90 protein-coding genes and 1 pseudogene (2 of these 91 only partly in view) are annotated in these 115,343 nt (G+C 56.7%); 46 read left to right on the top strand and 45 right to left on the bottom strand.

Going from position 1 to position 115,343, the window contains the following annotated elements:
• The 5 genes and pseudogenes from B4M48_RS04425 to B4M48_RS04405 form a co-directional block, all read left to right on the top strand.
• Positions 1 to 1,856: pseudogene (locus B4M48_RS04425) on the top strand (NtaA/DmoA family FMN-dependent monooxygenase) (it extends 408 nt beyond the left edge of the window).
• A 9-nt stretch (positions 1,857 to 1,865) separates the two neighbouring features.
• Positions 1,866 to 2,375 (top strand): GNAT family N-acetyltransferase, encoded by a 510-nt coding sequence (locus B4M48_RS04420; protein WP_040113453.1) that lies wholly within the window; start codon positions 1,866 to 1,868, stop codon positions 2,373 to 2,375.
• Between the two features lie 10 nt (positions 2,376 to 2,385).
• Complete coding sequence (locus tag B4M48_RS04415) at positions 2,386 to 3,312, top strand: amino acid ABC transporter permease (RefSeq protein WP_040113454.1); 927 nt, start codon at positions 2,386 to 2,388, stop codon at positions 3,310 to 3,312.
• Complete coding sequence (locus B4M48_RS04410; RefSeq protein WP_040113455.1) at positions 3,296 to 4,090, top strand: amino acid ABC transporter ATP-binding protein; 795 nt, start codon at positions 3,296 to 3,298, stop codon at positions 4,088 to 4,090. The genes B4M48_RS04415 and B4M48_RS04410 overlap by 17 nt, the downstream gene beginning before the upstream one ends.
• Positions 4,090 to 4,992, top strand: coding sequence for an ABC transporter substrate-binding protein (locus B4M48_RS04405; RefSeq protein WP_288656071.1), 903 nt, complete (start codon positions 4,090 to 4,092; stop codon positions 4,990 to 4,992). The genes B4M48_RS04410 and B4M48_RS04405 overlap by 1 nt, the downstream gene beginning before the upstream one ends.
• Here the strand turns inward: B4M48_RS04405 and B4M48_RS04400 are convergent.
• Entirely contained in the window at positions 4,986 to 6,380 is a 1,395-nt protein-coding gene (locus B4M48_RS04400) for an EAL domain-containing protein (protein ID WP_288656069.1), read from the bottom strand. The two genes, B4M48_RS04405 and B4M48_RS04400, sit on opposite strands and share 7 nt — an antisense overlap.
• A 337-nt stretch (positions 6,381 to 6,717) precedes the next feature.
• Between B4M48_RS04400 and B4M48_RS04395 the strand changes: the two genes are divergently transcribed.
• From B4M48_RS04395 to B4M48_RS04380, 4 genes are all read left to right on the top strand, one after another.
• Positions 6,718 to 7,278 (top strand): non-canonical purine NTP pyrophosphatase, encoded by a 561-nt coding sequence (locus B4M48_RS04395; RefSeq protein ID WP_040113457.1) that lies wholly within the window; start codon positions 6,718 to 6,720, stop codon positions 7,276 to 7,278.
• The gene (locus B4M48_RS04390; protein WP_034829783.1) at positions 7,275 to 8,069 is read left to right on the top strand and encodes an SIR2 family protein; all 795 of its coding nucleotides are present in this window, start codon (positions 7,275 to 7,277) and stop codon (positions 8,067 to 8,069) included. The genes B4M48_RS04395 and B4M48_RS04390 overlap by 4 nt, the downstream gene beginning before the upstream one ends.
• A gap of 71 nt (positions 8,070 to 8,140) precedes the next feature.
• On the top strand, positions 8,141 to 8,464 hold the full coding sequence (locus B4M48_RS04385; RefSeq protein WP_071668310.1) for a YebG family protein: 324 nt from the start codon (positions 8,141 to 8,143) through the stop codon (positions 8,462 to 8,464).
• A 520-nt stretch (positions 8,465 to 8,984) separates the two neighbouring features.
• Positions 8,985 to 10,925 carry a methyl-accepting chemotaxis protein gene (locus B4M48_RS04380; protein ID WP_288656067.1) on the top strand — a complete coding sequence of 647 codons (1,941 nt, stop codon included), beginning with the start codon at positions 8,985 to 8,987 and terminating at the stop codon, positions 10,923 to 10,925.
• A 32-nt stretch (positions 10,926 to 10,957) separates the two neighbouring features.
• Here the strand turns inward: B4M48_RS04380 and cybB are convergent, their stop codons facing one another.
• Both cybB and B4M48_RS04370 read right to left on the bottom strand, forming a co-directional pair.
• Entirely contained in the window at positions 10,958 to 11,497 is a 540-nt protein-coding gene (gene cybB, locus B4M48_RS04375) for a cytochrome b561 (RefSeq protein ID WP_071668312.1), read from the bottom strand.
• Positions 11,498 to 11,589: 92 nt separating this feature from the next.
• Positions 11,590 to 12,387 (bottom strand): SGNH/GDSL hydrolase family protein, encoded by a 798-nt coding sequence (locus tag B4M48_RS04370; protein ID WP_052246545.1) that lies wholly within the window; start codon positions 12,385 to 12,387, stop codon positions 11,590 to 11,592.
• A 575-nt stretch (positions 12,388 to 12,962) separates the two neighbouring features.
• On the opposite strand from B4M48_RS04370, the gene B4M48_RS04365 reads away from it, so the two are divergent.
• The 3 genes from B4M48_RS04365 to B4M48_RS04355 all read left to right on the top strand — a co-directional run bounded on the left by B4M48_RS04365 (position 12,963) and on the right by B4M48_RS04355 (position 16,939).
• Positions 12,963 to 14,090 (top strand): acyltransferase family protein, encoded by a 1,128-nt coding sequence (locus B4M48_RS04365; protein ID WP_040113461.1) that lies wholly within the window; start codon positions 12,963 to 12,965, stop codon positions 14,088 to 14,090.
• A 220-nt stretch (positions 14,091 to 14,310) separates the two neighbouring features.
• A complete protein-coding gene (locus B4M48_RS04360) occupies positions 14,311 to 16,293 on the top strand; it encodes an autotransporter outer membrane beta-barrel domain-containing protein (RefSeq protein ID WP_288656065.1) in 1,983 nt (660 codons plus the stop codon).
• Between the two features lie 115 nt (positions 16,294 to 16,408).
• On the top strand, positions 16,409 to 16,939 hold the full coding sequence (locus B4M48_RS04355) for a DUF2058 domain-containing protein (RefSeq protein ID WP_040113462.1): 531 nt from the start codon (positions 16,409 to 16,411) through the stop codon (positions 16,937 to 16,939).
• Positions 16,940 to 16,951: 12 nt separating this feature from the next.
• Here B4M48_RS04355 and B4M48_RS04350 read toward each other — a convergent pair whose 3' ends face one another.
• Entirely contained in the window at positions 16,952 to 17,638 is a 687-nt protein-coding gene (locus B4M48_RS04350; RefSeq protein ID WP_071668314.1) for an RluA family pseudouridine synthase, read from the bottom strand.
• A gap of 51 nt (positions 17,639 to 17,689) precedes the next feature.
• Positions 17,690 to 19,018: a glycoside hydrolase family 10 protein gene (locus tag B4M48_RS04345; protein WP_286876629.1), complete on the bottom strand. Its 1,329-nt coding sequence runs from the start codon at positions 19,016 to 19,018 to the stop codon at positions 17,690 to 17,692.
• 115 nt (positions 19,019 to 19,133) lie between these two features.
• Between B4M48_RS04345 and B4M48_RS04340 the strand changes: the two genes are divergently transcribed.
• Positions 19,134 to 19,454, top strand: a complete 321-nt coding sequence (locus tag B4M48_RS04340; protein WP_040113465.1) for a hypothetical protein — start codon at positions 19,134 to 19,136, stop codon at positions 19,452 to 19,454.
• Positions 19,455 to 19,483: 29 nt separating this feature from the next.
• Here the strand turns inward: B4M48_RS04340 and gabP are convergent, their stop codons facing one another.
• Together gabP and gabT are read right to left on the bottom strand one after the other, a co-directional pair.
• Positions 19,484 to 20,878: a GABA permease gene (gene gabP / locus B4M48_RS04335; protein WP_071668316.1), complete on the bottom strand. Its 1,395-nt coding sequence runs from the start codon at positions 20,876 to 20,878 to the stop codon at positions 19,484 to 19,486.
• Between the two features lie 101 nt (positions 20,879 to 20,979).
• Positions 20,980 to 22,236, bottom strand: a complete 1,257-nt coding sequence (gabT, locus tag B4M48_RS04330; protein ID WP_104085669.1) for a 4-aminobutyrate--2-oxoglutarate transaminase — start codon at positions 22,234 to 22,236, stop codon at positions 20,980 to 20,982.
• A 109-nt stretch (positions 22,237 to 22,345) separates the two neighbouring features.
• Here gabT and B4M48_RS04325 point away from each other — a divergent pair, with 109 nt between their 5' ends.
• A complete protein-coding gene (locus B4M48_RS04325; RefSeq protein WP_288656062.1) occupies positions 22,346 to 23,860 on the top strand; it encodes a PLP-dependent aminotransferase family protein in 1,515 nt (504 codons plus the stop codon).
• Between the two features lie 49 nt (positions 23,861 to 23,909).
• Here B4M48_RS04325 and B4M48_RS04320 read toward each other — a convergent pair whose 3' ends face one another.
• The 3 genes from B4M48_RS04320 to B4M48_RS04310 form a co-directional block, all read right to left on the bottom strand.
• Positions 23,910 to 25,376, bottom strand: a complete 1,467-nt coding sequence (locus tag B4M48_RS04320; protein WP_250341454.1) for a pyridoxal phosphate-dependent decarboxylase family protein — start codon at positions 25,374 to 25,376, stop codon at positions 23,910 to 23,912.
• Between the two features lie 12 nt (positions 25,377 to 25,388).
• Positions 25,389 to 26,771 (bottom strand): diaminobutyrate--2-oxoglutarate transaminase, encoded by a 1,383-nt coding sequence (locus B4M48_RS04315; RefSeq protein ID WP_071668318.1) that lies wholly within the window; start codon positions 26,769 to 26,771, stop codon positions 25,389 to 25,391.
• A gap of 213 nt (positions 26,772 to 26,984) precedes the next feature.
• A complete protein-coding gene (locus B4M48_RS04310) occupies positions 26,985 to 27,740 on the bottom strand; it encodes a prepilin peptidase (protein WP_040113470.1) in 756 nt (251 codons plus the stop codon).
• A gap of 461 nt (positions 27,741 to 28,201) precedes the next feature.
• Here B4M48_RS04310 and arnB point away from each other — a divergent pair, with 461 nt between their 5' ends.
• From arnB to B4M48_RS04260, 10 genes are all read left to right on the top strand, one after another.
• The gene (gene arnB, locus B4M48_RS04305; RefSeq protein WP_166714176.1) at positions 28,202 to 29,350 is read left to right on the top strand and encodes a UDP-4-amino-4-deoxy-L-arabinose aminotransferase; all 1,149 of its coding nucleotides are present in this window, start codon (positions 28,202 to 28,204) and stop codon (positions 29,348 to 29,350) included.
• A complete protein-coding gene (arnC, locus tag B4M48_RS04300; RefSeq protein WP_040113472.1) occupies positions 29,340 to 30,326 on the top strand; it encodes an undecaprenyl-phosphate 4-deoxy-4-formamido-L-arabinose transferase in 987 nt (328 codons plus the stop codon). The genes arnB and arnC overlap by 11 nt, the downstream gene beginning before the upstream one ends.
• Positions 30,323 to 32,302 (top strand): bifunctional UDP-4-amino-4-deoxy-L-arabinose formyltransferase/UDP-glucuronic acid oxidase ArnA, encoded by a 1,980-nt coding sequence (gene arnA / locus B4M48_RS04295; protein ID WP_166714177.1) that lies wholly within the window; start codon positions 30,323 to 30,325, stop codon positions 32,300 to 32,302. Before arnC ends, arnA begins: the two co-directional genes overlap by 4 nt.
• Positions 32,299 to 33,189, top strand: coding sequence for a 4-deoxy-4-formamido-L-arabinose-phosphoundecaprenol deformylase (arnD, locus tag B4M48_RS04290; RefSeq protein ID WP_288656056.1), 891 nt, complete (start codon positions 32,299 to 32,301; stop codon positions 33,187 to 33,189). The genes arnA and arnD overlap by 4 nt, the downstream gene beginning before the upstream one ends.
• A 13-nt stretch (positions 33,190 to 33,202) precedes the next feature.
• Positions 33,203 to 34,858: a lipid IV(A) 4-amino-4-deoxy-L-arabinosyltransferase gene (arnT, locus tag B4M48_RS04285; RefSeq protein WP_288656053.1), complete on the top strand. Its 1,656-nt coding sequence runs from the start codon at positions 33,203 to 33,205 to the stop codon at positions 34,856 to 34,858.
• Positions 34,855 to 35,181, top strand: coding sequence for a 4-amino-4-deoxy-L-arabinose-phosphoundecaprenol flippase subunit ArnE (arnE, locus tag B4M48_RS04280; RefSeq protein ID WP_040113474.1), 327 nt, complete (start codon positions 34,855 to 34,857; stop codon positions 35,179 to 35,181). The genes arnT and arnE overlap by 4 nt, the downstream gene beginning before the upstream one ends.
• On the top strand, positions 35,178 to 35,552 hold the full coding sequence (gene arnF, locus B4M48_RS04275) for a 4-amino-4-deoxy-L-arabinose-phosphoundecaprenol flippase subunit ArnF (protein ID WP_040113475.1): 375 nt from the start codon (positions 35,178 to 35,180) through the stop codon (positions 35,550 to 35,552). Before arnE ends, arnF begins: the two co-directional genes overlap by 4 nt.
• 123 nt (positions 35,553 to 35,675) lie before the next feature.
• Complete coding sequence (locus tag B4M48_RS04270; protein WP_071668324.1) at positions 35,676 to 36,497, top strand: TIM barrel protein; 822 nt, start codon at positions 35,676 to 35,678, stop codon at positions 36,495 to 36,497.
• A gap of 25 nt (positions 36,498 to 36,522) precedes the next feature.
• Positions 36,523 to 37,533, top strand: coding sequence for a Gfo/Idh/MocA family oxidoreductase (locus B4M48_RS04265; protein WP_040113476.1), 1,011 nt, complete (start codon positions 36,523 to 36,525; stop codon positions 37,531 to 37,533).
• Between the two features lie 147 nt (positions 37,534 to 37,680).
• Positions 37,681 to 38,919: an aromatic amino acid transporter gene (locus B4M48_RS04260; protein ID WP_288656050.1), complete on the top strand. Its 1,239-nt coding sequence runs from the start codon at positions 37,681 to 37,683 to the stop codon at positions 38,917 to 38,919.
• 40 nt (positions 38,920 to 38,959) lie between these two features.
• Here B4M48_RS04260 and uraH read toward each other — a convergent pair whose 3' ends face one another.
• The 9 genes from uraH to malE all read right to left on the bottom strand — a co-directional run bounded on the left by uraH (position 38,960) and on the right by malE (position 48,176).
• Complete coding sequence (uraH, locus tag B4M48_RS04255; RefSeq protein WP_040113478.1) at positions 38,960 to 39,373, bottom strand: hydroxyisourate hydrolase; 414 nt, start codon at positions 39,371 to 39,373, stop codon at positions 38,960 to 38,962.
• Between the two features lie 127 nt (positions 39,374 to 39,500).
• Positions 39,501 to 40,604 (bottom strand): NADH:flavin oxidoreductase/NADH oxidase, encoded by a 1,104-nt coding sequence (locus B4M48_RS04250; RefSeq protein WP_250341450.1) that lies wholly within the window; start codon positions 40,602 to 40,604, stop codon positions 39,501 to 39,503.
• A gap of 206 nt (positions 40,605 to 40,810) precedes the next feature.
• Positions 40,811 to 41,599, bottom strand: coding sequence for an N-acyl amino acid synthase FeeM domain-containing protein (locus B4M48_RS04245; protein WP_139239662.1), 789 nt, complete (start codon positions 41,597 to 41,599; stop codon positions 40,811 to 40,813).
• 222 nt (positions 41,600 to 41,821) lie between these two features.
• Complete coding sequence (locus B4M48_RS04240; protein ID WP_288656048.1) at positions 41,822 to 42,661, bottom strand: class I SAM-dependent methyltransferase; 840 nt, start codon at positions 42,659 to 42,661, stop codon at positions 41,822 to 41,824.
• Complete coding sequence (locus B4M48_RS04235; RefSeq protein WP_288656036.1) at positions 42,658 to 43,860, bottom strand: YcaO-like family protein; 1,203 nt, start codon at positions 43,858 to 43,860, stop codon at positions 42,658 to 42,660. The genes B4M48_RS04240 and B4M48_RS04235 overlap by 4 nt, the downstream gene beginning before the upstream one ends.
• A 46-nt stretch (positions 43,861 to 43,906) precedes the next feature.
• Positions 43,907 to 44,038 carry a hypothetical protein gene (locus B4M48_RS04230; RefSeq protein ID WP_255402130.1) on the bottom strand — a complete coding sequence of 44 codons (132 nt, stop codon included), beginning with the start codon at positions 44,036 to 44,038 and terminating at the stop codon, positions 43,907 to 43,909.
• A gap of 456 nt (positions 44,039 to 44,494) precedes the next feature.
• Positions 44,495 to 45,385, bottom strand: a complete 891-nt coding sequence (gene malG, locus B4M48_RS04225; protein ID WP_094111587.1) for a maltose ABC transporter permease MalG — start codon at positions 45,383 to 45,385, stop codon at positions 44,495 to 44,497.
• 9 nt (positions 45,386 to 45,394) lie between these two features.
• On the bottom strand, positions 45,395 to 46,927 hold the full coding sequence (malF, locus tag B4M48_RS04220; protein WP_040113484.1) for a maltose ABC transporter permease MalF: 1,533 nt from the start codon (positions 46,925 to 46,927) through the stop codon (positions 45,395 to 45,397).
• 58 nt (positions 46,928 to 46,985) lie between these two features.
• A complete protein-coding gene (malE, locus tag B4M48_RS04215) occupies positions 46,986 to 48,176 on the bottom strand; it encodes a maltose/maltodextrin ABC transporter substrate-binding protein MalE (RefSeq protein WP_166714183.1) in 1,191 nt (396 codons plus the stop codon).
• A gap of 362 nt (positions 48,177 to 48,538) precedes the next feature.
• Between malE and malK the strand changes: the two genes are divergently transcribed.
• The 3 genes from malK (at position 48,539) to malM (ending at position 52,017) form a co-directional block, all read left to right on the top strand.
• Positions 48,539 to 49,663, top strand: coding sequence for a maltose/maltodextrin ABC transporter ATP-binding protein MalK (malK, locus tag B4M48_RS04210; RefSeq protein ID WP_040113486.1), 1,125 nt, complete (start codon positions 48,539 to 48,541; stop codon positions 49,661 to 49,663).
• 26 nt (positions 49,664 to 49,689) lie between these two features.
• Entirely contained in the window at positions 49,690 to 50,991 is a 1,302-nt protein-coding gene (locus B4M48_RS04205; RefSeq protein WP_040113487.1) for a maltoporin, read from the top strand.
• Positions 50,992 to 51,105: 114 nt separating this feature from the next.
• Positions 51,106 to 52,017, top strand: coding sequence for a maltose operon protein MalM (malM, locus tag B4M48_RS04200; RefSeq protein WP_250341448.1), 912 nt, complete (start codon positions 51,106 to 51,108; stop codon positions 52,015 to 52,017).
• An 89-nt stretch (positions 52,018 to 52,106) separates the two neighbouring features.
• On the opposite strand, the gene malQ is transcribed toward malM, so the two are convergent.
• Positions 52,107 to 54,161, bottom strand: a complete 2,055-nt coding sequence (gene malQ, locus B4M48_RS04195) for a 4-alpha-glucanotransferase (protein WP_286876632.1) — start codon at positions 54,159 to 54,161, stop codon at positions 52,107 to 52,109.
• Between the two features lie 8 nt (positions 54,162 to 54,169).
• On the bottom strand, positions 54,170 to 56,572 hold the full coding sequence (malP, locus tag B4M48_RS04190) for a maltodextrin phosphorylase (protein ID WP_040113489.1): 2,403 nt from the start codon (positions 56,570 to 56,572) through the stop codon (positions 54,170 to 54,172).
• A gap of 275 nt (positions 56,573 to 56,847) precedes the next feature.
• Here malP and malT point away from each other — a divergent pair, with 275 nt between their 5' ends.
• From malT to B4M48_RS04175, 3 genes are all read left to right on the top strand, one after another.
• Complete coding sequence (gene malT, locus B4M48_RS04185) at positions 56,848 to 59,550, top strand: HTH-type transcriptional regulator MalT (RefSeq protein ID WP_071668334.1); 2,703 nt, start codon at positions 56,848 to 56,850, stop codon at positions 59,548 to 59,550.
• Positions 59,551 to 59,631: 81 nt separating this feature from the next.
• Positions 59,632 to 60,159 (top strand): phenolic acid decarboxylase, encoded by a 528-nt coding sequence (locus B4M48_RS04180; RefSeq protein WP_040113491.1) that lies wholly within the window; start codon positions 59,632 to 59,634, stop codon positions 60,157 to 60,159.
• Between the two features lie 198 nt (positions 60,160 to 60,357).
• Entirely contained in the window at positions 60,358 to 61,089 is a 732-nt protein-coding gene (locus B4M48_RS04175; protein ID WP_040113492.1) for a YoaK family protein, read from the top strand.
• A 474-nt stretch (positions 61,090 to 61,563) separates the two neighbouring features.
• Here the strand turns inward: B4M48_RS04175 and B4M48_RS04170 are convergent, their stop codons facing one another.
• The 10 genes from B4M48_RS04170 to B4M48_RS04125 all read right to left on the bottom strand — a co-directional run bounded on the left by B4M48_RS04170 (position 61,564) and on the right by B4M48_RS04125 (position 71,302).
• On the bottom strand, positions 61,564 to 61,869 hold the full coding sequence (locus B4M48_RS04170; RefSeq protein ID WP_040113493.1) for a HigA family addiction module antitoxin: 306 nt from the start codon (positions 61,867 to 61,869) through the stop codon (positions 61,564 to 61,566).
• Positions 61,869 to 62,147: a type II toxin-antitoxin system RelE/ParE family toxin gene (locus B4M48_RS04165; RefSeq protein WP_040113494.1), complete on the bottom strand. Its 279-nt coding sequence runs from the start codon at positions 62,145 to 62,147 to the stop codon at positions 61,869 to 61,871. Before B4M48_RS04165 ends, B4M48_RS04170 begins: the two co-directional genes overlap by 1 nt.
• Positions 62,148 to 62,404: 257 nt before the next feature.
• The gene (fdhA, locus tag B4M48_RS04160) at positions 62,405 to 63,598 is read right to left on the bottom strand and encodes a formaldehyde dehydrogenase, glutathione-independent (RefSeq protein WP_071668338.1); all 1,194 of its coding nucleotides are present in this window, start codon (positions 63,596 to 63,598) and stop codon (positions 62,405 to 62,407) included.
• Between the two features lie 371 nt (positions 63,599 to 63,969).
• On the bottom strand, positions 63,970 to 64,782 hold the full coding sequence (locus B4M48_RS04155) for a beta-carotene 15,15'-dioxygenase, Brp/Blh family (protein WP_104085651.1): 813 nt from the start codon (positions 64,780 to 64,782) through the stop codon (positions 63,970 to 63,972).
• The gene (locus B4M48_RS04150; protein ID WP_288656030.1) at positions 64,779 to 65,492 is read right to left on the bottom strand and encodes a bacteriorhodopsin; all 714 of its coding nucleotides are present in this window, start codon (positions 65,490 to 65,492) and stop codon (positions 64,779 to 64,781) included. The genes B4M48_RS04155 and B4M48_RS04150 overlap by 4 nt, the downstream gene beginning before the upstream one ends.
• Positions 65,493 to 65,914: 422 nt before the next feature.
• Positions 65,915 to 66,337 (bottom strand): thiol-disulfide oxidoreductase DCC family protein, encoded by a 423-nt coding sequence (locus tag B4M48_RS04145; protein ID WP_040113881.1) that lies wholly within the window; start codon positions 66,335 to 66,337, stop codon positions 65,915 to 65,917.
• Positions 66,338 to 66,390: 53 nt separating this feature from the next.
• Positions 66,391 to 68,652: a xanthine dehydrogenase family protein molybdopterin-binding subunit gene (locus B4M48_RS04140; RefSeq protein WP_113655334.1), complete on the bottom strand. Its 2,262-nt coding sequence runs from the start codon at positions 68,650 to 68,652 to the stop codon at positions 66,391 to 66,393.
• Between the two features lie 12 nt (positions 68,653 to 68,664).
• Positions 68,665 to 69,657: an FAD binding domain-containing protein gene (locus B4M48_RS04135; protein WP_040113496.1), complete on the bottom strand. Its 993-nt coding sequence runs from the start codon at positions 69,655 to 69,657 to the stop codon at positions 68,665 to 68,667.
• Positions 69,654 to 70,142, bottom strand: coding sequence for a (2Fe-2S)-binding protein (locus B4M48_RS04130; protein WP_071668343.1), 489 nt, complete (start codon positions 70,140 to 70,142; stop codon positions 69,654 to 69,656). The genes B4M48_RS04135 and B4M48_RS04130 overlap by 4 nt, the downstream gene beginning before the upstream one ends.
• Before the next feature lie 185 nt (positions 70,143 to 70,327).
• Positions 70,328 to 71,302, bottom strand: coding sequence for an XdhC family protein (locus B4M48_RS04125; protein ID WP_040113498.1), 975 nt, complete (start codon positions 71,300 to 71,302; stop codon positions 70,328 to 70,330).
• Positions 71,303 to 71,485: 183 nt separating this feature from the next.
• Here B4M48_RS04125 and B4M48_RS04120 point away from each other — a divergent pair, with 183 nt between their 5' ends.
• The 7 genes from B4M48_RS04120 (at position 71,486) to mqo (ending at position 84,769) form a co-directional block, all read left to right on the top strand.
• On the top strand, positions 71,486 to 71,818 hold the full coding sequence (locus B4M48_RS04120; RefSeq protein ID WP_040113499.1) for a gamma-glutamylcyclotransferase family protein: 333 nt from the start codon (positions 71,486 to 71,488) through the stop codon (positions 71,816 to 71,818).
• Between the two features lie 34 nt (positions 71,819 to 71,852).
• Complete coding sequence (locus tag B4M48_RS04115; protein ID WP_040113500.1) at positions 71,853 to 72,638, top strand: MBL fold metallo-hydrolase; 786 nt, start codon at positions 71,853 to 71,855, stop codon at positions 72,636 to 72,638.
• Between the two features lie 107 nt (positions 72,639 to 72,745).
• Positions 72,746 to 73,546: a MetQ/NlpA family ABC transporter substrate-binding protein gene (locus tag B4M48_RS04110; protein WP_288656024.1), complete on the top strand. Its 801-nt coding sequence runs from the start codon at positions 72,746 to 72,748 to the stop codon at positions 73,544 to 73,546.
• A 550-nt stretch (positions 73,547 to 74,096) separates the two neighbouring features.
• Positions 74,097 to 80,156 (top strand): autotransporter outer membrane beta-barrel domain-containing protein, encoded by a 6,060-nt coding sequence (locus tag B4M48_RS04105; RefSeq protein ID WP_288656022.1) that lies wholly within the window; start codon positions 74,097 to 74,099, stop codon positions 80,154 to 80,156.
• Positions 80,157 to 80,423: 267 nt separating this feature from the next.
• On the top strand, positions 80,424 to 82,292 hold the full coding sequence (gene kup, locus B4M48_RS04100) for a low affinity potassium transporter Kup (protein ID WP_250341438.1): 1,869 nt from the start codon (positions 80,424 to 80,426) through the stop codon (positions 82,290 to 82,292).
• Between the two features lie 226 nt (positions 82,293 to 82,518).
• Positions 82,519 to 82,827: a DUF1471 domain-containing protein gene (locus B4M48_RS04095; RefSeq protein WP_040113505.1), complete on the top strand. Its 309-nt coding sequence runs from the start codon at positions 82,519 to 82,521 to the stop codon at positions 82,825 to 82,827.
• Positions 82,828 to 83,122: 295 nt separating this feature from the next.
• A complete protein-coding gene (mqo, locus tag B4M48_RS04090; protein ID WP_040113506.1) occupies positions 83,123 to 84,769 on the top strand; it encodes a malate dehydrogenase (quinone) in 1,647 nt (548 codons plus the stop codon).
• A 45-nt stretch (positions 84,770 to 84,814) separates the two neighbouring features.
• Here the strand turns inward: mqo and B4M48_RS04085 are convergent, their stop codons facing one another.
• Positions 84,815 to 85,741 (bottom strand): LysR family transcriptional regulator, encoded by a 927-nt coding sequence (locus B4M48_RS04085; RefSeq protein WP_040113507.1) that lies wholly within the window; start codon positions 85,739 to 85,741, stop codon positions 84,815 to 84,817.
• Positions 85,742 to 85,859: 118 nt separating this feature from the next.
• Here B4M48_RS04085 and B4M48_RS04080 point away from each other — a divergent pair, with 118 nt between their 5' ends.
• The 3 genes from B4M48_RS04080 (at position 85,860) to B4M48_RS04070 (ending at position 90,561) form a co-directional block, all read left to right on the top strand.
• Positions 85,860 to 86,990, top strand: coding sequence for a M20 family metallopeptidase (locus tag B4M48_RS04080; protein ID WP_040113508.1), 1,131 nt, complete (start codon positions 85,860 to 85,862; stop codon positions 86,988 to 86,990).
• A complete protein-coding gene (locus B4M48_RS04075) occupies positions 86,987 to 88,381 on the top strand; it encodes a YfcC family protein (protein ID WP_040113509.1) in 1,395 nt (464 codons plus the stop codon). Before B4M48_RS04080 ends, B4M48_RS04075 begins: the two co-directional genes overlap by 4 nt.
• 254 nt (positions 88,382 to 88,635) lie before the next feature.
• Positions 88,636 to 90,561, top strand: a complete 1,926-nt coding sequence (locus B4M48_RS04070; RefSeq protein WP_288656019.1) for a methyl-accepting chemotaxis protein — start codon at positions 88,636 to 88,638, stop codon at positions 90,559 to 90,561.
• A gap of 97 nt (positions 90,562 to 90,658) precedes the next feature.
• On the opposite strand, the gene B4M48_RS04065 is transcribed toward B4M48_RS04070, so the two are convergent.
• The 5 genes from B4M48_RS04065 to B4M48_RS04045 all read right to left on the bottom strand — a co-directional run bounded on the left by B4M48_RS04065 (position 90,659) and on the right by B4M48_RS04045 (position 99,522).
• The gene (locus B4M48_RS04065; protein ID WP_288656016.1) at positions 90,659 to 92,776 is read right to left on the bottom strand and encodes a TonB-dependent siderophore receptor; all 2,118 of its coding nucleotides are present in this window, start codon (positions 92,774 to 92,776) and stop codon (positions 90,659 to 90,661) included.
• A gap of 213 nt (positions 92,777 to 92,989) precedes the next feature.
• Positions 92,990 to 94,225, bottom strand: a complete 1,236-nt coding sequence (locus tag B4M48_RS04060; protein ID WP_283341052.1) for an MFS transporter — start codon at positions 94,223 to 94,225, stop codon at positions 92,990 to 92,992.
• 84 nt (positions 94,226 to 94,309) lie between these two features.
• Complete coding sequence (locus B4M48_RS04055; protein ID WP_283341051.1) at positions 94,310 to 96,664, bottom strand: GNAT family N-acetyltransferase; 2,355 nt, start codon at positions 96,662 to 96,664, stop codon at positions 94,310 to 94,312.
• A gap of 1 nt (position 96,665) precedes the next feature.
• Positions 96,666 to 97,958, bottom strand: coding sequence for a lysine N(6)-hydroxylase/L-ornithine N(5)-oxygenase family protein (locus B4M48_RS04050; protein WP_288656013.1), 1,293 nt, complete (start codon positions 97,956 to 97,958; stop codon positions 96,666 to 96,668).
• Positions 97,959 to 97,968: 10 nt separating this feature from the next.
• Positions 97,969 to 99,522, bottom strand: coding sequence for a pyridoxal phosphate-dependent decarboxylase family protein (locus B4M48_RS04045; protein WP_283341049.1), 1,554 nt, complete (start codon positions 99,520 to 99,522; stop codon positions 97,969 to 97,971).
• Between the two features lie 605 nt (positions 99,523 to 100,127).
• Between B4M48_RS04045 and cspE the strand changes: the two genes are divergently transcribed.
• Entirely contained in the window at positions 100,128 to 100,340 is a 213-nt protein-coding gene (gene cspE / locus B4M48_RS04040) for a transcription antiterminator/RNA stability regulator CspE (protein ID WP_040113517.1), read from the top strand.
• 262 nt (positions 100,341 to 100,602) lie between these two features.
• On the opposite strand, the gene yajD is transcribed toward cspE, so the two are convergent.
• Positions 100,603 to 100,950, bottom strand: a complete 348-nt coding sequence (yajD, locus tag B4M48_RS04035; RefSeq protein ID WP_040113518.1) for an HNH nuclease YajD — start codon at positions 100,948 to 100,950, stop codon at positions 100,603 to 100,605.
• Positions 100,951 to 101,207: 257 nt separating this feature from the next.
• Between yajD and B4M48_RS04030 the strand changes: the two genes are divergently transcribed.
• A complete protein-coding gene (locus B4M48_RS04030; RefSeq protein ID WP_052246548.1) occupies positions 101,208 to 101,408 on the top strand; it encodes a hypothetical protein in 201 nt (66 codons plus the stop codon).
• 144 nt (positions 101,409 to 101,552) lie between these two features.
• Here B4M48_RS04030 and B4M48_RS04025 read toward each other — a convergent pair whose 3' ends face one another.
• Positions 101,553 to 102,674, bottom strand: coding sequence for an NAD(P)H-dependent flavin oxidoreductase (locus B4M48_RS04025; protein WP_288656172.1), 1,122 nt, complete (start codon positions 102,672 to 102,674; stop codon positions 101,553 to 101,555).
• Between the two features lie 431 nt (positions 102,675 to 103,105).
• On the opposite strand from B4M48_RS04025, the gene B4M48_RS04020 reads away from it, so the two are divergent.
• Positions 103,106 to 104,392 carry a methyl-accepting chemotaxis protein gene (locus tag B4M48_RS04020; RefSeq protein WP_040113520.1) on the top strand — a complete coding sequence of 429 codons (1,287 nt, stop codon included), beginning with the start codon at positions 103,106 to 103,108 and terminating at the stop codon, positions 104,390 to 104,392.
• 30 nt (positions 104,393 to 104,422) lie between these two features.
• Here the strand turns inward: B4M48_RS04020 and B4M48_RS04015 are convergent, their stop codons facing one another.
• The gene (locus tag B4M48_RS04015; RefSeq protein WP_040113521.1) at positions 104,423 to 105,496 is read right to left on the bottom strand and encodes an acyltransferase family protein; all 1,074 of its coding nucleotides are present in this window, start codon (positions 105,494 to 105,496) and stop codon (positions 104,423 to 104,425) included.
• Between the two features lie 443 nt (positions 105,497 to 105,939).
• On the opposite strand from B4M48_RS04015, the gene B4M48_RS04010 reads away from it, so the two are divergent.
• Positions 105,940 to 108,510, top strand: coding sequence for a bifunctional diguanylate cyclase/phosphodiesterase (locus B4M48_RS04010; RefSeq protein ID WP_286876612.1), 2,571 nt, complete (start codon positions 105,940 to 105,942; stop codon positions 108,508 to 108,510).
• Here B4M48_RS04010 and B4M48_RS04005 read toward each other — a convergent pair.
• From B4M48_RS04005 to B4M48_RS03990, 4 genes are read right to left on the bottom strand one after another with little or no spacing between them, the layout of a single operon-like run.
• Complete coding sequence (locus B4M48_RS04005; RefSeq protein WP_040113522.1) at positions 108,505 to 109,836, bottom strand: MFS transporter; 1,332 nt, start codon at positions 109,834 to 109,836, stop codon at positions 108,505 to 108,507. The genes B4M48_RS04010 and B4M48_RS04005 overlap by 6 nt on opposite strands.
• The gene (locus tag B4M48_RS04000; RefSeq protein WP_288656007.1) at positions 109,829 to 110,464 is read right to left on the bottom strand and encodes a DUF4286 family protein; all 636 of its coding nucleotides are present in this window, start codon (positions 110,462 to 110,464) and stop codon (positions 109,829 to 109,831) included. Before B4M48_RS04000 ends, B4M48_RS04005 begins: the two co-directional genes overlap by 8 nt.
• A complete protein-coding gene (locus B4M48_RS03995; protein ID WP_040113885.1) occupies positions 110,457 to 111,806 on the bottom strand; it encodes an amidase in 1,350 nt (449 codons plus the stop codon). Before B4M48_RS03995 ends, B4M48_RS04000 begins: the two co-directional genes overlap by 8 nt.
• Positions 111,807 to 111,820: 14 nt before the next feature.
• Positions 111,821 to 112,501 (bottom strand): DUF2848 domain-containing protein, encoded by a 681-nt coding sequence (locus B4M48_RS03990; RefSeq protein ID WP_250341429.1) that lies wholly within the window; start codon positions 112,499 to 112,501, stop codon positions 111,821 to 111,823.
• A gap of 113 nt (positions 112,502 to 112,614) precedes the next feature.
• Between B4M48_RS03990 and B4M48_RS03985 the strand changes: the two genes are divergently transcribed.
• The gene (locus tag B4M48_RS03985; protein WP_250341428.1) at positions 112,615 to 113,289 is read left to right on the top strand and encodes a GntR family transcriptional regulator; all 675 of its coding nucleotides are present in this window, start codon (positions 112,615 to 112,617) and stop codon (positions 113,287 to 113,289) included.
• On the opposite strand, the gene B4M48_RS03980 is transcribed toward B4M48_RS03985, so the two are convergent.
• A complete protein-coding gene (locus B4M48_RS03980) occupies positions 113,283 to 114,311 on the bottom strand; it encodes a LacI family DNA-binding transcriptional regulator (RefSeq protein ID WP_040113526.1) in 1,029 nt (342 codons plus the stop codon). The two genes, B4M48_RS03985 and B4M48_RS03980, sit on opposite strands and share 7 nt — an antisense overlap.
• Positions 114,312 to 114,550: 239 nt before the next feature.
• Between B4M48_RS03980 and ascF the strand changes: the two genes are divergently transcribed.
• Positions 114,551 to 115,343, top strand: the 5' portion of a protein-coding gene (gene ascF / locus B4M48_RS03975; RefSeq protein WP_040113527.1) for a PTS cellobiose/arbutin/salicin transporter subunit IIBC. Its footprint extends 650 nt past the window's final position; only the first 793 of its 1,443 coding nucleotides appear in the window; it begins with the start codon at positions 114,551 to 114,553; its stop codon lies off the right edge, out of view.

The following is a 115,343-nucleotide window of genomic DNA, read 5'->3' as shown; positions in this document are numbered from 1 at the left end:
TCGCGTCAGCAGCATCCGGAACACGCGCTGCGTTACCGGATTGCGGATGAGTATTTGCAGGTGGTGAAAGGCCTGTGGGATTCCTGGGAAGAGGGCGCCTTTGTACGCGACAAGCGCAGCGGTCAGTTTTTCGATCCGGCCAAGCTGCATACGCCCGATCACCGCGGCGATTTCTTTCAGGTGCAGGGGCCGCTGAATATTGAGCGTACGCCGCAGGGGCGACCGATCATTTTCCAGGCGGGCGCCTCCGGAGACGGACGGCGGCTGGCCGCGCGCCATGCGGATGCAATTTTTACCCACCATGCGACCCTGGAAGAGGCGCAGGCGTTCTGGCGCGATGTTAAACAGCAGCTGGCCGAAAACGGACGCGCCGCGGATGACCTCCATATCTTTCAGGGCGTCAGCGTGATCGTCGGTGACGATGCCGCAGATGTTGAGCAGCAGTATCAGGCTACCGCGCAGCTGGTCTCAGTGCCGGATGCGCTTAATTATCTGGGGCGGTTCTTTGACCACCATGATTTCTCACGCTACCCGCTGGATGAACCTTTCCCAGAACTGGGTGATATCGGTCAGAACAGCTTCCGCAGCACTACCGATGAAATAAAACGCAACGCCCGCGTGCGCGGTCAGACGCTGCGCCAGGCCGCGCTGGAAGCGGCCACGCCGCGGCCGCTGTTTCACGGCACGCCAGAACAGGTCGCCGATGGCCTGCAGCACTGGTTTGAACAGAAAGCTGCTGACGGTTTCATTATCCAGGGCGGAACGCCCGACACGTTTGAACGCTTTGTCGATCGGGTTATCCCGCTGTTGCAGGCGCGCGGACTAAGCCGGCGCGACTATCCGGGCACCACGCTGCGCGCCAGTCTGGGTCTGCAGACCCCCGAAAATCAGTTCACATCATAATAACGATCAGGATGAATGCTATGCAGAAAAAATCATTGATAGCGCTGCTGTTACTGGGGCTAAGCAGCGCTGCCGGGGCGGAAAACGTCGCCGTTAACGGGCAGCAGGTCAGCGTGGAGGCGAATAAGACGCCCATTAACACTGCAAAAAATGCAGCGGCTATCGCGCAGATCCCGGCCGGACACCGGTTTGCTGTACCTGGCGCGTTTACCGTGGCGGTGGCCGCCCTTAATTCCCCTCCGCTTACGGTGTTCAGCGACGACAACAAAACGCTGCTTGGCAGCGAAGTGGATATGGCGCGTCTGGTGGCGGACAGCCTCGGCCTGAAGCTCAACGTCGTGCCAACCTCCTGGGAAGACTGGCCGCTCGGCGTGGCGTCCGGCAAATATGACGCGGCGATCACCAACGTAACCGTCACAAAAGCGCGTAAAGAGCGTTTTGATTTTGCCACCTACCGCAAAGACTCACTGGGCTTTTATGTGAAAAAGAGCAGCCCAATCGTTTCGCTCAGCAAAGCAGAAGATATTGCCGGCCTGCGCATTATTGTTGGCTCCGGGACCAATCAGGAAGCGATCTTACTGGCGTGGGATCAGGAAAACCGCGCAAAGGGCCTGAAGCCGTTTATCCCGGTTTATACCAAAGATGACGCAGCGCAGACGCTTTCACTGCAGGCCGGACGTGCGGATGCTTACTTTGGCCCCAACGTCATCGGCGCCTGGAAAGCGGCGCTCAACGGGCAGACCAGGCTGGTGGGCAGCGTGGACGGCGGCTGGCCTAAAGCGGCGCACATTGCAGTGACGGTGAAAAAAGATGGCGGGCTGGTGCAGCCAGTCAATACGGCGCTTAACGGCGTGATACAAAACGGCGACTACGACAAGGTGCTGAATCGCTGGGGCGAAGGCATTGAGCGGCTCGACCGCTCGGAAATCAATCCACCGGGCCTGGGCGACTAAGGGGGCAATATGCATTTTTTTCGTGATGTTTCACCCGCAGCGGCAGAGCTGCAGCCGATTATTACCGGCCTGTTTGGTGAATATGCTGCCCGCTATGGCGACTATTTCAGCAGCCAGAATGAGGTGGAGCAGGATGAGTGGTTTCTGCCTGCGCAGGGAGGCCTGTTTATTGTACTGGAGCGGGATGGCGAAATTATCGCCATGGGCGCCTACAAGCGCTATGACGCACAGACGGCGGAACTGAAACGCATCTGGACGCGCTCCGATCTGCGCCGTCAGGGCCTGGCACTACTGATCCTGCAGGAGCTGGAGCGTCGTGCGCTGCGCGCCGGCTATCAGCGTGTCTGGCTGACCACCGGCTTTCGTCAGCCGGAGGCGGTGCGCCTCTATATCGGCCACGGCTATCAGCCGCAGTTTGCCCTGCTGGAAGATATGGAGATCTACGGCCGGCCGCCGCACGACGGCCGCCTGCGCTTTCTGAAGATAATTGATGTCCACGCTGCGGCACAGGCGAGCTGAGGAGCCGAAAATGAGTGAGACGCAAAAACTGACCGTGGTGCCGGCACGCTATCCGGCGCGCAGCCTGGGCGCCGTGGCGGCGCTGTTTATTCTGGCAGCGGTGGTGGATTCCATCGCGTTCAATCCGCGCTGGGAGTGGGGGGTATTTGCGCGCTGGTTTTTTGACCCGGTGATCCTGAATGGCCTGGGTCAGACGCTGCTGCTGACGCTGGCGGGCACCGTACTGAGTCTGATTTTCGGCGGTCTGCTGGCGCTGGCCCGGCTCTCCTCCTCGTGGCTGCTGAGTACGCTGGCGTTTGGCTATATCTGGCTGTTCCGCTCGCTGCCGCTGATTGTAGTACTGATCATTCTCTATAACTTCTCCTATCTCTACGACACCTTATCGCTGGGGATCCCGTTTACGCCCTGGTCGTGGGGTCACTTCCAGACCATTAATGTGCTGGGCCAGTTTCCGGCCGCGGTGATTGGCCTGACGCTGGTGCAGAGCGCCTATAGCGCAGAGATTATCCGCGGCGGGTTCCTCGGCGTGGACCAGGGGCAGTTTGAGGCGGCGTCAGCGCTGGGACTCTCTTCTTCGCGCCGGACCTTCCGCATCATCCTGCCGCAGGCACTGCGCGCGATCATTCCAACCACCTTCAATGAAATCATCAGCCTGGCCAAAGGCACGTCGATGGTTTACGTGCTGGCGATGCCAGAGCTGTTTTACACCATTCAGATGATCTACAACCGCACTCAGCAGGTGATCCCGCTGCTGATGGTGGGCGCCGCCTGGTATCTGATTATCACAACGGTGCTGTCGCTGTTGCAGCACAGCGTTGAACGCTCGCTGGCGCGCAGCGTAACCCGCGAGCCGCAGTCATCGCGCTGGCGGCAGTGGCGTAATCGTTATTCAACCCCTGCTGTTATTGAGGAGCGCTCTCATGTCCGAAGCCATTGATTATCGTCCGTCCTATGCTGCCGGGGCGGTTACCATCACCGGCGTCAGCAAGTCGTTTGGTAAACACAAAGCGCTGGACGCGGTCTCGCTGTCGCTGGCGCCGGGATCCGTAACGGTTATTCTCGGGCCTTCCGGTTCGGGTAAGTCAACGCTGCTGCGCACCATCAATCACCTGGAGCGGGTCGATGAGGGCTTTATTCAGATTGATGATGACTATATCGGTTATCAGCGCCGCGGCGATAAACTCTATGAGCTTAAAGAGCGGGCAATACTGCGTCAGCGGGTCAACGTCGGCTACGTTTTTCAGAACTTCAATCTTTTTCCGCACCTGACCGTGCTGGAAAACCTGATTGAAGCGCCGATCGCACATCGTCAGCTTACGCGACGTGCGGCGATTGAACGCGCCGGTGAGCTGCTGGACACGGTGGGACTGCGGCATAAAGCTGACGCCTGGCCGCGCCATCTTTCGGGTGGTCAGCAGCAGCGTATCGCGATTGCGCGTGCGCTGATGCTCAATCCGCGCGTGATGCTGTTTGATGAGCCGACGTCGGCACTGGATCCGGAGCTGGTGGGTGAGGTTCTGGACGTCATTAAAAAGCTGGCGCGCTCCGGCACCACGCTGGTGATTGTGACGCATGAGATTGGCTTTGCGCGTGAAGTGGCAGACAACGTGGTGTTTATGGTTGACGGCCGCGTGGTTGAGCAGGGCAGCAGCGTGCAGGTGCTGAATCAGCCACGCCACGAGCGCACCCGACGTTTTCTGGCGCGGGTGCTGTAATGAAGCGGTTCGTCCTGACGCTGGTGGCATCCGGCCTGCTGTTTTCAGCCGCGCAGAGCGCGGCGCTGGATGCGGCTAATAATGAAACGGCGATTCATATCGCCGCCGATCCGCAGGCGATAGCCAGAATTCCGGCGAACTATGCGTTTGTTCACCCCGGCTTTCTGACGGTCGCAACCAGCGCCACTAACTCACCGCCCATCGGGTTATGGGCGTCAGATAACAAAACGCTGATTGGCAGCGATCCCGATATGGCGCGACTGCTGGCTGAAAGTCTGGGCCTTACGCTAAAGCTGGTGCCCGCCTCGTGGGAGGAGTGGCCGCTCGGCATCAGCGCCGGACGCTATGATGTTGCCATGTTTAATATCGCCGTGACCGAGGAGCGTAAACGCAAATTTGACTTTGCCACCTATCGGGCTGACAACCACGCCTTTGCCGTACGGAAAGGGAGTCCCATCTCTGCGATTACCGGACGTCAGGATGTCGCGGGCAGGCGCATCATTGTCGGGTCCGGTACTAATCAGGAGAAGATCCTGCTGGGCTGGGATGCGAAAAACCGCCAGGAGGGATTAGCGCCGGTGCAGCCTGTCTATCTTAATGATGACGCTTCTGCCACGCTCGCGCTGTTGTCCGGACGCGCCGATGCCACCTTTGGCCCGCAGGCGGTGGCGGCGTGGAAAGCGGCGTCGCGCGGGCAAACAGCGGTTGTTGGTCACGGCCCGTATCGGGCATGGGTGGCCGTCACAACCAAAAAGGGTAACGGGCTGGCCCCGGCGCTGCAGCAGGCGGTTAATCATGCCATCGCCAGCGGACAGTATCAGCAGGTACTGACGCGCTGGGGAGAGCAGGATGAGGCGGTAGCGCAGTCGCAGATCAATCCGCCGGGCATCGTTTATCAGTAAAGACGGGTCGCACTGCGGCCCCGTTTTTCACCCTGATATTTTTTCACCCAGCCTATCACCTCTGCCGCTGGCAGAGGCCGGGCAAAGTAATAGCCCTGGAAGAACTGGCATCCGCGACTGCGCAGGTAGTGAAACATCTCTTCACTTTCAACGCCTTCAGCCAGCACGTTCAGCCCCATTTCGCGCGTCAGCTCAATGGTTTTATGCACCACAATAGCGGCAGATTCATTTTCAAAAATGTGCATAATCAGCGACTTGTCAATTTTAATATCATCAATCGAAAAATCGCTGAGCGATTTCAGCGAAGAGTAACCGACGCCAAAATCATCGATCGCCCATTTTACGCCGAGCTGGCTGAAGTGCGCGATAACAGAGCTGATATGCTGCTGATCGTAGATAAAGGTGCTTTCGGTGATCTCAAATTTAAGCCGCTGTGGCTGGATCCTGTAACGCGAGAGCAGCAGCAGAGTTTCAGCGGTAAAGTCGCGATGCATTAGCTGCAGAGGACTGATATTGACAGAAAACACCAGGCTGTCGCCGTGCCGGAGACTCTCCCAGGCAGCCATATGCTGCAGCGTGCGCTCCATAACCCATCGGCCAATCTCAATCATCAGGCCACTCTTTTCCGCTACCGGGATAAAAACGTCCGGTGAAATAAATCCTTTAACCGGATGTTTCCAGCGCAGCAGAGCTTCAAATCCGATCAGATGTTTACCGGTATCCACTTGCGGCTGAAAATAGAGTTCGAGCTGATCCTGGCTGACAGCGGCAGAGAGTTCGCGCTTTATCAGGTCAGTTTCAGAGTAATCGCCGCGAAAGGTCAGCGCGGTCAGCAGCAGAGAAAGTACGGGCACGATACAGTTAACAATGTAGAAACTGGCTTCCGCCGGCAGCGCAAAATGAAACGATCCCTGCTGCCAGGTCAGGCCGGTCAGGGTAAAAATGAGGTAACAGGCGAGGCAGATTAGCGGAAATATTTTGCTGAGATAGCGCGGCTGCTGCCGCAGGACGAGTGCCGAGCCGATGGTCAGCGCGATCAGATAATTACACGCAGAAGGTTTAACGGCAGGATGGTCATTGTCCAGCAGCAGCAGAGCTGTAATGATAAACAGCAGCGCATGCGTGACGATCGCCAGATGCCGCTGCAGTTTGCCGTGAAAGGCAACGGCGCAGATATAGAGGCCCAGCGCCACGCCCAGATAGTAGAGCGACGGTATTGCTGGCGAACGGCTATGGGCGTTAAGCAGCGCCATATAAATGCCTGAGGTAGTGCTGGCCACACCCGCAATCAGCAGCGTAAAGCGCAGCTTCTTTTCTGCGCTCTCTCCCTTCAGGCTAAAGGGCAAATTACGTACGCGCGAATAGCCCGCAGTCAAAAACGCGATCATCACTCTGCTCTGTAATTGATTAGTTTTATTGTATTCAGGAGCGCTATCTTAGTGCTAAGCGAGACGGCTGTCACAGCGCTTTTTCTGCACGTTGATCTGCTCCGGAGATTTGACATTAGAGATGATATTTATGCGTGGCGGGGGGTTATCGCGCAACTTTTCACGGAAGCGAACCGCTATCTGCCTGCGCTAAATTGCGCGCGCGGTTGTTCCTTCCGCCGGTCACAGAGTAGAATCACTCCCGGCACAGGCTGATGTGCTAAATATAACAACAGGCGGAAAACAGCCGGATCACCTCACTAATGCAGTTTAACCCTACTTAACATTACTGGTTGCAATGAAAATTCGTTTCTTATCGGCTAACGAGCTCAAACTTTCTGAAGTGCGTACCATCCTTGAACCGGTAGGGGTGGAAGTGGTGCCTATCGCGAGGCGGATTGAGGAGATCCAGACGGAAAATGAGGTTGAACTGGTACGCGATAAGCTCACTAAAGCGTTTTCCATTATCGGGCGGCCGCTGTTTGTCGAGCATACCGGCCTGTTTCTGGACGGGCTTAACGGTCTGCCAGCCGGACTGACGCGTATTTTCTGGAGCCGGCTCAATGCCGATCGCTTTACCAAACTGGTACGCGGCCTTGATACGCCCTGCGTGACGGCAAAAACCGTGCTGGGGTATTGCGATGGTCGCAAGATGTATCAGTTTGAAGGACAGCTGCGCGGTCGCATTGCGCCAGAGCCGGCCGGGCCGCAGGAGTTTCAGTGGGACTGCGTGTTTATCCCGGAAGGGTATACGCAGACCTTTGCTGAAATGGGCGATCTAAAGAATGAGATCTCCAATCGGCGCCTGGCGCTGGATCGCTTTGCCGCCTTTCTCAAAACCGCGCGGGGTTATGTATGAAGCCTGAACTCAAACGCGCCTACGATGCCGGCAAACTGATCCTGTTTGCCGGTGCCGGCATCTCCCGCAATCTTGGCCTGCCGGAGTGGCACGAACTGATTGCCCATCTGGCAAAAGAGCTGGGCTACGATCCGAAAATATTCAACACCTACGGGACACACCTGTCGCTGGCGGAGTATTACAAGCAGCGCAAAGGCTCACTGGGGCCGCTGCGCAGCTGGATGGATCGCGAGTGGCACCGGCCCGATATCGATGTGCGTAGCTCCGAAATCCATACCATGATCACCCAGGGTAATTTTTCGCGCATCTACACCACCAATTACGATCGCTGGCTGGAGATGGCTCACGAGGCGCACAACGTCCCCTATAGCAAAGTGGCTAACGCCGCCGATCTCGTCTCACTCACTGAAGATAAGCGCCACATCATTAAACTTCACGGCGATTTCGATGACGATACCTCGATTGTGCTGGATGAGAGCAGCTATTTTGAACGTCTCTATTTTGATTCCCCACTGGATATCAAACTGACGCACGACGTGATGGGTAACTCGGTGCTGTTTGTTGGCTACAGCATCAGCGATTTCAACATCCGCCTGCTGTTCTACCGGCTGACTAAAATGTGGGGACGAACCGGACTCGCAACGGCCCGGCCTAAATCGTATCTTTTTACCAATCGCAATAATCCGGTGGCTAAAGAGGTACTGGGGCAGTGGGGAATTGAGATGATTGTCTCGGAAGAGGATGACCCACGAAAAGCGCTGGCCACCTTTCTGGAGGAATTGCTTGCCTGAAACGCGGGCAGACTTGCTCATCGCTGCATAACAGAATATACTGTATATAAATACAGTTAATGAGGTGCATCATGGCAGTCGAAACCAAATATGTTGTAGTCAGAAAAGGTGAAGAGAAGATGACGTTTGCCAGTAAAAAAGATGCCGATGCCTGGGATAAGATGCTTGATATGGCAGATGCCTTTACCGACTGGCTGCAGCAGATCAAGCCAGAGCTGGCGGATGCGGAAGCGGAAACCTGGGGCATGCTGCTGGCAGAGCAGAAAGACGCGGTACAGCATATTCTGCGCACCAGCAAACTGCCTGATGCGGCGGCAGACAAAGATGCTAAATCTGAAGTGAAAGAGAGTGATTCTGCCCCTGAAAAAAAGGTGCGCGCGGTTAAAGCGGCCTGATCGTTGTGATGCACCCCGGCGCCGTCTTCCTGACGGCGTTTTGCTGTCGCCTTACTCACCTTTGCTACTTTCTGATTAAGCCTGAAAAAGCCCGGCATGCGGGCCATTTTATCAGTGTGAAAAGAGTGAAAAGGTTCCCGAGTAGTAGCTCACCATCCAGACAACATAAACCAGCCACACCAGTAAAAAACCGGTTAACCCCATTTTACCTGTCATTGTATGCTCCTGTAATCGTAAGGGCGGAAAGCCTGCAGGAGATACGTTGACAGCAGTTGCGCACAAAGTTCTTGCGCCAGATCAACCCGCCAGTGAAATACCTAATTAATCCCCAGGGGCGGCATTTATATGTCAGGGTCGCATTAATGCGACCCCTACGGGCATCGATATTGATTATTTTTTAATCCGGGTGCGGATGCCATCAAGTTCAGCACGGTTGAGCCGATAGAGTGATAAAGGATCGCTGGTGGCCCAGGATGTGGCGCAATTATTGCTCTGATTTGCCAACCCCAGGAGCGCCATCATGGCCACAAAAGCACTTATAACGCGAAAAATGCGTACCCGTACTCAGATGCTGCTGACGGGCGCGGTCACAATTACCCTTGGTTTTGCTATCACCATCGGCGTGCTCAGCTGGCAATCCAGCAGAGAACAGAAGTCGCTGGCGGAAAACTATCTGCAGCAGATTGCGCAGAGTCAGGCATTGCAGATTCAGCAGGAGCTGAGTTACGCGCGCGATGTGGCGCATAATCTGGGACATAGCCTGATTGCGCTGCCGGCGGCAGGGATCAGCGATCGGAAGGTGGCGGACCAGCTTCTTATCTCCACTCTGCGTGACAACCCCGATTACCTCTCCATCTCTGTGATATTTGAACAAAATGCGTTTGATGGCCGCGATGCGGAGTTTGTCAGTCAGCCTGGTGCTGCACCTCAGGGACGCTACGCCTATTTTGTTGATCGCGACAGCAGCGGCAGCTTCAGGCTGCATCCACTGGCCTCCATGCTGACGCCAGGACAGGGAGATTACTATCTGTTGCCACAAAAAAGTCGTAAGGATACGCTGATTGAACCTTACAGCTACGCCTATAACGGGGTGCCTGTGTTACTCACTTCCGTCGCCGCTCCCATTATCAGCCAAGGTAAGCTCTGGGGCGTAGTGACCTCTGATATCTCACTGGCGGCGCTGCAGGCGCGCATCAACAAGATCAGGCCCTGGGAAGGCAGTGGCTATGCGATGCTGCTCTCCAGCGGTGGCAGAGTGGTTTCCTATCCGGACCAGACGCAAACCGCGAAACCCTGGCAGGGAGAAACGCATGGGTTCAGCCGTGCCGTTACTGAACAGCATGACGCCATACTGGGGGAAGCGGCGCTGATAACATGGCAGCCAGTGACTATCGGCAGCAGCGACCAGCACTGGTATCTGGGTGTCGTTGCACCGGTGAGCAAAGTGATGGCGGCGGCGCACCGCCAGCTGATGCACGCGCTGATACTGATGCTCATCAGCATCGTTGCCGTGAGTTTACTGCTGGGATGGGTGTTTAGCCGGAAAGTGCTTAAGCCGATTGGCGGCGAGCCGGCCGAAGCCACGGCTATTGCGCTGGCGGTGGCCGGCGGCAGACTTGATAACGCGATTCCGCTGGTGTCACAGGATCGCAGCAGCCTGTTTTACGCGCTGCATACAATGCAGACGCAGCTGCGCGATATGGCAAGCCAGATTCAGGACGCCAGCGCATCAGTGCGGCAAGGCGCGGGCGAAATCGCCAGCGGCAACCTCGATCTTGCATCGCGAACCGAAGAGCAGGCGGCTGCGCTGGAGCAGACCGCGGCCAGTATGGAGCAGATTACCGCTACGGTGAAACACAACGCGGCAAATGCGCATCAGGCAACCACGCTGACAGAAAATGCCACGCATATTGCCAGCTGCGGCGAAACACTGGTGGGTGAAGTGGTGCAGACGATGGCGCAGATAGATAACAGCGCGAAAAAGATCGGCGACATTACTGCCATTATCAACAGCATCGCATTTCAGACGAATATTCTGGCGCTCAACGCGGCGGTGGAAGCTGCACGTGCCGGCGAGCAGGGGCGTGGCTTTGCCGTCGTGGCCTCTGAGGTTCGTAATCTGGCGCAGCGCAGCGCCAGCGCGGTGAGAGAGATTGCTGCGCTGATCGAGGAGTCCGGGGAGCGCGTCAGCAGCGGCGTCGGGCTGGTTCAGCGTGCCGGTAAAACCATGACTGAAATGACACAGGCGGTAAACTCCGTGCGCAATATTATCGATGAAATTGTTATCGCATCTGATGAACAGGCGCGCGGCATAAGCCAGGTGACCATTGCAGTGAATGAGATGGATAGCGCTACGCAGCAGAATGCGGCGCTGGTTCAGCAGATGTCGGCAGCAGCAAGCTCACTGGAAGATCAGGCGGCGCAGCTCGCTCACACCGCCGCACGTTTCACATTAAGCTGACTGACGCAGCCCGGCCACGTGCCGGGCTGCCGTTAGCGCGGCTTGCGCGAAGGCATCATGCGCAGCAGCGTATTGTCCTTAAACAGATAATGATGCGCCAGCGCCGCCAGCGCGTGCAGGCCGATTAACCAGTAACCCAGCGGTACCAGCGTTTCATGCCACTCAATCAGCGTATCGGCCAGGTCGGGATCGGGCGCGGCGCTGACCGGCATCGAAATACCAAATAGCCACCAGTCGCGGCCAAGCCAGAATCGGGAGAGAATGCCCAGCACCGGCAGGGTAATAAACAGCAGGTAGATCGCCAGATGAGTAAGGTGTGCCAGGCCGGTCTGCCAGTGGGCGGGCTTCGGCACAATAGCCGGCGTGCGATGGCGAAACCGCATCACCAGACGCGACAGCATCAGCAGCAGCACGCAGCTGCCAGCAGAGAAGTGCGTCACCACCATAAAGAGACGCTGCCAGGAGCCGCGCGGCGCCAGGCCGCGAAACTCCATCGTGCAATAAGCGAGAACAATCAAAATAAATGTCAGCCAGTGAAGCAGAATCTGCGCGGGGGCATATTTTGTGCTCATTATTCCATTCCATTCGGTACGAAGCGGTAGCGCTACAATAGCCGAAAGCAGAGTGAAAAAAATGCCCTTTCTGCGTCATTGCTGCCTGAAACTCAGCGCCGGGCGACCTGTTGCGCCTCATTGCCTGACTTACCGGCCGCCGCAAGCTCACTGTTGAAATGTGCGGTCAGAACGGAGTAGGTCTCCTCAGCTTTCATACGATAGAGCTGTTCAGAGGGATGAATACAGTCAGGTGACATCAGCGACTGCCACTCTTTCATTTGCAGAATACGCTGATACTGGCGTGCCAGCGGCAGCGACTCGGCGCGCGCCAGTGCGTCCAGCTTCGTGACATAAGGCGCAACGTTCCACTTTTTTGCCCCGCCACAAATCGGGTGCGGCTCCTGCAATACCACCTGTTTACCCTCTTCGCGGGCAATCGCGATCAGCTCCGTCATCACTTTAGTATACTGATCCGGGCTGACGATATATTTCGCTTCGGTATCTTTGAAATGAAAGTGTCGCGCATCGTTGGTTGCGAAGTTCAGCAGGATTATTTTAGCGGGCGAGCGCTGCATCTCTTCACGCCAGCTTTTATTCTTTTTATAGAAGTATTTCGGGTGCAGTAAATCCATTGCCTGTGCAGAGGCTGCGCCCTTATTTACCACGCGGATGCCCGGGCCATACTTTTCGCCAAGCCACTTATTTATCAGGGCAATCTCATTGTCTTTGATGTTGATGTTATGTTGTTTGCCATTCTCTCTGACTGCCATTGCGCCCAGCGTACTTGAACCACCGTAAGCTTCAATAATAAAGTTATTACTGGTATCAGGCGTCGTTGCCCATGCGGTATTTTGCAGGATAAATCCGGTAACCAATAATGAAGCAAAACGAATCAGTGAATAAGGCATAGCAAATTTCCCGCCTGGTGAGGCTCAATAATATTTAATGGATCGAATAATTAAAACGTAAAATGTAACCATAACAGCTGTGATGCAGGTCATACAATCTTAAAGCATCAGTGAAAAATCAAAATCAGGTTAATTCTTAAACTCTGGTAATAACGCTGTGAAATTATTTGTTTAATCAGCATGATGTGCATAGTGACTATAAAATAGTCTGGACCTGATTTCAGGAGGGGGACAGGGGACTGCTCTGGAGTCTCAGGATGACCACGCTAACCATTTTTATGATTTTCACCTGTCAGGCCAGGATGTAGGAAAAGCGCTCAGGCTAGCGGAGCCGGGCTTCTTTGTCAGTAAGGCCGCCTGCCAGCGCGGCATTAACCCGGTTCAAAGCATTAACTCTCTAACACTTTCAAACAGATAACGCTGCTTTACTGAACAGGTCCGTAAAAAAGTTACAACTTTTACACAATAGCGAAATTCCGAATCGTTAGTCACAGGAATGTATACAGAATTTTCTGGTATTACGCCGTCCATGATTCCCCTATATTCCGCTCACTATCCCCATCAAGGTATGCGATGTGAAAACACAATCCTTTTTGTCCAGCCGAAATATCGGTCTGGATCTGCTGCGTGCCGGGCTAATTCTGGAAGGTGTCTTGTTACATGCCTCAAGAAGTTTGCCCGGCGAGAATCCCTGGTATTATACGGCGCAGCGCGATCCCGCTGAGATATTTACTGCGCTGTTGAGCATGTTTCATACCTTCAGGATGGAAGTCTTTTTCTTTTTATCAGGGATGTTTTCCGCCCTCATTATTCTCCGTAAAGGACAGCAGTTTTTTACCGAGAACCGTCGCAAGCGCGTATTTATTCCGCTTATTTCAGCCTATCTGTTTATTCCGCCACTGATGTATTTTATCTCTGGACAGATAAATGACCGCCCCTACTCGGCGGAAGGCTGGCTGAACAGCTACACCATGATGCATCACCTGTGGTTTCTGGTGTCGCTGAGTATTATGTCACTGGCCATACCCGGCAGCTTTTATCAGTGGAGCGCGCGCCAGCTGGGCAAACTCTCACTGCCTGCGCTTATCGCGCTACTGGTTGTGCTGGGTAACGCCTGTTTTGTGCTGAAATTCCTGGTAAAAGGGCGTGGCGAATTTATCGAGCTGATTCCGATTACGGCGCGCTTCCTGGTCTACTACACGGCAGGCTATGCGCTCTATATCAATCGCGAGAAGATTGCGCATTACGCAAACAGTAAGCTGATGAACAACTGGCTGATTGCCGCGCTGGTGGCTGCCGTCTGGGCGGGCTGCTACTACGTTGCGCATAATCATATCGGCGGCGTGGTGAAGTACGTGCCGGTAATGATGGGCAGCGTGCTGTCCGCCATGCTCTCTTACTGGATGGTGTTCACCTTTGAAAAAATCCAGGTTAAAGAGAATCGCATACTGACCGCTATCGTGGATTCAGCACTGATCATCTATCTGCTGCACTATCCGGTGGTGATTGCGTTCTCCTGGCTTATTGATGACTGGCTGCCTGCCAACTATGCCGTTCTGTATGTGCTGATTGACTGTGCTATCGGTATTGGCCTGAGCGCCGTCTGCTACTGGTTCATCAAGCGTTCACGCATTGCCTCTTTCATGTTTGGCCTGAAGCCAAAAGCGAAGAAGGTGCCGGTGCCGCTCGAAGCCCGCATGTAATCCGTTTTGCCCGTCAGCACGCCTGCTGGCGGGCCCTGCTTTATACCGCCCTGAACCCGATTATTCTGACGGATACCGCAAATCCCCGGTCACAATCTGGTAAATGCCTCTCTGAATGTCTACACCTTTCCTGCAATACCACGCCGCCTGCGGATAAGCCGCACGCGTAGTCCGCCCGTCTCGTCGCCAGCGTGGCGATCGGGTATTTCAGGAGTCTGATATGCCTCATTCCTGTTTTACGCCCCTGGCGCTTGCCGGTGCCATTGCTGCCACTCTTGTTGCCTCAGCGCCTGCTTACGCCTGGGATAGTCTGACTGTATTTGGCGATAGCCTGAGCGATGGCGGTAATGTCGGTCGCTTTACGTATGATGGTGCACAGCATCCCCTCTATGACGAAATTCTGGCAGCAGACTCTGGCCTGTCGCTGCGCCCTTCATCGCAGGGCGGAAATAACTACGCTCAGGGCGGCGCCGTGACCGTTCCGGCGCTTAACCCGGCGTTTAATACGCAGGATCAGCTGGCGCGCTGGCTGCAGCGTAACAACGGCCGCGCGGAGCGCAATGGTCTCTATATTTACTGGGCAGGTGCCAATGACATTGCGGCGGCGGTGCTGGCAAATCCGCTGACTGCGCCGCAGACCGTTGCAGCCAGCGCCAGCGCGGCGGCGGCACAGGTTCGAACGCTGCTGGATGCAGGTGCGGGTACGGTAATCGTGCCGAATGTGCCGCAGCTTGGCACAACCCCGCTGATGATTGAGACGGTGCTGCAGCTGACAGGCCCCCTGGCAGATTCAGCGCTGCAGGCGGCGTTTCAGTCGCTGAACGCGACGCCTGTGCTGAGTCAGGCTGCCCGCGAGCAGGCTATTCAGACCGCATTCAGCCGTGCGGCGGGAGAAGTCTCTGCGATCCCTGCCGTACGCGATGCGCTGGCGCAGCAGCTGTTCGCGCTCTGGCAGGTGCTGAGTGAGCAGGTGACGGCACTCTCTGATGGATTTAACCAGCAGGAGGAAGCGGGGCTGGCTGCGCTTAAAGGCAATATCGTGCGTGCTGATATCGCTGGCCTGCTCAGCGAAGTGATCGCGGACCCCGCGCGGTATGGTTTGAGCAACACCATCGGTATGGCCTGCCCGCCAGGCACATCCGCCGCCCAGTGTACGTCTGCCACGCCAGGCTTCAGCGAGGCGCAGCGCTTTCTGTTTGCTGACCGGCTGCACCCCTCGCCAGCGGTACATGCGATGATTGCCGATTATATCCGCTCGATTCTCGATGCACCGGCGCTGGTCTCATCGCTCACCGCAGCGCCAGCAGGCGCGGCCCGTGATATGCAAAATACGCTGGAGGGGCATCTGCAGCAGCAGCGTCAGCAGGCGCAGAGTACCGGTGAGTTTAGCCTGTTTGGTGGCTACGCCGGGCAGCATGCTGACTATCGCCGCAGCGATCTGCTTACGGGTGATGCCACGCAGGCCAGCCTGACGCTGGGTATGGGATATCAGCTAACCGATAGCTGGCAGGCGGGTCTGGTGCTGTCACGCAGCGACCAGCGCCAGCATCCTGACGATCGTTACTCATACAAGCTGCGCGGCAATCTGGTGGCGCTTTACAGCCAGCTTACGCTGTTCGAGCAGGGCTGGATCAACGCAGACGTGCACTACGGCGATCTCAGCTATGACGCTATTGAGCGCCGTGTTCAAATCGGGCCGGCCACCCGTACAGAACAGGGAAACAGCAGCGGTAAACTGCTGGGCTTTCGCGTGCAGAGCGGCTGGGATTTCCCGCTGACCGCACATCTCTCTACCGGTCCGGTTGTGCGCTATGCGCTCGATTACGCGCGCGCCGGTGGCTACCGTGAAAACGGAGAGAGCAGTACCGCAATGCGTTTTTCCGATCAGACCCGGCATACCCGGACTGGCGCAGCCGGCTGGCGTATCGACACCACGCGGTGGCCCGTCAATCCCTGGGCGGAAATCAGCTACAACCGTCAGTTTGGTGATGCTGAGAGCAGCGTTCGCGGTGGACTAAAATCAACGCGCACGGCTTTTACCCGTACGGTTAGCAATGGCGATGATAGCTGGCTGGAGGCGGCAGCGGGTGCCTCGGTGCCGCTGACTGACGCCGTCAGCGCGTTTACCGGCGTTTCTGCGATCGGCGGCAACAGCGATCGGCGGCAGATAACATGGAATATAGGCATTAATGCCACCTTCTGATCGCTGAGAGCGCCGTCTGCTGCAGATATCCGCTCACGCGGATGCGGCTGGCCGGTACAGCCCGGTGAATAACAGGTATAATCTGCCAGATTAGCCAACAGATTCAGGATCGGAAATGTCTAAACTTACGCTACAGGAGCAGATGCTCAAAGCCGGATTAGTCTCCAGCAAAAAAATGGAAAAGGTGCAGCGTACGGCTAAAAAGTCACGCGTGCAGGCGCGTGAAGCGAAACAGGCCGTTGAAGAGAACAAAAAAGCGCAGCTTGAGCGTGATAAGCAGCTTAATGACCAGCAGCGTCAGGCGGTGCTGGAAAAAGAGTATAAGGCGCAGGTAAAGCAGCTCATTGAGATGAACCGTATTACGACTGGACGGGGTGATATCGATTTTAATTTCACCGACAACAATCTGATTAAAAAAATTACCGTTGATAAAACGACGCAGACGCAGCTTATCAACGGGCGTCTGGCGATTGCCCGGCTGGTTACGGAGAAAAGCGACTACGCCATTATTCCGGCCAGCGTGGCGGATAAAATTGCGCAGCGCGACGCCAGCGCGATTGTGCTGAACAGCGCGCTGAGTCAGGAAGCGCAGGATGAGGACGATCCATATGCTGATTTTAAAGTGCCGGATGATCTGATGTGGTAAGCGCTCTGGCGTTCAGAACGGGGCCGGCAGCTGCAGATGCAGCGGCTGCTGGCTGACCGGATGAACAAACCGGATCGCACTGGCGTGCAGCATCAGACGCGGCGCCTCTTCTGTTCCCGGCAACTGCCGGCCACCATAAAAGTCGCAGCCCAGAATCGGGTAACCCAGCAGCTGGCAGTGCAGACGCAGCTGATGGGTACGTCCGGTTTCGGGCATCAGCATCACCCGCGTCAGCGGCGGCCCTTCAGGCGGGCAAAGGCGTGCAGTTACCTGATAACGCGAGCGCGCCGGTTTACCCTTCACCGGGCACACCGACATCAGCGGAAAGTGCGCGGGATCCTTTGCTATCGGCGCATCTATCACGCCTTCGTCATCGGGCAGATGACCGCACAGTAGTGCGGTATAGGTTTTTCCCACCCGGCGCGTACTGAACTGCGCGGAGAGCGCAGCGTTGATCGCTTTGTTCCGGGCGATGATCATCAGGCCGGATGTGCCAAAGTCGAGCCGGTGCACCAGCGAACAGCCGGGATAGCGCTGCAGCAGCCGGTAATGCACCGAATCGTTATTTTGCGGATTCTTACCGGAGAGGCTCAGCAGACCGGCGGGCTTACCTATCACCAGCAGGTGCTCATCCTGCCAGACTACCGCGATCTGTTCATGGCACGGCGGTGCAATAAACGCGTCAAAATCAGCAGACATAGCACATCCTAATCGGGCTAACGGGCGCTGATGATAGCGGATTGATGCGGGTCAGTCGCGGCTTTTCCAGCGGTTCTGCAGATAGCGCACGGCCTCCTGCGTCTGCGGCTGCGACAGATACCCTTCCCGGAAGAGAATGGTGCCATCCACATCCGGCAGCGACTCATTCAGCTCAATCTGCTTTTGCAGTTCGGGTACCCCATTCTGACGCGTCCAGTCGGGCTCCATTTTAGACGCCACGCCCACTTTATAGAGCGCAACGCCAATGTAGAGCTGCACCGGCGTCGGACGGACCACGTCCGCCCACCAGCGGGTCAGCACGTCATAGCGCGCTGCTGCGCGGGCAAACGGCCAGTAAAGCTGCGGCGCGATATAATCCAGCAAACCACGCTGAACCCAGAGGCGCGTATCGGCGTAGGCCTCGTCGTAGGCGGCTGCCCCGCGCGTATCGGAACCCGCCGGGTCGTGAGAGAGATTGCGCCATACTCCAGCCGGACTGACGCCAAACGCCACGCCGGGCCGCACTTTTTTAATCGTGCGTGAAACCTGTTCAATCAGCTGTAGCGTGTTATTGCGCCGCCAGTCAGCTTTAGTGGTAAAACCGGCGCCATATTGCCGAAAAGTCGCGCTGTCATTCAGAGGAGAGGCCGCGGTTTCCGTGTAGAAATAGTCGTCAAACTGCACGCCATCCACGGCGTAGTGCGAAACAACTTCAGCCACGATGCTGGTGATCCAGTCGCGTGCGGCGGGAATACCCGGGTCCAGTACCAGCCGGTCGCTGGCAGTGCGGATCCAGTCAGGATGCAGCACATAGACGCTGGCAGGCTGCTGCGCCAGCGTACGCTGTAGTTCGCGCAGGGTGCCGGGTTTGACGTTAGTCGAGACGCGATAGGGGTTAAACCAGGCGTGCACTTTTATGCCACGCTGATGGGCTTCTTTCAGCAGAAACGCCAGCGGATCGTAGCCGGGATACTCTCCGATATGGCCGGTCAGGGTATCGGACCACGGCAGGATCTTTGAGGACCAGAGCGCGGTACCGTCAGGCTTGACCTGGAAAAACACTGTGTTGATCCCGAGCTGCTTTAACTGGTCCAGTTTTGCGATAAGCGACGCCTGCTGCAGACGCACACGCTCAGCGGGTGCAGCCGTCACCGATGTCACTGGCGGCCAGTCGAGGCGCGAAACGGTGGTGAGCCATACGCCGCGCATCGGCACGCGCCGGGCGTCCGGAGCAGGCGTTACCGGCGGCTTTGCCGCGGGCGGCAGCGGCAGCGGCGTCACCAGCGACTTCGGGGGGGTACCGGCACAGCCTGCCAGTAGCAGCGCCAGCGCAGCGGTGCGCAGCAGCGCTGTCAGATGAAAACGCGATAAACAGGCTATGGTAAACTCCCTTTATAAACGGCTAAAACTGGCGCTGCCATTGTCAGGGCATGCGGCAGAAAGTCAACCTTAACGGGTGGTGCAGTGTCGCCATCCACGCGCGGGAATAAAAAATATGCAATATGAAGATCTCTATCGCCGCATCGGACAGATTATTTATAGCTGCGGGCCTGAGAACGCACGTCAGCTGACGGTACAGGCTGAACTGTTTGCTGATGAGGAGGGGGGACAGTATCAGTTTAACTATCTGGATGAGCAGGGCGAACCTGACTGGTTTGAGCCTGATGCGCGTGCCGTAGGCGACCTGACGGAGGCGCTGAGAGCGTTTCAGCACTATTTCATTGAGCATGAACTGTCACCGGGCCAGCCCGTCTGGACGCACTGCGTGGTGAAAATTGATGTGCCGGAGTCAGCCATCAGCATCGACGTATACTGAAACCGGGCATCCCTGCCCGGCACTGTGACTCAGGAACGAACGGCGACCATTCTGGCGTGGCGGCGTGCCGCGCGTTTGCGGTGTACCAGCCGGCTGGCAGCCAGCACCAGCAGCGTCAGAATAGCGGTTGCGATGATCTCCGGGCGATGCTGCTGATTAAACAGCATGGAGCCCAGCACGCCGATGATAAACACAATGGTTGCCCAGGTGAGTCCCGGGAAGAGCCACATGCGGTAGCTCAGGACCTCACCACGCGCCTCGCGCTTTTTACGCAGCACCAGGTGAGAGGCTGCAATAACCAGATAGACCAGCAGCGCAATGGCTCCGGAGCTGGCCAGCAGGAACTCAAAGACGGCGCTGGGTGCCACGTAGTTGGCAAATACCGCCAGAAACGCCGCTGCGGTTGAGAGCAATACCGCAACCCATGGGGTACCGCTGCGCGTGGTGCGTGATGCGGCCGCGGGGGCATCCTGACGGCGCGACAGCGAAAACAGCATACGCGAGGCGGTATAGAGCGCAGAGTTCAGGCAGCTGCAGACGGCAATCAGTACCACAATATCGACAATCAGACGCGCGTGCGGGATGTTCATTATCTCCATAGCGGTCTGATAAGAACCGTTCTTCATCAGCGCCGGACTGTTCCACGGCACCAGCGAAATCACCAGGAAAATTGACAGCAGATAAAACAGCGCGATACGCCAGATGACGGAGTTAGTCGCCTGGGTGATCTGCTTTTTCGGTTCACGCGACTCCGCTGCGGCAATGGTGACAATCTCCGTGCCCATGAAAGAGAACATCGTGGTCAGAATAGCCGCCAGTACGGCGCTGATTCCGTTTGGCATAAAGCCTTTGGTATCCCAGAGATGTGAGATCCCCTGCGTATTGCTGCCGGGCAGCAGGCCAAATACCGCCAGGCTACCGGCGACCAGGAAGCCGACGATTGCTACCACCTTCAGCAGGGCAAACCAGAACTCAAACTCGCCATAGTTTTTCACGCTGAACAGATTACTGATGGTCAGAAACGCCGTAATCGCCAGTGTATATTCCCAGACGTCTACCTGCGGAAACCAGCCGTGCAGGATAGTGCCGGCGGCGTTAGCTTCAAGCGGGATCACCAGCACCCAGAACCACCAGTAGAGCCAGCCGATGGTAAAACCGGCCCAGCGCCCCAGCGATTTATCAGCATAGGTGGAAAAAGAGCCGGAATCAGGCGAGGCGACGGCCATTTCAGCCAGCATGCGCATAATCAGCACCACCAGCGTACCGGCGGCAATATAGGCGAGCAGCACCGCCGGTCCCGCTTCGGCGATGGCGTGACCGGATCCGACAAACAGGCCGGCCCCGATAACGCCGGCAATAGATAGCATCCTCACGTGGCGCGGCTTCAGGCCTGGTGCCAGTACGTCGGCATTCTGAGCAGTCATAGTTTTTTCTCCGAATCGTCTCTCAGGCGACGTACAGCGCCGCCTGGCGTGAAGGTGGACAAGTCAGGCCTGCAGCGGACAGGCCTGAGGTGCAGCGCGGTTTAACGCTGCGGAGTGAGCAGACCGCCGAGAATATCGAGCGCCTGACGGAACTGCGCGTCCGGAATCGTCAGCGGATAGAGGAAGCGGATGACGTTACCCTGCGGTCCGCAGGTCAGCAGCAGCAGCCCCTGCGCCATCGCCTGCTGCTGCAGCGCCTGTGCACTCTGCGCATCAGCAAACTCCACGGCCACCATGGAACCCAGCGCGCGGATATCGGTAATAGCAGGCTGCGTGGCGCGTACTCCCTGCAGAAATTCGGTCAGCGCAGCGCCAAGCTGTACGGAGCGTTCGCAGAGCTGCTCTTCGGCGATGACATCCAGCACCGCGTGCGCTGCCGCAATAGAGAGAGGGTTACCGGCATAGGTTCCCCCCAGGCCGCCGGGACCGGGCGCATCCATAATTTCTGCTCGTCCGCTGACGGCGGAGAGCGGCATACCGCCGGCGAGGCTTTTTGCCATAGTGATAAGGTCCGGCTCCACGCCATAGTGTTCCATGGCAAAGATTTTTCCGGTGCGGCCAAATCCGCTTTGTACTTCATCAGCAATCAGCAGAATGCCGTGCCGATCGGCCAGCGCGCGCAGCTGCGTCATAAATTCAGGGGGGGCGATATGGAAGCCACCTTCGCCCTGGACCGGCTCCAGCACGATCGCGGCCACATCCTGCGGGGCGATATCCTGCGTAAAGAGGTCATCCAGACTTGCCAGCGCATCTGCTGTGGTGATGCCGGTGACGCTGTTTGGATAACGGGCGTGGAATACGGAGGCGGGCATCGGGCCAAAGTCGCGCTTATAGGGAGCCACTTTGCCGGTCATCGCCATGGTCATAAAGGTGCGGCCATGAAACGCATTGCCAAAGGTGATGATACCGTGACGCCGCGTGGCGGCACGCGCAACCTTAACGGCATTCTCTACCGCTTCAGCACCGGTGCTGAAAAACGCGGTTTTCACTTTACCGGCGATAGGAACCAGATCGTTAATGCGTTCCGCCAGCGCAACATAGTTCTCATAAGGCGTGACCTGGAAAGCGGTATGGGTAAACTTCTCTAACTGATCTTTGATGGCCTGCACGACGCGCGGATGGCGATGGCCGGTGTTCAGAACCGCAATACCGCCGGCAAAGTCGATCCAGCTATTACCTTCAGTGTCGCGCAGCGTGGCGTTTTCCGCCTGCTCAACAAACCACGGGCACAGGTTGCCGGTGCCGCGTGGCAGGGCGTCATCTTTACGTTGTTGCAGCTGGCTGTTTTTACCTTCCATAACCTTTCCTTAGCGATAAGCTTCTTTACAAATCACGACAAACACGCTTATTTATGCCTGCAGCGGCACAGGTTGCCAGAGCCAATTCAACGAAAAAGGATGGAGCCAATTGCGGAGTTTGTATGCCGATCATGTTCTGGAACGTCTGCAATTTGTTGCAGAGGGCACGCTGCAGCAGCGCCTGCTTATCTGCATGCAGCAGGCGATTGCTGAAGGTATTTTCCCGCGCGCCTCGCGCCTGCCCGCCACGCGCGATCTGGCACGCGAGCTGGCGGTATCGCGTAATACGGTGCTGAACGTCTATGAAAATCTCATTGCGCAGGGATACGTCACGGCGCGCACCGGCAGCGGCACCTGGATTGCTGAAACGCTGCCTGAGGGGTGTCTGAACAGCCCGCAGCGCGTTCCTGAGCCTGCTGCCGCGTTGACAAAACCTGCTGCGCTGTCGCGACGGGGGGCAACCCTGCTCGGCCACGCCAACGCCTCACCGTGGCAGTGGGGCGCATTTGTTCCGGGCGCGCCCGATGTGCGTCAGTTTCCGCATAAGCTGTTCAGTCAGATCCAGGCGCGGCTGAACCGCGATCCGGAGATAGAGCGGCTGATCTACAGCAGCAGCGGAGGCTGTCCGCTGCTGCGTCAGGCGCTGGCGGAGTATCTCAGCGTGGCGCGTTCGGTACGGGCGGACGCCGACCAGATTATTATTACCGAGGGTGTGCATCAGGCGGTGGATCTGGTGACGCGCGTGCTGTGCGACGCGGGGGATCCGGTCTGGATCGAGGAGCCGGGCTACTGGGGAACGCGTAATTTGCTGCGCATCAACGGCCTTAAAATCCAGGCGAAAGCGGTGGATGAGCAGGGCATCATTCCAGATCTGACGTCGCGCAGTAAACCGCCAAAAATGATATTTGTGACACCGTCACACCAGTATCCGCTGGGCGTACATCTTAGCCTGGAGCGTCGCAGGCAGCTGCTTGATTTTGCGCGAAAACATAAAAGCTGGCTGGTAGAAGATGACTACGACAGTGAATTTCGTTTTTCCGGCCAGCCGTTTCCGTCGCTGCAGGGCTTTGAGGCGGATGCACCGGTTATCTATATGGGCACGTTCTCTAAAACGCTCTATCCGGCGCTGCGGCTGGGCTATCTGGTGGTGCCAAAAGCGCTGGCACAGCCGCTGCGGCTGGCGGCAGCGGAGCTATACCGGGGCGGTCACCTGCTGATCCAGCGTGCGCTGGCAGAGTTTATTCAGAAAGGGCATTACATGGCGCATATCCGCCGCATGCGCAAGCTTTACAGCCAGCGGCGGCAGTTTCTGACCGGGCTTATCTCCCGCTATCTTGGGGAGGCGTTTATGCCTGCGGTGAACTATCAGGCGGGTCTGCATCTGGTACTGGCGCTGCCGCAGGGGTGTGATGACGTGGCGATAGCTGCGCTGGCGCTCAGGCGCGGCGTGAAGGTGCGTGCGCTGTCGCAGTATTATATGCATCCGCAGGAGAAACGCGGTTTACTGCTGGGATATGCCTGCGTTGACGAGCGTCAGTGTCAGGATGCGTTTGGCGCGCTGAGAGGCTGTCTGCTGGAGGCGGGCGTGATCGCGCGTGGCAGCGGCACGGAAAATCTGGCATAAAAAAAGCCGGCAACCCGTGAAGGTTGCCGGCCTGATGTCAGCCGGAGAATCAGGCGCTCAGCAGCTGATCGGCGGTTTTTTCCACCAGAGCCAGCAGCAGCTTGATATCATCCAGCGTCACGGTCGGATTCAGCAGCGTCAGCTTCAGGCAGGTCACACCCTGATTTTCGGTCACGCCTACGTTAGCGCGGCCCGACTCCAGCAGCACATCGCCGATGCGCTGATTAAACAGGGCAATCTGCGCGATATCGGTGAGCTGCTGCGGACGATAGCGGAACAGCACGCTTGCCAGCTGCGGCTGCATCACCAGCTCCAGGCGCGGTGTCGCTTCAACATACTGCGCCACTTCCTGCGCCAGCGTGACGCCGTGGTCGATAATTGCCGCATACTGTTTCTGACCCAGCGCTTCCAGACCCATCCACAGCTTCAGCGCATCGAAGCGACGCGTGGTCTGCAGCGATTTAGAGACCAGGTTTGGTACGCCCGCCTCTTCATCAAACTCAGAATTCAGGTAAGCCGCCTGATAACGCATCAGTTCATAGTGACGCGCATCCTTCAGCAGAAATGCGCCGCAGCTGATGGTCTGGAAATATTGCTTATGGAAGTCCAGGGTAACGGAGTCCACCATTTCCAGGCCATCCAGATAGTGGCGATACTTCTCTGACAGCAGCAGCGCGCCGCCCCATGCCGCATCCACGTGCACCCAGATGTTACGTTCAGCAGCAATGGCAGCAATTTCGCGCAGCGGATCGATAGCGCCTGCGTCAGTGGTACCCGCCGTAGCAACAATCGCCAGTACCTGTTCGCCATTCGCTTCAGCCTGCGCCAGTTTGGCCTGCAGATCGTTGACGTCCATGCGCGCAAAGTCATCCGACTTCACCTGAACCACTGACTGATAGCCGTGGCCGAGCAGCGCCATGTTCTTCTGTACGGAGAAGTGCGCATTTTCAGAGCAGAACACTTTCATCTTACGCAGATCGCCGGTGATGCCATCCTGCTGCACCGAATGTCCCTGGCGGGCAAAGAAGGCATCACGCGCCAGCATCAGGCCCATCAGATTGCTCTGGGTGCCGCCGCTGGTAAAGACGCCCGCGTCGCCGGCAGCGTAACCCACCTGAGCACGCAGCCATTCAATGAGTTTGACCTCAATGATGGTCGCTGATGGGCTCTGATCCCAGGAATCCATGCTCTGGTTTGTGGCGTTGATCAGAACTTCAGCGGCCTGGCTTACCACCAGGCTTGGGCAGTGCAGATGCGCCACACACTGCGGGTGGTGCACTGACAGGCTGTCTTTCAGGAAATACTCAATTGCGCGCTCAATCGCGGCCTGGTTACCCAGGCCGTCAGGATTGAAGTCAAGCGCAATTCGCTCGCGCAGTTCGGCAACCGTTTTGCCCTGATACATCTCAGGCTGTTGCAGCCACTGCACAACCGCGGCGCTGCTCTGGGCAATCGCCTGCTGATACGCCTCAATGCTCTGCGCAGAGGCGGCCAGAATCGGGTTCACTTCACTCATTTACTTTTCCAGTCAAACAGGTTTGACGCCAGCGCCCAGCAGCGCCTGCTCAAATTTATCCAGGAATACAGCCAGCTCTTCGTTTGTGATAAGCAGGGACGGCAGCAGGCGCAGGACAGAACCGTGACGGCCGCCGCGCTCCAGAATCAGGCCCGCTTCGAAGCATTTCTTCTGCAGCAGCGCAGAAAGCTCGCCATCTGCCGGGAAGCTGCCCATGTGATCGGCTGGCTCATCAGGCTTAACGATTTCGATACCGATCATCATGCCCATGCCGCGAATATGACCGATAACCGGGAAGCGCTGCTGCATCTCTGCCAGCTGTGCTTTCAGCCATTCACCCTGTTCCGCAACTTTGGCAGCAATATTCTGCTCGGTCAGCACTTTCAGGGTAGCCAGACCAGTCGCCATCGCCAGCTGATTGCCGCGGAAAGTACCGGTATGGTGTCCTGGTGACCAGGCATCAAACTGCTTTTTAATGCCCAGCACAGCGAGAGGCAGGCCACCGCCAACCGCTTTTGACATCACGATGATGTCCGGCTCAATGCCGGCGTGTTCAAAGGCGAAGAATTTGCCGGTGCGGGCAAAGCCTGCCTGAACTTCATCCAGAATAAGCAGGATGCCGTGCTCCTGCGTGACTTTGCGAATGCGCTGCAGCCACTCTGCCGGTGCCGGGTTCACGCCGCCTTCACCTTGGACCGCTTCCAGAATAACGGCTGCCGGCTTGCGCACGCCGCTTTCTACGTCATTGATCAGGTTATCGAAGTAGTAGGTCAGCGCTTTCACGCCTGCGTCGCCACCGATACCCAGCGGGCAGCGGTACTGGTGCGGATAAGGCATAAACTGCACTTCCGGCATCATGCCGTTAACCGCTTCTTTTGGCGACAGGTTGCCGGTCACCGCGAGCGCGCCGTGCGTCATGCCGTGATAGCCGCCTGAGAAACTGATAATACCGCTGCGGCCGGTGACTTTTTTCGCCAGCTTCAGCGCAGCTTCAACGGCGTCCGCGCCGGATGGGCCGGTGAACTGCAGGCAATACTCTTTGCCCTGGCCTGGCAGCAGAGAAAGCAGAGATTCAGAGAATTGATCTTTCAGCGGTGTGGTCAGATCAAGAGTATGTAACGGCAAGCCGCTGGTAATGACATTTTGGATGCTCTGCAGAACATCAGGATGGTTATGACCAAGTGCCAGCGTCCCTGCGCCAGCCAGACAGTCAAGATATTGCTTATTCTCAACATCCGTAATCCACACGCCGCTGGCTTTAGCGATGGCTAAAGGCAATTTGCGCGGGTAACTCCTGACGTTTGATTCAAACTCAGCCTGACGGGCTAAGAATGCGTCGTTGTTTCCGTTGAATGAGCTGGCACCAAAATTATCAATACGGACTTTATCCGTCATCATATCTCTCCTTCAACCGGGGCTCGCAGTGGCTGGCCGATTGACTAATTGAACAAAAAAGTATCAGTAATGTAAAAAGCGCGGCCAATATAGAGCCTTTTGCCTCACATCACAATGATTAATTTTGTGTAGAATTGTTTATTCTTTTCATATACGAATCATAACGTTGGACAGAAACTGGCCGCTGTTATTTCTCCGCTAAAATAGCCAGCTTTAAATTATTGAATGAATAAAGAGACTTATACCCGCCAGTGAAAGCCACGGACCAAACGGAACAGGGCGGTCTGGCCGCTGAAAACAGTAGGGTTTGATAAAGATCACAAAAATCAGCGCGCTGCCGCAGGCGATAAGCAGCAGCGCCGGCAGCGACGTCCAGCCAAGCCAGGCACCCAGCGCTGCCATTAATTTTGCATCCCCCAGTCCGATGCCGGGCTGATTTCTCAGCAGCTGATAGCACCAGCCGGTAAAGCGAATCACGCTATACCCGGCCGCTGCGCCGGTAACGGCATCACGAAGCGTACCGGGCATCGCATCACCGGCATGCAGTAGCAGGCCAAGCCAGAGCAGCGGCAGCGTAATCGCATCCGGCAGCAGTAGATGCGTCATATCGATAAGCGAAAGCGCCAGCAGTGACCATGCCAGCAGCAGTGCGGCAATCAGGCGGCTGTCCGCGGGCAGCAGCTGCATCAGCAGCAGGGCGATCAGCGACGTCGCGGCCTCGGTAACCGGATAACGACAGCTGATAGGGCCATAGCAATCGCGACACCGGCCGCGCAGCAGCAGCCAGCTCAGCACCGGGATCATGTCATACCAGCGCAGGGCGCGTTCACAGTGTATGCAGCAGGAGGAGGGAGCCAGCAGGGAAGTGAACGTGGCCGCCCCGGCGATGTGTCGTGGCAGCCGGTACACCACAACGTTAATAAAACTGCCCGTCGCCAGCGACAGCAGCGTCACCATTACCAGCATCATATTCTCCTCCTTCTCACATGACGTAATTCATCTGTGAGTAACCTACCTGATATCCGGCGAGTGAGGTATTTAAAATCAATATTTTCAGCGAGTTGCAGAAAAAATTGCGCGCCATATCCAGAAAAATCAGCGTGTAAAAATCTCAACGGCAGCCCTGCTTTTTGTCATACCGCGCTCTGCACAATTATCAATCAACCCTAAACGCTGAAGAAGTTGGCTGAGTAAACACTGCAAATTTAATGTTGCGTTAAGTTTCGTTGCTTATGGTGATTACGCAGGAAAAATAGCAGGTGCACTAATGTTTTAGTCGATCGGCTATGTCAGCGCTGAGCCAGTGAACGGGCGTGATGTTAACCGGTTTTTCACTATAACACGTTGAGAGTGCGTTGAAGTTGCGCAGAGTGACAGGTGCAGAGTTTATTCCTGCATTGTGGTCAGAGCATAATTGATAAGGTGGATTTATGTCTTTCTTACCTTTTTCGCGTCCCGCTTTGGGCGAAGAAGAGCTGGCCGCCGTCAGTGCGGTGTTCGCTTCAGGCTGGATCACCACCGGCCCGAAAAATGCTGCGCTGGAGCAGGCTTTCTGTGAATTGACTGGAAACCAGCACGCCATTGCCGTCAGTTCAGCGACTGCCGGCCTGCACGTTACGCTGCTGGCGCTGGGCATTCAGCCCGGAGATGAAGTGATCACCCCTTCGCTAACGTGGGTCTCTACGCTCAATATCATCACGCTGCTGGGAGCCACGCCGGTTATGGTTGATGTCGACCGTCATACGCTGATGGTGACGGCACCGCAGATTGAAACGGCGATCACACCACGCACCCGGGCGATTATTCCGGTGCATTACGCCGGTGCGCCGGTAGATCTGGCGTCAATCTGCGCGCTGGGTGAGCGCTACGCCATTCCGGTGATTGAGGACGCCGCACACGCAACCGGCTGCCACTATAACGGCCAGCATGTCGGACAGCGCGGCACGGCGATCTTTTCACTGCACGCCATCAAAAATATCACCTGTGCCGAGGGCGGCGTTGTTGTAACGGATGATGCTGAACTGGCCGACCGGGTGCGCAGCCTGAAGTTTCACGGCCTGGGGGTGGATGCCTGGGATCGCGATACGCACGGGCGCAAACCGCAGGCAGAGGTGATAGCACCCGGTTTTAAATACAATTTGCCCGATATCAATGCCGCTATTGCGCTGGTTCAGCTCGGTAAGCTTGAGGCTATCAACCGGCGCCGCCGGGAGATTGCGCAGCGCTACCTGCAGGCGCTGGCGGATACGCCTTTTCTGCCGCTGAAACAGCCGGACTGGCCGCATCAGCACGCCTGGCATCTGTTTATCATTCGCGTGGATGAAGCTACCTGCGGCATCAGCCGCGATGCGCTGATGGAGGCGCTGAAAGCGGAGGAGATCGGCACCGGACTTCACTTCCGCGCGGCGCACACGCACAAATATTATCGCGAGCGTTATCCGCATCTTTCCCTGCCTGACACGGAATGGAACAGCGAACGTATCTGTTCGCTCCCGCTGTTTCCTGATATGCAGGATGAGGATGTCAGCCGGGTGATCGGCGCGCTGCGTACGCTGGCAGGAGGCCGCCATGCTGGATGAAAAACCGCTTCAGAAAATCTCTGTGGTTATCCCGGTCTATAACGAAGAGGAGAGTTTGCCGGAGCTGGTACGCCGCACCAGCGCAGCCTGTAGCACGCTGGGTCTGAACTTTGAGATCCTGCTGGTGGATGACGGCAGCAGCGACCGCTCGGCGCAGATGATCGCTGATGCCGCTGATATGCCAGGAAGTCACGTCGTCGGCGTACTGCTTAACCGAAACTATGGTCAGCACTCTGCGATTATGGCGGGCTTCGCCCATGTATCGGGCGACCTGATTATTACGCTGGACGCCGATCTGCAGAACCCGCCCGAAGAGATCCCGGCGCTGGTCAAAGCTGCGCAGCAGGGTTACGACGTGGTGGGCACGGTACGCCAGAACCGGCAGGATAGCTGGTTTCGTAAACGCGCCTCACGCGCCATCAATCAGCTGATCCAGCGCGTGACCGGCAAAGCGATGGGCGACTATGGCTGCATGCTGCGCGCCTATCGCCGGCATATTGTTGACGCCATGCTGAACTGCCATGAACGCAGCACCTTTATTCCCATACTGGCCAATACCTTTGCCCGCCGCACTATCGAACTGCCGGTCGCACACGCTGAACGCGAGTTTGGCGATTCCAAATACAGCGTCATGAAGCTTATCAATCTGATGTATGACCTGGTGACCTGTCTGACCACGACGCCGCTGCGCCTGCTGAGTATTGCTGGCAGCCTGATTGCGCTGGCGGGCTTTGCCTTTTCGATAGTGCTGGTGATCTTACGCCTGTTTTTTGGCGCCGGCTGGGCCGGCGACGGTCTGTTTATGCTGTTTGCAGTGCTGTTCATTTTTGTCGGCGCGCAGTTTATCGGGATGGGCCTGCTGGGCGAATACATCGGGCGTATCTACAACGATGTACGCGCGCGGCCGCGCTATTTCATTCAGCGGGTGATCCACCCGCAGCAGGAAACTCCTCAGGTTCAGGAAATCAAACCATGAAAACAGTTGTTTTTGCCTATGCGGAAATGGGTTGCGCAGGAATCAACGCGCTGCTGAAAGCGGGTTTTGAGATTGCGGCGATCTTTACGCACACCGACACCGGCGCAGAGAGCCATTTTTTTGATTCCGTCGCGCGCCTCGCCGCTGAGCGCGGCATTCCGGTGCATGCGCCTGAAGAGGTCAATCACCCGTTATGGATTGAACGCATCCGCGCCTTGCAGCCTGACTATATTTTCTCCTTTTATTACCGCGCCATGCTGAGCGACGCTATTTTGGGATGTGCGGCACGCGGCGCGTTTAATCTGCACGGCTCGCTGCTGCCCGCCTATCGCGGACGCGCACCGCTTAACTGGGTGCTGGTTAATGGCGAAACGGAAACCGGCGTGACGCTGCATCGCATGGTTAAGCGGGCCGATGCCGGTGACATTGTCACGCAGGAAAGGGTGGCGATCGATGAGCAGGATGACGCGCTGACGCTGCACCGTAAGCTGGTCGCCTGTGCTACGCAGCTGCTGGAAGGTACGCTGCCAGCGCTGAAGCGCGGCGAGATTGTAGCCCGGCCGCAGGATGAGCGGCTGGCAACCCGGGTCGGACGCCGCACGCCGGAAGATGGACGTATCCGGTGGGAGCAGAGTGCGCAGCAGGTGAATAATCTGGTGCGCGCGGTAACCTGGCCGTGGCCCGGTGCTTTTGCCTTTGCCGGTACGGTGAAGTTTATGGTGTGGAAAGGACGTGTGCACGCCGGCACGCCGGGTGCCAGAGCCGGGACCATACTCTCTGTCGATCCGCTGCAGGTCGCCTGCGGCCAGGGCGCACTGGAAATTATCACCGGCCAGTGTGACAACGGCGTGTTTATGAATGGCAGCCAGCTGGCGCAGAGCCTGGGGCTGGTGCCCGGCGCGCTGCTTTACTCTGAGCCGGTGGCGGCTGTTAAACGCCGCACGCGGGTGCTGATCCTCGGGGTGAACGGCTTTATCGGCAATCATCTGACTGAACGCCTGCTGCAGGATGATAATTTTGAGGTTTACGGGCTGGATATCGGCTCTGATGCGATAAGCCGTTTTCTGAACGAGCCGCGTTTCCACTTTGTTGAGGGCGACATCAGCATTCATTCTGAATGGATTGAGTATCACATCAAGAAGTGTGACGTGGTGCTGCCGCTGGTAGCGATTGCTACGCCGATTGAGTACACCCGTAACCCGCTGCGCGTATTTGAACTCGATTTTGAAGAGAACCTGAAAATCATTCGCGACTGCGTTAAATATAAAAAACGCATCATCTTCCCTTCTACCTCTGAAGTGTACGGCATGTGTACCGATCGGCATTTTGATGAGGATAGCTCTAACCTGGTGGTCGGTCCGATTAACAAGCAGCGCTGGATCTACTCGGTTTCTAAACAGCTGCTCGATCGGGTGATCTGGGCCTATGGTGAAAAAGAGGGCCTGCGCTTTACGCTGTTCCGCCCCTTTAACTGGATGGGCCCCCGGCTGGATAACCTCAATGCTGCACGCATTGGCAGCTCGCGCGCCATTACGCAGCTGATCCTCAATCTGGTAGAGGGATCGCCCATCAAACTGGTGGATGGCGGGGCGCAGAAGCGCTGCTTTACCGATATCCGTGACGGCATTGAGGCGCTGTTTCGCATCATTGAAAACCGCAACGGTAACTGTGACGGGCAGATCATCAATATTGGTAATCCTGAAAATGAAGCCAGTATTCGTGAGCTGGCGGAGCATCTGCTGGCAAGCTTTGAGCGCCATCCGCTGCGCGACCGTTTTCCGCCGTTTGCCGGGTTCCGCGAAGTAGAAAGCAGCAGCTACTACGGCAAAGGGTATCAGGATGTGGAGCATCGCAAGCCCTCGATAAAAAATGCGCGCCGGCTGCTGAACTGGGCACCGGATGTGGATATGGATACCACCATCGATAACACCCTTGATTTCTTTCTGCGCACTGTTGAACTGCAGGAGAAGCCATGAAAAAAGTGGGGCTGCGGGTCGATGTTGATACCTGGCGCGGCACCCGGCTGGGCGTCCCGGCACTGCTGGAACAGTTCAGCCTGCATCAGCTGCAGGCGAGCTTCTTTTTCAGCGTCGGGCCGGACAATATGGGGCGCCATATCTGGCGCCTGCTTAAGCCGCACTTTTTTCACAAAATGGTGCGCTCGCGGGCGGCATCGCTCTATGGCTGGGATATTCTGCTGGCCGGTACCGCCTGGCCAGGACGCCACATCGGACGCGGCCAGGCGGACATTATCCGCGCCACCGCCGATCATCATGAGGTTGGCCTGCACGCCTGGGATCACTTCGCCTGGCAGACCTGGGCGGGCGTCTGGTCAGAAGAGCGGCTGGCGCAGGAGATCGGGCGGGGCAGGCAGATGCTGGAAGCGCTGACAGGTGACGCCGTCACTTGTTCAGCCGTTGCCGGCTGGCGGGCAGACAGCCGGATTATTGCTGCAAAAGAACCTTTCCATTTTCGGTACAACAGCGACTGCCGCGGCAGCGGCCCGTTTATCCCGCTGCTACCGGACGGTACAGAAGGCACAGTACAGATCCCGGTCACGCTGCCTACCTGGGATGAAGTGGTGGGGCAACAGGTGAGTGCTGCGCGCTTCAACGATTTTATCCTTGAGCGCATGCAGCACGCTGCGGGCACCGCGGTTTACACCATTCATGCCGAAGTTGAGGGGATCGCCGCGCGCGACGCCTTTAGCAACCTGCTCGATCGCGCCCGGCAGGCCGGTATTCACTTCTGTCCGCTCAGCGAGCTTCTGCCTGCCGATCTCTCCACTCTGCCGCGCGCGCCTGTGATACGCGGCCGGATTGCGGGTCGGGAAGGGTGGCTGGGCTGTCAGGCAGAAAACTAATCAGGGAGTTCTGATGCGTACAGGCACCAAAATTACGCTGCTGCTGATGCTGTTTGCGCTCTATTATCTGCTGCCGGTTCCGTTTCGCGATCTGTGGCAGCCCGATGAGCTGCGTTATGCAGAGATCAGCCGCGAGATGATTGTCAGCGGCAACTGGGTTGTGCCGCACTTTTTTGATTTGCGCTATTTTGAAAAACCTGTCGCCGGCTACTGGATAAATAATCTGGGCCAGCTGCTGTTCGGACACACTAATTTTGGCGTCCGCGCCGGCGCGCTGTTCAGCACGCTATGCAGCGGCCTGCTGATTTTCTGGCTGGGATGCCGGATGTTTGCCAGCCGCAACGTCGCCCTGCTGGCCAGCACCGTTTTTCTGACCTCGCTGCTGGTTTACGGAATCGGCACTTATGCGGTGCTGGACCCTGTTCTGCTGCTGTGGCTAACGGGAGCGATGTGCAGCTTCTGGTACGCGGTTCAGGCACGCACATTCCGGCAGCGCTTCTCCGGCTATCTGCTGCTGGGTGCGGCCTGCGCCATGGGGTTTATGACCAAAGGCTTCCTGGCGCTCGCGGTTTCGGTGCTGGCGATTGTGCCGTGGATGGTGTGGCAGCGCCGCTTCACGGAATTGCTGCGCTGGGGGCCGCTGGCGCTGCTGACCGCAGTACTGCTGAGCCTGCCGTGGGCGCTGGCGATAGCGCAGCAGGCGGGAGATTTCTGGCACTACTTTTTCTGGGTTGAGCATATTCAGCGTTTTGCTGAAGAAAACGCGCAGCACAAAGCGCCTTTCTGGTACTACCTGCCGGTGCTGGTTGCGGGCACGCTGCCCTGGCTGGGGCTGCTGCCCGGCGCGCTGATAAGCGGCTGGCAGCAGCGTCGCCAGCAGGCAGGCGTGCTCTATTTACTGAGCTGGGTCCTGCTGCCGCTGCTGTTTTTCAGTATTGCAAAAGGCAAGCTGCCAACCTATATCCTGCCCTGTTTTGCTCCGCTGAGCCTGCTGATAGCAGGTTATGCATCAGGAAACAGCGCACGCTTAAGCACCGCGCTGCGGTTTAACGGCTGGATTAACCTGCTGTTTGGCGCGCTGACCGCGCTGGCGGTGATAAGCGTACTGGCGCCGTGGGGGCTGGCACACCGGCCGCTCTACAGCAGCGACGAGAAGCTGCGTGCGACTCTGGCTGCGCTCGCTTTTACCGGCTGGGCGCTGGCGGCAGGTGTCAGCCTGCGCACCGGGCGCTGGCAGCTGGCGGCGCTCTGCCCGCTGGCGCTGGCGCTGCTGGTGGGATTTGCTATTCCCGACCGGATACGGGACGCCAAACAGCCGCAGAACTTTGTCCGCCACATCCAGGAGCGGCTTGCGCAGAGCCGCTTTATCCTGGCGGATAATCCCGGCGTCGGCTCGGCGATCGCCTGGCAGCTCAAACGCAGCGATATCCTTTTTTACAGCAGCAAAGGCGAGCTGGAGTATGGTCTCAGCTACGCCGATGCCCGAAAGCGCTACGTTGCCGGAGCGGAGTTTGCCGACTGGCTGCGCGTCCATCGCAGAGAGGGTGATGTCGCGCTGGTACTGATGCTGGATGCCGGACAGAAAACGCCGGATGCGATGCTGCCGGTGCCGGATGATGTCTGGCAGCAGGGACGGCTGGTTTATTACAGCTACCGTCGCGCGCCATGAATCTGCTGCTGATTGTTCTGGTCAGCCTGCTCAGCTGTGCAGCCCAGCTCTGTCAGAAGCAGGCCGCGCTGATGGCGTCAGGCGGCAGGCGCATGGCGCTCTGGGTCGCGCTCAGCCTGCTGCTGCTGGGGGCGGCGATGCTGCTCTGGCTGCTGGTATTGCGCAGTGTGCCGGTCAGCCAGGCCTATCCGATGCTCAGCCTTAACTTTGTGCTGGTGGCGGCAGCCGCACGCCTGATCTGGCGCGAAGCCTGTACGCTGCAGCAGTGGCTGGGCACGCTGCTGATTGTCGCGGGGGTGGCGCTGATGGGGAGTCAGCTATGAAAGGTACAGGGCTGGCGCTCGTAAGCGTCGCGCTGGTGACGCTGGCGCAGCTGATGCTGCGCAGCGCGATGATGGAGTTTCCCGCGTTCAGTGCGCTGCTGCAGGGCGGCGCACGCCCTGTGCTGATGCTCTGCGCCGGCCTTGCAGCCTACGGGTTATCGATGCTCTGCTGGCTTACCGCGCTGCGCTATCAGCCGCTCAGTCAGCTCTATCCGCTACTCAGTCTGAGCTACGTACTGGTCTGGCTGGCTGCTGTCGTTCTGCCGTGGTTTCATGAGCCTTTTCGCTGGAGCAGTCTGGCGGGCGTAGTACTGATTGTGGCGGGCCTGCTGGTGGTATCGCTGCCGCGCGGTAAAAAACAGGACTGCTGATATGCGCTTAGTCAGCACGATACGGGGCTGATGTAAATCACTCAAAGAAGCAGCGGAGCCGCTCAGCCTGATGTTTTAGTATCCCTTCAGTTGCCTTCCAACCCGTACGCATCAGGACTGAATATGACCGGTAAACTAAGCAGCGACCGCCTCTGTATTAATCGCAAAATTGCTCCCGCTCTGAGCATCAGTGAATTTTTTGCGCTGGTGGCAAAGCTGGGGCTGCACAAGGTTGAAATCCGCAATGACATGAAAAGCGGCAGCGTGACCGACAATCTCGGTGGCGCGCAGGTCAGCGCGCTGGCGCGCGAGCACGATCTGACTATCGAAACAATCAATGCGGTTTATCCGTTTAACCAGCTCAATGATGAGGTTCTGGCAAAGACCCGCGGCCTGCTGAAAGACGCAGCTGAAAGCGGTGCCAGAGCGCTGGTGCTCTGTCCGCTCAACGATGGTGCGCCGGTCAGCGACGCACAGACTATCGATGCGCTGCAAACGCTGGCGCCGCTGTTTGCAGAATACGGCATTCAGGGGCTGGTTGAGCCGCTGGGCTTTCCGCAGAGTTCGCTGCGTTCTGCCGCGCAGGCGCAGCAGCTGATCAAACAGGCCGGGGTGCCGTTCAAAATTGTGCTGGATACCTTCCATCATCATCTTTATGAAGGTGCCGAAGCGGACTTTGCCGGGCACGTTAACGTGCATGAGATTGGTCTGGTTCACCTGTCCGGCGTGACCGATACGCGGCCGGCGGCAGAGCTGACGGATGAAGAGCGTATTATGCTCAGCGCCGATGACAGACTGCAGACAAAACAGCAGGTGGCCCGCCTTGAAGAGATGGGGTATCGCGGGATCTATGCGTTTGAGCCTTTCTCATCGGTGATGGAGGGCTGGAGCGCTGCTGAGATTGAGCAGCAGATCCGCAGCAGTATCGACTATCTCAACCGCTAACCGCAACCGGCTCAGGAAACAGACTATGACACTCAATATTGGCGTAATTGGCACCGGTGCAATCGGTCGTGAACATATCCGGCGCTGCAGTCAGGTGCTGCAGAACTCGCGCGTAGTGGCGCTGAATGATATCGACCGCCGTCAGTGTGAAGAGGTCGCAGCTGCGCTACAGCTGCAGGCGGAGATCTACGACAGCGCGCACGATCTGATTAATGCGCCTGACGTACAGGCCGTGCTGGTGACCTCCTGGGGTCCCACTCATGAAGAGTTTGTACTGGCAGCGATCAAAGCGGGCAAGGCGGTGTTTTGTGAAAAACCGCTGGCAGTGACGGCGCAGGGATGTATGAACATCGTTGAAGCGGAGATGGCCGGCGGTAAAAAACGCGTACAGGTCGGCTTTATGCGACCCTATGACAGCGGCTACCGCGCGCTCAAGCAGGTGCTGGAGAGCGGGGAGATTGGCGCGCCGCTGATGCTGCACTGCGCGCATCGCAATCCGGAGGTGGGTGACAGTTACACCACGGATATGGCGATTACCGATACGCTGATCCATGAGCTGGATGTGCTGCGCTGGTTGCTGAATGATGATTACGTCAGCGCGCAGGTGATCTGGCCACGCAAAACGCGCCACGCCAGTTCACACCTGAAAGATCCGCAGATTGTTCTGCTGGAAACGGCGCAGGGCACGCGCATTGACGTCGAAATTTTTGTTAACTGCCAGTATGGTTATGACATTCAGTGTGAAGTTGTCGGAGAAAGCGGCATTGCCCGGCTGCCGGAACCTGTGGCGGTGCAGACGCGCAGTAACGCAGCGCTCTCTGTGGCCATCCTGACCGACTGGAAAAAGCGCTTTATCGATGCATACGATGTGGAGCTGCAGGCGTTTATCAACAATGTGCTTGCCGATGAGCTGACCGGGCCTTCTGCCTGGGATGGTTATGCGGCGGCGGTAGCGGCAGACGCCTGCGTCGCGGCTCAGAAGAGTGGCGATATTGTTCAGATTACGATGCCACCCCGTCCGGCTTTTTATCAGTAACCCCGCCTGAACTGCGCGCCTGCTCTGCAGGCGCGCTGCTGTCATTATCTGCTTACAACCCTGCCAGTCTGTTTTTGCGTTTTGTACTCTACATACTAGTACATGATGTGTATCATCCCGCCTTTGCTAATTTTCTGAGTCGTCTTAATGTCAGTACCTCAACTCACGCCGCGCCAGCCCTCAGTCTGGTGGGGCGCTATGATCATCTGTGGCACCGTTGTGGGTGCCGGTATGTTTACGCTGCCTGTGGTTATGGCAGGAAGCTGGTTTGGCTGGGGCGTGCTGCTGCTGTTTATCAGCTGGGGCGCGATGCTGCTCTCCGGCCTGCTGTTTATGCGCGTCAGCCTGCACTATGCTGCCGGCGCCGGCTATGACACGCTGGTGCGCGATCTGCTGGGACGCGGCTGGGCAAGGCTCAACGGGTTAAGCATCCTGTTTGTACTGGGTATTCTGACCTACGCCTACATTTCAGCCAGCGGTCCGGTCTATCAGCACTCCCTTAATCAGCTGGGACTGCCGCTGACAGCGGCCGGTGCGAAAATTGCGCTGACGCTGCTGGTTGCAGGGGTCGTGCTGCTCGGCACGCGTGGCGTGAGCCGGCTTATGACCTTCTGCGTAGTGGCAAAAATTGCGCTGCTTATTATGCTGTTTGGCGGACTCCTGATGCAGGTTGACAGTGCCTCACTGCTGCAGCCAGCGCCAGAAGGCAGCGCTTACTGGCCCTATGCGCTCGGCGTGCTGCCTTTCTGCCTGGCCTCTTTTGGGTATCACGGCAATATCACCGGGCTGGTGAGCTATTACCATCGCGACCGGCGCAGGATCGCACGTGCGCTGCTGCTCGGGACCCTGATGTCGCTTGCGCTCTACCTGTTCTGGATCGTCAGCACGATGGGAAACCTGCCGCGCAGCGCGTTTCCGGGTATTGTTGCGCAGGGCGGGGATATCGCCGCGCTGATGGCGGCGCTGGGCTCGCATCTGCAGGTGCCGGCATTAACCCTGATGCTGTCGCTCTTTTCCCATTTTGCCGTTATCGCTTCGTTTCTTGGCGTCACCGCAGGATTGTTCGACTATATCGCCGACCGTATGGGGCAGGGCGATACGCGCCGGGCGCGTGTGAAAACGGCGCTGCTGACCTTTTTGCCGCCGCTGCTGGCGTCGATTGTCTGGCCACACGGGTTTGTGGCGGCCATCGGCTATGCCGGATTGTTTGCCACCCTGTGGGCGGTAGCGATCCCGGCCTTGCTCGCATTACGGGCAGAAAAGCGCTTCGCTACGCATAAAAAATCCTCGCTGGCGATTACGCTGGTACTGCTATTTGGGGGGCTGAACATTGTGGCGTGGCTGCTGAGCTGGATGGAGTGGTTGCCGCGATTTGGCGGAGGCTGACAGGAGAACGCGCTGGCCTGACGCCAGCGCGTTTTAACAATCAGTTACCGCGATAGGTTGAGTAGCCATACTGGCTCAGCAGCAGCGGAATATGGTAATGCTGATCGCTCTTCTCAAGGTTAAAAATCACCGGGATTTCCGGAAAGAAAGTCTGCTGATTAACTGACTTATAATACTCCCCGGTTTTAAACACCACGCGATAAATACCTGACTGCGCCATTTTATCTTTCGGATAGAGTGCCGGGATCCGCCCCTGCGCATCCGTGGTGGCTTCTGCCAGTTTTGTCCAGTTATCGCCTGCTTTCTGATCCAGTTCTACTTTTACGCCAGCGGTGGGGATGCCGGTCTGCAGGTTGAGCACGTGCACGCTCACCGGGTTTTTCATGGTATCGGCCGCGGCGACGCCAGCGGTGCAAAGTAAAACAGCAGAAAGCAGAAGGTGTTGAGGTTTCATTTCATCGTCCTTTAATGTGAATGCGTGAAATGAAGCATAGAGGCTAAGGGCCGGAGCGCCTCACGCTGGCCACAATCTGTGAAATTTCCCAGAGGGGTGCGGCAGGCGGAGCGCCTGCCGCAATGGATCACTTGCCGTTCTGTACCAGAGTGCCTTTCAGACCGTGCGGCTCTGAACGCAGATACTGCGGCGGAGCCTTAACGGTGGCGCCCAGCTCAGCGGCAGCGTGCCACGGCCAGTGCGGATCCCAGAGCATGCCGCGCGCCAGCGCAATCAGGTCCGTATCACCGGTGTGCAGGGCCTGTTCCGCCTGCTGCGGATCGGTTATCAGTCCGACACCGATTACCGGGATATCCACCACTTTGCGAATATCGCGCGCAAAAGAGAGCTGATAGCCTGGGCCGATATCGATCTCCTGATCGGGCGACAGTCCGCCGCTGGAGACGTGAATATAGGCACAGCCTGCGGCGGCCAGCTCCTGGCTGAACGCAATAGACTGCTCATTATCCCAGCCGCCTGCGACCCAGTCAGTTGCTGAAATACGCACGCCCACCGGTACTGAATCTGGCAGAGCATCGCGTATCGCCTGAAACACTTCCAGCGGATAGCGCATGCGGTTTTCCAGCGATCCGCCATATTCATCATCGCGCTTGTTACTGAGCGGAGAGAGAAACTGATGCAGCAGATAGCCATGGGCAGCATGCAGTTCAACCAGTTCGATACCGATGCGGACCGCGCGCTGCGCGCTGTCAACAAAGGCCTGTTTCAGGCGCATCAGCTCCTCTTTACTCAGCGCGTGTGGCGCCTGTTCGCCCGACTGGTAAGCCTCTGCGGAGGGAGCCACCGTCTGCCAGCCGCCCTGTTGAGCCGAAAGCTGCTCGCCGCCTTCCCACGGCACGGCACAGGAGGCTTTGCGACCTGCGTGACCCAGCTGGATACCTATTGGCAGGGTTGCCCATGGACGGATATCCTCCAGCACGCTGGCCAGTGCCGCCTCAGTCTCATCGTCCCACAATCCCAGATCGCCCGGCGATATGCGGCCGATATCCTCAACGGCTGTTGCTTCGATAATCAGTAAGCCCGCACCGGACAGGGCAAGCTGCCCCAGATGGATACGGTGCCAGGCGGTGGCTTTACCCGCCTCAGCGGAGTACTGACACATGGGCGCAATAATAATGCGATTCTCCAGCGAGAGCTGTCCCAGTTTCGTGGCGCTAAATAACAGACTCATCTTAACCTCATGTTTTCAGGGGATCTCAGGTGAAATAAGTGTAGATGGTCATCGGCGAACGGAGGCGGCCCGGCACAGGGATTCTGTTTCTAAGCGTTAACCGGAAAGATTTGGCTTTCTAGTTACAACATGCTACTTTACTATAAATACACCCTCTGCAGCCGCGGCAATGATATCGCCTGACAGGACTTGCGGTGGCCTTTAATTTACCTCTGAAGCGAGCAGAGATAACGATAAACAGCGGCATCCTGCGGATCCGGCCTGAAGCGCTGGCCATTACGACACTGAGCACAGATGGTACGATAGTGCCGGTTCAGTCCAAGTTCGCATAAAATACGCAGCCAGCCATTGGCTCCGTAGCACTGTTGTTCATAGATTTTTTCCCGCATCTTCTTAACGTCGAGACGCAATAACACAGCATTCAGATCGCTGTACTCAGGATGTTTTTTGGTTTTACCTATCCGGGTAAACATGAAATTGCGCATATAAAAAGGCGCTACGTTCTCTTTAACCTGAATAAGCAGATCGTCTACCTGCTCCACAAAAATCGTATAAATCATAATCCTGAGATAGAGCATAAACACCAGATTGTCCTGCTGCTGCGTCTGCTTGACCGACAGCGTACCCAGCTCTACGACTTTCCGGTTTTCCAGCCCGAGGGCGGCTATCTCTGCACCAAACAGCAGGGAGCAGGGCAGCTGCTGGTTTCGCTGAGCAATCACGCTGATTGTGCCGAGGATCTCCTGTTTTTTACGCGCCAGAAACAGGGTGCTGTCAGGATGAAGCAGGCCTTCGTTATAAAGGAACAGCGCACGCTTGCTCTTGATAATACCGCTACGCTGGTAGGCGCTATGCGTGACTTCCATGCCTTTCAAAAAATCGAGAAAAGCGGTCGCCGGCGCAATATCGATCAGCTTATCGCTATCATTAAGCAATCTGCATAGTTTGAGCGTTCTTTTACTCAGAACGCCATCGGATACTGCGCTGACAGTCACTGATTTCCTTAGCGAATCCACAATTATCCCTGACAATAGATTTTAGTATCGCTAATGTATTCAGGGTATCTAATGATTGGAATTAGTTTTGATCGAAAATTTAGTAATCACTGCTTAAAGTAAAATCTGTTATTCAGCTTAAAGAGCAGCAGCGCCACTGCAGCATTTTATGCTTAATGTTAAGCGGTATGTCGCACGTGCCTGTGGCCTCAGCGCAGTCTTTCAAAGTGTCTGTAACAGATAATACTGGAAAAAACCTGCTGAACGTTCGCTATAGCCGCTTGTCATTTTAAGAGCAATGTTTTTGCCTCGCACATGATTTTTAACATCACAATTTACAGGGGTATGACCAAAAATAATTAAATACCCTTTCTTATTAAGCAGCGTAATAAGTTTATCGATAACAGGTGCTGCCTGATCGTGTCTTATCACTTCATGATTGGCGAAGCGGCAAAAAATAATATCATACCTGTCACGGTCACAGGATTGCATAAAGTCGCTCTGTACAACCTGCGGCAGCTGCTGCCTGGCCTTCAGGACCATTTTTTCCGCGCGATCGGCAGCGAAATAGTTTAGACGGGGAAGCTTTTGTTTTACTGAGTCAAGGAAGGTTCCGGTAGAGCAGGCCGGGTCAAATACGCGGCAGTCGGGAAAAGCAATCTCACGCAGCAAATTTACGGTATGCAGGCGGAAGTGCGCTTCCTGTATGTCCAGCTTCTCCGGTGTACCGGCCATCTGGTCCCAGAATGATTCCGGGCATATAGCCTCATTCCCTTCATCATCCAGCGGCGGCCATGGAAAGTGGATATTGTAATCCGGGCAGGGGGGAAGTAATTTTTCACGCCACGCCGGATCGTCCAGCACTCTGATGCCGAGGGTTATTTCATCTTTGGTTTCATCCAGCGAAATGAGCGGGCCTTTTATCATATCGGGAAGAATGATGCTGTAAGCCACGTGGCTTAACGGCTTTCGTATGCCGGCAAAAATCGATTCAGAGGTTGTCATGATAAAAATATCATGCCGTTCCCGATTCGGGACCCGGATGTAAATCATTCTACTCATATCTGATCCTGATAGCTTCGGCAGGGAATAACGACGTTACCCAAACTGACCAGGGCAAATCGCTCCATACCGGGCATGACGGCACAGGCCAGTGATACGCCGGCAGGATCGCTGTCTATTTCTTTAAGCCATACAGGCAATCCGGCCATTTCGCACAGGATTGTCAGGCGGTGAAGGTGCTCTTGCAGAGTCAGTTCAGCGCGTTTCTCTGGCAGCTCAACGCTGACAGAAGCGAGGCTGCCAAAATCGGCAACAAGGCTGCGATATAATTTTTCATGCTCTCTCAGGTTATGCTGGTGTTTTTCCAGTTCCTCAGTAAAGCAGGTAAAATTATCGGCCAGTTTATGCAGCTGGACCAGTTCTTTGATAGCCCGGGCAACCGCATGGTCAGCATAAAGTGAACAGCCAGCGCCGTAGATGTTTATCCCCAGGCGCGGCTTACTCTTACAGTAAGCAAGATAAACAGGAGGCAGTGACGGTTCTGAGGCATCAATAATATTGATTTCATCCTCTAAAGCAGACTGAGCATCATTGAAAATTTTTTCAGCTGCAGGGGGCAGTGAATCCGTATTAACAAGTCGAACCTCTTTTTGTGTACCATAGAAAAATGTTTTTGCCAGCAGGATACCTGTGCAGTGCCGCTCTATTATTTCTCCGATGGCGTGAATCGCTGCTTCAGTAAAACCATAACCCGCAGCGATACCTGCATTACTGGTATAGCGTCGCGCTGCGCTATAGTCTGTAGTGTCTCCCTGAATGATATGGCTGAAATATTCGCAATCCGTTAAAAAAAGAGGCCAGAGCAGTGACGCACAACCCTTTTTATCTGTAAATTCCACTGCTGCAATTTTGGCGGGTGATGATTTCGCAAGAATAGTCAATGGCAACATCCCGCGAAGTTCTGCCTGCTGAATGACTGACCCGAAGGGATATAACCTGCTTTTCTCTCTGAGTGCCGGAAAGCTTCTGTAATGTTCATAAGCTTCATAGAGTGCACCAACACTGGCTTCCTCTGCATAGCCTTTACCGCAGCCAGAAATCGGTTTGGTGCCACTTTCCCTGTTTAACAGCGTAACCGTAGCTGAAAGCGTATTGCCAAAGTTGTCATTTTTTATCTGAATATTCTGGCGGGAAAAATAACGCTCTATTGCGTTTCTTGACCGGGTAAGGGTGACAGATCTTTCAGGCAGGATAGTCATGATAAATGTCCATATTAAAGCGGCACAATAATGTGCCGCTGAAATGTTAGTCTTCAGACTGACTCTCTTCATCCGCCTGCGAGGCGGACGCTAACACTTCCTCTTCTTCAATAGTGAGTACGGCTTTGTTTGCATTCTCGCTATTGCTGTTGCTGATGCCTGAGTTTAAATATCCCATGATTAGACTCCTTTATTAGCAAACCGCTGATTGCGGCAGGGATATATTTAATTAACGTTCACTCTGAATTCAAACCCTGAATAATATAAATGTGCGCCAGATCAATTTATACTTATTGAAGTTTTTGGCAGTTTTATCTTTAATTTTTCATATTACTTTCCCGGAAATATTACTATTTATAAAATAATTCCTTGCCGCTTTATCGTTCATTTTCCGGGTGATTGATTTCAAAGGTAATATGAGGATTTTTATCTGCACGGCTATGCCTCTTTTTTTCTAAATAATTTCCTGATGGAGTTGCATAAATCAATCATCTCTTATCCCAGGGGAGGTCGGGTTCAGTAAGAAAAAATGTTGATTATTTCCCTCGCCATAAAAAAAGACGGCCCGGGGGCCGTCAAACGCCCCAGCGGTGGTTAAACACCGGGGCAGCGAGGTCACACAATGATGAAGAGGTTAGCCTTTAACACCGCCCGCTGTCAGACCGCTGACCAGCCAGCGCTGTGCCAGCAGGAATACCAGCGTAATGGGAATGGCAGACAACACCGCAGCGGCGGCAAAGTCGCCCCAGAGATAGTTCTGCGGATTTAAATATTGCTGCATACCAACGGCCAGCGTATAGCTGTTAACGTCACGCAGCAGCAGCGAAGCGACCGGCACTTCGGTGACCGCGGCGATAAAGGCCAGAATAAAGACCACTGCCAGAATCGGCACCGACAGCGGCAGCAGCACCAGACGAAACGCCTGCCAGGGCGTTGCGCCATCCAGCGCGGCCGCTTCTTCCAGCGAGCCATCGATGGTTTCGAAGTAGCCTTTAATGGTCCAGACGTGCAGCGCAATGCCGCCAAGATAGGCAAAGATTACGCCGCCGTGCGTATTGAGTCCGAGAAAGGGCACATACTGACCGAGCCGGTCAAACAATGCATAGAGCGCGACCAGCGACAGCACCGCCGGAAACATCTGGAAGATCAGCATACCTTTCAGCAGGGTTGCGCGGCCGGCAAAACGCATGCGGGCAAAGGCGTAGGCACAGGTCGTGGATAGCGTCACGATACCCAGCGCGCTTATCGCTGCGATCTTCACCGAGTTCCACAGCCAGAGCAGTACCGGGAAGGGTGGCGGTGTGACGCTGCCATCCGGCTGAGTAACGCTGAATCCCAGCGCCAGCTTCCAGTGCTCCCAGGAGATCTGCTCCGGGATCAGCGAGCCGGTCGCAAAATTGCCGGAACGCAGTGAAATAGCGACCACCATCAGCAGCGGAAACAGGATGGCGGCAATAAAAACCAGCAGCAGCAGATGCGTCAGCAGCAAACGAAGCTTTTGTGATTTGGGTTGTACCATTGCCATAATTTTTCCTCAGTCAAACTTCATGCGCACGGCTTTCAGGTTGATGACCGCCAGTGCCCCGACCAGCATGAAAATCAGCGTTGCAATCGCCGCCGCGAGGCCAAAGTCCTGCCCGCCGCCGCCCTCAAACGCAATACGCCAGGTGTAATTGACCAGCAGATCCGTGTAGCCGGCGGGCGTGGTAGTCCCGATCCGATCCGGTCCGCCGTTGGTAAGCAGCTGCACCAGAACAAAGTTATTAAAATTAAAGGCAAAGCTGGCAATCATCAGCGGCATAAGGGGCTTAAGCAGCAGCGGCAGCGTGATGCGGAAAAAATTCTGCAGCGGACCCGCGCCATCCATCGCGGAAGCCTCATACAGATCGTCCGGGATAGCTTTTAACAGCCCCATGCACAGAATCATCATGTAGGGATAGCCGAGCCAGGTATTCACGATGACCAGCATGGTACGCGCCAGCGCGGGATCGCTGAACCAGGCAGGCTGGACGCCAAACAGCGCCTTGAGCATGACGTTAACTTCACCAAAACTCTGGTTAAACAGCCCCTTGAAGATAAGGATGGAGATAAAAGCCGGTACGGCGTAGGGCAAAATCAGCATCACGCGGTAGATAGCCTTACCGCGCAGCGCTTCCCACTGCACCAGACAGGCCAGCACCATGCCCACTGCAACGGTCAGGATCACCGTCACCAGCGAGAAGATCAGCGTCCAGCCAAAAATGGCGAGAAACGGTTTCTGGATCCCTTCGTCAGTAAAGACGCGAACAAAGTTTTTCCAGCCCGCGTTAACGGTAAATCCAGGGCTCAGCTGTTCACTGCCCCAGCTGCCGTCAGCCGCAATCTGCTGGTAAAACCCCGTGTCCTGATTAGCCTGATAGCGTACGCCAGTTTGCTGATTTTTCAGCACGCCCTGGTGCCCGGCAACATAGAGCGGACGGGTACCCGAGAACTGGCGTAAGGAGCTCATCACCAGCTCACGTCCATCCGGCAACCGGGCACGGATCTGGCTTAGCGCCTGGCGATGCATGGTGATGACTTTCAGCGTGGCGCGCTGAGTAGCGGGCAGCGGCGCCTGCTGCAGCGTCAGGGTCTGTACGCTGCCGAAATCGAACGGCGTGGAGACGTAGCGTTCATCGCTGCTGCTGTCGCTGAGCACCAGCTGCCAGCGCCGATCGGCCGGGTAGAGCGCAAAATTCAGCCCGGCGCCATCCTGATACTGCCTGCCAAGCAGCACCTGCTGCGCCCGTTCCTGCGAAAGCTGATTGGTACTGCTGTAATTGGTGAACGCGATAGCGATAGTGCAGGCCAGCGGAAACAGCACAAAAATAGCCATGCCGGCCAGGCCCGGATAGACATAGCGCCAGGCATAAGCGCGGCGATTAGCATAAATCCAGATGCCGGTTGCGCTGACAATCAGCGTCATGAGCGCAAACAGGTACTCTCCCTGCACATACATCAGCACCAGCAGATAGCCGACTAACAGACAGCAGCCGCCAACCAGTACGCCTTTCAGCATCTGGCTGTACCGTTCCGTTTTTCCTGACATGATCCGAAATTCCTCAACAGCTGATAAAAAGCCGGACAGCGCCGGCTTCAGACAGGGTTTACTTGTTCAGACGGGTCTGCGCATCTTTCAGCGCGGCGTCCACGCTCTGGCGTCCTTTCAGCGCGTTAAGGGTGGCAGTGCGCATGGCGTACCAGAAGGCGGACATCTGTGGGATGTTTGGCATGATATCGCCGTTCTGTGCGTTGCTCATGGTGGCGGCGATACGCGGATCTTTCTCCAGAATTGCCTGATACGATTTCAGCGCCACGGCGCCCAGCGGCTTATCTTTATTGACCGCCTCAAGCCCGCTGTCGGTCAGCAGATAGTTCTCCAGAAACTCTTTTGCCAGCTCTTTGTTGGGGCTGGCGGCGTTGATACCGGCGCTCAGTACACCGACAAAGGTTTTAGAGGGTTTGCCATTGAGCGTTGGCAGGGTGGTCACCCCGTATTTGATGCCGCTCTTGTCGATGTTGCTCCACGCCCACGGACCATTAACCGTCATCGCCGTCTGCCCTTTATTGAATGCCGCTTCAGCGATGGAGTAGTCGGTATCCGCATTCAGCACTTTGGCTTTGACCTGATCCACAATGAACTGCATGCCCGCTTTCGCCCCGGCGTTATCCACGCCGGTGTCTTTGATATCAAATCCACTTTGCGTAGGTTTGAAAGCATAAGCACCGCCTGCCGCCAGCAGTGGCCAGGTGAAGTAAGGCTCCTGCAGGTTAAACATGATGGCGCTCTTGCCTTTGGCGCGCAGCTGCTTGTCCAGATCGGCGATGGCTTCCCAGCTTTTTGGCGGTTCGGCGACCAGATCTTTGTTATAAATCAGCGAGAGGGACTCGACCGATACCGGATAACCAATCAGCTTGCCGTTGTAGCGCACCGCATCCCAGGTAAAGGGAAACAGCTTGTCCTGCACATTTTTGTCAGGTGAGATCTCCGCCAGCAGACCTGACTGCGCATAGCCGCCAAAACGGTCGTGAGCCCAGAAAATGATATCGGGGCCATCACCGGTGGCGGCCACCTGCGGATACTTCTCCTCCATCTTATCCGGATGTTCCACGGTGACTTTGATGCCGGTCTCCTGCTCAAATTTTTTGCCAACCTCGGCCAGTCCGTTGTAGCCCTTGTCACCGTTGATCCAGATAACCAGTTTTCCCTCTTCGATCTTTGCGAGAGCCGAAGCAGAGAACAGCACGGCGGAGAGCGCGGAGAGGGCGAATAAGCGCGAGACGGTTTTCATTGTCATAAGTCCATCCTGTAAACGAAAGCGGGAAGTAAGCGTCCCGTTTATTGTCAGGTTCTGCAGCACGGTTTCATCCTCCTGCTCTCTACGCCTGCAGGCGTAAACGCGTGATCCTGCCTGCAAAAATCCCTGTTTTTATGGGCTGGCGCACACTTTCTCTCGCTTTTTTCTGCGTCTGACATCACAAAAATTTCTTCATCCGGCAGCTGGCAGCCGGCACGCATCCTTTCTCCTCCTCCCGGCTCATCCCCCGTGCATTCACGTTGTGGTGGAGGATGTCAGCGGCTGCCGGGGCTTTCATGATGAGCCACAGAATCGGCCAGCAGTCATATCAGCCAACAGGGCACGTTGAGAGGAAAATTATTATGGCGAGCGTTGCGTTACGTCATGTCTCCAAAACATGGGGTGAAACCGAAGTCTCGAAAGATATCAATCTTGAGATTGCCGAAGGTGAATTTGTGGTGTTTGTCGGACCATCCGGCTGCGGTAAGTCGACCCTGCTGCGGATGATTGCCGGGCTTGAAACCATCACTAAAGGCGACCTGCTGATCGGCGGCAAGCGCATGAATGAGGTACCGCCAGCAGAGCGCGGGATCGGCATGGTGTTTCAGTCATATGCGCTTTATCCGCATCTGGACGTTGCGGAAAATATGTCCTTTGGCCTGAAGCTGGCCGGCGTCAGGCGCGCCGAGATCCAGCAGCGTGTAAACCAGGTAGCCGAGGTGCTGCAGCTGGCGCATCTGCTGGACAGGCGGCCCAAAGCGCTCTCTGGCGGTCAGCGGCAGCGGGTGGCGATTGGCCGGACACTGGTGGCTGAACCGCGCGTTTTTCTGCTCGACGAGCCGTTATCCAACCTTGATGCCGCGCTGCGCGTCCAGATGCGCATCGAAATTTCGCGACTGCATAAACGGCTGAAGCGCACCATGATCTACGTTACCCACGATCAGGTAGAAGCGATGACGCTCGCCGACAAAATTGTGGTGCTCGAAGCAGGGCGCATCGCGCAGATTGGCAAACCGCTGGAACTTTATCATTACCCCGCCAATCGCTTTGTCGCCGGATTTATCGGTTCCCCGCGGATGAATTTCCTTCCGGTAAAAGTAACCGCCACCGCAATCGATCAGGTTCAGGTGCGTCTGCCCAACAATCAGCTGGTCTGGCTGCCGGTCGAGAGCACCGGCGTGCAGATCGGCAGCAACATGTCGCTGGGTATCCGGCCTGAGCATCTGCTCTCCAGCGACATCGCCGATGTCACGCTGGAGGGAGAGGTGCAGGTCGTTGAGCAGCTCGGCAATGAAACGCAAATCCACATTCAAATCCCCGCCATCCGTCAAAACCTGGTTTACCGCCAGGAGGACGTGGTGCTGGCAGAAGAGGGCGCCCTGATGGGCATCGGCCTGCCGCCGGAACGCTGCCATCTGTTTCGTGAAGATGGCAGCGCCTGTCGCAGGCTGCATCAGGAGCCTGGTGTGTACCCTGCAAAACAATAAAAGCAATGATCTCAGGAGATAAATAAATGATAACTCTGCGCAAACTCCCCGTGGCGATCGCTATCGCTGCGGGTACCCTGTCCGCCTCCTCTATGGCGGTGGACTTCACCGGTTACGCCCGTTCCGGCATTGGCTGGACCGGCAGCGGCGGTGAACAACAGTGCTTCCAGGCGACCGGCGCACAAAGTAAGTACCGTCTGGGTAACGAATGTGAAACCTACGCCGAGCTTAAGCTGGGACAGGAAGTCTGGAAGGAGGGCGATAAGAGTTTCTATTTTGACACCAACGTTGCCTACTCCGTATCGCAGCAGAATGACTGGGAGGCAACTTCACCTGCCTTCCGCGAAGCCAACGTTAAAGGCAAAAACCTGATTGATGCTTTGCCGGGCTCTACTATCTGGGCCGGTAAGCGCTTTTATCAGCGTCACGACGTGCATATGATCGACTTCTACTACTGGGATATCTCCGGTCCCGGCGCAGGCCTGGAAGATGTTGACCTCGGCTTCGGCAAACTCTCTTTCGCCGCCACGCGCTCATCAGAAGCGGGCGGCTCCTACACCTTCTCCAGCGATCGCATCCGCGACTACGCAACCAGCACCGCGAACGACGTGTTTGATGTGCGCCTGGCGGGTCTGGAGACCAACCCGGATGGCGTGCTGGAACTCGGCGTCGACTATGGCCGTGCTAACGCGCGCGACGGATATCGTCTGGAGGATGGCGCGTCCAAAGATGGCTGGCTCTTCACCGCCGAACATACGCAGAGCATGCTGAAAGGCTACAACAAGTTTGTACTTCAGTACGCAACGGACGCGCTGACTTCGCAGGGCAAAGGGCTGCCGCAGGGCACGAATATCAATAACGACGGCAAAATGTACCGCGTGCTGGATCACGGTGCCATCTCGCTGGCCGAGCGCTGGGACCTGATGTACGTCGCGATGTATCAGAACACCGACCTCGATAATAATCGCGGCAACGAGTGGTACACCGTGGGCGTGCGCCCGATGTACAAATGGACGCCTATCATGAGCACGCTGCTTGAGCTGGGCTACGACAACGTGAAGTCGCAGCAGGTCGGCGATCGCAACGGGCAGTACAAAATTACCCTGGCCCAGCAGTGGCAGGCGGGCGACAGCATCTGGTCCCGTCCGGCGCTGCGCCTGTTTGCAACCTATGCCAAATGGGATGAGAAGTGGGGCTATAGCAAAAATGCCGATGGCAACCTGACCACGCTGGCCGCTGCTGACAGCACCGGTAACGGCCTGTTCACCAACAGCCGGGGCGACAATGACGAGTGGAGCTTTGGCGCACAGATGGAAATCTGGTGGTAAGCCTCAGCGTTACCCTGTAACAGAATGGCCGCACCCGCCGGTGCGGCTCACCGATTAGGCAGCGCTGGCCATTGCCTGGTGCCGGCGCTGCCTCCAGCTATCAGAGATAAAACGATGAAAAAAACGCTTACCGCGCTCTGCCTGAGCGCTGCGCTGCTGACCGGCGTTACGCTGCCCGCTGTCGCTGATATTAATCTGGTGCCGCAGGATCTCTCCACCGCACCCGCCGTTTCACCTGAAACTCTGCAGCGCCTGAACTGGCAACCTGCTGACACGTCGCGTGCGGTAACCACTCAGCTGCGCGACAGCGGCACCGGAGATACTCTGCCGGGGATCCGTGGTCCGGTTGCGGCGTATAGTCTGCCAGCCAGTCAGGGTGAGCTGACCGTTACGCTGAGCAGTGAGGTTGCTGACAACCGCGTGTTCGCGCCTAATGTACTGGTGCTCGATGAAAACCTGCGTCCGGCAGCGTGGTTCCCGTCGCAGTTCTTTGCTTACCAGCAGCCGGGCGTCATGAGCGCCGATCGTCTTGAAGGCGTAATGAAACTGACCCCTGTGCCGGGACAGCAGAAAATTTATCTGCTGGTCTTTACCACCGACCGGGATCTGACCCAGACCACCACGCTGGTCGATCCGGCCAAAGCTTACGCGAAAGGCACCGGCCATGCGGTTCCTGATATTCCCGATCCGGTTGCCACACACAGCCAGAGCGGCAGGCTGAAGCTGAAAGTCTCCACCAGTTCCGCGTCCTCTATTCTGGTCGGCCCGCTGTTCGGTTCATCGGCATCGGCTCCGGTTGTGATCGGCAATACTCAGGCGCCTGCGCCCGCTGCCGTGCGTCCTGCCTCTGCCGTGAAGCCGGTGCCGCTGGAAAACGACACCGAAAGTTACTTCAATCAGAATATCCGTCAGGCGGTCAGCCAGGGCAACATTGATAAAGCGCTGAAGCTTCTGAATGAGGCCGAGCGACTGGGGTCCACCTCAGCGCGGCAAACGTTTATCAGCAGTGTAAAAGGCAAGGGGTGAACCTGCCCCGACAGTGCTGAGTTGCAGCACCTGGTGCGCTCCGGCGCACCTTTTTTATTGCAGAAACCGCCCCGGTCCGGGGCGTCTGATCAGGGGTGCCGCTGACGCACGTGACTGACCTCCTGCAGCAGGTGCGTAATCCCTTCATCCGTAAACATCGCCTCCAGCGACAGCGTGAGCTTGCGGCGCCAGTTAGGGTAACTGTCCACCGTACCGGGCACGTTTACCGGCCGATCCATATCGAGCCACTCCTCCGGCTGCAGGCCAAGCAGGGCGCTGTTACTGGCCGCCACCAGGCGGTGAACCGCACGGTTTATCGCGCGGCGCATGGGCGCACGGCCGCGCTGAAGCGGATAGCGGTGTGCCAGCGCTCCCTGCTGCTGCAGCGTATGCAGCAGCGCCTTTTTTGCCGCCGCGCGCTCGCGGTACAGACCCGCCAGGATCGCTTTATCCGGATAGAGTCCCAGCCTGCTGCCCAGCGTTAAGTCATCACTCTGCCACCAGCCGCGCAGGGTAGGCATATCATGCGTGGTGACAACCGCCATCGCCTGCCGTGGCCAGGCTTCCGGCGCGCGAAACGCGCGCGTTGCCGTCTGCTCAAAGTAGAGCACTTTGTAGGAGTAGACGCCGCTGTCGCGCAGCTTAGCGACAATCGCTTCCGGTACGGTGCCCAGATCCTCACCTATCACCATACAGCGATGGCGCTGGCTCTCCAGCGCAAGAATGGCCAGCAGGGCATCAACCGGATAGTGAACGTAGGCGCCCTCAGCGGCCTTCTCATGTTGCGGGATCCACCAGAGGCGCAGCAGTGCCATTACGTGATCAATGCGCAGCGCGCCGCAGTCGCGCATATTGGCCCGCAGCAGATCGATCCACGGGGTAAACGCACGCATTGTCAGGATCTGCGGATCCATCGGTGGCAGCCCCCAGTTTTGCCCCAGCGGCCCCAGAATATCGGGCGGCGCACCCACGCTGGCCTGCAGACAATAGAGATCGCGTTCGCGCCAGGTCTCTGCGCCATCCTGCGCGACGCCCACCGCCAGATCGCGGTAGAGGCCAACCGGCATCTGCTGCGCGCAGCACACGGACCAGCAGGCCGCGAACTGAGAGGCAGCCAGCCACTGCAGCCAGAGGTAAAAGCGTACTTCGTCGCTATGTTCAATACGAAACGCCAGCACGGCGGCGCTGTCGGGATGCTGATACGCTTCCGGCCAGCTTTTCCAGCCGTACAGCGCAGGATTTTTGGCGCGCTGGTGCGCCTGCAGCGCATCAAACAACGCCTGACTCAGCAGGCTCTGTCCGCCCGCTTTAACAAACGCATCAAATTCCTGCATTACCGGTTCATCCGGCGAACGTCGCCTGAACTGTCTCCAGGCAAGGCGTAAGCCCGCCAGCTTTAGCGCGGTAACGGCGGCGTAATCCACGTATTCGCTGTCACGCGCGGCCGCAAGCCGCTGTTGGGTATCAGGCTGCTGCCACCACGCCTGCGCCGCCTCACTGAGTCTGAAATCCTCCACGCTATTGACGTCGATATAGAGCACATTCAGCCAGCGGCGCGAGGAGGGGCTGTAAGGGCTGGCACCCTCAGGATTAGCCGGAAAGAGGGCGTGCAGCGGATTAAGCCCGATAAATGCGCCGCCGCGCTGCGCGATCTCTGCCGCCATCTGGCGCAGATCGCCAAAGTCACCGATGCCCCAGTTATGCTGCGATCGTAGCGTATAGAGCTGCACGCAGCAGCCCCAGAGCTTGTCGCCGGCCAGCAATGCCGGTGGCTCATAGCAGCGCGGTGGCGCAACAATCAGGCTGCAGCGCGACAGCAGCGCCGGCTGCGTCAGGGTCAGCTGATGATAGCCTTCCGGCAGTGCCGGCAACCGCAGCGTTTCACCAGGCTGGCACTCACCTGACCAGCGCTCGCCCGCTTCACTGGTCAGCTCCCATGCTGCCGCCCCGCTCAGCGCTGGCTCTACTACCACGGCTTCTCCGCCACGAAAAATTGCTACCGGGGGCAGCGCTGACGGTGTAGCGAGAGGCGGCTGTATGATCGTGTGCAGCCACTGCTCGGTGGCGGCCGGAATGCGGCGCGGCCTGCCGTGAGCATCAATATATTCCGGCGCGATCAGCGCTGCCGGAGTAAGCGTTGTCATTGTCATCTTCAGCGCACCGCCTGCCAGATTCGTTGCTGATAGTCACGAATAGCGCGATCGGCGCTGAACATGCCGCAGCGTGCGGTATTCAGGATCGCCGCGCGGGTCCAGGCTTCACTATCGGCCCAGCGTTTTTCTGCATCCTGCTGCGCATTGAGATAGTGACGGAAATCGGCCAGTACCAGATAAGGATCGCCACCCTCCGCCCCGAGACTTTTCACCAGCGCATCAAATGCCGTGCAATCGCCGTCGCTAAACGTGCCATCCTCCAGCGCCGTCAGCACCTGATGCAGCTGTTTATCTTTTTTGCGCCAGACTGCCGGGGCGTAGCCCGCGCTCTTCAGCGCGCTGACCTGCTCCACGGTATGGCCAAAGATAAAGATGTTCTCGTCGCCAACCTCGCGGGCAATCTCCACGTTAGCGCCATCCAGCGTACCGATAGTCAGGGCGCCGTTCAGCGCCAGTTTCATATTGCCGGTGCCTGACGCTTCTTTGCCGGCCGTGGAGATCTGTTCCGAGAGATCGGCTGCCGGGATCAGCCTTTCTGCGACCGAGACGTTATAGTCCGGGATAAACACCACTTTCAGCCGATCGCCCACGCGCGGGTCAGCATTTATCGTCATGGCAACTTTGTTAATGGCATAGATAATATTTTTGGCCAGCGCGTAACCAGGTGCAGCTTTTGCGCCAAACAGCATCACGCGCGGCGCCAGGTTGGCCTGCGGATCGCTGACCAGCGTCTGCCACAGCGCAATAATATGCAGTAGCATCAGATGCTGACGCTTGTACTCATGCAGCCGTTTTATCTGTACATCAAACAGCGCGTCCGGATTGATCACAATGCCGGTTTTCTGTTCCACCCACTGTGCCAGATCGCATTTGTTCTGCTGTTTGATGGCGCGATATTCTGCGCGGAATGAGGCGTCCTCTGCCAGCGGCTCCAGCGCGCGCAGCGCGTCGAGATCGGTCAGCCAGGGTTTATTCAGCGAGCGGTCGATCAGTGCAGCCAGTGCCGGGTTGCACTGGTTGATCCAGCGGCGCGGCGTCACGCCGTTTGTCACATTGTGGAATTTCGCCGGCCAGAGCGCGTGATATTCCGGAAAAAGATCCTCTGTCACCAGTTTTGAGTGCAGGGCAGCAACGCCGTTAACGGCAAAACAGGTCACCACGCAGAGGTTAGCCATACGCACCTGATGATTATGCACCACCGCCAGTCTGGCCCAGATGGCAGCATTACCGGGCCACTGCGCCTCAACCTGCTGCTTAAGTGCCGCATTGATGGCATTCACAATCATTATGTGGCGCGGCAGCAGGGTACGGAACAGCGTCAGATCCCAGCACTCCAGCGCCTCCGGCATCAGCGTGTGGTTGGTATAGGCGAAGGTGCGCTGCGTCAGCTGCCAGGCGCTTTCCCAGCTGAAATCATACTCATCCAGCAGCAGGCGCATCAGTTCCGGAATCGCCAGAGTGGGATGCGTATCGTTGAGCTGAATGACTTCGCGATCGGCCAGCGTGTCAATAGCGTGACCCGCCTGCTGATGGCGGCGCAGAATATCCGCCAGCGAACAGGCGCACTGGAAATATTGCTGCATCAGGCGCAGTTTCTTACCCGCCTGATGGTTATCGTTAGGGTAGAGCACTTTAGTCAGCTTCTCTGCATCAATGCCCTGCTTTTCCGCCCGCAAAAAATCGCCGTTATTGAACCGCTGCAGGTCAAATGGCTGCGCGTGGCTCGCCTGCCACAGGCGCAGCGGCTGAACCACCCCGTTCTGGTAACCCACAACCGGCAGATCCCAGGCCTCACCCTGCAGCTGAAACGCCGGGATCCAGCGGTTTTTTCCCTGCTCAGTTTTCACCTTGCCGCCCAGATTAACCGTTACTGTCAGCGCCGCATTATGGCGAAACCAGGGGTAGCGATTTCGCCCCCAGTCATCCGGCCGCTCCTGCTGCGCGCCGTCGCTGAAATGCTGCCGGAACAGTCCGTACTGATAATTGAGGCCATAACCGATAGCGGGCTGACCCGTGGTTGCCATCGCATCGAGAAAACAGGCGGCCAGGCGGCCCAGACCGCCGTTTCCCAGCGCCGGATCGATCTCCTGTTCCAGCACATCGCTCAGCGACTGCCCCTGTTGCTGCAGCAAATCGTTCAGCGCCGGGTACCAGCCGAGGTTAAGCAGGTTATTGCCGGTCAGACGGCCGGTGAGAAACTCCATCGAAATATAGTTAACGTGGCGCTGCGGTCCCGCTGCCGGCTGCGCGGGCAGTTCAGCCAGCAGTTCGGCAAGCGCACCGCTCAGGGCATGCCACCACTGCTGCCGGCTCATCGCCTGCGCGTCGGGCAGGCCAAAGCGCTGCCACTGTCGCGTCAGGGCAGCAGAAAAACGGTCGGAATCAAAAGGTAACTGGGTCATGGCTTAAGCATCCGTCAGAGGAAGAGGTCAGCGTGCATTTTGCCTGCGCCGGTTGTGTATCTCCTCCTCCCCGGCACTATTCAGGCAGGAGGATAGAGAGGGAGGAGAGGGTAAGGAAACTCCGAAAGCGTGACAGGAGTGTGATACCCCTCGCTTTTGTTAAGCCGCGCTGCTGAGTTCGCTTGCATTAAGATGGCGTATGGATAACGTGTATGTCGAATAATTACGAAGCGTAAAATAATACTGCGCAGACGTTAACGGAGGAGCGTGCGTCGATGTTGATCCCGTCAAAACTGAGTCGTCCTGTGCGCCATGACGCCATGGTGGTCCGTAGCCGTCTGCTGCAGAAACTGAATGCCGCCGCCGTTTACCGGTTAGTGCTGATTACCAGTCCCGCAGGGTACGGTAAAACCACGCTGATTTCGCAGTGGGCGGCAGAAAAGCGCGACCTGGGCTGGTATTCGCTGGATGAGGGGGATAATCAGCCGGAACGGTTTGCTGACTATCTGATTGCTGCGCTGCAGCAGGCCACTCAGGGCAGCTGCAGCCGCAGTGAATCACTGGCGCAAAAGCGGCACTACGTTAATCTCAATGCGCTTTTCTCGCAGCTGTTTATTGAGCTGGCTGACTATCAGCGTCCGGCCTGGCTGGTTATTGACGATTACCATCATATTACCAATCCGGTTATTCATGAGGCGATGCGCTTTTTTCTGAAGCATCAGCCGGAAAATCTGACCCTGGTGGTGCTGTCGCGCGGTCTGCCACAGCTGGGCATCGCCAATCTGCGCGTGCGTGAACAGCTGCTGGAGCTGAGCAGCCAGCAGCTCGCCTTTACGCACGATGAAGCTAAACAATTTTTTGATAACCGGCTGCAGGCGCCACTGCCCGGTGAAGAGAGCGACCAGCTGTGTGATGATGTGGCTGGCTGGGCGACCGCACTGCAGCTGATTGCTATCTCAGCCCGGCAGGGCGCAGGCTCAGCGCAGGACTCCGCGCGCCGTTTATCAGGCATCAACGCCAGCCATCTCACCGATTATCTGGTTGAGGAGGTTTTGGATACTGTCGATGCCGATACCCGCCAGTTCCTGCTGAAGAGTGCGCTGCTGCGCTCGATGAATGATGCCCTCGTGACGTCAGTCACGGGTGAAGATAATGGCCGCATGCGGCTGGAGGAGATTGAGCGGCAGGGGCTGTTTTTGCAGCGCATGGATAATGCGGGCGAGTGGTTCAGCTACCATCCGCTGTTTGGCAGTTTTCTGCGCCAGCGCTGTCAGTGGGAGCTTAGCGCGGAGCTGCCGGCCCTGCATCGTGCGGCGGCGCGAGGCTGGATGAGGCAGGGTTTCCCGGGCGAGGCGATCCACCATGCCCTGGCCTCGGGTGATACCGATATGCTGCGCGACGTGCTGCTGGAGCACGCCTGGACCCTGTTTAATCAAAGCGAACTGGCGCTGCTGGAGTCTTCCCTGCGGGTGCTGCCATGGCCACTGTTGCTGGAAAACCCGGAGCTGGTGCTGCTGCAGGCGTGGCTGATGCAGAGCCAGCATCGTTTTTCCGAAGTTAACAGCCTGCTGGCGCAGTTTGAACAGCAGCGCTGCTGTGAGATGGATGCCTCTCTGCAGGGCGAGCTGCACGCAATACGCGCTCAGGTGGCCATTAACGATGGCAATGCGGAAGAGGCCGCGCAGCTGGCGCGTCTTGCTCTGCAGCTGCTGCCGGCGTCGAAAAGCTACAGCCGCATTGTCGCGACCTCTGTCCATGGTGAGGTCATGCACTGTAAAGGAGAGCTGGCTGATTCACTGGCGCTGATGCGTCAGACAGAGCAGATGGCGCGGCAAGAAGAGACCTGGCACTACGTTCTCTGGAGCCTGATCCAGCAGAGCGAGATTCTGTTTGCGCAGGGATTTTTACAATCGGCATGGGAGATGCAGGAAAAGGCGTTTCGTCTGGTTCACGAACAGCATCTCGCACAATTTCCGCTGCATGAGTTTCTGTTACGCATTCGCGCGCAGCTATTCTGGGCCTGGGGTCGGCTTGATGAAGCCGAACAGGCGGCTCGCAGTGGTATGCAGGTACTGCGCGGCTTTCCTCCGCAGCAGCAGATCCAGTGTCTGGGACTGCTGATCCAGTGCTCGCTGGCGCGGGGTAATCTGGATAATGCCCGGTCGCACATTACCCGTCTGGAGAATCTGCTCAATAATGGCACGCTGCATATCGACTGGATCGCCAACGCGGATAAAGCGCGTATCCTTTACTGGCAGCTGACCGGGGATAGCGCCAGCGCCAGTCAGTGGCTGCGCGTTACCTCCCGGCCGGCCAGCGCCAATAATCACTTCTTACAGGAGCAGTGGCGTAACGTGGCGCGGGCACAGCTTCTGGCGGGCGATCTGATTCAGGCGGAAGTGATTCTGGATGAGCTGAATGAGAATGCCCGGACGCTTCAGCTCACCAGCGATTTTAACAGCAACCTGCTGCTGCTTAATCAGCTTTACTGGCAGACTAATCGTAAACCCGATGCACAGCGGGTGCTGATTGCCGCCCTGAAGCTGGCGCGCAGTACAGGGTTTATGAGTCAGTTTGTGATTGAGGGCGAGATCATGGCGCAGCAGCTGCGGCAGCTGTTGCAGCTTTCGGTGCTGGAAGAGATAGATGAACATCGCGCCCGCCGCATCCTGCACGAAATTAATAAGTATCACCGGCATAAATTTGCCCATTTTGATGAGGGCTTTGTCAGCCGTTTACTCAACCACCCCGATGTTCCGGAGCTGGTCCGCACCAGCCCACTGACGCAGCGCGAATGGCAGGTGCTGGGTCTGATCTATTCCGGTTACAGCAATGAGCAGATTGCCGGCGAGCTTGATGTCGCCGCTACCACCATCAAAACCCATATCCGCAACCTCTATCAGAAGCTGGGAGTGACCCATCGCAATGAAGCCATGCACGAAGCGCGGTCGATGTTGAGACTAATGGGGTATGTGTAAACGTCGTTAAGCGATACGCAATCCCGTATTACGCGCTATACCTTACCAGTACGCTTTTTTTACCCATTGGTGAGGTGAAGCATGAGTTCAATCGCATCAGCGACAGAACAGGCCAGCGATCTGTCTGCATTTATCGGAACCCACTTTGTTTATACCTACGACAACGGCTGGAAATATGAGTGGTATGCCCGCAATGCAACCACCTGCGACTACCGCATTCATCAGGGGCTGGTAGGAGGCCGCTGGGTTACTCATCAGAAGATGCATGCGGTGCAGTTTGCGCCCGGTATCTATAAGGTTGACTGGCATGAACCCACCGGCACCTGCGTAAGCCTGCTGTTTGATCTCGAACGTAAACTTATTCACGGTACGATTTTTTTCCCGCAGTGGATCGCCGGGGAGGGGCAGCATCCGGAAAAAACGATCTGTTATCAGAATGAATTCATTGAAGATATGCAGCGTTTTCGTGACGAGGGACCGGCCTATCCCTATATTATTATCCCGGAATTTGCTCAGGTCACTTATATGAAAAATGAGGGGCCGGACAATGACGACGTGATCAACATGGCACCGGGACAGATGCCGGCAAATTACTTTGAAAATAAATAACGCTATAACCGGAATCTCCCACTTTAAGTGACAGCGTCACTTACTGCGGGTTGTTCCGGTTATCAATATAAGTTTTCATTTCCTGACATTATTAACTATTAAAAGCAGTTGGTTACAGGCATCCTTGCCAGACTTCGCTATGCTCAATAGTGCGCTACGCTAACATTATGTGCCTTTACGCTGTGAGGTAAGAGAAGGATGCTGCTGAGAAAAAAGAAGTTACGTTCGCACAGCGAAGATCGCCTGCTGGCGCTCACGCTGGCGACCACTGCAGGTATACTTAACGCCATGGCATTCGGTGCTTTTGGTTTTTTCCCCTCCCATATGACCGGTAACACCTCCCAAATCTCCGCTGAAGTTTCAGGCTCCGATCTGCAGGATCTGCTGTTTCTGGCCGGCTTAATTCTGGCATTTGTCACCGGCTCAATGATCGCGCGCCTGACGGTTGCCTGGGGGCTTAAACGCAATATCAGGACCATTTTTTGTCAGGTGCTTTTCATTGAGGGACTGCTTCTGCTACTGACGTCAGTGGTGGAGATCCTGTGGTACTCAGAACGTAACAACGGTGAAATCCTTGTCACGCTCGGCCTGCTGATGGGGATCCATAATTCCACCTCGACACAGCTCTCGTCTGGTCGCGTACGCTCAACGCACGTAACCGGTACGCTGACCGATGCCGGTATTGCGCTGGGCTCGTTTCTGCGGGCAACGTTCAGCAGCAGCGAAGCGGGGGAGCGCCATCTGCATCGCAAGCTTCTTTATACCCACCTTGTAACCATCTTCTCTTTTCTTACCGGCTGCGTGGCGGGCTATCTGCTGTTCCGGCACTTTGGCTTTAACGCAATGGCTATGCTGGGAATCGCGCTTTCGCTGATTGCAGCAGGCGGCATCGCCCGTACGCTGCATCTTACCGGCGTACGTTTCTGGTAACCCGACAAACTACACAGCACTCCGGTGCTGTTTTTTGCTGATAAAACCGGCAACGCTGGGTGAATTCTGCAGGGTAACCAGTGCTGCAATACCTGCAGAATTCACGTAGCGACGCCGGTTTTTTGAGCTGAAGCGCCACGTCCATCATCACAACTCCCGTCAATACCCTCTTTATAAGTTCATATAAGTCCCATTATATGAACTTATGTACATAAAAGATCATTAGCAGTGACAGCCGCTGTTCTCACTGAGCACTACGCGGGGAGTAAACAAACATAATCGCTAAGGTATTGGGATATGCACGCCGTGCCCGAACAATTTTCTCTGCAGCGTTTATCCGCAGGCAGGTTGCAGTAGAAGAAAGATATCGTGTTTCACTCATTTCTGCTTAAGCTCTTGCCTTCAGTGAAACGGCGCGCGTGATAACGGAGTGAATGAGCAATTAACACCAGCTGCTCACGTTGCCCACAGGCTTCAGTTGACACCCTGCAGCGGGTCAGGCTTGAAGCTGGTATTCAGAACCGAGAGGTCAACAGTTTTGGCTGCCCGCTCTAAATCATAAGCGGCCTGAATGCGCAGCCACATCGCAGGCGTACTGCCAATCACGGCCGATAATTTGATCGCCATCTCTGGCGTTACCGCCGTTGCTCCCGATACTATTCTTGAAGCGGTAGAGGGGGCTACAGCTAAAGCACGTGCCAGTTCTCTGATACCGATCTGAAGATCTTCCATAATATCGGCAATGATTTCACCCGCGTGCGGGGGGTTGTGCATAGTCATTAATGATAATCCTCATAATTCAGAATATAGGCGTCACCATCTTTGAATTCAAAAGTGATTCGCCAGTTTCCTGTCACCGTGATAGACCAGATACCTTGTCTGTCACCTTTAAGAGGATGCAACCTGTAGCCACTAAGGTTCATATCCTCAATTTTCTCAGCCAGGTCAATTACCCTCAGGCGCATACGTAGCCGCTTCTCATGAGCTGCGTTAATCTTGCGGGTAGAGCCGGTTGTATAAAATTCTTCAAGTCCTTTATGTAGCCAGGTTTTGATCATCCTTGTATCCCAGTGTTGCTTAACAGGGAACACTATAGCATGTGTTGCATGGTAAGCAACATCTCATGGCGTGTAATTTAAGAGATGAACGTTAAGATAAAAAGGGAGAATAATTGTCTGGACTAGCGGGGCTACAGATGAACTAAAAAGATAGTGCATTTAACATAATCATGATTATGCGCACTTAAACGCGTGTAAGGCACAGCGCATATTCGCGCGTGCCTTACACCTTGCCGGATAAGTTTATCTGCACCAGACTATTTTGCCGTCAGCATGCCGTGCGGATCCAGCACATATTTGGCGGCAACGCCGGCGTCAAACTGAGCGTACCCCTGCGCCGCTTCTTCAAGCGGGATCACTTTGGCATTAACGATTTTCGCAATCGGCAAACGATCGTGCAGGATGGCGTTCATCAGCTGCCGGTTGTAACGTACCACCGGGGTTTGCCCGGTATGGAACGACTGCGCTTTAGACCAGCCGAGACCAAACTTCAGGCTCAGGGAGCCTTCTTGTGCTGATTTATCGTGCGCGCCCGGATCTTCCGTCACATACAGACCCGGAATGCCGATATTACCGGCCACGCGGGTGATCTCCATCATCTGATTCAGCACCACCGCCGGCTGCTCCTTGCCAGAATGGCCGCGCGCTTCAAATCCGACGGCGTCGATAGCTGAATCGACTTCCGGCGTACCAGTGACCTGCGCAACCATCTCTCCCAGGCGGTCATGCTGACTCAGGTCGATCGGCACAAAGCCCATTTTCCTGGCGTGCTCCAGACGCTCTTTGTTGAAGTCACCTACCATTACCACCGCCGCACCGAGGATCTGTGCTGATGCCGCCGCGGCCAGACCAACCGGACCGGCGCCTGCAACATAGGTGGTTGAGCCGACGCCCACACCCGCATTGATCGCACCGTGAAACCCGGTCGGTAAAATGTCTGACAGCATGGTCAGATCCAGAATTTTCGCCAGTGCCTGGTCACGGTCAGGGAATTTCAGCAGGTTAAAGTCCGCATAGGGCACCATCACATATTTCGCCTGCCCGCCTACCCAGCCGCCCATATCAACATAGCCAAACGCGCCGCCCGCGCGTGCCGGATTGACTGTCAGGCAGACGCCGGTATCGAGTTCACGGCAGCACCGGCAGCGCCCGCAGGCAACGTTAAACGGCACAGAGACAATATCACCGACGTTAAGCATCTCAACGTCAGCGCCCTTTTCGATAATTTCACCGGTAATTTCATGGCCGAGCACCATACCCGCAGGCGCGGTGGTACGTCCGCGCACCATATGCTGATCTGAGCCACAGATATTGGTGGAGAGCACTTTCAGGATCACGGCGTGCCCAATCTTCTTGCCGGCCGGATTAGCAAAGACCGGATCGGCAATATCCTGCACCTCGACTTTACCTGGCCCCTGATACACCACACCGCGGTTGGAATTTGCGCCCATAAAATCTCCATTATATGTTGATATGCACATTAACTGCCGGACACTTACGAAACCGTAAGATAATAAAGAGTGATGACGCGTTAAATCTAATACGCAATAGTGCGTAATTAAACAGGGAATGGATTACGCGTGCCGGAGTTGTGACTGGCTTCATGAATGCAACAAGTGGATATACAGGAAAACCCATTAAATACATGTAGATAAATATATTAATTTTGAAATATCCGCGTTATGTCGCAAACTGACAGTACAATGTCGCACAGTGATACGCTATTAATTAAAACAGTTATTCGGGCAGGGAATTATTATTATCTCACCTGCCATTTTCCTGCTTATATTTGAATAGAAGATAGCGTAATGAATGGCACGCATTATTTACGGTGCGGCGGTTTCTCAAACCATGGCGTGATCAGTAAATGCGGGATAGCGAGCGCGGCCAGCGCGGCAAACAGTGAACGCACGCCGGCGGTATCGGTGGGCTGCATCATAAACATGATCAGTACCGCCAGCAAAATAGCTGCCGTCAGCACCGGCCAGACGGCACGCAGGTAGTCAGCGTAATGTCTGAACCCCAGCAAATCGCGCCGTTCGCGGGTCTGCGGTAGCGCATGCAGGATCAGAAAGCCTACAGAAAAACCGACAAAAGGCGGCAGAAGCAGCAATGCCAGCGTCCCGGCCAGCAGACGCCTGTCGCGCCGTACAATGCCTGTCAGCAACAGCGCTGCGGCGGTAAAGCCGCCCGCTATAGCCAGACCCGCAGTCACGCTATCCGGCATGGCAGATGCCAGCCCGGCCTGATGTAAAATCGTTCTGTACGCTGTCAGATGCAGCGCGGCAGGCGTTGCAATCAGACTGATGCCGCGCGCCAGTCGTTCAGCCAGAGAGCCGTGCGGCGCATCTTCCAGCGCAAAATGGATGGCAGAGGCGAGCAGAAAGCCCGGTAGCGCGATTGCCGGACGCCAGTGCCACCAGAACAGGCACAGCACAATCACTACGCCGTAACCTGCCAGAAAAGCGCACTGCTGTTCGCGCCTGACAATCTCAAGATCGCTTGCACCGTGCGCCATGCCGATAATGCCAATGGCCACGACGGCAAACAGCAGCTGAACCGGCAGCGGGCTGAAAGAGGCAGCCAGAGCTGCCCCCCAGAGCGTCAGCCAGCCGGTATGCTGCCGCAGGATCATACCCGCACGGCACCATCGCGTTTTGCGTAGCGCAACGCTTTTTCCAGATTCGCCGCCGCGTAAAAGGCGTAGAAAACTTTGGCGATAATATCGAGAATCAGAAATGCCCAGATTGAAGCAGGATCAGAAATGATCTTCAGCCCTTCCGGCCCGATCAGAAATACCACCGGATAGATAAACCAGACCACCGTCAGCAGCGCCACGTTTTTGTTGTAGGCGCCTGCCAGTGCGCTGCCCCGCTCCGCCGCCATCGTACGCAGCGGCCCCCACAGCAGATAGATCACGCCGAGGAATGCAGCGCAGGACCAGAAATACCAGATCCATTTTCCTGCTGCGGTTTCCGCCAGCGAGGAGACAAGACCGGTCACAATCATCATCACATCCAGCACGATAATAGCGGTCAGAAAGCCGCCCATCTCGCCTGGCTTGCCATGCTCATGAAAGGCCAGCATAACCAGCCCCGCCAGCAGAATCGGCGTGGTCACAGACCAGTCAGCATAACGCGCCATATAGACCGTCGTGCCGCTGTCCAGGGTGAGGTTGCCATAGCCAAACGCCATTGCCAGATACGCCGTAGCGGCAATAAAAGGCACTGATGCATGCATCAGGGTGTGGTGACGGGAGGGAAACGTTTTACTGCCGGTGGCGTAAATCGCCAGTGATGCAAGCGCCATCACTGAAAATCCAATGAGAAATGCAGTCTGATCCATGTTGATTGCTCCTGTACAGCGGCGTCATTATCACGCCCGCTGCGCTGCCATAGAAAATTAAAAGGTAATGTTATATTCCGGGAGAGAATACGCTTAAAGTATATGGCGCTATTTGTATTGTGCCATTATTCAAAGCCATGATGGTCTTCAGGAGAAAGAACTGGCAAAAAGTATCGTCCTCCGCGGGATATTATTTGTTTTTAATCAGGCATAAAATGTAATTTTTTATGTAAAGAAGAGTATACAAAATAGACAATTGCGGTTTAATGAAACAGAAAGTTAATTAATTTACTTTAAAATCAAAAATATAAATAGGTGCTGCTGCACCAGCCTGATGTAGTGCACAAAAGGGATTGATGCAGGAAATTTATTTACCTGCATCTCTGATTTTCATTTTCTGCTATCAAAGCAATAACGCTGCTTTAGCGTGCAATAAACCTTTCGGGGAAGTCGGGAGAGAGGTGCTTAACGTCGTCATAGCGGCCAAAAAGGCGATAGCGGTTGCGGGCAATAAGGTTATATATCGCGTTGCTTACCGCATCGGGGAAATAACGCAGCAGCGCAAAAATACGCCAGCGACTGTGAAGGTTTTTTATTACGCGACAGATTGCCTGGGCGCGCAGCCAGTGTCCGTTTTCACCAATCAGCACGATGGTGCGGATATCGTCAACGGGCATGCTGACATGACGCAGCAACGTTTTGCCCTCCTCACTCTGCACGGTGGCAAACCGTACCCGCCGATCCAGCCGGTGTCGCAGCAAAAATGCCACCCAGCCATTGCAGAGTTTGCACACGCCGTCGTAAAGCACTACCTGTTCACCAGGCCTGAGATAGGGAATAGTCATGTAAGCGCCCACGGGATGAAGCGGCGGCATCCTCCTGACGCCGCCAGCCTGCATTAATCGATCAACTTCTCCAGGGAAAGCGGCAGATCGCGAATGCGCTTGCCGGTTGCGTGATAAACAGCATTACTGATGGCCGCAGCCATACCCACAATACCCAGTTCGCCCACGGCTTTTCCGCCCATCAGCGTGGCGTGATGATCCGGCTCACCCACGTCGATAGTGATAATTTCCGGTACGTCAGCGTTAACCGCAATCAGATAATCGGCGAGATTATTGTTCACGATGCGGGCGTTACGCGGATCGACCGCTCCACCCTCCAGCAGCGCCTGCCCGAGCCCCATCACCATTCCGCCAATCCACTGGCTGCGCGCCAGTTTCGGATTATAAAGCCGTCCGCTGTCAAAGGCAGAGACCATACGTCTGACGCGCACCGTACCGAAATCCTCGTCAACGCGCACTTCAACAAACTGGGCACCCCAGCTGTGTGAAGAAAATTCTTCCGGCGTGGTCATCCGCGACATCGAGTGCACCGCTTTATCACGCTCCTCTGCACTTTCGTCCGGCTTAAAGGTACCGTCCGTTACCGCCAGCGTCTCTTCACCGCTCAGCCGCACCAGATCGCCCAGCGATACCGCCCGCTCCGGCTGACCTTTCAGGCACACGCCTCCTGCGCAGAGCGTCAGCTGCTCAGCGTCGGTCTGCGGGAACGGCGCATCTGAAGAAGCACCTGCCAGCGCGTAGAGCCGGTCACGCAGCGCCACCGCCGTCTTATGCACGGCACCGGTCAGGTTGCCGGCCAGCTGCGAACCGCCCGCAACGCCGGCACGCGGCAGCCGGGTATCACCCAGTTCGACTTTAATGCGGGTAGAGTCAAGACAGAGCACTTCTGCCGCTGTCTGCGCCAGAATGGTGTAGGTTCCGGTGCCGATATCAGCACCTGCACTCTGCACCACCAGCTCACCCTGACTGTTGAGGATCAGGCGCGCCTCAGCCGGGGCTTTGTTTACCGGATAGGTTGCCGTTGCCATGCCCCAGCCAATCAGCTCGCGGCCTTCGCGCATTGAGCGCGGTGCCATAGTGCGATCTTTCCAGCCGAACGCTTCAGCCGCTGCGCTGTAAGCCTCTTTCAGACGGCGCGTACTCCACGGCAGATTTTCCTGCGGATCCTGTTCTGCATAGTTGCGCAGACGCAGCTCCAGCGGATCGATACCCAGCGCATAGGCCATCTCATCCATCGCCACCTCAAGTCCGAACGCGCTCGGGTTCTCGCCGGGCGCACGCATCCAGCCTGGCGTAACGGTGTTGATAGCAGCCACATAATGACGCGAATAGACGTTTGGCACATCGTAGATACGTCCGGTGACTTTGTTTGTCCCTTCCGCGAACGTGTCAATGAGCGAGGTATCGCTCAGTCCTTCATGCAGGATCGCCAGCAGTTTTCCATCCTGTGCGGCACCCATCTCAATAGTCTGCTGCGTCGCCGGACGACCGCCCAGTCCGGTAAAGGTCTGCGGGCGCGACAGCGCCACTTTCACCGGACGCGTCAGCGCGCGCGATGCCACGCAGGCCAGCGCCACATGGGTATAGGGCACAGGTTTTGATCCAAAACCGCCGCCCACATAGGGAGAAATCACCCGAACCTGCTGCTGCTCAATGCCGAGCCATTCAGCTATTTCAGTCTGTGCTCCCATCACCCACTGGCTTGGCTCCCATACCGTGAGCGCATTATCCTGCCATGAGGCGATGCAGGCGTGCGGTTCCATCGGCATGTTATATTCACGCGGTGTGGCGTAGCAGCTTTTGATTTTCACTTCTGCCTGCGCCATCGCCTGCTGCGCATTACCCATTTCAACGGTAGCGCTCTCCTGGCGCTCTGCTGCCGGATCGTCCATCCAGACCAGCGGCTTCGCTTCCTCATAGCGCACTTTCACGAGGCTGGCAGCCCAGGTCGCCTGCTCAAACGTTTCTGCCACCACCAGCCCGATGTTCTGACCGTTATGAATGATTTTGTCATCCTGCAGCGGTGTGTAGGTAGACTGCGCCGCGCCGCCGTCAGCAATGGCGGTGGGCTTGTTGATCTTCAGCGGATTGAGATGGGTATAAATCGCCACTACGCCAGGCTGCTGTTCCGCCTCTGCGGTGTCAATATCCGTCATCCGGCCGCTGGCGATAGTGGACTGCACCACCACGCCATACAGCATATTCTCAGGCTGATACTCCGCCGCATAGCGCGCGGCGCCGGTGACTTTCACCACGCCGTCGCCCCGACTGCGTCCGGCACCGAGTGCCTGATAGTTCTGTTCCTGCTTGTCCATACAATTTCCCCGTTACGCCTTGCCGCCAGCCTGAAGTAGTGCACGTGCAATCACGCGCGGTGTCAGCACTTTTTTGTGCTGATTCTGCGGCAGAGTTTTCGCATCCTGCACGATACGCTCTGCGGCACGACGCAGCGTCTGTTCATCAAACGGCTGGCCGCGCAGCGCCCCTTCCACCTGCTGCGCCCGCCAGGGTTTTGTCGCCACGCCGCCGACGGCGATACGCACGTCGCGGATCCGGTCGCCATCCAGCTCAATACCGACAGCAGCGCTGGCGGCAGCAAACTCATACGAGCTGCGATCGCGCACCTTCAGGTAGTGCGAATGTTTAAGCGCGGCGGTGCGCGGCAGTTCCACCGCGATAATCATCTCATCGCTGGCGAGATCGTGCTCGAGATGCGGCGTATCGCCGGGCAGCAGATAGAACTGATCGATCGGGATACGGCGCTCCCGCTGTGCGGCATTGCGCACGATAACCACGGCATCAAAGGCGGTCAGTGCGACAGCCAGATCGCCCGGATAAACCGCAATACAGCTGTCACTGGTACCCAGAATGGCGTGGTTGCCGTTAATGCCCTCCAGCGCGGCGCAGCCCGAGCCCGGATTGCGCTTATTACAGGCGCTGAACGTATGCGGATCGCGGAAGTAAACGCAGCGGGTACGCTGCAGCAGGTTGCCGCCGATGGTGGCCATGTTACGCAGCTGCGGCGACGCCGCCTGCCACAGGCTGTGATAAATCGCCGGCGCTTCACGCTGACACTCTGCGTGATGCTCCAGTTCACTCATGCGCGTCAGCGCGCCAATGCGCAGGCTGTCAGAGCTGAACGCAATTTCACGCATCTCCTGCAGGCCGCTGATATCCACCAACGCTGCAGGCTGTTCCACGTCACATTTCATTAAGTCAATCTGCGTGGTGCCCCCTGCCAGAAACCGGCTGCTGGCACGCTGCTTCTGCTGCAGCGCCTGTTCAGGGCTGCTCGCCGCAAGGTAGTCAAACGGATTCATCGCGCCTCCGAACTGAGATCGGCGGCGGCCTGCTGAATAGCGTCGACGATATTAGGATAAGCACCGCAGCGGCAAAGATTACCGCTCATATATTCCCGGATCTCATCGGCAGATCCGGCATGTCCTTCGGCAATGCAGGCGGCGGCAGACATGATCTGCCCCGGCGTGCAGTAGCCGCACTGAAACGCGTCATGCTCCAGAAAACGCGCCTGAACCGGATGCAGCGTGCCATCAGGTCGCGCCAGACCTTCAATAGTGGTGACCTGCTGCCCGTTGGCCTGTACAGCCAGCGTCAGGCAGCTCAGCACCCGCTTGCCATTGATATGCACGGTACAGGCGCCGCACTGGCCCTGATCGCAGCCCTTTTTTGTACCGGTCAGCGTCAGGTGTTCACGCAGCGCGTCCAGCAGCGTCACGCGCGGGTCGACGCTAAGTTCAATGGGCTGCCCATTGACTTCGAGGTGCAGTTGTATGTTTTCTGACATGGCTCATTTCCAATAGTGAAAGAATCGATCGGGATGCGCGTTTAGGATCTCTTAATAGCGTGCGCACCCGCTAAGTCTAGACGCTGAGCGCATTTCGGAAGGCGTTGTCAGAAAAAAGTACAAACTTTGTGGGGGATTAGCGCAAAAATGCCATAGCGCAAAGGGCTATGGCTGCCGGAACGGGCTTACTGGCGTGCTGCAAGGCCATTTTTATGGCGCACAATGTCCGCCATAATCGATAGTGCGATTTCTGCCGGCGTTTTGCTGCCAATATCCAGCCCCACCGGCGCGTGAATGCGCGTCAGCTGCTCAGGGGTCAGTCCGGCGATCTCCGCCAGACGCGACAGCCGCCGGCTGCTGTTGCGCTTCGAGCCCATCGCGCCGAGGTAAAATGCCGGCAGCATCACCGCTTCCATCATCGTCAGGTCATCGATTCGCGGATCGTGGGTCAGTGACAGAATCGCCGTTGCGCTGTGACACCCCTCACGCTCCAGATAACGGGCCGGAAAACAGCGTATAATCCGCACGCCAGCCTGTAACTCCGCACCCATATTCTCCAGCACCTCATCGCGATGCTCGCAGACCAGCGTCTCAAACCCCAGCGCCTGCGCAAAGTTGGCGCAGTAAATGCCTACGCTGGAGAGACCGGCGATAATCAGGCGCGGCGGCGCAGAGAGCGTCAGCGTAACCTGGTTGCCAGTAATGTGCGCTGCGGTCTGCTGCGTATAGGGGTGCGTCTCTATGCCGGCGCAGGGGTGCGGCAGCAGCAGCGTTTTACTGATGGCTTCGGCCCGAACCAGCGCATCGTGCATCTGACGCAGATAGTGAATGGATGCCGCTCCCTGCGGCAGCTTTTCCACCAGAATATCCAGCACGCCGCCGCATGGCAGTGCCCGGTCAGGCGTCAGCCCGCCATCGCCATAGCGCACAACAGCGCTCGCCTCGCTGAAAGCATCTGCTGCTATGCGCTGGCGAAAATCCTCCTCCACACAGCCGCCGGAGAGCGAGCCGCAGAAGTGTCCATCGGCGCGGATCGCCATCATGGCGCCCGGCGGACGCGGCGAGGAGCCAAAGGTGCTCAGTACGGTACAAAGCCATACCGGATGTGCTTCTGCCCAGTGCTGCGCGGTTTCAAGAACCTGCACATCAAGGTGATACATGAATTGCTCCGTCGTAATGTCCCCCTTTTTTACCTGCAGGGACCTGAATCTTCCTATGAGTAAATGTCACATTTGGCGTTTCGTCTAATCGGCGCGAAATTTTTCCCGCCCGTGACGTTTACCGGCCCCGCCCGCTGCGTCACAATAGCCGGTTCGTATAACGCAACCCTTTACAGGAGTGGTATGAAACCTCTGTTTGTCTACGGTACGCTGCAGCCCGGGCACGATAACGCCTGGCTTCTGGAGCAGATAGGCGGCGAGTGGCTGGCCGGCAGCGTCAGCGGCACCTATTATGCGCGGGGCTGGGGCGCTGCCGCGGACTTTCCCGGCGTGGTGCTCTCACCGGAGGGCGCGCGCGTACCGGGCTATCTGTTTTTCTCGCCGCATCTCGACGCGCACTGGCCGATGCTCGACGCGTTTGAAGAGGGATACGATCGCGTGCCGGTCGCCGTGACCACCGACCGGGGTGAGCAGATTAGCGCCTGGGTTTACGAGCTGCAGCCCGCGACAGAGTAACTATCCTTATCGGATCAGCTGATAAGGAGAGATTATGATTACGCTCTGTACTGCCTGCGGCACCTCTTACGCCGAACCGTCTCCCCGGCGCTGTCCCGTCTGTGAAGATGAGCGCCAGTTTATTCCGCCAGGCGGACAGCGCTGGATAGCGCAGGCGGATTTACGCGCCGCACATACCAACCGATGGCAGCAGCACCTGCCCGGACTGCTTTCGCTGCAGAGCGTGCCGGCATTTGGCATTAATCAGCGCGCCTTTCTGCTTTGCACTCCGCACGGCAATATTCTCTGGGACTGCATCGCCCATCTGGATGACGCCACCGAAACGCTGATCCATGCGCTGGGAGGATTGCAGGCGATAGCCATCTCTCATCCCCACTACTACACCACGATGCAGGACTGGGCCGCCGCATTCAGCGCACCGATCTGGCTGCATGCCAGCGACAAAGCGTGGATTATGCGCGACAGCCCGTGGATCCGTTTATGGCAGGAGGAGGAGCATGCCCTGCTGCCAGGCATCACGCTGCTGCGTCTTGGCGGCCATTTTGCCGGTGGCACGGTGCTGCACTGGCAGCGTGATTCGGGGGTAATGCTGAGTGGCGATATTTTGCAGGTAACGCCAGGCGCGGATGCCGTCTCGTTTATGTGGAGCTATCCCAATATGCTGCCGCTCTCTGCCCGGGTGGTGCGCGACATGATGCAGCGGTTGCAGAACCGGCATTTTGCCCAGCTTTACGGCGCATTTGACGGCCGTGAGATCCTGCAGGATGCCGATAGCGCCGTCGCACGTTCCGCGCAGCGCTATCTCAACTGCCTGAAGTAGCGCATAACTTATGCAGTAAAAGCATAAGCCACCTGTTAATTATGGATGTACAGACGTCTGGACGCATATTATAGTCCGGGGCTGACAAGAATAAGGATGCTGCAAACATGAAAAAACATTTACTGACCGCGCTGCTGGCCGCTTCTGTTACGCTGCTTAGCGCCTGCGACAATAATAACGACGAAAAAATCAAAGTTGCGATCAACAGCGGCCCGGATGAACAGCTCTGGCAGACAGTGAAGCAGGTCGCCCATGACAAATATAAGCTGGATGTTGAGGTGATTGCGTTTAACGATTATGTGCAGCCCAACGAGGCGCTCTACAATAAAGACGTGGATGCAAACGCCTTCCAGAGTCTTCCCTATCTTGAGATGCAGTCAAAAGAGCGCGGTTATAAATTTGCGGTAATCACCAATACCTTTGTATTCCCGATTGCCGGCTACTCCCGCAAAATTAAAAGCCTGAACGAACTGCCGGATGGCGCGACGATCACGCTGTCAAACGAAGCCACCACGCTGGGTCGCAGCCTGCTGCTGCTGCAGGCGCAGGACCTGATTAAAGTGAAACCTGAAGCGGGTCTGCTGCCTACCACGCTGGATATCACTGCTAATCGTAAAAAGCTGAAGTTTGTTGAAGTTGATACGCCGCAGCTGGCACGCACGCTGGACGATCCGCAGGTCTATCTTTCCATCATCAATAACAACTTTGCGGCGCTGGTAAATCTCTCCGCCTCACGCGACGGTATGTTTATGGAAGGTAAAGCATCGCCATACGTCAATGCCATTGTGGCGCGTGAAGATAATAAAGAGAGTGCGAACGTGCAGAAACTGAAAGAGGCCTTCCGCTCGCAGCCGGTACTGGATAAAGCCAACGAGATTTATAAAGGCGATATTATCAAAGGCTGGTAAACGCTGCCTGCTCCACGCCTCTTCTCCGGAGAAAGAGAAGAGCGCGTCATTATTATGTTTTACTGCTCTTCTGAACTATCTGCCGTGGCGTTCCGTCCGGGCCGCCACGCTCTTTTTTAATTAGCAGGCATGATAAATGCAGCATCCGGCTTTGTGCATTGCTTCACAGTTACGGTAAATAATCCTCCGGTTAAATCCTGTAACTGTTTTTTGAATTCTGATCCAGTCAATAGTAAAGCCCGGAAATTAAATAAGTGTCATAACAGTCGGCTAACCTTTAAACCTGATAAAGAACAGGGTTATGCCTTCCTGTTTTTGATCACGCTGTTATTTTATCCTGTTAAAAATCGCCACCTCGTTTTTTTGCTTTCTGCGCCCGCAACGTCTATAAAACCAACAGAATTTGCCTTAAATATCGTCACGCCTGCCCTGCCTGAACATAAAGCCAGGCACTTAGTTCATGCTGAAAAACATTATGCGCTTCGTGCTTTCCGCTCTTTTAGCGCGGTGAATTCATCATGTTGCTGAAAAATCGTTTACCGGAGGATGTATGAGATTCACCCTGAATCCCATTGCGTTAGGAATAGTGGCAGTACAGACCGCGCTCTGCGTCCCATTTGCCAGCCAGGCTGCCGCTCTTGGTCCCTACAATCCCCGCGATAACGATCAACAAAACGGCGCGCTGATTGTCACCAGCGGCAGCCAGACCCTGACCGGCAATCAGGCATTTGAAACAGGCATTGATGGCGCAACAAATACGACGCTCGGGCAGGTCAGCATCGTCTCTGGCGCCGGATTTATCGATGGGGCGAGACTTGATACCGGCCCGCAAAATTTTGCTATTACCGTGCCGGATCTCACCACAGGCGGCAATACGACCTTTCAGGTTTTCGATTCAGCCAGTCTGGTAGCACTGGCACCGGTTAGCAGCACCACCGTGGTGCCGGACCTGCAAAACGTGAATAACAATCAGTATATTAACGCGCGCGTAGCGGATGTAACCGGCAGCGGAAGCTCGCTGGATGTCGCTATCGGGCAGAGCAATGCCAGCAGCAGTGCCAGTACCAATGCCTGGAGCATGGCGGCAAAAAACACCACGCTGTTTCAGGCCAGTAATGGCGGGGTGATTAACTGGAACAGCAATAACCGTATCACCTTCACCGGTTCAGCAGCAGATGTAGCCGGAAGTGGCGCAACTGACAGTCTGAGCGTGCAAAACCTCGCCACTTACCACGGTAGCTTCAGCGTACAAACGCTGGATGGCAGGCGCACCTCTTTTAACGTGACCAATGCCAGTCAGCTGCAGCGCTATAACAACTGGCTGGTGAGTCAGCTGCAAAACGGCAATCTCGCCACGGCCAGTTACCTCAGCGAATTTAATAAAGCCGTCACCCTCACTGATGAACAAATTGTTTACAGCGTCAGCGCCACGCCGCCGGATGAGATCACACAGCCCCTGGGTAACCGTATCGTGATCAATGCTGAGGGTGCCGGTTCACAGATTAATGTTGCCGCAGATAAAACGCTTGAGGCGGTCGGCGCGAACGGCGGTGCCGTGCGGGTTTCATCCGGTGCCAGCGCCACCATCGATGGCAAGCTGGCCAGCCGGGGTACGGCACTCTCGCTGGATGATGCCAGCGCAACTAATAGCAGCAGCGGGGTGATCAACGGCGGCTTTCTCAACCGGATTGACGGCACCGGTGTGGGCGCGGCCAGCAGCAACGCGACGGCGGTTACGGTGCAAAACAACGGCAGCTTTACCAATAATGGCGTGCTGAACCTCGGCACCACCGGCAGCAATCTTGCCAATGGCGTCGCTGGTATCCGGCTGGATACCAGCGCGCAGGCGAGTAACAGCGGGAATATTAACGTTGGCGTTAATGGCTCGGCCGCACGCGGCACCACCTCTGGCGTTCTGCTCACGGCCGATAGCAGCCGATTTACTAATAACAGCGCGGGCACCATTTACATCGGACGCGGTCCGCAAAACAGCCTGAGCGATAGCGTGGCGGAAACCGCGATGAATCAGAGCGGTCTGACCAGCGGTATTGCCCTGCTGGCGAATGGCAGCGCGATCAGTGAAGGCAGCATCGTACTGGGTTCCCGCGTGCAGAATGCGGCCGGCATGTCCGTCAGCAGTGCGAACAACGCCACGCTCATCAACAGCGGCACTATTGATGTTAACGGCAGTGCGGCGCGCGTGCCGCGCGAAAACACCGGCATGCTGGTCAGTAACAGCAGCGGTACACTGGAGAATCGCGGCACTATCAATCTCAACGGTGTTAACGGCACCGGCCTCAAAGTACTGGCTGGCAATGGCAGTACGGCGGCAGCGAGTTCCACCGGTACGATCAACGTGGCAGGCGGTGCCGATCCCGCCAGCGGCACACGCAACTTTGGCGTCTGGGTAGAGGGACAGGGTAGCGGCACAGCACAGGCTAATGTGGATGGGCGCATCAATCTGACAGGCAACGGTGCAATTGGCGTACACGCACGCGGTAATGCCACCGTGAATGTTACCGAGGATGCGATCCCGGCTTTCAGTACCGGCAGTCAGCAAATCGGCTTCTTTGCCTATGGTCCGAATGCGCTGATTAACGTAGCGGATAACAATGCTTTTGACGTCACCACCCGTAACTCCACGCTGTTTCGTATCGAACAGGGTGCCGAATTTGATGGTTCAGATACCACGCTGACTGCCTCCGGCGCGGGAGGCGTGGCGATCAACGGCACCGGTGCTGACGGCACCACGGTTAACACCCGTAACGCCACGCTGAACGTCAGCGGGATCGGTGCGACGGGCGTAAATATTGAAGGCGGTGCGCTGGGCAATATTGATGCTGCAACCACTATTAATCTCACCGGCAGCAATGCCATCGGGGCGATCGCCGACGGACAAAAACATACGCTGACCGGTGCCAGCAGCCGCGCTCCGGTTGCCGATACGCGACTTATTTCAGCGGCAGAGCTTGATTCGGCGCAGGACGCTATTACCGGCTATCTGGCGCGTAATCGCGCCCGGCTTACCAACAGCGGCAATATCATCTTCAGTGGCGCCAGCACCACCGGGATGCGCGTGGAGAGCGGTGCCAGCGGCAGCAACAGCGGCAATATCAGTATCAGCGGAGGCGGCAGCGGCATCGTGGTTAATAGTGCGGGCAGCACGTTTGCTACCACCGCCAGCAATAGCGGTAACATTGATGTCAATGGCGGCAGCGTACGTAATCGCACGCGCGGCGTGACGGCCAGCGGCGCACTGGCCGTAGCCACGCTTGATGCCGGCACGCTTACCCTGAATGGTGTCGGTGCAATGGGTGCTGAAGCGCTCAGCGGTGCACAGGTTAATATCGCCGCGGGATCAACGCCGATCTTTAACAACAGCAATCAGATCGCTTACCATGCAGCGGGTAGCGGCTCTCGTATCACTTCGGCAACGCGTGCGCTGGACATCACGACTGCGGGCTCCACCGGCTACCGCATTGACGAGGGGGCAGCGCTCGGTTTCACCGCCGCGAGTACGCTCAACGCCAGTGCAGCAAACGCCACCGGCGTCATTGTTTCCGGCAATGGCAGCACGCTAAACAGCACGAACGCCAGCTTTACCGCCAGCGGCGCAGGCAGTACGGCGATTCGCATCGAGGGAGGCGCGACAGCCACGCTGGACCGCAGCAGCACGCTTAACCTGAGCGGCGAGAATGCCGTTGGCGTACTGGTGAATACACTGCGCAGCGACCTCAGTAATGCGCTGGATGGCAGCGCTGCCGCAACGCGGGTTACCAGCAACGCCAGTATCCGCGGTGCCGGCGTTGGTGCCACGGGTTTCGATATCACCAATGGCGCTACCCTGATCAACAATGGTGCGCTTAGTCTGAGCGGAAATAACAGTATCGGTATCCGCTCCCGTGCCGGCAGTACCTTAACCAATAACGGTGTGGTCACAATCACCCGCGGCACCGGGCTGGATGTTGCCGGTCGCGGCAGTACGCTCGCGCAGGGTGGCATCATCACTGTTGAAAACGGCGTAGCCGGTGTGCGTATCAGCGAGGGGGCCAGCCTGGCGCTGACCGGTCTTAATACCGCAATTACCGCGCGCGGTACTGCCCACGGCATTTTACTGGACGAGGGGGCCGCCGCGCTCAGCGCCCGCGATGCCAGCATCAATGTCTCCGGCAGCGGCAACGGCATAGAGAACCGGGCAGAACTCAGTAATGTCACGCTCAGCAACCTGACGCTTAACGTCAGCAACGGCAACGGCATTCGTACCGGCGTGGCGTTTGATCCCGCTTCCACCGTCACGGCAAACGTCAGCGGCAACGGCAACGGTCTGAACATTGCGAATGCCGACGGCAGCACGACGCGTGGCGATCTGACGCTGGGTTCGGGCTACGTGTTCAACGTCACCGGCGCAGGCGGTAGCGGGATTCGGGCCAATACCACCGGTGATATTTTCACCGCTGCCAGCGTGAACATTAATAATGCCGCAGGCGGATCGGCGCTGATCTCCAGTACGGCTGGCACCATTGTGAACACCGGAACGCTCCGCTCCGCCAGCCTGAGTGCACCGGTTGTGGATTTACGCGGTGGTAAGACGGTGTTCGAAAACTTCGGCACGATTATTACCGCCACGCCGCAAACTCAGGCGGTGGCTGGCAGCAATGCCGATGACGTTATTTTGCTGACCGAAGGCGAAGTGCGCGGCGATATCAATCCCGGCGGCGGATCTGACACCTTTCGCTGGAGCGGCGGCTCGCTCAACGGCAGCCTGACAATGGGCGATGGTAACAACAATCAGGCCAGCGTCAGCGGCGTCAGCCTCAGCACCACTTACCATCTCACCAGCGGCAGCGGAGCCGGCAACAGTCTCACATTCAGCCAGATCGACGGGCGTGGCGGCAGCTTTAGCGCCGACGATCGCAGCAAGGGCGTCAATCTCGGCACCGGCTGGAGCACCATTAACTTTGCGGATGCGCGCTGGACTCTGACCGATAATCTGCAGCTGGCACGCAGCACCATCAACATTGACAGGGCATCCACCTTGTACGCGGGTAATAATGTACATCCGCTGCTGGCTGGCGGTACGGCCAGCTCGCTGGTGGTTAATAACAGCGGTACGCTGGACCTCACCAACGGTGCCGGTTCACCGGGCAATACGCTGGACATCAACGGCTCGCTGGTGTCGGCGGGCGGTCAGGCCAACCTGATCACCCGACTGAACGAAGGGGGAGCGCCTGGCAATCAATTTACCGATCGCATTAACGTGACCGGCAACGCCAGCGGTACCACGCTGCTGAATGTGCAGCCGGACGCAGCCAGCAGCGGTGCGCTGACCGATTTCAATCGCAACGGTGGCGTGGAAGGCAATGAAGGTATTTCGCTGGCGCAGGTAGCTGGTAACGCGGCTGCCGGCAGCTTTGCGCTGGCGGACGGCTATCTTGGGGCCGGACCGTGGCAGTATCGTTTATACACTTTCGCACCGGGCAGCAGCGATCCGGCGCAGCGCCTGGTCAGCGGCAGCGGGAACCGCTACTGGGATTATCGCCTGGCAAACTATCTCATTTGCGAGAACAGCAGCAGCTGCCAGCCTGCGCTGATTACCGATGCCTTTGGTAGCGAACAAACTTATGACGCGCGTCCGGCCGTGGTACCACAGGTGCCCTCTTATGTTTCAGCGCCCGTGGGGCTGGCTTATTATACCGCTGCCATTGTTGATGACCTGCATAAACGTCTGGGTGAGCTGCGCCACGGAGAGCGGCGCGCTGACGACAACGGCGGCGAGATGTTTCTCCGCTACATTGGTTCTGACCTGAAATACCAGAGCGATCGCAGCTTCCGCAATTACGGATACGATTTTGATCTCGATTACAGCGCAGTCCAGCTCGGTGGCAATCTGCTGCGGCTTGATGGCGATAGCGACTCCCTGCGCGGCGGTATAGCGTATACGCGCGGCAATACGCGCCTGCGCCCGAAGGCAGCGGATGGCTACAGCAGCACCACCTTTAACAGCGACAGCCTGGCGCTCTACAGCACCTGGCAACGTGATAACGGCTTTTATCTGGATGGGGTGTTGTCATTTGACCGGCATCGTGGTGACACCAACATCGCGCGGCAAAAACAGGTGGCTAAGCTGAAAGGAGACGGCTGGACCGCTTCACTGGAGAGCGGCTATCCGTTTGCTCTGGGTGACGGCTATCAGCTGGAACCGCAGGCGCAGCTGCTCTATATGCAGCTAAACATGAATGATTTTACCGACAAGGATGGCAGCAAAGTGCGCTACGGCGATTATGACCAGACGATTGGCCGGCTGGGCGCACGCCTCGATCGCACCTGGAGTGATGAGCATCAGCGCCAGTATACGCCCTGGCTGCGGGCAAATTATTACAAAGGCTGGGGCGGCGCGGCGCGGACATCGGTCGCTGCTGCAGATAATCCGGCGCTGGGCGCGACGTTTACCAGCGGGCGTTTTGGTCAGATGTGGGAAGCGGGCGCAGGCGGCACGGTGACGCTGCGCAATAACGTTTCGCTCTATGCCGAAGCGGATTACCGTAAAGCGCTCGACGGGAACGGTGCCAAAGGATGGCGCTACAATGCTGGCGTACGCTGGCAGTTCTGAACCGGCCGGAGACACAGGACGCTCCTGACAGGTCGTCCCGTGTCTCCCTGTACCTGCTCTCCAGGCTGACTGAGTCAGCACGCTGTTTATCTGGCTGTTAAACGCGCAGCGATATAAAAAACGCGTAAAAATTTGCGCTCCCGGCGTAAAAATGGTGTGTGAATATTCGCCACCCTCTCCCTGTCTGCGCCGAAAACCGCTATCTTCGCCGCTATAACTCCGGCGCTGAAGAGACCGCGCCTCTCTGTTAACCTGAGCAGGAAATTCATGAAACACCCGCACAAAGCCTCGCTGCCTGCCGGCATGCTGGCTGCTGCCGGTATCGTCTTTGGTGATATCGGGACCAGCCCGCTTTATACCCTGAAAGAGTGCCTGTCGATTCTGCCCGACGGCAGCGTCACACCGGCTGCCGTCATGGGCTTTTTATCGCTCATCTTCTGGGCGCTGACGCTGATTGTTACCCTGAAGTATGTCTGTTTCGTCATGCGCGCGGATGATGACGGAGAGGGAGGCATCCTGACGCTGATGGCGCTGGCGCGACGCGGCGTCAGCAGCAAAGTGGGGCACGCTGTGATGCTGGCCGGTCTCATCGGCGGCGCGTTCTTTTATGGTGACGGGGTGATCACCCCGGCGATTTCGGTGCTCTCCGCCATTGAAGGCATTGAAGTGGTTTCACCGGCGCTGGAGCGGATTGTGGTCCCGCTGGCGCTGGTTATTCTGACGCTGCTGTTTGTCATTCAGCGCCAGGGCACTGAAAAGGTCAGCCGCATATTCGGGCCGGTAATGTTTGTCTGGTTTGCCGCCATTGCGCTGCTCGGCGTACGCGGCATTTTGCTTAACCCGCAGGTGCTTCAGGCGCTGAGTCCGCACTATGCGCTCGACTTTTTGCTGAGCCACTCTGCGCTGTCGCTGGCGGCGCTCGGCATGGTGGTGCTGGCCGTCACCGGTGCCGAGGCGCTCTATGCTGACATGGGGCATCTGGGTAAAACCCCTATCCGCCTCGCCTGGCTGGTTGTCGCTATGCCGGCGCTGGTGCTTAACTATTTTGGTCAGGGCGCACTGGTGATGGCGAACAGCGCCGCGATCAGTAATCCCTTTTACCTGCTGGCGCCGGCGTGGGGGCAGATCCCGCTGATCGTGCTCTCTACGCTGGCAACGGTTATCGCCGCGCAGGCAGTTATCTCGGGTGTCTATACGCTGACGCATCAGGCGATACGGCAGGGTTTTCTGCCGCCGATGCGCGTTATCTTCACGTCGCATACCGAGTCAGGTCAGATCTATATTCCGGTAGTGAACTGGCTGCTGTTTACCGCAGTGATGCTGGTAGTAATAACCTTCCGTGAGTCGTCGGCGCTCTCCTCTGCTTACGGCATTGTCGTAACCGGAACGATGGTGATCACCGCCGGGCTGGCAGGCGTGGTGGCGCAACGCAACTGGCGCTGGCCGCTGCCGCTGGCGGGGCTGTTCCTGCTGATGATGCTGTGCATCGACGTGCCGCTGTTTATCGCAAACCTGATGAAGCTGCTGTCAGGCGGCTGGATCCCGGTGCTGCTGGCGCTGACCATGATGGCGCTGATGCTTATCTGGAGCAGCGAGCGCAACCGGCTGATCCGGCGTCTCGACAGCAGTCAGGCCAGCCTGCTGGCGCTGGTCAGCTCGCTGGAAAAAAGCCCGCCCAGCCGCGTGGAGGGCACCGCCGTGTTTCTGGCGCGTAAAGAGTTTGAGATCCCGCAGGCGCTGCTGCACAACCTTAAACATAACCGCGTGCTGCACCGTCGCGTCGTGCTGCTGCATATCCGCACCGTCGACACGCCGCGCGTGCATAACCAGCAGCGTATAACGCTGACGCCGCTTTCCGCCTCCTTCTGGCAGGTCACTGCCGCCTATGGCTGGCGTGAAACGCCGTCGATGGCTGAGATCCTGCACCTGTGCGGGCTGGAGGGCTTTGGCTGCTCGGTCAATGAAGCGTCTTTCTTTACTTCCCACGACACGCTGGTGATGAAACAGCGTCGTGGTCTGGCGCGCCTGCGCGGCGGCATTTTTCACTTTTGCCAGCGCAATGCGCTGCGCGCTCATGAACAGTTTCATATCCCGCCCAACCGCGTCATTGAACTGGGTGGTCAGCGCGAGTTTTGATCGGGTAAGTGCACCAAAACACAGCATAAACCTGTAAGCAGATGCAACCAGGTTGCTGTAAGAGTGACAAAGTTGTGGCAGAATTTTTCTTAACAACTTATTAGCAATTAAAGCTAAACCAGACGGCGCGGCAGAGTGTTTAGTCACTCTGTCGCCCGCGCTTTTTAAGCCGGGCAGAAAAATGCATAACGAACCCATACCGTGCAATTCTCTCAGGAGCAGGCCTATGAAAGCGTTAATCAATGATGTTATCTCTATTTTTACCCCGCAGGATATTCAGCCGGTGCTGGTGCGTGCCGATCTGACGCCACAGCAGATCGCTTCGCTGCGCCCCACCAGCGTAACCAGCGTGAGCTGGGCAACCTCAATGGAAGATCTGACCGATGCGGTGGTTAAAAAGACGCTGGCCGCCGGGGCAGCGGGATATCATATCAGTGATGTGGAGTCGCATGAGCCGGCGCATGACGGGCACCCGGTGCTGGCGGCGAAAGCGACGCTCTATCACACCGGTGATGAGATTGCGCTAAACGGCTAACGCTCTGCGCCTGCTGAATAACCGGCGGGCGCAATTATCCGCACTTTTATTTGCTTTAAGTTCAGCCTGTGGTTATAAAGAATAACCGCGCAACAGAAGCGGTTATCCTGCTGATATTGACATCGCCTCTCCCGCCTTATTTGCTGCTTATTTAACCTGAATATAATTATGTAACTTAATTAATCCGCGTAAATAGTTAAATAACTAAAAACAGGTTAATCTTTCCGTAACAATATTTTAATTTGCCATCCGAATTTTTAACGTTCATCTGCATTGAATAAAGAACAGGACTGGCATGAATCAGACCAAAAAAATTGTGTCCGCGCTTTCGCTGACCGCACTGCTTGTTTCTTCAGCGGTTCACGCTGAGAACGCACCAGAAAAAACCGACGTGCTGCTGATTGGCGGCGGGATCATGAGTGCCTCTCTGGGCACCTGGCTGCAGGAGCTGCAACCGGGCTGGAAACAGCTGATGGTTGAGCGTCTCGACGGCGTGGCGATGGAGTCGTCCAATGGCTGGAACAATGCCGGTACCGGTCACTCTGCTAACATGGAGCTGAACTACACGCCAGAGCGTGCAGACGGTTCAATCGACGTTAGCAAAGCGCTGGAGATCAACGAATCATTCATGATCACCCGCCAGTTCCTGACCAGCCAGGTTGAGCGCGGTGTGCTGCACGATCCGCGTTCGTTCATCAACTCTACGCCGCACATGAGCTTTGTCTGGGGTGATAAGAACGTTGAGTATCTGACTAAACGTTACGCCGCGCTGCAGAAAACCACCCTGTTCCAGGGCATGAAGTTCTCAACCGACCACAAGCAGATTGAGCAGTGGGCACCGCTGGTGATGGAAGGCCGCGATCCGGCACAGAAAGTTGCTGCGACCTGGACACCGGTCGGTACTGACGTCAACTACGGTGAAATTACCCGTCAGCTGATCGGCAGCCTGAAAAAAGATCAGAACTTCACGCTGGAAACGTCGTCTGAAGTCACCGATTTCAAACGTAACGGTGATAACTCCTGGCACGTTACCATTAAAGATGTGAAGAGCGGTAAAGATCGCAGCGTTGATGCGAAGTATGTCTTTATCGGTGCCGGCGGCGCGGCCATCAAGCTGCTGCAGAAAACCGGCATTCCGGAAGCGGATAATTACGGCGGTTTCCCGGTAGGCGGCTCATTCCTGATGACCGAAAACCCGGAGATCACCAGCCGTCACCTGCAGAAAGTGTATGGTCAGGCTTCCGTAGGTGCACCGCCAATGTCGGTTCCGCATATCGATGCGCGTAACCTCGACGGTAAAAAAGTGGTGCTGTTCGGGCCGTTCGCCACCTTCTCAACCAAATACCTGAAAAATGGTTCGCTGTTCGATCTGCTGAGCGCGACCACCACCAGCAACGTTATGCCGATGACCCACGTGGGTATCGATAACTTTGACCTGGTGAAATATCTGATTGGTCAGGTAATGCTGAACGATGACGACCGCTTTGCCGCGCTGAAAGAGTACTATCCGAACGCGCGTAAAGAGGACTGGAAACTGATCCAGGCGGGTCAGCGCGTACAGATCATCAAGAAAGATGCGGACAAAGGCGGCGTGCTGAAACTCGGTACAGAAATTGTCACCGATCAGCAGAAAACCGTTGCGGCCCTGCTGGGCGCGTCACCGGGTGCTTCAACCGCTGCGCCTATCACTCTGAACGTAATGAAATCGCTGTTCCCGCAGCAGTTTGCTTCACCGGAGTGGCAGGAAAAAATCCGTACTATCGTGCCGAGCTTTGGCCAGAAACTGAATGGCAATACCGCGCTGACGCAGCAGGTGTGGGATAACACCGCGTCTGTACTCCAGCTGACCAAACCACCTGTCATCAATATGAGCGAGCAGCAGGCCGCGCCGATGCAGGCTAAGCCGCGCGAAGAATCTGCTAAACAGGATATGGCGCTCTAATCGCGACCAGCCCTGAATCCCGAGCCGGACACTGTCCGGCTTTTTTTATGCCGGTAATCCGTTAGCGGAGCGCGCAAAATAGCTGTTGAGCAGTCGCCAGAGATAGTGCGCAGCGGGCGTCATGCGGTGATCGGCGCTGTGCAGCAGCTGACACTGACTCTCGCGCGCAATGCGGTGATCGAGCGGTATCGCGACCAGCCGATCGCAATCGTGAATGCTTCTCAGCGTCTGCGGCGTCATAAACGCCACGCCCTGCCCGGCCAGCGCCAGAGAAACGGCGCTGGTAAACAGGTTACAGCTACAGGCGGGCGTAAAGATGAGTCCTTCACTCCTGAACATGGCATTCAGATAGCGCTGGAGACCAAACTGCTCATCCATGCCGATGAGCCGGTGCTCAGCCAGCTGTGACAGCGTAACTTTATCCAGCGCGGCCAGCGGATGTGAGGGGGGCACGACTGCACAGATCGGACCGCGCCTGAAGCTGTTACAGCGAAGTCCGGGCGGGCCGGAGGGGCCAAAACTCACCGCCATATCCACCTCACCTTTTGCCAGCAGCGTCAGCGTGGTCTGCATATCTCCCGACTGAATATTCACAAAAACCGCCGGGTAAGCCTGAGAGAACTCGGCAATAACGTGACGGATCACTTCGTCTGCCATCCCCTGGCCCACGCGCAGCGTAACGCTGCCGCCGCGCATATGGCGCATATCCTGCAGCTGCCGCTCCAGCTGACGGCGGCGCTGACTGGTCAGCGCATAATCCTCTGCCAGCAGTTTACCCGCATCGGTCAGGACCACATTTCTGCCGCGTCGTTCCAGCAGCGGCAGCTGCAGCGCGCGCTCCAGCTGCGCCAGCTGGCGGCTGATGGCGGAAGCATTGACGCCCAGCGCATCTGCAGCGCGGCGGATCCCGCCGTGCATTCCGACCTCATACAGGTAGCTTATCGATTTTTCGGGATAGCTGGATAATGTCATACTTTCCGCTTATCTGTTGATCTGAGAGCAACAATAATAGCCAGCGCAGCTTATTTTTCTACCGTGTTTTTTCTGCGCATACTGCCTGTGCAAACCCGACAGACAGGAAAACTATAAAATGAAAGCGATTACTCTTTATCTGGAACAGCATGCCGCAGATATTCTGGCGGACATAAAAACGCTGGTGGCGGCTGAATCTCCCTCTGATGACAAATCTGCCGTTGACGCCTGCGGTGAAGTGCTGCAGCAGCTATTTCAGCAGCGTCTTAACGTGCGTGCGGAAATAACACCGCAGCAGCACTATGGTAATAACCTGAAATTTTCGCTGGGCGGACAAACGCCGCAGAGCACCATTATTGGCCATTTCGATACCGTCTGGAATAAAGGCGAGCTTACGCTGCGTGAAGAAGAGGGACGCCTGTACGGCCCCGGCATTCTCGATATGAAAGCGGGCCTGGTGCAGGCGATCTGGGCAGTACGCGCACTGCAGCAGCTTGATCTGCCAGGCTGGCAAAATGTGGTGTTTCTCTGCAACAGTGATGAGGAGCTGGGCAGCCCCGGTTCGCAGCAGTGGATTGAAACCCACGCCCGGGGCTCCGCCCAGGTATTTGTTGTCGAGCCAGCGGTAGCGGGCAGCGGCGCGCTGAAGGTCGCCCGCAAAGGCACCGGCCGCTATGACCTTACGCTGACCGGCCTGGCGGCGCACGCCGGCAACAATCCGGAAGAAGGTGCCAGCGCGGTGCTGGAGATGGCGCAGCAGATTCTGGCGCTGCACGCGCTCAACGCGCCCGAACGTGGCACTACGGTCAACGTCGGCGTTGCCAGCGGCGGCAGCCGGGCGAACGTGGTGGCGGATCGCGCGCGTCTGGAAGTGGATACGCGCGTCACCTCTGAAGAGGAGGCGGCCCGCCTGCACGCGGCAATTATGCAGCTCCAGCCGCATGACCCGCGCGTGACCCTGCATATCAGCGGTGAACAGGGGCGCCCGCCCATGCGCCAGAGCGCGGCATCACGCGCACTGTTTGCCCGCGCGGCGCACATCGGTCGTCAGCTGGGCCTGACGCTGGAAGGCGCCTCCGTGGGCGGCGGCAGCGACGGCAACTTTACCGCCGCACTCGGGCTGCCCACGCTGGATGGGCTGGGCGCCACCGGTGCCGGTATTCACGCGCGGCATGAGCATATTATTGTTGCGGAGGTGGTGCAGCGTACGGCGCTGCTGGCTGGCCTGCTGAGCGGAGAGACGCCATGACACAGATATCGCTGGAAAAACCGGACAGGGCTGTGCGCCAGCGGGAGGGCCTCAGCCCCTACCTGCTGCTGTTTATTATTCTGGCGCTGGCCGCCGTGGCGACCTGGATTATACCGGCGGGCGTCTACGATTATGAGACGCGCGACGGCATTAAGTTTGCCGTCAAAGAGAGTCTGCATGCGGTGCCGCAGAGCGGTGTGCTGCCGCTGGAGATCTTTATGGCGATCGCTGCGGGCATGGTTAAACAGGCCCCCATTATCTTTCTGATCCTGTTTACCGGAGGCGTACTGGCGGTAATCGAGAAAACCGGGGCGATAGCGACGGCTCTGCAGGCGCTGTCGCGCAGCAGCACGCTGAGTGATACGCGCATCATCATTATTTTCGCCGTGATTTTCTCGCTGCTCGGCACCACCGGCGTGGTCGTCAATGCGGTGGTCGCCTTTGTGCCGATCGGACTGCTGGTGGGGCGCTCACTCGGACTCTCCCCTATGCTTGGGGCCTCGCTGGTCTATCTGACCTGCGCCGCCGGATATAACGTCGCGATCCTGAATCCGGCCACCACCGGGCTGACGCAGCATCTGGCGCAGCTGCCGCTGTTCTCCGGCATGCTGCTGCGCGCCCTGACCTGCCTGCTGTTTGTGGTCAGCGCCGCGCTTTATCTGATCCACGCCGTGCGCCGTGCGCGTAAAAACGGTGAGTGCCGGCCCGCTATGTCTGCCGCTGCGGAGAGTATTGCTCCGGTAACCGGACGACATAAGCTGATTCTGGCGACCACGGCGCTGGCGCTGCTGCTCTTTATTGCCGGTACGGTGCGCTATCACTGGGGCACCCGTGAGATGTCAGCGATGTTTATTCTGCTGACTATTATCGTCGGACTGATGGGCCGTCTCTCAGGATCGGACATTGCCAACACCTTCCTGGCAGGCTGCGCCACGCTGGTCAAAGGGGCGTTTATCGTGGGGATGGCCGCTGCCATTTCACTGGTGCTGCAGCAGGGCAATGTCCTCGACCCGATCGTCGGATTTCTTTCCGATCTGCTGGAGCCGGTGCCCGCCTGGCTGGCAACGATCGGCATGTTTATCAGCGCCGCGCTGATCCACTTTGGTATCTCATCCGGCTCGGGAGAATCGGCGCTTCTGATCCCTATTTTCTCACCGCTGGGCGATAACCTTGGCCTGACGCGCCAGGTGATGGTGCAGTCGGTACTGCTGGGTGAAGGGATCGTCAACTGTATGAGCCCGACGTCCGGCGTGCTGATGGCGGTGCTCGCCACGGCAGGCGTTTCATTCGGTCAGTGGCTGCGCTTTGTTGCCCCGGTCATCGCAATCTGGTTTGTGATCTGTGTGGTGATGCTGCTGACAGGGGTCGCTATCAACTGGGGGCCGTTCTGACCCGACGCTTTTCAGGCAGCGCCGCCTGATACCAGGCGCTGCCGTATCCGGTGGCGGGGATCCGCTTATTTAGCGCGATCCTGTTTTCCCCGACGCCATATTGTTCTGGATCATCATTTATTTATTTATAAAAAGACGAACGTTAAAAATAGATATCAAGCTTCTGTGAGCCGTGACGATAGTAAATTGACGGCAGAGCACGCGTTCCGCCTCCCTCTGACCTGCATTTCATTATCTCACTAAAGGTGAATTTTATGGGCCTTGCTCACTCCCTCTCAAATATTAAAATCGGAAAGAAACTGGGAGCCGGTTTTATTATTGTGATAGCCGCCTCACTGGCAATCACTGTTATCGCATTTGATTGTTTTCGCAGCATTAAAGATAACTCAGCCCGGCGCACCGTGACGGTTGAGATGGTGAATACGCTCAGTAAAGCACGGCTGAATCGCACTCTGTATCAGTACACGAAAGATGAGCAGTTTGCCGTGCGGAACGTTGAGGCGCTGAAAGAATTTACCGCGCTTTATCAGCGTCTGGAAAGCTTTAGCTGGAACGCAGAGGGGCTGCAGAAAGTGAACCAGCTGGGTGAACTGATGCACAGCTATCAGGATCAGCGCGAAAAATTTATTGCCGCCGCTAAAGAAACCACCACGGCCTTCAGTGCAATTACGCCTGCCGCGCTGATTAAGCTGGCACATCAGCTGGAGTCGCTGAATCGCGGCCTGACGCCAGAGACCGCGCCGCCGGTTATGCAGCTTACGGCGACCCTCTACGATACCGCTAATATTGAAGAGAACTTCCTGAAAAATCCCGGCGAAACCAGCAGAGACGCCATCGCGGATAAATTTATCACCATCACCACCCTCACCGAACTGCTCGACAGTTTTAATCAGGGGGATATCACTACCGCAACGCAGGCCGTGCTGGCCACGGTCAATCAGCAGCGCCCCGCCCTGGGGCCCTACCTGAACGCTTTTAACAGCGAGAAAAGTGAATCCATCATCCTGACGGGCGCGGCGGAGCGGCTGAATGCGGGCGTGGCAGATATGTTCAGCTATCAGTCGCAGCTTTCTGCCTCGTTTATCAAAGGCGCTGAGTGGCGCATCGCTATCGCCGCCGCGATCTGCGTGGTGCTGAGCCTGCTGATTGCCTGGCGCATTACGCGCAGCATTACGCACCCGCTGCGTGAAACGCTCAGCGCGGCGCAGCGCATTGCCGCAGGCGATCTGACCACGTCGCTGAAAACCACCCGTGGCGATGAGCTGGGAGAGCTGATGCAGGCGGTTGACAGCATGAACCATAGCCTGCAGACGATTATCGCTAACGTGCGCAGCGGCGTCAGCAGCGTGGCGCGCGCCTCCGCAGAGATTGCCGCCGGCAATACCGATCTCTCTTCCCGCACCGAGCAGCAGAGTGCTGCCGTGGTGCAGACCGCCGCGAGTATGGAACAGCTGACCTCTACGGTGAAGCAGAACGCTGAGAATGCGCATCACGCCAGCCAGCTGGCGGCCGACGCCTCCGGCAATGCTGGCCGCGGCGGCGAGATTGTTCGCGACGTGATCGCTACCATGAGCGGTATCAGTCAGAGCTCCGGTAAAATTGGTGAAATCATCAATGTCATCAACAGTATCTCGTTCCAGACCAATATCCTGGCGCTGAACGCAGCGGTTGAAGCGGCGCGGGCCGGAGAACAGGGACGCGGTTTTGCCGTGGTAGCGGGCGAAGTCAGAAACCTGGCGCAGCGCAGCTCTGTGGCGGCAAAAGAGATTGAGACGCTGATCCGCGAATCACTGGATCGCGTCAGCGACGGCTCAGCGCTGGTGGATCGTGCCGGTACGACAATGAATGATATTGTGCAGTCGGTGACGCAGGTGCGCGACATTATGGGTGAGATTGCCGCCGCCTCTGATGAACAGAACCGGGGCATCTCGCAGATTGCGCAGGCGATGTCGGAGATGGATACCACCACCCAGCAGAATGCGGCTCTCGTTGAGGAGTCTTCTGCCGCAGCAAGCTCGCTGGAGTCGCAGGCGATTGAACTGGAGAAAACCGTGGCCATCTTCCGTCTTTCCGCGGAACAGGAAAATGCCGCCCGGGTTGCTCCGAAGCCCGTGCTGACGCCGTCGCCGGCTAAACCCCGGCCTGTGTCCACAGCGGACGCCAGCTGGGAAAGCTTTTAACCTGCGCCGACCAGAAAAAAGCCCGTAAGCGGATAAACCAGCTTACGGGCTGTATGTTTGCCGGCGTCAGGCTGTACGCCGGCCACCTATTATCCGATCAGAAATCGTAACCCACGGTCGCAACAATTGAGCGCTCAGCGCCCCAGTAGCAGTAGCCCGTGCCGTAGCAGGCGGCGACATATTCCCGGTCGGTGAGGTTATTGGCATTAACCTGTACATAAGCCCCTTTCAGCTGGCTGTTCCAGGCACCGAGATCGGCGCGGACCGACGCGTCAAACAGAGTGGCGGAAGGCAGGCGCCGGGTATTTTCATTATCAGCCCACTGTTTGCCGATGTAACGCACGCCGGCACCCACGCTCAGACCATAGTCAAACTGATATTTACTCCAGAGCGAAGCCATAGAGTTGGGGGTGACATATGGCGTGTGGCCATCGTTGCCATCCACCGAATCTTTATACCGTACGTGACTGAGGGTGTAGTTAGCGATGGTGCTGAGACGCGGCGTCAGCTGGGTATGCGCCTCCAGCTCCAGCCCCTGTGAATGCACTTTACCGGCAGGCACAAAATAAGAACCCTGCACAATACGGTTGCCGACATCTTTCTGCGTAAGATCGTACACCGCTGCGGTGTAGAGATCGGAGGTCCCCGGCGGCTGATATTTCACGCCCGCTTCATACTGCTCTGCGGTAGTGGGTTTCAGCAGGTTGCCGTTCTGGCCCGAGAGCGACTGCGGCGTAATAGCCTGGCTATAACTCACATAAGGTGAGACACCGTTGTCAAACGCATAAAGCAGCGCGGAACGACCGCCCACGTGGTCATCCTGACGCCGGTTTTTGGTCGCCTGATCGTAGTTCTCAGTCTGCGACACAATGCGGTCATAGCGGCCCGACAGGTCAAGATGCCACTTATCCCAGACCATCTCATCCTGCAGGTAGACGCCGGTCTGATAGTAGTAGCGCTGCGAGCGTTCGAAGGTATACACGTCGTTGGCACCCACGGAGGCCCCGGTCCGCGCATTCAGCTGACTGGCGTTGCCGCTTGCGTCATGCAGGTCGTTTTTATACTGATGGTATTCCGCGCCCAGCACCACTTTATGGTCTACTGCGCCGGTGGCGAAATCTGCTTCCAGCTGATTATCGATCGCGTACGCTTTCAGCGATGAGCGCGAGCCGGAGTAGTAGCGGTTCAGCAGATCTGAACTGTTCCCTGTCCAGCCGATTTGATACACCTGGTCGAGATCGACGTTTGAGTGAGAGTAGCTGGCATTAGAGCGGAACGCCCAGGTGTCATTAAAGCGGTGCGCAAATTCGGCGCTGTAGATCTGCTCGCGGCGTTTGAACTGGTCGAGTGAGCTCTGGCCGTCGTAGAAGCCATTGCTCAGCTTATAGCCGTTATGTTCGGTGATGCTGCCCTCACCCGGTACCGCGCTGTGGTAGCCGCCTGAGGGATCTTTCTGCAGATAGGCGCGCAGCAGCAGCGAGGTATCTTCCGACGGCTGCCAGAGCAGCGAGGGTGAAATCGCATATTTCTCCTCCCGCGTGTGTTCGTACTGGGTGTCGCTGTTGCGCGTAATACCGGTCAGGCGGAACGCCAGCTGATCGTTCAGCGCATCGGTGTAGTCAAAGGCGGCTGAAGTGGTGTTGTTGTTACCCGCCGAGAGACGGAAATGCCCTTCCTGCCGGAACTGCGGACGTTTTGACGTCTCCATCACCAGCCCGCCCGGCACCGTCTGACCATAAAGCGCAGATGAAGGACCTTTAATCACATCGATACGCTCCAGGAACCAGGGATCAACCTGCAGCACGTTATAGCTGCCGGGATCGCTCATGAGTCGCAGGCCATCCAGGAAGACATTGTCGACATCGCCACCGTGGAAACCGCGCAGTGATACCGTATCGTAACGCGACGCCGCACCGGCGAAGTTTGTAAAGGCGCCTGCGGTATAATTCAGCGCCTGATTTACGCTCATCGCGCCCTGATCTTCCATCTGCTGACGCGTCACCACTGAAACGGCCTGACCGGTAGTGATCAGCGGGCGATCGGTTTTAGTCGCGCCCTGGCTGGTTTTCGCCGTATAGCCGGTGGTGGGAGTCGTAGCCGTTTCAGCCGGCTGCGCGGTGACAACCAGAGTCTCAGCTGCATACAGCAGCGGTGATGCAGATAATGCGACGGAGCAGAACAGAACAGAACGCTTCAGAGTAAAAGGCACTCGCATGGTTAATTCCCTTAAAAACACGCAGTTCTCTCCGGTGCAGCCGGAGAGCCGATGGATGCCAGAGGCAATGGTAATGCTAATATTAATGAGAATTATTATCTTTTTGATAGTGGCATTTCAAGATGTGTCTGCAGTTAAATTTTCTGCCGGAAACCGGTTAAAAAGTGGGGGAATGGCTGAAAAGCGAGCCGCAGCTCGCTTTAGATAAATGCGTCAGGCCTGCTGCAGCGCGGGCTGCCGCCGCCGGTTTTCACGCAGAAATGCGCGGATCAGCCCCAGCCAGAGCAATCCGCAGGCCAGATTAATCAGGCTAAAGCCGGTACTGTAAAAGCTGAAATAGGCGTATTTTGCCGCTTCAATGCCGAGTGCAAAAATCAGAATTGTTACCATACCCACCATCGCTGCCACGCTGCCCTTGCCCGCCTGGCTGGAAAAAAGCGTCATACGATAGAGTCCGGCATTAACCAGTCCGGTGCCAAAACCATAAAGGCTCAGGCCGGCGGTCAGCCACAGATAGCTGTGCCGATCGGCTATGGTCGCGACTGCCGCCAGCGCAAGACCGGCTACCACCGGCCAGGCTCCCAGCTGCAGCGGTCGCTGGATCGGCAGCCGGCTGCTGAGGCGCCCCAGCGTCAGGTTACCGGCGATCATCGCCAGAAACACCGGCAGCTGCAGCAGCGCATACTCCATACGGCTCAGGCCGGCATCGTGCATCAGAATAACCGGCGACAGCGCTACCCAGGCGAGGCAGGGAATGGTCACCAGGCCGATTGCCAGCGAGCCGCGCATAACCTGGCGATCGCGCAGCAGCTGCCAGTAACCCCTGCCCAGCGCGCCGGGTGAGATCGAGCGCGTACGATCCCCTGCGGTTTCCGGCATAGTGCACCACAGGCCCAGCAGGGCCAGCGCCGTCACGCCGCCGAAGAGCCAGAACAGGGTGCGCCAGTCGCTGATAGTCAGAAAAGCGGCCCCGGCCAGCGGCCCGGCCAGCGGAGCCAGCAGCGCGACGTTTGCCATCAGCGCCATGATCTTCACGCTCAGCGCTTCACTGAACGCCTCCTGAATAGCGGCGTAGCCTACAGAGCCGATAAAGCACAGGCTGACTCCCTGCAGAAAGCGCAGCAGTACGAACTGCTCAATGCTCTGCACCCAGTGAGTGGCAATGCAGGTCAGCATAAAAAAAACGACGCCGCTAAGCAGCACCGGACGCCGCCCGATGCGATCGGAAAGCGGCCCCAGCAGCCACTGCAGCATCATACCGCCGATCAGATAGGCGGTTAGCGAAGCGGAAACCCACTCAGGTCCGGCACCAAACTCCTCAGTGACCAGCAGCATGCCGGGCTGGATCATGTCATGCGCGATATAGGTGGCGAATTCAAACAGTACCAGCGAGAGCGGAAAAATTATGCGGCGGCGCGTGAGCTGCGACACCGGTTCATACAGGGCCATTACCGATCCTTACCCGTTGCAGAATGATAAAAAACGCGGTTGCCGGAGCAACCGCGTCACAGATGTCAGCCAGCGAACGCCTTATCAGCGCCAGCGGGCAATCGGGTTATCCAGCGTACCGGCAAACTTGAGATTTTCCGCCGGGTCGGTGAGGTTAATCATCTGCTGATTATTCGCCAGCTGCAGCCGGTTAAGGCAGGAGCGGGTAAACGCCGGGGTAAACATATCAAAGCGTGCAAATTTAGCTGCCAGCTGCGGATGCGCCTGCTGATACTCTTTCACGCACTGCGCTACCGCCTGCCAGAACTGATCCTGCGACAGCGTACCGGCGTCGTGCAGAATGGCGCTGATAAAGCGGAAAATGCAGTCGAATACGTCGGTAAAAATCGACAGTAACTTGAGATCGTCCGGCACATCCACTGCCAGTCGGCTCACTTTTTCCGGCAGTTGCGCGTCCGGATCCATGACGGCAATCTCTTCACCAATATCTTTCATGTAGGCGCTGACCGGCACATTGTTCTCCAGCAGCACGATCAGGTTTTCGCCGTGGGGCATAAACACTAAATCGTGCTGGTAGAAGCAGTGCAGCAGCGGGCTGAGATAGCAGTTCAGATAGCGCGCCACCCACTCTTTTGCCGGCAGGCCTGAGTCAGCGATCAGCGCTGGTAACAGCGCCTGCTGGTGGTGATCAACATGCAGGAGTGCGGCCATCGTCATCAGGCGCTGACCCGGCTGCAGGCGGGCTGCCGGATTATCCCGCCACAGCGCAGCAAACATCTTTTTATAGGCGGAATCGCCGCTGATAGCCTGCTCGTAGTAACGGTTGTGATAGCCCACCGCCGCAACCTCCCGCAAAATACGGAAATCACAGCGCTGCAGCCACGCATCCCTGCTGACCAGCTGTTCCAGCCACTCGTTAATCGCGGGCGTGGTCGCCATATAATAGGGTGAGAGACCGCGCATAAAGCCCATGTTAAGCACCGACAGCGCGGTTTTGACGTAGCGCTTCGCGGGCTGACTGCGGTTAAAGAAGGTGCGGATCGATTGCTGCGCCTGATAGCGATCGTCGCCCTCGCCGAGCCAGACGATATCCTGCTGAGCAATATCGGCCGCGAATACCGTCAGCAGTTTGTTTTGCCACTGCCACGGATGCACCGGCATCAGGATATACTCATCCGCATTCAGCCCGCGCGCGCTCAGCTGCTCTGTAAACCGCGCCAGAGTCTCCGCGCCCAGCTCATCACGCATCAGCTGCTCATAACTCAGCGTACTCAGACTGGAAAAATGGGCGTTGCGCTGATGTACCGCAACCCAGATAAGCTGGACCGGTGCGGCGGCCTCTGGCGCAAAAGCGAGATAATCGCGGGCGTCAAAACCAATGCGGCCATTATTGGCGACAAAACAGGGGTGCCCCTCGGTCATTGCCGCCTCAATGGTCTGGAAATCAGCGTGCACCAGAGCCTGCGCATCCGGATTCTGCTTCTGCAGCTTATAGACGCTGCTGCTGAGCGTGCTGCTGATCTCTTCCATATAGGTTGCCAGCAGCGCCTGCGGAATGCCGATTTGCTGATTAAACTCCACGATAAACTGCAGCGCATCCAGCGTCAGCGGCCGGCCATTTTCCTGCTTCAGCAGTGACGCGGCGTCAATATTCCAGTGGTCCAGCGCCAGACGTTCTGCGCGGAACTGATAATGTGCTTCGCCGCCCGGTACGGCCAACGTATAGCAGCCTGCGCCGTTTTCAACGGGCGTAACCAGCTTTTCGTGGGCAAACTCGCTTATCGCTTTGCGGATCAGCATCCGGTTTGCCTGTGCCCAGTTATCGCCCGTAAGGTGGGATCCTGTCAGCAGCGCAGAGGGTGTGTTCATGGTCAAAATATCCTGCTCCAGAGCCTGTTGATAATCTTCCCGCTGGCAAAACGCCAGCCAGGCGGTTTTATGCCCGAGATCGAGCGTGTGCTGATAGCGAAAGCCGGCCCGTTTATTCAGCCGGTGAATTTTCTCATTGCGTACGTCAGGCTCCACCACCACGCGTCCGACCTGCGGCAGACTGAACAGGTATCCCATGGCAACGGTAAAGACCTGCCAGCTGAACTGCGGAATGGGTGTGCTGGCGGGCGCAATCAGAATATGCATCCCGTAATCATCGGGCGCGGCCGGATAGAACCGTCCGATTTCATCCTCGGTGGCGCGGTAGCACTCCATCAGAAACACCGGCTGCCCTTCACAGCAGCCAATCAGGGCGGCGTGGGGATTATTTGCGGTCAGCCCGTGATAAAAAGCGGCGACCTGCTCCAGGGTGTCGTTCTGCATGCCCCAGAAGCGGGCGTAGTCGCGCGTTACCCAGCTGTGGATCAGTGCGGCATCGGCGGCCTGCATCGGGCGCAGGCTAAAGGTGCCTGCCGGTCGCTGAACGCGGTAAATCATCTCTGTGCTCATGTCAGCGCTCCGTCTGTGCCGGGAAAGTCTGAAACGCGATCTGCCGCTCTATCGGATAAACCTCGCGTCCGGTAATTTCGCGCAAAATAACGGAGTTGCGATAGCAGGCCATGCCGAGATCCGGCGTCACAAAACCGTGCGTATGCAGCTCTGCGTTTTGCACAAAGATTTGATTGTGATGATCGATACTGTAATTACGCTGCACATCGTAGCGCCCCTGCTCGTCCCAGCGCAGCCGCTGACTGATGCCTTCGATAAACATCGGCGGACGGTAGTGATAGCCGGTTGCCATCACCAGCCCTTCGGTACGACGGGTAAAGGCGCACTCCTGCTCCTGCTGCCAGAGCGAGAGTTCAAACTCCCCTGCCGGCAGCCAGCGCAGATCGGTCAGCGCTGAGTGTGTGAAGAGATTGACGTCGAGCGGGCCGTCGAGCTGTTTGACGTACATCAGATCATAAATATCGTTGATCAGGCTGCTGTTGATACCTTTATAGAGATTCTTGTGGTCTGCATTCAGCCGGTCGCGCTTCGCCGGCGGCAGCGCATGAAAATAGTCCACCCACTCCGGTGAGGTCATCTCCAGCGTCAGCTTGGTGTACTCCAGCGGATAGAAGCGCGGCGCACGGGTGATCCAGTTCAGCTGATAATCAAACCGGTCGATATCGCTGAGCAGGTCATAGTAAATTTCAGCCGCGCTCTGACCGCTGCCCAGCACGGTGACAGACCGCTTCTGCTGCAGCTCTGCTTTGTTTTTCAGATAGTCGCTGGAGTGCGTAATATGCTGACGATGCGGCTGACTGCACTCCGGGAGCCAGGCCACCGGACCGGTGCCGAGGATCAGATGACGCGTCAGCCACTCTTCGGTCGCGCCGCTCTGATTATTCACCGCCTGAACGCGATAAACCGCCCGCTCCGCATCATAACTTACGTACTCAACGTGACGGTTCCAGCGCAGGTTACTGAGGCGCTCGCAGGCCCACTGGCAATACTGGTTATACTCTTTACGCATCAGGAAAAAGTCTTCCCGGATGTAGAATGAGTAGAGTTTTCCTTTCTCTTTCATGTAATTCAGCAGGCTGTAAGGGCTGGTGGGGTCAGCCAGCGTCACCAGGTCGGCCATAAACGGCGTCTGCAGGTGTGCGCTTTCCAGCATCATGCCGGTGTGCCAGTCAAAACCCGCATTCTGATCGAGAAATACGCCGTTGAGTCCCTCTACCGGTTCGCTGAGACAGGCCAGTCCAAGGTTGAACGGGCCGATACCGATGCCTATAAAATCGTAAACGGTGTTATTCATAACAGAGTTCTCACTGATTTGCCGCGTGGAGCGCGGTCGTGCGCAGCTGATCGCGCCCGTAATGCGCAACCAGGTTAATCACCTCTTCCAGATCTGCCGCGGTGGTGGCAGGATTTAACAGGGTGAATTTCAGATACTGCCGGCCGTCGACTTTCGTGCCTGCCACAATTGCATTGCCGGAACGGAACAGCGCTTTACGGATCGCAGCGTTGATATCGTCGAGCTGCGGGCCGCTGAGCGACTGGCGCGGCACAAAGCGGAAGATTTGCGTGGTGAGTTCTGGTGCGTGCAGCACCTCGATTGCCGGATGCGCGCGCAGCAGCTGATGCGCACGCTGTGCAAGGTCAATCAGCGAGTCAAACGCTTCACCCAGCGCGGCCGGGCCCATGATGCGCAGCGTCAGCCACATCTTCAGTGCATCAAAGCGACGCGTGGTCTGAATACTTTTGTTGACCAGGTTTGGCGTCCCTTCCTGCTGCGCGCTCAGTGGATTGAGATAGTCAGCATGGTGCGTAACATGTTTCAGATGGTCTTTGTTACGGACAAAGAACGCCCCGCAGCTTACCGTCTGGAAGAACGATTTGTGGTAATCAACGGTGACTGAGTCTGCCTGTTCAATACCGCGCAGACGCTGGCGGTGCTGTTCTGAAACCAGCAGACCACAGCCATAGGCGGCATCAACGTGCATCCATAATCCATTGCGCTGACACAGCGCGGCGATCTTTTCCAGCGGATCGATGCTGCCAAAATCGGTGGTGCCGCTGGTTGCTACCACCGCAATCGGGATCAGCCCCTCTTCGCGGCAGCGCTGGATTTCGTGCTCCAGCATACCCGCATCCATACGGTAATCGGCATCATGGTCAACCGGCACAACGGCATCGTAGCCCAGGCCGAGGATCGCCATCGATTTCTGGATACTGAAATGACTCAATTTAGACGTGAATACGCGCCACTTACCGGCGGTTTCAGGCAGGCCGCGATATTTGATCAGATGCCCCGGATGATGCGCCTCGCACCAGCTGTCGCGAGCCAGCAGCATTGCCATCAGGTTTGACTGCGTACCACCACTGGTGAAAATACCGTCCGCAGCGGCGGGCAGGCCGATACGCTCCAGCGTCCAGTCGATAACTTTTTGCTCAATTAGCGTACCGCCGGCACTCTGATCCCAGGTATCGACAGAACTGTTGACGGCGGCCATCACCTGCTCTGCCATCAGCGACGGCAGGACGACCGGGCAATTCAGATGCGCAACATATTTAGGATGGTGAAACCAGACCGCATCGCGCAGATAGAGCTGAGACAGCTCGGCCAGTGCAGCTTCGTTATTGCCCAGCGGAGAATTAAGATCCACACTGCGGAACTCGTCTGCCAGCTCGTGCGGCAGAATACCGCTAAACGGCTTTTCTACGCCCTGCACAGTCTGGGTCAGCAGCTTAAGCACCTCCTGCGTCTGTCCGGCCCAGGCGTCAAGTTGACGTTCGTTAAAAAGCCAGCTCTCCGGCTCGCCTGACTGTGGCTCAGAGGTTACGATTGGTAATGATTGCGCAGATGAACGTGTAAACATAATCCTTTCCTGTTACTGAAACTCTTCAAATCCTGCTGACAAATAAGACAACAGGTGTCATAGGCTCTGTTGCTTCTGCAAAAACCCAAAAAAAATAAGTTATAAAAATCATCAGCTTACGCCATTGAACGGCATACATGTGCAAAACAGCATTAGTCAGCCTTAAAATTTGAATGCGATTATAAATGATAATTATTATCATTCAATAGGGTAATTTCAGTAAATTTTACATCAACGTTTCTGAAGGGTGATTTTGTGATCTGTGTCACAATTCCACTTAAGGCACGGGAAAATACCCTTTCACTGTGTGGTTTTACGCCTCACAGATGATCAACGGGATGCAAAACGTTGCACAGGGCTTATCTGAAGGAGGCATTAAAGAGGATGTAATATAAGTGTTGCTAAACCGGAACAGGTGTGGCTTAATAGCGTCATCGGTTTGGAATACAGACCTTATGAAGCAGTTTTAGTAAAGCAGTCCTCAGTTCAAGTGTTATCCACAGATACCCCTTCTTCATGAGCCTCCTCCTAAGTGCCCAATAAGTAACGCTCTGATACAGGCCACCATCGCCATAGTTTATGGCTCATCAATTAAGGAAGTATCTATGTCTAACAAAATGACTGGTTTAGTAAAATGGTTCAACGCAGATAAAGGTTTCGGCTTTATCACTCCTGAAGATGGCAGCAAAGACGTGTTCGTACACTTCTCTGCAATCCAGAGTGACAGCTTTAAAACCCTGGACGAAGGCCAGAAGGTCTCTTTCACCATCGAGAATGGTGCTAAAGGTCCGGCTGCTGGTAACGTTACCGCACTGTAATCTGCGCTGACAATCGGCAGCGCTTACGATAGCGATGAAGACAGTAGTCTGAGCAGTTAAATGCTGCTGATAAAAAAACCCGCCTTGTGCGGGTTTTTTTGTGCGCGTAACCGGACTAAAAAGATCCCGACACCCGGCTGGGCGTATCGGGCAGGCACAAGCGCCAGTGAAATTCGCGACTTAGAAAAGTACGCAAACGCACTATAACACAGCTTACCCGCCGTCTCGCTTTACTTAGCTGTAAATATATGTGGCAGCGCTGCTACTTCTTCTTGCTGATAAGCGATTTCAGATCGGCAAACGGGTTATATGTCGCGGTACCAACCTCATCCTGTGCATCCTCTCCTGCCACCACTCGCGTACCATACTGATCGGCTTCGGTATATTTTGAGTGTTCATGATCGTGGCAGTAGAGGCAAAGCAGCTCCCAGTTGCTGCCATCTTCCGGGTTATTGGTATGATCGTGATCGATATGGTGTACCGTCAGCTCGCGCAGGTTTGAGTAAACGAACTCGCGCGCACAGCGCCCGCACACCCATGGATAAATTTTAAGTGCTTTCTCACGGTAGCCGCTCTCCAGCCGCGAGTAGTTTTTCGGAATAACTGCCATTAATGTATGCCTGTACTTAGCGTGATTATTTCAACGATCAGCAGGCTAGCCCGATTGTACGTTGATAGCAAGCAGCACGTTTTTTTAACGAACCGCCAAGTTAAAAAGACGCCTTAGCGGGCAATAAAACATGACTCAGATCTATATTTAAAATTTATTTTCTCTATGGCATTATATATACCAGCAATCATTGCTGTAACGTATTACTGCCTGCGGCTTTGTGCTGACTGGCATATTTTATCTGTGGAGAAAACCTATTGAAACCGGTTGATGTACAACCTATTAACGACATTAATCAGGCGATAGGACGCGCCGTGACTACCCTTATTGCAGCGGGCATGCCCGTTGAAAAATATGCCATTCTGGCGGAGTTACAAGAGTCTGAAGCGCAGGCTATTGATGGCGTTAAGAAAATTTATGGTGAAGCCATTCAATTTATATCAGTCCAGATGAGTTAATAGTTTATCTCCAGATATCTTACCTGCGCTAAATAAGCGCAGCGGTAAAATTATCGCTGCGCTTATTTGCTGTCCCACCCGTTTTTTTTATTTAATCAGCAGATGTCCGAAACGCAATCGCGTTTATAATGCATTCCTGCCACGTTATAAAGACGACCGTTCTGTCGCATTAGCCGGGCTACCCTGACCAGAGGCAGCATGCCACTCTGTGACCAGCTGCCGGATGAGTTCCGCCGCCGGCAGTTCGCGTACCAGTGCTGCTCCCTCTCCCGCCCAGTATGCCCCAAACCCTGCCTCGCCCTGCGCCAGTGCAGCCTTAGCCAGCGCCTTACCCAGTGAATAAGCCAGCGGATAAGCAGGGATCTCGGTGCGGGGGATATCGCGCGTAATAGTGCAGAATGCGTTGCGCAGCGCGCGCGCTTCACGACCGGAAATTGCCGCAGTCATGGTAGTACCCGTTACAGCGGCATACCGGAGCGCCTGACGCCAGGCGGGTGCAGTAGCGGATTCAGGGCAGAGAAGAAAAGCGGTACCGGCCTGTACGCCGCTGGCACCCAGAGCCTGCATTGCTGCGATTGCTGCACCGTTCATAATCCCGCCTGCGGCAATCACCGGCAGCGTAACCCGCGCACAGATGGCCTGTACCAGCGTCAGCGTGGAGAGCTGATGATCCTCCTCATCGACGGCAAAACTGCCGCGATGGCCACCTGCTTCATAGCCCTGCGCCACAATCATATCCACTCCCTGCTGCGCGATCGCTTCCGCTTCCGCCACGCTGGTGGCTGTTGCCAGGGTCACTATCCGGCAGGCTTTCAGCCGTCGCAGAGTATCCGCCGGTGGCAAACCAAAATGAAAACTCACGACCGCCGGACGCGTTTCCTCAATGACCTGCAGCACCGCTTCATGACCGCAAAAAGTGGGATAGATCTCCTCCAGATTCACGGGAACCTGAGCGCCGAGAGCAGCAAAACGATCGGCGAAACGTGCTATCCACGCCTTTTCGACTGCGTCGTTGCGCAGGGCGGGCGGATGGCAAAACAGATTGACGTTAAAAGGCTGCCGGGTAAGCGCCTGAGTCTGCCGTATAAGGCGTGCAGCCTCTTCCGCAGAGGAGGCGCCCAGTCCCAGCGAGCCAAGCGCACCGGCATTGCTGACTGCAGCAGCCAGTTCCGGGGTTGAAACGCCTGCCATCGGGGCCTGGATAATCGGATAGCGCAGATTTAATTCTTTACACAGGGATGTCGTCATCACAAAGCTCTCCGTCAGTAGCTGCCATTCTGCTTATCCGCTCTCTGTAGCAGAGATAACCTATATTTTATTTACATCTTTAACAAGCAGCCTGATCCACTCTGCTGCAGCGACATATTGCCTGACAGCGCAGCACCCGGCTGATTTCAGACCGCTGACGGTAAAATCCCCCCGCTGCGTTTTAATTAGAAAATTTACTCAGTTTTTGTTTTCCGCCGTCGATAACATATATTCAGCACCACATTTATTGCCAGCACCGGGAATCTGAACTTCAAAAAAAACCCCCTGACTGATGCCCGTTTACGCTTAACGGCTGCCGGCGCTCAGGACAACATGGAAATCGGGGGGAAACATCCGGCGCGGCACAGGCTCTGCGCTGAATGAAATTACGCGACCCTTTGTAAGGCGATCGCGCTACTTAACTGCACACTATCTGACAGAGGTCATCTATGTTTGGGGTGAAAACTTCACGCCTGGCGCTGCCGTTCAGCCACAGCGCCAGCGTTCATCGTGATATCAATGCTATCAGACAGCATGTTGCCTGGATTGAATTTACGCCGGATGGTGAAATTGTTGATGCTAACGCGCTGTTTCTGACGCTGACGGGGTATCAGCTGCAGGAGATCCAGGGCCAGCACCATCGCCTCTTCTGTTCACCGCTTTACAGTCAGACAGCGGGCTATCGCCGTTTCTGGCAAACGCTGGCGCGGGGTGAGTCAATCACCGGCATTTTTGAGCGCTTCGATCGTCAGCAGCAGCGTTTCTACCTGAGCGCGACCTACTTTCCGGTCAGCGATGATAAAGGCCGGGTGTATAAGGTGATCAAAGTCGCCAGCGATATCACCGCGCGCCATCAGGAGCTGGAGCATAAAGAGGCGGTTATCACCGCGCTGGATCGCTCCATGGCGGTGATTGAATTTACACCTGAGGGCGAGATCCTCAGCGCCAACGCCAATTTTCTGCAGCATATGGGGTATAGCAGTGAAGAGATTGTTGGTCAGCATCACCGACTGTTCTGCTATGACGATTTTTATCACGCTCAGCCCGATTTCTGGCAAAAAATGGCGCGCGGGCAACATTTTGTCGGTCGTTTTGAGCGTAAAACCGCCAGCGGTGAGCGCATCTGGCTGGAGGCGAGCTATAACCCGGTAGTGGATGCGGATGGGCGGGTCTATAAAGTTATTAAAATTGCCTCTGATATCACCGCGCGCGTGGAGGCCGCAAAGCGTGTGGCAGATATAGCCCTCACCACGTCAGGTGAAACGTCGCAAATCACCGACAACGCCAACGACGTTCTGGACGAAACCGTACGCAATTCAGGTCTGGTGGCCCAGCGGGTTAATGCTGCGACGGAAATTGGCGTTCAGCTTAATGCGTCTGCCAGAAATATTGGCGAGGTGGTTAACACGATTAATCTCATCGCGTCACAAACAAATATTCTGGCGTTGAACGCCGCCATTGAGTCTGCGCGTGCCGGTGACGCAGGCCGCGGCTTCAGCGTGGTTGCCGCTGAAGTACGTCGTCTGGCTGCTTCCACCGCTGCCGCGACCCGGCAAATTACCGAAGTGGTGCAGCAAAACAGCCTGCTGATAAAAGAGATGTATCAGCAGCTGGATGAGGTGCGTGAGTTTGTCGTAGCTGAGCAGGAAAAAATCGGCATGCTGTCGCGCAGCCTGCGGGAAATTAACAGCGGCGTTCACGAATTTGTTAACGTTATCCACCGCCTGGATGTCTGAAACCAGCGGGAGGCTTTCGCCTCCCGCCCGCTACTCTATGCCGCTGCCTGCGGCCGGTGCGACCGGCTGCCGTTTTTTCTGCAGCGCCCGGCGCAGCGCCGGCTCCGCGTAGCGGGTAATGACATACGCAACACCGGCCAGCACGATAACCATTACCGGCGGCATGATCATCATGACAGTGTCACTTTTGACATAGCGGTTAAGCTTAATCAGCATCGCAATCATCAGGTTTTCATGAATCAGATAGAGCGCATAACTGACAAAGCCCATAGCGGTAAAGAGTCGCAGCGAAAGAAAGTGCTGGATCCGCTGCAGCCTGAAGCTGGCGATGAAAAACAGCAGCATCGCTACCAGCGGCACCAGCGCGAGTGCCCCGCTGTTTTTCACGTAATAGCTAAAGTTGATCAGCAGCGCAACGGCTACCAGCAGATAGTGGTAGCGCCTGTCACGCCCATGCAGACGCTCGTAGACCAGACAGCCCACCATAAACCAGGCGTAATGAATAAATCCCAGTTTGGAGATGATATCCACCAGCAGCGGATAGCCGAGTGACTTAATGACTGACGCACCGGAAAGTAACAGCATCGGTAAAATCAGCGCCGGCAGGCAATATTTACGTCCCGCAGTGAAATAGACAGCGCCGATAATCAGATAAAACAGGGCTTCAACATAAAGCGACCAGAAAGAACCCGCCATAGAGTGAAACGAAATGCCGGTCAGCTGCGTCAGCGTTTCCGGATTAATAAACAGCAGACCCGGCAGCAGATTTTTCACATAGGGGGTCATAAGAGACCACTCCGGAAAAAATCCGCCGGCCAGAAAAAGCAGCAGGCTGGCAATAAGCATCGCCGGGAAGAGCCGCAGCCAGCGCTTCTGCAGAAAGCCCGAATAGCTCTCCGATCGGTCAAGCGTCATAAAAATAACAAAGCCCGAGATCATAAAAAAGAGCTGCACTCCAGCCCAGCCAAAAGAAAAGAGCGGCAGATGCTGAGTGGTGGCGACATAAGGCAGCAGTTCTGGCCAGCGCGCCCAGGCGTGATAGGCGATAACCATCAGAATAGCGAAACCGCGCATACCGTCGAGGTGAGTGATACGAGCCTGCATGATGTTCTCAGTGACAATAATAAATAGACATAAGTCAAATTAACATTGACGCAGATTTACATTCAATAAGGCTTATTCCTATTAAGATTAAATTTATATTAAGTAAACAGCAAAATGTTATAAAAATTTCTGGCTACTCATTCCGGGTATTTGATACCTCTGCTATGCCTGCAGAGCTGGCTATACTTGAACCTGAGCACTGAAACGCCCATTTATTCAGGTCCGTTTATTACATATCACCCGACAGATTCAGTTTTACTGCCTGCATCTTTTTATGCACCAGCTCTCCGGCAGGGCTGTCACAGCGCAACATCACGTTCACGCATCAGGTTTTGCCAGCCTGTGCCGATAACCTGAACATACTTTTGTAATGTCATTTTAACTGGCGTATTAAGCCTATGATAGCGATGACCTCTCTTGTCGATTCTCCCACACGCGGGCAAATGCGTGATCTGATCCGTCAGCCTATGATGATGATGGTACTGCTGATCCTGCTGGCATTTGCCGGGGCGTTTATCAGCCTGATATTTATCGCCAGCGATTTAAACCGCCAATCCGATCGCCAGCAATCTTTGCTGCTGGACAAAGCACTGCAGACGCGGCAGGCGGTCATGCAGTTTCACCTCTCTGATAACGCCGAGTGGGGCGAGGCGTACCAGAATCTGCATCGTACGCTGAATCGCAGCTGGGCATGGGATAATCAGAATCTTGGCGCCTCGCTGTTTGATACCTTTGCCTATGAGGGGGTATTTGTTATCTCACCGCAGGATGAAACGCGCTACAGCGTAATCCGTGGGCAGCCGGAAGAGAGAACGCCCTCTCTCTGGCTGGGCGCCGATCCCCTGCCCCGGATTAAAACGCAGCTGCAGGCGAGCGCGGGTAAAGCGATCAGCGACTACGTGCTGGCAAAGGGGCAGCTCACACTCTACAGCGCGGCGTGGATCACCCCAGGAGGCGACCGCAGCGTAACGGCGCTGCCTGGTCCGCCTTCGCTGATGATTTTCACCGATCGCCTGACGCCACAGAAGCTGCTTAAGCTGGGTCATGAGTATGGTATTCAGAACCTCCATCTGGATACCTCGCCTGCCGGCCAGCCAGCCTCTCCCGCTCTGCTGCTCTCCGTGGGTGACAAGCGCGTTGCGCTGGTCTGGCGCAGCGCAAATCCTGGCGGCGCGCTGCTGACCGGATTGCTGCCTCTGCTGGTGCTGATTATGCTGCTCTCACTGTTTACCGCGCTGATGCTGATGCGCAGCGCGCTGCGTAAAGCGCAGCTTAATGATGAGAGCGCCTGGCTACTGGGACAGAGCCAGCTCGCCCTGAGCGCCAGCGAACGACGCTTCCGTGACATCGCCGAAACCACTACGGACTGGATCTGGGAAATGGACAGCCAGCTGCGCTTTGTCTGGATTTCAGGGCGGTTTCCGGTCGTCACCGGTTTCAGCAGTCAGGAGTGGATACAGCGTACGCTGGCGGATTTTCTGCTGGATTACGCGAAATATCGCAGCCGTCTGACGCTGTTTCAGCAATCCGGTGGTCAGTTGACGCTGACCGGTTGCCGCTACCGCTCCGCGCAGGGGCACGTGCGCTACTGTAACCTGACGCTGAAAGAGGTGATGCTGACCCAGGGCGTCAGCGGTTTCCGCGGCAGCGCTACGGATATCACGCTCGAGTATGAGGCGCAGGCGCGGGCGCACTACCTCTCCCATTTTGATGAGCTGACCGGGCTGGCTAACCGGGTGCAGATGCAGGAGTTTCTGACGGGCAAACTCAGCCTGCCGTCCGATCCGCAACATCGCCTGGCGATTATCATGATCGATCTGGATAAATTTAAGCCGGTCAACGATATCTACGGTCACACCGCAGGCGACAAAGTTCTGCATGAGGTATCGGACCGTATCCGCGCCTGTCTCGGCAGTCACGGACTGGCGGCACGCCTGGGGGGCGATGAGTTTGTGGCGATCCTGCCTGAAATGAACAGCCGCGATCGTATTATCGCGCTGTGTCAGCAGCTGATAGCACGTATCAACGATGCGTTTGAGGTGTGTGACAACACGCTGCACATTGGCGCCAGTCTCGGCATTGCGCTGGCGCCGCAGGACGCCGATAACGCCAGCGATCTGCTGCGTTATGCCGATATCGCGCTGTATAAGGCGAAAAACAGCGGACGCAATCAGTGGGTCTTTTTCGATCGCGATATGGAAGAGAAGATTGTGCAGCGCCGCGAGCTGGAGCATGAGCTGCGCGATGCGATTAACAGCGAGCAGCTGGCGCTGGTTTACCAGGCGCGCTATGAGCTGGCAGCCGGACAGGTTACGGCAGTTGAGGCGCTGGTACGCTGGCAGCATCCGCGGCTGGGTCTGCTGATGCCCGATCAGTTCATCCCACTGGCGGAAGAGACCGGCCTGATTGGCGCGCTGAGCGACTGGGTGCTGCTGCGCGCCTGCAGCGATATTGTTAAGTTTGAGCCGGCGCTCTCTGTGTCAGTTAATATCTCAGCGACGGAACTCCAGAATGATGCGCTGCCGTCACGTATTGCCCAGGTGCTGCAGCTCAGCGGCCTGCCCAATCACCGGCTGGAGATAGAAGTGACGGAAAACGCGCTGCTGAGCGATCCGGAGAAAACGCTGGCGACGATGCAGGCGGTTAAAGCGCTTGGCGTAAAATTCCTGATTGACGATTTCGGCACCGGTTACGCCTCGCTCTGCTATCTGCGCGCGTTTCCGTTTGATGGCCTCAAGATCGATAAATCGTTTATTTTCCCGCTGGGTGAATCCCCGCAGGCGCGTCAGGTAGTAGAAAATATGATTGGGCTGGGTAAAGCCTATTCACTGTCGGTTACGGCTGAAGGGGTGGAAACTCCCGGACATATGGCGCAGCTGCAGGCGCTCTCCTGCGACGCGGTACAGGGTTACTATATCGGACGTCCGGGTCCGCTGGCGCAGATTGCGATGGTGCTGCCGGAAGATAGTCCGATGCGGAAAAATGCGGCGGTCCCTCGCCAGCGACATTTATAGCGGTTTATGCGCCGTCTCTTTCGCTTTCCACAGGGCAAGCAGCGTGATCAGCAGCGCCAGCGACACGTAAAGTGATACCCAGAGCGTGTTGCCCGACTCACGGTAAAGCGAGGTGATGATCAGCGGCGCGAAGCCGCCGCCGATGATACCGGCCAGCGTATAGGCGAGCGAAGAGCCGGCGTAGCGGACGTGGCCGGGAAACTGTTCGGTCACGAAAGCCGCCTGCGGACCATACATAATCGCATGGATCAGTAACCCGACGATTACCGCCAGCACAATCAGTACCGGCTGCGAGCTGTCGAGCAGAACAAAAAAGACAAAGCTCCAGATCACGCCCAGCAGTGCGCCAGCGATATAGACCGGGCGACGCCCCAGCCGATCGGATAAAGCACCAAACATCGGCACCGTAATCGCATTGCCGATGGCGCCGAGCATAGTCGCCAGCAGCGCTACCGGACGCGGCAGCTCCAGCACCGTGGTGACGTAGGTCAGCGTAAAGACCACCACCAGCGCATACAGCACGTCAGATCCGATGCGTGAACCACCGGCAATCAGCAGCGCGCGCGGATGATGGGTAAACACCTCTTTAAGCGGAGCCTGCGTGGTTTTATCTGCCTGTTTCATCGCCTTAAAGGTGGGTGTCTCATCTACGCCGCGGCGCAGCCACAGCCCAAACATCACCAGCAGCAGGCTGAGCAGGAAGGGTATACGCCAGCCCCATGCCTGAAACGCCTCGCCGCTCAGTGACAGGGTCACAAGCGTAATAAAGCCGGTGCCGATAAGCGTACCGCACGACGGCCCTACCTGCGCAAACGAGGCGTTACGCCCGCGCTTGCTGGCGTCACCATGCTCCATCGAGAGCAGTACCGCACCGGCCCATTCCCCGCCCAGCGCTATGCCCTGAATAAACCGCAGCGCGACCAGCAGCACCGGACTCCAGATCCCCCAGCTGGCGTAGCCGGGCAGCATACCCATCAGCGCGGTCGTGACGCCCATGATAACCAGCGTAGTGACCAGCACCGCTTTGCGTCCGGCCACGTCGCCAAGATGCCCAAAGATAAAGCCACCTACCGGACGGGAGACATAGCCAACGGCATACGTTGAGAACGCCAGAATGGTGCCGACCAGCGGATCGAAGCTGGGGAAAAATACATGATTAAACACCAGCGCCGCCATGATGTTATAGACGGTGAAATCGTACCACTCCAGCGCCGTACCGATAGAGCTGGCGGCTGCCAGCCGCCGGGTTTTACTGGCGCCCGTAGCGGCAGAGTGCGTGACGTCAGGCTGTGAAACCTGTGACAGTGCAGAGTCATTATTACTCATAGGAGATCTCCTGTCGGGTAAGCTGCCAGCTCAGCGCGTAGCGCTCTACATCAGCATGGAAAGTGTGCGCGGCCATAGCAGCCAGCGTGACAGAGGCGGTTTCATCAGCGCAGTGCAGCAGCAGCATGGCGTGCATTGGACGATCGGCATCGGTTTCGCGCGGCAACGGCGTGCTGAGTGACACATCCGGCGTCAGCAGGCAGGAGGAGATATAGCCCGGCACCTGCTGCAGCTGCAGCTGCCACGCCTGCAGCGCCGCGCCGTCAGTGGATGCGGGCAGGGTCAGAATAGCGAGATGCGCGCCCTGACCCCGGCCATGCCGGTGTGTCACTGCGCAAACCCGTCGCTTCGGATTAATCATCCGGTTGAGATTAGTGACTGACCATTCCGTCTGGCGCGTAAAGGCGGCGTGGTAGGCGGCGCTGGTAAAAGTCTCCAGCGATGCAGTTTCATAAAGCCCCAGATAGCGGCGCGCTGCCGCTACGGCACGATAACGCGTACCGCTGAGAAAGCCTTCGATGGCGACGCGCTCTTCAACATGCTCATGGTCATACCATTGGTTAAAATCAGCATCATCTTCGGGTGCCACGCTGGTGGCGACAAACAGCATACCGTGGGGATTATTCATGATGTAAACCTCGTTGCAGGGCAGATTCGGCAGCAGCGGCCCAGCTAAGCAGCGCTGCATCCTGGTTGTGAACTGACGCCAGCATCAGGCCGGCAGGCGCCTCGCCGGGCGTATGGCAGGGCAGTGAAATGGCGCAGCCATCCAGCATGTTGATGACGCTGGTGTTGCGCAGCATCAGCAGGTTGACTTCGCGGTAGCGCTCTTCATCATCCAGTTCGGCAATGGTGGGTGCGATCAGCGGCACGGTGGGCATCAGCAGCGCGTCAAAGGGCAACAGGAAATCGCTGACCTGCTGCTGCCACGTCCGGCGCAGCTGATACAGCTGCTCCGCATCCTGCGCCGTCAGCGCGCTGCCGCGCCGTATCCGCAGCAGCACCTGCGGATCGTACTCTGCCGGGGCTCTCTCCACCCACGCCTGGTGCCACTGCCAGGCTTCATACGCGGTGATACCGCCGCGCGCATTGAGGGTATCGAGCTCGTCCAGCAGAGGCATCGGCTGCTCTGCCAGCATCGCACCCGCCTCGCGCAGTATCCTGAGCGCGCGCTGCCAGGCTGCGCTGACGCTCTCATCCAGACCGTCGAGCACGCGGGTTTGAGGAATAAGAAAATGTGCGTCAGCCAGACTGCGCGGCCCGAGCGTCAGCGGTGCATCGGCGATAACGCTGTCCAGCAGCCAGCAGCTCCGCACGTCATGAGCAATCGTCCCGATACTGTCGAGCGACGGTGCCAGCGGCAGCGTGCCCCGCTGGTCAATACGGCTGGCGCTGGGCTTAAAGCCGGTCAGACCGCAGAGTGCGGCCGGAATACGTACTGAGCCGCCGGTATCCGTGCCTGCGGAGCCAGCTGACATACCGTCCGCAACCGCGACCGCCGCACCGGATGATGAACCGCCCGGAATGCGTTTTTCCTGCCGCCGCCACGGGTTAGCGGGCGTGCCGTAATGCGGATTAATGCCCAGCCCGGAAAAGGCAAATTCCGTCATAGTGGTTTTGCCCACGATCACAGCGCCCGCCTGCAGCAGGCGCTGCACAATAGTGGCGTCAGCCGTCGCGTGCGGGAGGCCGGGCAGCCGCGATCCGGCGAGCGTGGGGGAGCCTGCAACGTCGAACAGATCTTTAATACTGACCGGCACGCCATCAAGTGGTGAGCGCGCCGCGCCGCGTGCCCGGCGCGCATCGGCAGCGATGGCCAGCTGCTGCGCCTGCTCCGCCCATACCTGAGTAAACGCGCGCGCGCCCTCGCCCTGCTCCGCCTGAATCGCCGCCAGCGCCTGTGCCGTCAGCGCCACCGATGTGGTTTCGCCCGCCTGCAGCTGCTGACTCGCCTGCCATAATGTTGTCATAAGGCGCGTCTCCATCAGGCAATCACCGGCAGAGTGGAGAGGGAGTAGCTGTGCTCCAGCGTGCGGTTCAGCACCGGGTCGTGCAGCGCCATGCGAAACGCCGCGGCGGGACGAATACCGCCAATAGCCGATAATGTGCCGCAGGAGATCGCAAATCCCTCCTCTTCAGCCGTTTTACCTGAGAAGCGCGCAATCAGCTCCAGCGGAGAGAGGAGTGCATCAAGCGTGCCGGACTGGTAGGTGACCCAGTCGCCGTTTTCCATTATCCAGGCACGCAGCTCCAGCCGATCCCAGTGCGCGGCAACCTCCGCCATGCGCCACGCCTGCTGCGCGACTGGCTTCACACATACCTGTTTTGAGAGCGCCACGCTGAAGGTTTCCAGATGGCGATCGGTGTGGTCAGAGATCAGCGAAACCCAGCACTCCCCTTGGTGAAAAAAGACAAACGGCTCAGCTTCCCCTGACGTCTGCTCTCCCACCACATCCACGTTCGCCTGCTGGCTCAGCAGCGTCGGCGTAGCGCGATAGAACAGCGGCACTGCACCAGGAGCGGGCACACCCAGCGCCTCCAGTTCACGGATATGGTGCAATACGGCCTCACGATCGCGGCCGGCCCAGCCCGCGATAACCAGTCGGTTGATGGTAACGTCCAGCGCCAGAGGCGGGTTATCCTGCGTGGTGAAACGTAGCTGCATGGTTTTTCTCCCGGCTTGAAATGCCTGTGAAATTTCACTGTGATTTCAAAGTAGCCAATTTCATGCCAGGTTTTTGTGTAATATGTCTCAGTACCCAAAAAAGGATGTGCGTAATGAGTGACGTAATGGCTGAAAATGTGAACCCGCAGGCGGAGGGAAAAACGCTTTCACTGAATGAGCGAGCCTATCTGGCATTTAAACATCGCCTGATCACGCTGCGTTATAAACCCGGCGACTATCTGAATACCGCCCAGGTGATGGAAGATCTGCAGATGGGGCGCACGCCGGTCAACCAGGCGGTGCACCGGCTGGCTACAGAGGGTTTGCTGCAGATCATTCCCCGTAAAGGCGTCATGGTTTCGCCGCTCTCTATTGATGATGCACTTGAACTGATTGAAGTCAGGCTGGTAAATGAAGCGTTATGCGTCAGGCTGGCTGTGGCACGTATCAGTGACGCGCAGATTGCCACCCTGCGACAGCTTAATCAGCAAATCGCACATGCCGGTGCGGCGCATGAAAGAGAGACGATGATGCTGCTGGATCGGGAATTTCATCAGGTGCTGGCGGAGATTGCCGGAAACCGGCGTCTGACCGACATTCTGAGCATTATTCATGCTCAGGCACAGCGCTTCTGGGCAACCACGCTCTCCAGCGTCCGGCATATGGAAGAGGTGATCGCCGAGCATGAAGCGATCATCCTGGCGCTGGAGCAGGGTGACGTGCAACAGGCGGAAGCGGCGACGCGGGTACATATTCTCTCTTTCCGTCAGGCGCTGCTTAATCACTGAGTCGCGCGGGATAGCCAGGGACCTGCAGCCAGGGATTCACGCCGGATAAGCGTGCCGGTGTGCGGCGCGCCTGGCCTGATATCGCCGCCGTCAAGCATGGCGACCAGACGGGCGATGGTTTCATGGATCATCTCTGTCACCGGCATTTTCACGCTCGACAGCGCCGGAAGGGTATAGGGTGCCAGTGGAATATCATCAAATCCCACCACCGCCACCTGCTGCGGCACGGCAATCCCCCGGACGGCCAGCGCCCTGAGTGCGCCAATCGCCATTTCATCATTGCTTGCCACCACCGCGCTGAAGCGGACGTGCTGCGTCAGCAGCTGCTCAATAGCCATGACGCCCTGTTCCGCCTGCCAGCGCCCTTCCACCACCCGTGCCGAATCGAACGCAATGCCATGCTTCGCCAGCGCCGTCTGATAGCCCGCCAGACGCTCGCGTCCGGTAGGCGAATCAAGCGATCCGGTGATAAACGCAATCTCGCGATGCCCCAGCAGAATAAGCTGCTCAACGGCTGCCGCGCTGGTGGCGTGCTGATCGGCAAAAATGCAGTAGCTGGTATGCTGACGCAGGCGGCGGTTGATGACCAAAATCGGATGCCGGTGCTGAGCAATAATGCTGTCCATCTCTTCGATGGAAAGAAAGCGCGGATAGATGATGACGCCATCGCAGCGCAGATCGAGCAAAAACTCAATGGCGGCCCGCTCTTCTGCCGCGCTGTGCTTGCCGTCCACCAGCAGCAGCTGGCGCCCCTGCTGTTCAAGCATGCGCGCTGAATGCTGCATCATCTCGGTAAAGTAGCTGCCGCTATAGAGCGTATTGGTAATGACCAGCCCGATTGTCTGGCTGGAGCGCGTCGCCAGATTGCGCGCCAGCAGATTGGGCCGGAAGCCGGTTTCAGCGATGGCCGCATACACTTTTTCCCGCGTATCCTGGCTGACATAGCCGTTACCTGACAGAACACGTGACACTGTCGCTTTTGAGACACCCGCGCGTTTCGCTACTTCGGTAATAGTGGTCATAATCTGCCTGTTTAAGCTCTCCTGCGCTGAGTTTACCTAAGTATCGGGACAGACAAAGAAATTTATCTTTTGTCCCGCCGGGCGAGATCCGATCTGCGTCACAATTGCAGATATTAAATTTTAATTCTCTTGCCTGAACATAATGCACATCTCATGATTTTGTGAAACCGGTTTCTCATGAATAAAAAACAGGCAGCCTGCTGCCGGACAATCTTACCCTGAAAACTGAGACAGAAATCATGGCGAATAAATATGCAGACGCCGCCCGCTCCATTGTTGCTGCGCTTGGCGGCCTGGAGAACGTTACGGCGGTGACCCACTGTATGACGCGACTGCGTTTTGTGGTGCACGCACGCGAAAAGATTAATGATGCCGCGCTAAAAGCGATCCCGGGCGTAATGGGTGTGGTCTATACCGACACACAGTGTCAGGTGATCATTGGCAATGACGTAAACCTCGCTTACCAGGCGGTGCAGCAGCTCGGCACGCCCGGCGCTTCTGCCACCGCAGCCGCGCCGGCGCGGAAAATCACGCTGCGCCGCATCGGAGCCGGCATTCTTGATGCACTGGTGGGCACGATGTCACCGCTGATCCCGGCTATCATCGGTGGCTCAATGGTTAAGCTGCTGGCGATGATGCTGGAGATGGGTGGCGTGCTGGAGAAAGGCAGTTCAACGCTGATCATTCTCAACGTTATCGGCGACGGCGCTTTCTTTTTCCTGCCGGTGATGGTTGCGGCTTCAGCCGCGCTTAAATTCAATACCAATATGTCGCTGGCGATCGCCATTGCCGGAGTGCTGGTACACCCCAATTTTATCGACCTGATGGCGAAAGCCGCGCAGGGCCAGACGGTGGAGTTCGCGTTTATTCCGGTAACGGCGGTGAAATATACCTATACCGTGATCCCCGCGCTGGTGATGACCTGGATCCTCTCCTGGATCGAACGCTGGGTTGATCGCATCACCCCTGCCGTGACGAAAAACTTCCTCAAGCCGATGCTGATCGTCCTGCTGGCCGCGCCGGTAGCCATTC

Source organism: Pantoea sp. UBA6567, from assembly GCF_002434165.1.
In the GTDB taxonomy this organism is placed as follows: Bacteria; Pseudomonadota; Gammaproteobacteria; order Enterobacterales; family Enterobacteriaceae; genus Pantoea; species Pantoea eucrina.
Note: the sequence above shows the minus strand (reverse complement) of the source record. Positions and strands in the feature narration are given on the sequence as shown.

Bases quoted from the DNA above. Each gene is read 5' to 3' on its own strand.
- B4M48_RS04390 (WP_034829783.1), top strand. From the start codon at position 7,275: ATGAAGCCTGAACTCAAACGCGCCTACGATGCCGGCAAACTGATCCTG.
- B4M48_RS04080 (WP_040113508.1), top strand. From the start codon at position 85,860: ATGAAAGCGATTACTCTTTATCTGGAACAGCATGCCGCAGATATTCTG.
- B4M48_RS04165 (WP_040113494.1), bottom strand. From the start codon at position 62,147: ATGATCAAAACCTGGCTACATAAAGGACTTGAAGAATTTTATACAACC.
- B4M48_RS04265 (WP_040113476.1), top strand. From the start codon at position 36,523: ATGACACTCAATATTGGCGTAATTGGCACCGGTGCAATCGGTCGTGAA.
- B4M48_RS04180 (WP_040113491.1), top strand. From the start codon at position 59,632: ATGAGTTCAATCGCATCAGCGACAGAACAGGCCAGCGATCTGTCTGCA.
- B4M48_RS04370 (WP_052246545.1), bottom strand. From the start codon at position 12,387: ATGCCTTATTCACTGATTCGTTTTGCTTCATTATTGGTTACCGGATTT.
- malF (WP_040113484.1), bottom strand. From the start codon at position 46,927: ATGTCAGGAAAAACGGAACGGTACAGCCAGATGCTGAAAGGCGTACTG.
- B4M48_RS04050 (WP_288656013.1), bottom strand. From the start codon at position 97,958: ATGAATAACACCGTTTACGATTTTATAGGCATCGGTATCGGCCCGTTC.
- B4M48_RS04340 (WP_040113465.1), top strand. From the start codon at position 19,134: ATGCAATATGAAGATCTCTATCGCCGCATCGGACAGATTATTTATAGC.
- B4M48_RS04070 (WP_288656019.1), top strand. From the start codon at position 88,636: ATGGGCCTTGCTCACTCCCTCTCAAATATTAAAATCGGAAAGAAACTG.
- B4M48_RS04350 (WP_071668314.1), bottom strand. From the start codon at position 17,638: ATGTCTGCTGATTTTGACGCGTTTATTGCACCGCCGTGCCATGAACAG.
- B4M48_RS04410 (WP_040113455.1), top strand. From the start codon at position 3,296: ATGTCCGAAGCCATTGATTATCGTCCGTCCTATGCTGCCGGGGCGGTT.
- B4M48_RS04105 (WP_288656022.1), top strand. From the start codon at position 74,097: ATGAGATTCACCCTGAATCCCATTGCGTTAGGAATAGTGGCAGTACAG.
- B4M48_RS04120 (WP_040113499.1), top strand. From the start codon at position 71,486: ATGAAACCTCTGTTTGTCTACGGTACGCTGCAGCCCGGGCACGATAAC.
- B4M48_RS03995 (WP_040113885.1), bottom strand. From the start codon at position 111,806: ATGACAACATTATGGCAGGCGAGTCAGCAGCTGCAGGCGGGCGAAACC.
- malM (WP_250341448.1), top strand. From the start codon at position 51,106: ATGAAAAAAACGCTTACCGCGCTCTGCCTGAGCGCTGCGCTGCTGACC.
- malE (WP_166714183.1), bottom strand. From the start codon at position 48,176: ATGACAATGAAAACCGTCTCGCGCTTATTCGCCCTCTCCGCGCTCTCC.
- B4M48_RS03980 (WP_040113526.1), bottom strand. From the start codon at position 114,311: ATGACCACTATTACCGAAGTAGCGAAACGCGCGGGTGTCTCAAAAGCG.
- B4M48_RS04085 (WP_040113507.1), bottom strand. From the start codon at position 85,741: ATGACATTATCCAGCTATCCCGAAAAATCGATAAGCTACCTGTATGAG.
- B4M48_RS04320 (WP_250341454.1), bottom strand. From the start codon at position 25,376: ATGAGTGAAGTGAACCCGATTCTGGCCGCCTCTGCGCAGAGCATTGAG.
- B4M48_RS04020 (WP_040113520.1), top strand. From the start codon at position 103,106: ATGTTTGGGGTGAAAACTTCACGCCTGGCGCTGCCGTTCAGCCACAGC.
- B4M48_RS04140 (WP_113655334.1), bottom strand. From the start codon at position 68,652: ATGGACAAGCAGGAACAGAACTATCAGGCACTCGGTGCCGGACGCAGT.
- B4M48_RS04310 (WP_040113470.1), bottom strand. From the start codon at position 27,740: ATGATGCTGGTAATGGTGACGCTGCTGTCGCTGGCGACGGGCAGTTTT.
- arnE (WP_040113474.1), top strand. From the start codon at position 34,855: ATGAATCTGCTGCTGATTGTTCTGGTCAGCCTGCTCAGCTGTGCAGCC.
- mqo (WP_040113506.1), top strand. From the start codon at position 83,123: ATGAATCAGACCAAAAAAATTGTGTCCGCGCTTTCGCTGACCGCACTG.
- B4M48_RS04125 (WP_040113498.1), bottom strand. From the start codon at position 71,302: ATGTATCACCTTGATGTGCAGGTTCTTGAAACCGCGCAGCACTGGGCA.
- B4M48_RS04395 (WP_040113457.1), top strand. From the start codon at position 6,718: ATGAAAATTCGTTTCTTATCGGCTAACGAGCTCAAACTTTCTGAAGTG.
- B4M48_RS03985 (WP_250341428.1), top strand. From the start codon at position 112,615: ATGAGTGACGTAATGGCTGAAAATGTGAACCCGCAGGCGGAGGGAAAA.
- malT (WP_071668334.1), top strand. From the start codon at position 56,848: ATGTTGATCCCGTCAAAACTGAGTCGTCCTGTGCGCCATGACGCCATG.
- uraH (WP_040113478.1), bottom strand. From the start codon at position 39,373: ATGAAACCTCAACACCTTCTGCTTTCTGCTGTTTTACTTTGCACCGCT.
- B4M48_RS04110 (WP_288656024.1), top strand. From the start codon at position 72,746: ATGAAAAAACATTTACTGACCGCGCTGCTGGCCGCTTCTGTTACGCTG.
- B4M48_RS04235 (WP_288656036.1), bottom strand. From the start codon at position 43,860: ATGACTATCCTGCCTGAAAGATCTGTCACCCTTACCCGGTCAAGAAAC.
- yajD (WP_040113518.1), bottom strand. From the start codon at position 100,950: ATGGCAGTTATTCCGAAAAACTACTCGCGGCTGGAGAGCGGCTACCGT.
- B4M48_RS04250 (WP_250341450.1), bottom strand. From the start codon at position 40,604: ATGAGTCTGTTATTTAGCGCCACGAAACTGGGACAGCTCTCGCTGGAG.
- arnB (WP_166714176.1), top strand. From the start codon at position 28,202: ATGTCTTTCTTACCTTTTTCGCGTCCCGCTTTGGGCGAAGAAGAGCTG.
- kup (WP_250341438.1), top strand. From the start codon at position 80,424: ATGAAACACCCGCACAAAGCCTCGCTGCCTGCCGGCATGCTGGCTGCT.
- B4M48_RS04420 (WP_040113453.1), top strand. From the start codon at position 1,866: ATGCATTTTTTTCGTGATGTTTCACCCGCAGCGGCAGAGCTGCAGCCG.
- B4M48_RS04055 (WP_283341051.1), bottom strand. From the start codon at position 96,664: ATGAGCACAGAGATGATTTACCGCGTTCAGCGACCGGCAGGCACCTTT.
- B4M48_RS04260 (WP_288656050.1), top strand. From the start codon at position 37,681: ATGTCAGTACCTCAACTCACGCCGCGCCAGCCCTCAGTCTGGTGGGGC.
- arnC (WP_040113472.1), top strand. From the start codon at position 29,340: ATGCTGGATGAAAAACCGCTTCAGAAAATCTCTGTGGTTATCCCGGTC.
- arnD (WP_288656056.1), top strand. From the start codon at position 32,299: ATGAAAAAAGTGGGGCTGCGGGTCGATGTTGATACCTGGCGCGGCACC.
- B4M48_RS04205 (WP_040113487.1), top strand. From the start codon at position 49,690: ATGATAACTCTGCGCAAACTCCCCGTGGCGATCGCTATCGCTGCGGGT.
- arnA (WP_166714177.1), top strand. From the start codon at position 30,323: ATGAAAACAGTTGTTTTTGCCTATGCGGAAATGGGTTGCGCAGGAATC.
- B4M48_RS04380 (WP_288656067.1), top strand. From the start codon at position 8,985: ATGGCCACAAAAGCACTTATAACGCGAAAAATGCGTACCCGTACTCAG.
- B4M48_RS04155 (WP_104085651.1), bottom strand. From the start codon at position 64,782: ATGATCCTGCGGCAGCATACCGGCTGGCTGACGCTCTGGGGGGCAGCT.
- malQ (WP_286876632.1), bottom strand. From the start codon at position 54,161: ATGACAACGCTTACTCCGGCAGCGCTGATCGCGCCGGAATATATTGAT.
- cybB (WP_071668312.1), bottom strand. From the start codon at position 11,497: ATGAGCACAAAATATGCCCCCGCGCAGATTCTGCTTCACTGGCTGACA.
- B4M48_RS04095 (WP_040113505.1), top strand. From the start codon at position 82,519: ATGAAAGCGTTAATCAATGATGTTATCTCTATTTTTACCCCGCAGGAT.
- B4M48_RS04045 (WP_283341049.1), bottom strand. From the start codon at position 99,522: ATGTTTACACGTTCATCTGCGCAATCATTACCAATCGTAACCTCTGAG.
- malP (WP_040113489.1), bottom strand. From the start codon at position 56,572: ATGACCCAGTTACCTTTTGATTCCGACCGTTTTTCTGCTGCCCTGACG.
- B4M48_RS04175 (WP_040113492.1), top strand. From the start codon at position 60,358: ATGCTGCTGAGAAAAAAGAAGTTACGTTCGCACAGCGAAGATCGCCTG.
- B4M48_RS04060 (WP_283341052.1), bottom strand. From the start codon at position 94,225: ATGGCCCTGTATGAACCGGTGTCGCAGCTCACGCGCCGCCGCATAATT.
- arnT (WP_288656053.1), top strand. From the start codon at position 33,203: ATGCGTACAGGCACCAAAATTACGCTGCTGCTGATGCTGTTTGCGCTC.
- B4M48_RS04355 (WP_040113462.1), top strand. From the start codon at position 16,409: ATGTCTAAACTTACGCTACAGGAGCAGATGCTCAAAGCCGGATTAGTC.
- B4M48_RS04015 (WP_040113521.1), bottom strand. From the start codon at position 105,496: ATGCAGGCTCGTATCACTCACCTCGACGGTATGCGCGGTTTCGCTATT.
- gabP (WP_071668316.1), bottom strand. From the start codon at position 20,878: ATGACTGCTCAGAATGCCGACGTACTGGCACCAGGCCTGAAGCCGCGC.
- B4M48_RS04400 (WP_288656069.1), bottom strand. From the start codon at position 6,380: ATGATCGCGTTTTTGACTGCGGGCTATTCGCGCGTACGTAATTTGCCC.
- B4M48_RS04270 (WP_071668324.1), top strand. From the start codon at position 35,676: ATGACCGGTAAACTAAGCAGCGACCGCCTCTGTATTAATCGCAAAATT.
- B4M48_RS04150 (WP_288656030.1), bottom strand. From the start codon at position 65,492: ATGGATCAGACTGCATTTCTCATTGGATTTTCAGTGATGGCGCTTGCA.
- malG (WP_094111587.1), bottom strand. From the start codon at position 45,385: ATGGCAATGGTACAACCCAAATCACAAAAGCTTCGTTTGCTGCTGACG.
- B4M48_RS04385 (WP_071668310.1), top strand. From the start codon at position 8,141: ATGGCAGTCGAAACCAAATATGTTGTAGTCAGAAAAGGTGAAGAGAAG.
- cspE (WP_040113517.1), top strand. From the start codon at position 100,128: ATGTCTAACAAAATGACTGGTTTAGTAAAATGGTTCAACGCAGATAAA.
- B4M48_RS04135 (WP_040113496.1), bottom strand. From the start codon at position 69,657: ATGAATCCGTTTGACTACCTTGCGGCGAGCAGCCCTGAACAGGCGCTG.
- B4M48_RS04315 (WP_071668318.1), bottom strand. From the start codon at position 26,771: ATGACGGATAAAGTCCGTATTGATAATTTTGGTGCCAGCTCATTCAAC.
- arnF (WP_040113475.1), top strand. From the start codon at position 35,178: ATGAAAGGTACAGGGCTGGCGCTCGTAAGCGTCGCGCTGGTGACGCTG.
- fdhA (WP_071668338.1), bottom strand. From the start codon at position 63,598: ATGGGCGCAAATTCCAACCGCGGTGTGGTGTATCAGGGGCCAGGTAAA.
- B4M48_RS04115 (WP_040113500.1), top strand. From the start codon at position 71,853: ATGATTACGCTCTGTACTGCCTGCGGCACCTCTTACGCCGAACCGTCT.
- B4M48_RS04360 (WP_288656065.1), top strand. From the start codon at position 14,311: ATGCCTCATTCCTGTTTTACGCCCCTGGCGCTTGCCGGTGCCATTGCT.
- B4M48_RS04010 (WP_286876612.1), top strand. From the start codon at position 105,940: ATGCGTGATCTGATCCGTCAGCCTATGATGATGATGGTACTGCTGATC.
- malK (WP_040113486.1), top strand. From the start codon at position 48,539: ATGGCGAGCGTTGCGTTACGTCATGTCTCCAAAACATGGGGTGAAACC.
- B4M48_RS04405 (WP_288656071.1), top strand. From the start codon at position 4,090: ATGAAGCGGTTCGTCCTGACGCTGGTGGCATCCGGCCTGCTGTTTTCA.
- B4M48_RS04415 (WP_040113454.1), top strand. From the start codon at position 2,386: ATGAGTGAGACGCAAAAACTGACCGTGGTGCCGGCACGCTATCCGGCG.
- B4M48_RS04005 (WP_040113522.1), bottom strand. From the start codon at position 109,836: ATGAGTAATAATGACTCTGCACTGTCACAGGTTTCACAGCCTGACGTC.
- B4M48_RS04000 (WP_288656007.1), bottom strand. From the start codon at position 110,464: ATGAATAATCCCCACGGTATGCTGTTTGTCGCCACCAGCGTGGCACCC.
- B4M48_RS03990 (WP_250341429.1), bottom strand. From the start codon at position 112,501: ATGCAGCTACGTTTCACCACGCAGGATAACCCGCCTCTGGCGCTGGAC.
- B4M48_RS04130 (WP_071668343.1), bottom strand. From the start codon at position 70,142: ATGTCAGAAAACATACAACTGCACCTCGAAGTCAATGGGCAGCCCATT.
- B4M48_RS04065 (WP_288656016.1), bottom strand. From the start codon at position 92,776: ATGCGAGTGCCTTTTACTCTGAAGCGTTCTGTTCTGTTCTGCTCCGTC.
- gabT (WP_104085669.1), bottom strand. From the start codon at position 22,236: ATGGAAGGTAAAAACAGCCAGCTGCAACAACGTAAAGATGACGCCCTG.
- B4M48_RS04075 (WP_040113509.1), top strand. From the start codon at position 86,987: ATGACACAGATATCGCTGGAAAAACCGGACAGGGCTGTGCGCCAGCGG.
- B4M48_RS04230 (WP_255402130.1), bottom strand. From the start codon at position 44,038: ATGGGATATTTAAACTCAGGCATCAGCAACAGCAATAGCGAGAATGCA.
- B4M48_RS04240 (WP_288656048.1), bottom strand. From the start codon at position 42,661: ATGAGTAGAATGATTTACATCCGGGTCCCGAATCGGGAACGGCATGAT.
- B4M48_RS04170 (WP_040113493.1), bottom strand. From the start codon at position 61,869: ATGACTATGCACAACCCCCCGCACGCGGGTGAAATCATTGCCGATATT.
- B4M48_RS04145 (WP_040113881.1), bottom strand. From the start codon at position 66,337: ATGACTATTCCCTATCTCAGGCCTGGTGAACAGGTAGTGCTTTACGAC.